The 113,592-nt window shown below is 72.3% G+C and carries 102 protein-coding genes and 1 pseudogene (1 of these 103 running past the window's edge); 48 read left to right on the forward strand and 55 right to left on the reverse strand.

Annotated features, from left to right (window positions below):
• On the forward strand, positions 1–2,123 hold the 3' portion of the coding sequence (locus tag BUB75_RS33115; protein ID WP_073262725.1) for an FtsX-like permease family protein. The gene continues 394 nt to the left of window position 1, outside the view; 2,123 of the gene's 2,517 nt are visible here — the last part of the coding sequence; its start codon lies beyond the left edge, outside the window; its stop codon occupies positions 2,121–2,123.
• Positions 2,124–2,295: 172 nt separating this feature from the next.
• On the opposite strand, the gene mshC is transcribed toward BUB75_RS33115, so the two are convergent.
• Positions 2,296–3,540, reverse strand: a complete 1,245-nt coding sequence (gene mshC / locus BUB75_RS33120) for a cysteine--1-D-myo-inosityl 2-amino-2-deoxy-alpha-D-glucopyranoside ligase (protein WP_073262727.1) — start codon at positions 3,538–3,540, stop codon at positions 2,296–2,298.
• A 221-nt stretch (positions 3,541–3,761) separates the two neighbouring features.
• On the opposite strand from mshC, the gene BUB75_RS33125 reads away from it, so the two are divergent.
• Complete coding sequence (locus BUB75_RS33125; RefSeq protein WP_073262729.1) at positions 3,762–5,222, forward strand: amidohydrolase family protein; 1,461 nt, start codon at positions 3,762–3,764, stop codon at positions 5,220–5,222.
• On the opposite strand, the gene BUB75_RS33130 is transcribed toward BUB75_RS33125, so the two are convergent.
• Entirely contained in the window at positions 5,223–6,125 is a 903-nt protein-coding gene (locus tag BUB75_RS33130) for a LysR family transcriptional regulator (RefSeq protein ID WP_073262731.1), read from the reverse strand.
• 71 nt (positions 6,126–6,196) lie between these two features.
• Between BUB75_RS33130 and BUB75_RS33135 the strand changes: the two genes are divergently transcribed.
• Positions 6,197–7,021, forward strand: coding sequence for an oxidoreductase (locus BUB75_RS33135; RefSeq protein WP_073262733.1), 825 nt, complete (start codon positions 6,197–6,199; stop codon positions 7,019–7,021).
• A 28-nt stretch (positions 7,022–7,049) separates the two neighbouring features.
• On the opposite strand, the gene BUB75_RS33140 is transcribed toward BUB75_RS33135, so the two are convergent.
• The 5 genes from BUB75_RS33140 to BUB75_RS33160 form a co-directional block, all read right to left on the reverse strand.
• Positions 7,050–7,844: an SCO1664 family protein gene (locus tag BUB75_RS33140; protein WP_143175562.1), complete on the reverse strand. Its 795-nt coding sequence runs from the start codon at positions 7,842–7,844 to the stop codon at positions 7,050–7,052.
• 38 nt (positions 7,845–7,882) lie between these two features.
• A complete protein-coding gene (locus BUB75_RS33145; RefSeq protein ID WP_073262735.1) occupies positions 7,883–8,410 on the reverse strand; it encodes a DUF3090 family protein in 528 nt (175 codons plus the stop codon).
• A 51-nt stretch (positions 8,411–8,461) separates the two neighbouring features.
• On the reverse strand, positions 8,462–9,175 hold the full coding sequence (locus BUB75_RS33150) for a histidine phosphatase family protein (RefSeq protein WP_073262737.1): 714 nt from the start codon (positions 9,173–9,175) through the stop codon (positions 8,462–8,464).
• Between the two features lie 67 nt (positions 9,176–9,242).
• Positions 9,243–10,079, reverse strand: a complete 837-nt coding sequence (locus BUB75_RS33155; RefSeq protein ID WP_073262739.1) for an undecaprenyl-diphosphate phosphatase — start codon at positions 10,077–10,079, stop codon at positions 9,243–9,245.
• Positions 10,076–11,149, reverse strand: coding sequence for an LLM class F420-dependent oxidoreductase (locus BUB75_RS33160; RefSeq protein ID WP_073262741.1), 1,074 nt, complete (start codon positions 11,147–11,149; stop codon positions 10,076–10,078). Before BUB75_RS33160 ends, BUB75_RS33155 begins: the two co-directional genes overlap by 4 nt.
• 124 nt (positions 11,150–11,273) lie before the next feature.
• Between BUB75_RS33160 and BUB75_RS33165 the strand changes: the two genes are divergently transcribed.
• The 3 genes from BUB75_RS33165 (at position 11,274) to BUB75_RS33170 (ending at position 13,593) form a co-directional block, all read left to right on the forward strand.
• On the forward strand, positions 11,274–12,242 hold the full coding sequence (locus BUB75_RS33165) for an aldo/keto reductase (protein ID WP_073262743.1): 969 nt from the start codon (positions 11,274–11,276) through the stop codon (positions 12,240–12,242).
• 103 nt (positions 12,243–12,345) lie between these two features.
• The gene (locus tag BUB75_RS46635) at positions 12,346–12,546 is read left to right on the forward strand and encodes a DUF5703 family protein (protein ID WP_178380036.1); all 201 of its coding nucleotides are present in this window, start codon (positions 12,346–12,348) and stop codon (positions 12,544–12,546) included.
• Between the two features lie 51 nt (positions 12,547–12,597).
• A complete protein-coding gene (locus tag BUB75_RS33170) occupies positions 12,598–13,593 on the forward strand; it encodes a M48 family metallopeptidase (RefSeq protein WP_073262746.1) in 996 nt (331 codons plus the stop codon).
• 71 nt (positions 13,594–13,664) lie between these two features.
• On the opposite strand, the gene BUB75_RS33175 is transcribed toward BUB75_RS33170, so the two are convergent.
• Positions 13,665–14,402 (reverse strand): hypothetical protein, encoded by a 738-nt coding sequence (locus BUB75_RS33175; protein ID WP_073262748.1) that lies wholly within the window; start codon positions 14,400–14,402, stop codon positions 13,665–13,667.
• A gap of 42 nt (positions 14,403–14,444) precedes the next feature.
• Positions 14,445–15,794: a M20/M25/M40 family metallo-hydrolase gene (locus BUB75_RS33180; RefSeq protein WP_073262750.1), complete on the reverse strand. Its 1,350-nt coding sequence runs from the start codon at positions 15,792–15,794 to the stop codon at positions 14,445–14,447.
• A gap of 192 nt (positions 15,795–15,986) precedes the next feature.
• Between BUB75_RS33180 and BUB75_RS33185 the strand changes: the two genes are divergently transcribed.
• Complete coding sequence (locus BUB75_RS33185; RefSeq protein WP_073262752.1) at positions 15,987–16,910, forward strand: hypothetical protein; 924 nt, start codon at positions 15,987–15,989, stop codon at positions 16,908–16,910.
• Here BUB75_RS33185 and BUB75_RS33190 read toward each other — a convergent pair.
• Positions 16,903–18,396 carry a flavin-containing monooxygenase gene (locus tag BUB75_RS33190; RefSeq protein ID WP_073262754.1) on the reverse strand — a complete coding sequence of 498 codons (1,494 nt, stop codon included), beginning with the start codon at positions 18,394–18,396 and terminating at the stop codon, positions 16,903–16,905. The genes BUB75_RS33185 and BUB75_RS33190 overlap by 8 nt on opposite strands.
• A gap of 91 nt (positions 18,397–18,487) precedes the next feature.
• On the opposite strand from BUB75_RS33190, the gene BUB75_RS33195 reads away from it, so the two are divergent.
• Positions 18,488–20,530: an NAD(+) synthase gene (locus tag BUB75_RS33195; protein ID WP_073262756.1), complete on the forward strand. Its 2,043-nt coding sequence runs from the start codon at positions 18,488–18,490 to the stop codon at positions 20,528–20,530.
• Between the two features lie 1,646 nt (positions 20,531–22,176).
• Complete coding sequence (locus BUB75_RS33200) at positions 22,177–25,026, forward strand: helix-turn-helix transcriptional regulator (protein ID WP_073262759.1); 2,850 nt, start codon at positions 22,177–22,179, stop codon at positions 25,024–25,026.
• Between the two features lie 203 nt (positions 25,027–25,229).
• Here BUB75_RS33200 and BUB75_RS46640 read toward each other — a convergent pair whose 3' ends face one another.
• The 4 genes from BUB75_RS46640 to BUB75_RS33220 all read right to left on the reverse strand — a co-directional run bounded on the left by BUB75_RS46640 (position 25,230) and on the right by BUB75_RS33220 (position 30,473).
• The gene (locus BUB75_RS46640; protein WP_073262761.1) at positions 25,230–27,011 is read right to left on the reverse strand and encodes a DUF6328 family protein; all 1,782 of its coding nucleotides are present in this window, start codon (positions 27,009–27,011) and stop codon (positions 25,230–25,232) included.
• Positions 27,012–27,317: 306 nt separating this feature from the next.
• Positions 27,318–28,307 carry a nitric oxide synthase oxygenase gene (locus tag BUB75_RS33210; RefSeq protein ID WP_073262763.1) on the reverse strand — a complete coding sequence of 330 codons (990 nt, stop codon included), beginning with the start codon at positions 28,305–28,307 and terminating at the stop codon, positions 27,318–27,320.
• A gap of 61 nt (positions 28,308–28,368) precedes the next feature.
• Positions 28,369–29,916 (reverse strand): aminotransferase class I/II-fold pyridoxal phosphate-dependent enzyme, encoded by a 1,548-nt coding sequence (locus BUB75_RS33215; RefSeq protein WP_084742016.1) that lies wholly within the window; start codon positions 29,914–29,916, stop codon positions 28,369–28,371.
• A complete protein-coding gene (locus tag BUB75_RS33220; RefSeq protein WP_073262765.1) occupies positions 29,913–30,473 on the reverse strand; it encodes a hypothetical protein in 561 nt (186 codons plus the stop codon). Before BUB75_RS33220 ends, BUB75_RS33215 begins: the two co-directional genes overlap by 4 nt.
• Before the next feature lie 255 nt (positions 30,474–30,728).
• Here BUB75_RS33220 and BUB75_RS33225 point away from each other — a divergent pair, with 255 nt between their 5' ends.
• Both BUB75_RS33225 and BUB75_RS33230 read left to right on the forward strand, forming a co-directional pair.
• Positions 30,729–31,145: a hypothetical protein gene (locus tag BUB75_RS33225; protein ID WP_073262767.1), complete on the forward strand. Its 417-nt coding sequence runs from the start codon at positions 30,729–30,731 to the stop codon at positions 31,143–31,145.
• Positions 31,146–31,185: 40 nt separating this feature from the next.
• Positions 31,186–31,941 (forward strand): AAA family ATPase, encoded by a 756-nt coding sequence (locus BUB75_RS33230; protein ID WP_073262917.1) that lies wholly within the window; start codon positions 31,186–31,188, stop codon positions 31,939–31,941.
• Positions 31,942–31,964: 23 nt separating this feature from the next.
• Here the strand turns inward: BUB75_RS33230 and BUB75_RS33235 are convergent, their stop codons facing one another.
• Positions 31,965–32,918 carry a hypothetical protein gene (locus tag BUB75_RS33235; RefSeq protein WP_143175563.1) on the reverse strand — a complete coding sequence of 318 codons (954 nt, stop codon included), beginning with the start codon at positions 32,916–32,918 and terminating at the stop codon, positions 31,965–31,967.
• A 135-nt stretch (positions 32,919–33,053) separates the two neighbouring features.
• On the opposite strand from BUB75_RS33235, the gene BUB75_RS33240 reads away from it, so the two are divergent.
• Entirely contained in the window at positions 33,054–34,511 is a 1,458-nt protein-coding gene (locus BUB75_RS33240; protein WP_143175564.1) for a glycosyltransferase family 2 protein, read from the forward strand.
• Positions 34,512–34,668: 157 nt separating this feature from the next.
• Here the strand turns inward: BUB75_RS33240 and BUB75_RS33245 are convergent, their stop codons facing one another.
• The 3 genes from BUB75_RS33245 to BUB75_RS33255 all read right to left on the reverse strand — a co-directional run bounded on the left by BUB75_RS33245 (position 34,669) and on the right by BUB75_RS33255 (position 37,090).
• Complete coding sequence (locus BUB75_RS33245; RefSeq protein ID WP_143175565.1) at positions 34,669–35,190, reverse strand: RICIN domain-containing protein; 522 nt, start codon at positions 35,188–35,190, stop codon at positions 34,669–34,671.
• 138 nt (positions 35,191–35,328) lie between these two features.
• Positions 35,329–36,234 carry an NAD(+)/NADH kinase gene (locus BUB75_RS33250; RefSeq protein WP_073262774.1) on the reverse strand — a complete coding sequence of 302 codons (906 nt, stop codon included), beginning with the start codon at positions 36,232–36,234 and terminating at the stop codon, positions 35,329–35,331.
• A 55-nt stretch (positions 36,235–36,289) separates the two neighbouring features.
• Entirely contained in the window at positions 36,290–37,090 is an 801-nt protein-coding gene (locus tag BUB75_RS33255) for a methyltransferase domain-containing protein (protein WP_073262776.1), read from the reverse strand.
• Between the two features lie 34 nt (positions 37,091–37,124).
• Here BUB75_RS33255 and BUB75_RS33260 point away from each other — a divergent pair, with 34 nt between their 5' ends.
• Complete coding sequence (locus BUB75_RS33260; RefSeq protein WP_143175566.1) at positions 37,125–38,009, forward strand: hypothetical protein; 885 nt, start codon at positions 37,125–37,127, stop codon at positions 38,007–38,009.
• A 42-nt stretch (positions 38,010–38,051) separates the two neighbouring features.
• Here BUB75_RS33260 and BUB75_RS33265 read toward each other — a convergent pair whose 3' ends face one another.
• Together BUB75_RS33265 and BUB75_RS33270 are read right to left on the reverse strand one after the other, a co-directional pair.
• Entirely contained in the window at positions 38,052–38,612 is a 561-nt protein-coding gene (locus BUB75_RS33265) for a LuxR family transcriptional regulator (RefSeq protein ID WP_073262780.1), read from the reverse strand.
• Positions 38,609–40,996, reverse strand: coding sequence for a helix-turn-helix domain-containing protein (locus tag BUB75_RS33270; protein ID WP_218617920.1), 2,388 nt, complete (start codon positions 40,994–40,996; stop codon positions 38,609–38,611). Before BUB75_RS33270 ends, BUB75_RS33265 begins: the two co-directional genes overlap by 4 nt.
• Before the next feature lie 376 nt (positions 40,997–41,372).
• On the opposite strand from BUB75_RS33270, the gene BUB75_RS33275 reads away from it, so the two are divergent.
• From BUB75_RS33275 to BUB75_RS33300, 6 genes are all read left to right on the forward strand, one after another.
• Positions 41,373–41,873 carry a hypothetical protein gene (locus tag BUB75_RS33275; protein WP_073262784.1) on the forward strand — a complete coding sequence of 167 codons (501 nt, stop codon included), beginning with the start codon at positions 41,373–41,375 and terminating at the stop codon, positions 41,871–41,873.
• 116 nt (positions 41,874–41,989) lie between these two features.
• A complete protein-coding gene (locus tag BUB75_RS33280) occupies positions 41,990–43,492 on the forward strand; it encodes a dynamin family protein (RefSeq protein ID WP_084742018.1) in 1,503 nt (500 codons plus the stop codon).
• A gap of 40 nt (positions 43,493–43,532) precedes the next feature.
• Positions 43,533–44,429, forward strand: a complete 897-nt coding sequence (gene grpE, locus BUB75_RS47315) for a nucleotide exchange factor GrpE (protein WP_084742021.1) — start codon at positions 43,533–43,535, stop codon at positions 44,427–44,429.
• Positions 44,426–46,366, forward strand: coding sequence for a dynamin family protein (locus BUB75_RS33290; RefSeq protein WP_073262788.1), 1,941 nt, complete (start codon positions 44,426–44,428; stop codon positions 46,364–46,366). Before grpE ends, BUB75_RS33290 begins: the two co-directional genes overlap by 4 nt.
• 7 nt (positions 46,367–46,373) lie before the next feature.
• Positions 46,374–47,033, forward strand: a complete 660-nt coding sequence (locus BUB75_RS33295) for a hypothetical protein (protein WP_073262790.1) — start codon at positions 46,374–46,376, stop codon at positions 47,031–47,033.
• Between the two features lie 101 nt (positions 47,034–47,134).
• Entirely contained in the window at positions 47,135–47,509 is a 375-nt protein-coding gene (locus tag BUB75_RS33300) for a VOC family protein (RefSeq protein WP_073262792.1), read from the forward strand.
• 46 nt (positions 47,510–47,555) lie between these two features.
• Here BUB75_RS33300 and BUB75_RS33305 read toward each other — a convergent pair whose 3' ends face one another.
• The gene (locus tag BUB75_RS33305) at positions 47,556–49,082 is read right to left on the reverse strand and encodes an Hsp70 family protein (RefSeq protein WP_073262794.1); all 1,527 of its coding nucleotides are present in this window, start codon (positions 49,080–49,082) and stop codon (positions 47,556–47,558) included.
• A gap of 147 nt (positions 49,083–49,229) precedes the next feature.
• Here BUB75_RS33305 and BUB75_RS33310 point away from each other — a divergent pair, with 147 nt between their 5' ends.
• Genes BUB75_RS33310 through BUB75_RS33320 form a run of 3 tightly spaced genes read left to right on the forward strand, consistent with a single transcriptional unit; the run spans position 49,230 to position 52,075 of the window.
• Positions 49,230–49,991 carry a glycerophosphodiester phosphodiesterase family protein gene (locus BUB75_RS33310; protein ID WP_073262797.1) on the forward strand — a complete coding sequence of 254 codons (762 nt, stop codon included), beginning with the start codon at positions 49,230–49,232 and terminating at the stop codon, positions 49,989–49,991.
• A 15-nt stretch (positions 49,992–50,006) separates the two neighbouring features.
• A complete protein-coding gene (locus BUB75_RS33315; protein ID WP_425430910.1) occupies positions 50,007–51,362 on the forward strand; it encodes an MFS transporter in 1,356 nt (451 codons plus the stop codon).
• Complete coding sequence (locus BUB75_RS33320; RefSeq protein ID WP_073262801.1) at positions 51,362–52,075, forward strand: thymidine kinase; 714 nt, start codon at positions 51,362–51,364, stop codon at positions 52,073–52,075. The genes BUB75_RS33315 and BUB75_RS33320 overlap by 1 nt, the downstream gene beginning before the upstream one ends.
• A 7-nt stretch (positions 52,076–52,082) precedes the next feature.
• Here BUB75_RS33320 and BUB75_RS33325 read toward each other — a convergent pair whose 3' ends face one another.
• Positions 52,083–52,604 carry a MarR family winged helix-turn-helix transcriptional regulator gene (locus BUB75_RS33325; RefSeq protein WP_073262803.1) on the reverse strand — a complete coding sequence of 174 codons (522 nt, stop codon included), beginning with the start codon at positions 52,602–52,604 and terminating at the stop codon, positions 52,083–52,085.
• A gap of 113 nt (positions 52,605–52,717) precedes the next feature.
• Between BUB75_RS33325 and BUB75_RS33330 the strand changes: the two genes are divergently transcribed.
• Positions 52,718–53,377, forward strand: coding sequence for an FMN-dependent NADH-azoreductase (locus BUB75_RS33330; protein WP_073262805.1), 660 nt, complete (start codon positions 52,718–52,720; stop codon positions 53,375–53,377).
• A gap of 3 nt (positions 53,378–53,380) precedes the next feature.
• Here BUB75_RS33330 and BUB75_RS33335 read toward each other — a convergent pair whose 3' ends face one another.
• On the reverse strand, positions 53,381–54,808 hold the full coding sequence (locus BUB75_RS33335; RefSeq protein WP_073262807.1) for an FAD-dependent oxidoreductase: 1,428 nt from the start codon (positions 54,806–54,808) through the stop codon (positions 53,381–53,383).
• A gap of 262 nt (positions 54,809–55,070) precedes the next feature.
• Positions 55,071–55,310, reverse strand: coding sequence for a hypothetical protein (locus tag BUB75_RS33340; protein WP_143175568.1), 240 nt, complete (start codon positions 55,308–55,310; stop codon positions 55,071–55,073).
• Positions 55,311–55,621: 311 nt separating this feature from the next.
• Here BUB75_RS33340 and BUB75_RS33345 point away from each other — a divergent pair, with 311 nt between their 5' ends.
• Positions 55,622–55,966 carry an RNA polymerase-binding protein RbpA gene (locus tag BUB75_RS33345; protein WP_035856302.1) on the forward strand — a complete coding sequence of 115 codons (345 nt, stop codon included), beginning with the start codon at positions 55,622–55,624 and terminating at the stop codon, positions 55,964–55,966.
• Between the two features lie 148 nt (positions 55,967–56,114).
• On the opposite strand, the gene BUB75_RS33350 is transcribed toward BUB75_RS33345, so the two are convergent.
• From BUB75_RS33350 to BUB75_RS33370, 5 genes are all read right to left on the reverse strand, one after another.
• Positions 56,115–56,654: an FxsA family protein gene (locus BUB75_RS33350; protein WP_073262811.1), complete on the reverse strand. Its 540-nt coding sequence runs from the start codon at positions 56,652–56,654 to the stop codon at positions 56,115–56,117.
• Between the two features lie 76 nt (positions 56,655–56,730).
• Positions 56,731–57,519: a polyprenol monophosphomannose synthase gene (locus tag BUB75_RS33355; protein ID WP_073262921.1), complete on the reverse strand. Its 789-nt coding sequence runs from the start codon at positions 57,517–57,519 to the stop codon at positions 56,731–56,733.
• Between the two features lie 20 nt (positions 57,520–57,539).
• Entirely contained in the window at positions 57,540–59,486 is a 1,947-nt protein-coding gene (gene lnt, locus BUB75_RS33360) for an apolipoprotein N-acyltransferase (RefSeq protein ID WP_143175569.1), read from the reverse strand.
• Between the two features lie 569 nt (positions 59,487–60,055).
• Complete coding sequence (locus BUB75_RS33365) at positions 60,056–61,642, reverse strand: amidohydrolase (protein WP_218617924.1); 1,587 nt, start codon at positions 61,640–61,642, stop codon at positions 60,056–60,058.
• Positions 61,643–61,705: 63 nt separating this feature from the next.
• Entirely contained in the window at positions 61,706–62,293 is a 588-nt protein-coding gene (locus BUB75_RS33370) for a hypothetical protein (RefSeq protein ID WP_143175570.1), read from the reverse strand.
• 228 nt (positions 62,294–62,521) lie between these two features.
• Here BUB75_RS33370 and BUB75_RS33375 point away from each other — a divergent pair, with 228 nt between their 5' ends.
• On the forward strand, positions 62,522–63,634 hold the full coding sequence (locus tag BUB75_RS33375; protein ID WP_084742023.1) for a sensor histidine kinase: 1,113 nt from the start codon (positions 62,522–62,524) through the stop codon (positions 63,632–63,634).
• The gene (locus BUB75_RS33380; RefSeq protein ID WP_073262817.1) at positions 63,631–64,320 is read left to right on the forward strand and encodes a response regulator; all 690 of its coding nucleotides are present in this window, start codon (positions 63,631–63,633) and stop codon (positions 64,318–64,320) included. The genes BUB75_RS33375 and BUB75_RS33380 overlap by 4 nt, the downstream gene beginning before the upstream one ends.
• Before the next feature lie 75 nt (positions 64,321–64,395).
• Here BUB75_RS33380 and BUB75_RS33385 read toward each other — a convergent pair whose 3' ends face one another.
• The gene (locus BUB75_RS33385) at positions 64,396–65,505 is read right to left on the reverse strand and encodes a M24 family metallopeptidase (RefSeq protein ID WP_073262819.1); all 1,110 of its coding nucleotides are present in this window, start codon (positions 65,503–65,505) and stop codon (positions 64,396–64,398) included.
• Positions 65,506–65,544: 39 nt separating this feature from the next.
• On the reverse strand, positions 65,545–65,865 hold the full coding sequence (locus tag BUB75_RS33390; protein WP_073262820.1) for a GNAT family N-acetyltransferase: 321 nt from the start codon (positions 65,863–65,865) through the stop codon (positions 65,545–65,547).
• A 135-nt stretch (positions 65,866–66,000) separates the two neighbouring features.
• Here BUB75_RS33390 and BUB75_RS33395 point away from each other — a divergent pair, with 135 nt between their 5' ends.
• Positions 66,001–66,894 carry a 5'-3' exonuclease gene (locus BUB75_RS33395; protein WP_073262822.1) on the forward strand — a complete coding sequence of 298 codons (894 nt, stop codon included), beginning with the start codon at positions 66,001–66,003 and terminating at the stop codon, positions 66,892–66,894.
• A 99-nt stretch (positions 66,895–66,993) separates the two neighbouring features.
• On the opposite strand, the gene BUB75_RS33400 is transcribed toward BUB75_RS33395, so the two are convergent.
• From BUB75_RS33400 to BUB75_RS33410, 3 genes are all read right to left on the reverse strand, one after another.
• Positions 66,994–67,866 (reverse strand): sensor histidine kinase, encoded by an 873-nt coding sequence (locus BUB75_RS33400; RefSeq protein WP_073262824.1) that lies wholly within the window; start codon positions 67,864–67,866, stop codon positions 66,994–66,996.
• A gap of 83 nt (positions 67,867–67,949) precedes the next feature.
• Entirely contained in the window at positions 67,950–70,670 is a 2,721-nt protein-coding gene (locus BUB75_RS33405; RefSeq protein ID WP_073262826.1) for a DEAD/DEAH box helicase, read from the reverse strand.
• A gap of 79 nt (positions 70,671–70,749) precedes the next feature.
• Positions 70,750–72,264, reverse strand: a complete 1,515-nt coding sequence (locus tag BUB75_RS33410) for a polysaccharide biosynthesis protein (RefSeq protein ID WP_073262828.1) — start codon at positions 72,262–72,264, stop codon at positions 70,750–70,752.
• A 650-nt stretch (positions 72,265–72,914) separates the two neighbouring features.
• On the opposite strand from BUB75_RS33410, the gene BUB75_RS33415 reads away from it, so the two are divergent.
• Complete coding sequence (locus tag BUB75_RS33415; protein WP_073262830.1) at positions 72,915–73,625, forward strand: HAD family hydrolase; 711 nt, start codon at positions 72,915–72,917, stop codon at positions 73,623–73,625.
• Between the two features lie 153 nt (positions 73,626–73,778).
• Positions 73,779–74,774: an IPT/TIG domain-containing protein gene (locus tag BUB75_RS33420; RefSeq protein WP_178380038.1), complete on the forward strand. Its 996-nt coding sequence runs from the start codon at positions 73,779–73,781 to the stop codon at positions 74,772–74,774.
• 125 nt (positions 74,775–74,899) lie between these two features.
• On the opposite strand, the gene BUB75_RS33425 is transcribed toward BUB75_RS33420, so the two are convergent.
• The 9 genes from BUB75_RS33425 to BUB75_RS33465 form a co-directional block, all read right to left on the reverse strand.
• Positions 74,900–75,670 (reverse strand): SDR family NAD(P)-dependent oxidoreductase, encoded by a 771-nt coding sequence (locus BUB75_RS33425; RefSeq protein ID WP_073262834.1) that lies wholly within the window; start codon positions 75,668–75,670, stop codon positions 74,900–74,902.
• Positions 75,667–76,551, reverse strand: a complete 885-nt coding sequence (locus tag BUB75_RS33430) for a putative RNA methyltransferase (RefSeq protein ID WP_073262836.1) — start codon at positions 76,549–76,551, stop codon at positions 75,667–75,669. Before BUB75_RS33430 ends, BUB75_RS33425 begins: the two co-directional genes overlap by 4 nt.
• A gap of 106 nt (positions 76,552–76,657) precedes the next feature.
• Positions 76,658–77,065, reverse strand: coding sequence for a fibronectin type III domain-containing protein (locus tag BUB75_RS33435; RefSeq protein ID WP_073262838.1), 408 nt, complete (start codon positions 77,063–77,065; stop codon positions 76,658–76,660).
• Between the two features lie 80 nt (positions 77,066–77,145).
• Positions 77,146–78,090, reverse strand: coding sequence for a diacylglycerol kinase family protein (locus BUB75_RS33440; protein ID WP_425430911.1), 945 nt, complete (start codon positions 78,088–78,090; stop codon positions 77,146–77,148).
• Between the two features lie 180 nt (positions 78,091–78,270).
• Positions 78,271–79,119: a twin-arginine translocase subunit TatC gene (tatC, locus tag BUB75_RS33445; protein ID WP_073262842.1), complete on the reverse strand. Its 849-nt coding sequence runs from the start codon at positions 79,117–79,119 to the stop codon at positions 78,271–78,273.
• Between the two features lie 59 nt (positions 79,120–79,178).
• Positions 79,179–79,475, reverse strand: a complete 297-nt coding sequence (gene tatA, locus BUB75_RS33450) for a Sec-independent protein translocase subunit TatA (protein WP_073262844.1) — start codon at positions 79,473–79,475, stop codon at positions 79,179–79,181.
• Positions 79,476–79,574: 99 nt separating this feature from the next.
• Positions 79,575–79,802: a hypothetical protein gene (locus tag BUB75_RS33455; protein ID WP_073262927.1), complete on the reverse strand. Its 228-nt coding sequence runs from the start codon at positions 79,800–79,802 to the stop codon at positions 79,575–79,577.
• A 35-nt stretch (positions 79,803–79,837) separates the two neighbouring features.
• Entirely contained in the window at positions 79,838–80,806 is a 969-nt protein-coding gene (locus BUB75_RS33460; protein WP_073262846.1) for a helix-turn-helix transcriptional regulator, read from the reverse strand.
• A 92-nt stretch (positions 80,807–80,898) separates the two neighbouring features.
• Entirely contained in the window at positions 80,899–82,107 is a 1,209-nt protein-coding gene (locus tag BUB75_RS33465; RefSeq protein ID WP_073262848.1) for a helix-turn-helix transcriptional regulator, read from the reverse strand.
• A 92-nt stretch (positions 82,108–82,199) separates the two neighbouring features.
• On the opposite strand from BUB75_RS33465, the gene BUB75_RS33470 reads away from it, so the two are divergent.
• Positions 82,200–83,270: a DUF3866 family protein gene (locus tag BUB75_RS33470; RefSeq protein ID WP_073262929.1), complete on the forward strand. Its 1,071-nt coding sequence runs from the start codon at positions 82,200–82,202 to the stop codon at positions 83,268–83,270.
• A gap of 68 nt (positions 83,271–83,338) precedes the next feature.
• Here BUB75_RS33470 and BUB75_RS46645 read toward each other — a convergent pair whose 3' ends face one another.
• The gene (locus tag BUB75_RS46645; RefSeq protein ID WP_178380039.1) at positions 83,339–84,670 is read right to left on the reverse strand and encodes an IPT/TIG domain-containing protein; all 1,332 of its coding nucleotides are present in this window, start codon (positions 84,668–84,670) and stop codon (positions 83,339–83,341) included.
• Between BUB75_RS46645 and BUB75_RS46650 the strand changes: the two genes are divergently transcribed.
• The 3 genes from BUB75_RS46650 (at position 84,657) to BUB75_RS33485 (ending at position 86,366) form a co-directional block, all read left to right on the forward strand.
• Positions 84,657–84,893 (forward strand): hypothetical protein, encoded by a 237-nt coding sequence (locus BUB75_RS46650; RefSeq protein ID WP_178380040.1) that lies wholly within the window; start codon positions 84,657–84,659, stop codon positions 84,891–84,893. The two genes, BUB75_RS46645 and BUB75_RS46650, sit on opposite strands and share 14 nt — an antisense overlap.
• Positions 84,894–85,319: a hypothetical protein gene (locus BUB75_RS46655; RefSeq protein WP_178380041.1), complete on the forward strand. Its 426-nt coding sequence runs from the start codon at positions 84,894–84,896 to the stop codon at positions 85,317–85,319.
• A gap of 429 nt (positions 85,320–85,748) precedes the next feature.
• A complete protein-coding gene (locus BUB75_RS33485) occupies positions 85,749–86,366 on the forward strand; it encodes a DUF4232 domain-containing protein (protein WP_178380042.1) in 618 nt (205 codons plus the stop codon).
• A 46-nt stretch (positions 86,367–86,412) separates the two neighbouring features.
• Here the strand turns inward: BUB75_RS33485 and pafA are convergent, their stop codons facing one another.
• The 3 genes from pafA to BUB75_RS33500 form a co-directional block, all read right to left on the reverse strand.
• Positions 86,413–87,771 carry a Pup--protein ligase gene (gene pafA / locus BUB75_RS33490; protein ID WP_073262856.1) on the reverse strand — a complete coding sequence of 453 codons (1,359 nt, stop codon included), beginning with the start codon at positions 87,769–87,771 and terminating at the stop codon, positions 86,413–86,415.
• A gap of 90 nt (positions 87,772–87,861) precedes the next feature.
• Positions 87,862–88,461, reverse strand: a complete 600-nt coding sequence (locus tag BUB75_RS33495; protein ID WP_073262858.1) for a dTDP-4-dehydrorhamnose 3,5-epimerase family protein — start codon at positions 88,459–88,461, stop codon at positions 87,862–87,864.
• An 83-nt stretch (positions 88,462–88,544) separates the two neighbouring features.
• A complete protein-coding gene (locus BUB75_RS33500) occupies positions 88,545–89,162 on the reverse strand; it encodes a class I SAM-dependent methyltransferase (protein ID WP_218617926.1) in 618 nt (205 codons plus the stop codon).
• Positions 89,163–89,291: 129 nt separating this feature from the next.
• On the opposite strand from BUB75_RS33500, the gene BUB75_RS33505 reads away from it, so the two are divergent.
• On the forward strand, positions 89,292–90,881 hold the full coding sequence (locus tag BUB75_RS33505) for a methyl-accepting chemotaxis protein (RefSeq protein ID WP_073262862.1): 1,590 nt from the start codon (positions 89,292–89,294) through the stop codon (positions 90,879–90,881).
• 57 nt (positions 90,882–90,938) lie between these two features.
• On the opposite strand, the gene rfbA is transcribed toward BUB75_RS33505, so the two are convergent.
• Together rfbA and BUB75_RS33515 are read right to left on the reverse strand one after the other, a co-directional pair.
• Complete coding sequence (gene rfbA, locus BUB75_RS33510; protein WP_073262864.1) at positions 90,939–91,805, reverse strand: glucose-1-phosphate thymidylyltransferase RfbA; 867 nt, start codon at positions 91,803–91,805, stop codon at positions 90,939–90,941.
• 80 nt (positions 91,806–91,885) lie between these two features.
• Entirely contained in the window at positions 91,886–92,113 is a 228-nt protein-coding gene (locus BUB75_RS33515) for a hypothetical protein (protein WP_073262865.1), read from the reverse strand.
• Between the two features lie 86 nt (positions 92,114–92,199).
• Here BUB75_RS33515 and rfbB point away from each other — a divergent pair, with 86 nt between their 5' ends.
• From rfbB to BUB75_RS33545, 6 genes are all read left to right on the forward strand, one after another.
• A complete protein-coding gene (rfbB, locus tag BUB75_RS33520) occupies positions 92,200–93,192 on the forward strand; it encodes a dTDP-glucose 4,6-dehydratase (RefSeq protein ID WP_073262867.1) in 993 nt (330 codons plus the stop codon).
• Positions 93,192–94,079, forward strand: a complete 888-nt coding sequence (gene rfbD / locus BUB75_RS33525; protein ID WP_178380043.1) for a dTDP-4-dehydrorhamnose reductase — start codon at positions 93,192–93,194, stop codon at positions 94,077–94,079. The genes rfbB and rfbD overlap by 1 nt, the downstream gene beginning before the upstream one ends.
• Positions 94,076–95,422 carry a lipopolysaccharide biosynthesis protein gene (locus tag BUB75_RS33530; protein WP_073262869.1) on the forward strand — a complete coding sequence of 449 codons (1,347 nt, stop codon included), beginning with the start codon at positions 94,076–94,078 and terminating at the stop codon, positions 95,420–95,422. Before rfbD ends, BUB75_RS33530 begins: the two co-directional genes overlap by 4 nt.
• A complete protein-coding gene (locus BUB75_RS33535) occupies positions 95,406–96,455 on the forward strand; it encodes a glycosyltransferase family 2 protein (RefSeq protein ID WP_073262871.1) in 1,050 nt (349 codons plus the stop codon). The genes BUB75_RS33530 and BUB75_RS33535 overlap by 17 nt, the downstream gene beginning before the upstream one ends.
• A gap of 190 nt (positions 96,456–96,645) precedes the next feature.
• The gene (locus tag BUB75_RS33540) at positions 96,646–97,371 is read left to right on the forward strand and encodes a glycosyltransferase (protein ID WP_073262933.1); all 726 of its coding nucleotides are present in this window, start codon (positions 96,646–96,648) and stop codon (positions 97,369–97,371) included.
• A gap of 3 nt (positions 97,372–97,374) precedes the next feature.
• A complete protein-coding gene (locus tag BUB75_RS33545) occupies positions 97,375–97,794 on the forward strand; it encodes a DUF2304 domain-containing protein (RefSeq protein ID WP_073262873.1) in 420 nt (139 codons plus the stop codon).
• Between the two features lie 42 nt (positions 97,795–97,836).
• On the opposite strand, the gene BUB75_RS33550 is transcribed toward BUB75_RS33545, so the two are convergent.
• The gene (locus BUB75_RS33550; protein WP_073262875.1) at positions 97,837–98,424 is read right to left on the reverse strand and encodes a TetR/AcrR family transcriptional regulator; all 588 of its coding nucleotides are present in this window, start codon (positions 98,422–98,424) and stop codon (positions 97,837–97,839) included.
• Positions 98,425–98,516: 92 nt separating this feature from the next.
• Here BUB75_RS33550 and BUB75_RS33555 point away from each other — a divergent pair, with 92 nt between their 5' ends.
• On the forward strand, positions 98,517–99,071 hold the full coding sequence (locus tag BUB75_RS33555; protein WP_073262877.1) for a glutathione peroxidase: 555 nt from the start codon (positions 98,517–98,519) through the stop codon (positions 99,069–99,071).
• Here BUB75_RS33555 and BUB75_RS33560 read toward each other — a convergent pair.
• The gene (locus BUB75_RS33560) at positions 99,068–99,553 is read right to left on the reverse strand and encodes a glutathione peroxidase (protein ID WP_073262879.1); all 486 of its coding nucleotides are present in this window, start codon (positions 99,551–99,553) and stop codon (positions 99,068–99,070) included. The genes BUB75_RS33555 and BUB75_RS33560 overlap by 4 nt on opposite strands.
• Before the next feature lie 243 nt (positions 99,554–99,796).
• Between BUB75_RS33560 and BUB75_RS33565 the strand changes: the two genes are divergently transcribed.
• On the forward strand, positions 99,797–100,045 hold the full coding sequence (locus BUB75_RS33565; protein WP_073262881.1) for a hypothetical protein: 249 nt from the start codon (positions 99,797–99,799) through the stop codon (positions 100,043–100,045).
• Between the two features lie 6 nt (positions 100,046–100,051).
• Here BUB75_RS33565 and BUB75_RS33570 read toward each other — a convergent pair whose 3' ends face one another.
• Both BUB75_RS33570 and BUB75_RS33575 read right to left on the reverse strand, forming a co-directional pair.
• The gene (locus tag BUB75_RS33570; RefSeq protein WP_073262883.1) at positions 100,052–102,325 is read right to left on the reverse strand and encodes a PAS domain-containing hybrid sensor histidine kinase/response regulator; all 2,274 of its coding nucleotides are present in this window, start codon (positions 102,323–102,325) and stop codon (positions 100,052–100,054) included.
• A 32-nt stretch (positions 102,326–102,357) separates the two neighbouring features.
• Positions 102,358–103,410, reverse strand: coding sequence for a substrate-binding domain-containing protein (locus BUB75_RS33575; protein ID WP_178380044.1), 1,053 nt, complete (start codon positions 103,408–103,410; stop codon positions 102,358–102,360).
• Positions 103,411–103,692: 282 nt separating this feature from the next.
• Here BUB75_RS33575 and BUB75_RS33580 point away from each other — a divergent pair, with 282 nt between their 5' ends.
• A complete protein-coding gene (locus BUB75_RS33580; RefSeq protein ID WP_073262887.1) occupies positions 103,693–105,252 on the forward strand; it encodes a DHA2 family efflux MFS transporter permease subunit in 1,560 nt (519 codons plus the stop codon).
• A gap of 184 nt (positions 105,253–105,436) precedes the next feature.
• On the opposite strand, the gene BUB75_RS33585 is transcribed toward BUB75_RS33580, so the two are convergent.
• Positions 105,437–108,181 (reverse strand): Tex family protein, encoded by a 2,745-nt coding sequence (locus BUB75_RS33585; protein ID WP_073262889.1) that lies wholly within the window; start codon positions 108,179–108,181, stop codon positions 105,437–105,439.
• Between the two features lie 270 nt (positions 108,182–108,451).
• Between BUB75_RS33585 and BUB75_RS33590 the strand changes: the two genes are divergently transcribed.
• From BUB75_RS33590 to BUB75_RS47325, 5 genes are all read left to right on the forward strand, one after another.
• Positions 108,452–108,880 (forward strand): hypothetical protein, encoded by a 429-nt coding sequence (locus tag BUB75_RS33590; RefSeq protein ID WP_218617927.1) that lies wholly within the window; start codon positions 108,452–108,454, stop codon positions 108,878–108,880.
• A gap of 211 nt (positions 108,881–109,091) precedes the next feature.
• Positions 109,092–109,841 carry a DUF4142 domain-containing protein gene (locus BUB75_RS33595; RefSeq protein ID WP_178380046.1) on the forward strand — a complete coding sequence of 250 codons (750 nt, stop codon included), beginning with the start codon at positions 109,092–109,094 and terminating at the stop codon, positions 109,839–109,841.
• A 131-nt stretch (positions 109,842–109,972) separates the two neighbouring features.
• On the forward strand, positions 109,973–111,271 hold the full coding sequence (locus tag BUB75_RS33600; protein WP_073262895.1) for an MFS transporter: 1,299 nt from the start codon (positions 109,973–109,975) through the stop codon (positions 111,269–111,271).
• Positions 111,268–112,278 carry a ketopantoate reductase family protein gene (locus tag BUB75_RS47320; protein ID WP_073262897.1) on the forward strand — a complete coding sequence of 337 codons (1,011 nt, stop codon included), beginning with the start codon at positions 111,268–111,270 and terminating at the stop codon, positions 112,276–112,278. Before BUB75_RS33600 ends, BUB75_RS47320 begins: the two co-directional genes overlap by 4 nt.
• A complete protein-coding gene (locus BUB75_RS47325) occupies positions 112,275–113,159 on the forward strand; it encodes a sulfurtransferase (RefSeq protein ID WP_073262899.1) in 885 nt (294 codons plus the stop codon). Before BUB75_RS47320 ends, BUB75_RS47325 begins: the two co-directional genes overlap by 4 nt.
• A 193-nt stretch (positions 113,160–113,352) precedes the next feature.
• Here BUB75_RS47325 and BUB75_RS46660 read toward each other — a convergent pair.
• Positions 113,353–113,592: pseudogene (locus tag BUB75_RS46660) on the reverse strand (sigma-70 family RNA polymerase sigma factor); the annotation flags it as partial.

A 113,592-nucleotide genomic window follows, 5' to 3' on the forward strand; every position in this document is an offset into this window, starting at 1 on the left:
CGGCCGCCGCCGGTGAGCTCATCGTCGGCGACAACCTCGCCAAGGCGCAGAAGTGGCAGCCGGGAGACCGCGTCACGGTCCTGGACACCGACCGCGGTCGTCACGCGTTCACGGTGACCGGCGTCGTCGAGCAGACCGTCGACGGTGACGTCGGGCTGCTGCCCGCCGACTTCCGCACGCTGCTGCAGGCGCCGGACCAGCGTGGCTGGTCGGCGCTGGACGTCGCAGGCTCGGTCACCCCGGACGCGGTCGCCACCGCGCTGGGCGGCCGCGCGGCCGTGATCTCCGGCGCCGACTACGCCGACCAGCTGGCCTCGGACGTGCTCGGCGGCATGATCACCGTCGTCATCCGCGGTGTGCAGTTGTTCGCGTGGGTGGCGGTCGCCGTAGCACTGGCGGTCGCGTACAACACGTTCGGCATCGTGCTGGCGCAACGTCGGCGCGAGGTCGCGCTGGTCCGCTGTGTCGGTGCCGGGCGGGGTCAGGTGTTCCGGGCGGTGATCGTCGAGGCCGCGTTGGTCGGCGTCCTCGCCGCGGTGCTCGGGTACGTCGCTGGGCAGGGGTTGGCGGTGCTAGCCGCCCTCGGACTGGGCGCCGTAGCGGGGGGCGCCGCCGACGGCCTGAGCGTCACCTTCTCCCCCGCCGCCGCGGTCGTCGCGCTGCTGGTCGGCGTGGTGGTCTCGGTGCTGGCGGCGGTGTTGCCCGCACGGACGGCGACCCGCGTGGCCCCGGTCCGGGCGCTGACCGACCAGGGTGAGCTGGTCGAGGACCGCCGGATCGGATGGCTCCGCGCGGCGACCGGCGTGCTGCTGCTAGCCGCGGGCGGCGGCCTCGCCTGGTACGCGGCGGACCAGCACGACGTCTGGCCCGGCATCGGCGGCGGCTTCCTGGTGATGCTCGCGCTCCTGTCGCTCGGCCCGGTCGTCGTCGGGCCACTCGTCCGGATCGTCGGGCGGCCCGCCCAGCTCGTCGGCGCTCCCGGGCACCTCGCGGCGGCCAACGGCGGGCGGCATCCGCGGCGGACCGCCGCGGTCACCAACGCGCTGACGATCGGCATCGGGCTCGTCATCGTGATGCTGGTCGGCGCGGCGTCGCTGGAGCGCACCGCGACCGCGAAGCTGACCGGCGGCTACCCGGCGGACTTCCGGCTGACCAGCGTGGCGGCCCCCACGGACGGCGCCGAGTCCGCGACGCTCCCGGCCGGGCTCGCCGACCAGCTGCGCCGGGCCCCGGAGCTGGAGGACCCGGTTCCGGTCCGCGAGCGCATGGTCGACGGGATCGTCGCGCCGCGCGGCACGCTCGGGACGCAGGTCGCGGCGGTCGATCCCGGCGCCCTGCGGGCGCACCTGCCGGAGCGGTTCGCCGAGTCCGGCGACCTGGACGACTTCGGGAATGGTTCGGTCGTCGTGACGGCTGAGGCCGCCAAAGACTTGGGGGACGTCACGGCCGGCGAAATCGTGCGGATCGAGCGCGCGTCCTTCACGGTGGCCGCCGTCGTCACCGGGGGCTTCGCGTCGCCGTACGGAGCGGTCACGCTCAGCGCGGCGGACTTCACCCGGCTCTACGGGGCCGGCGACCCGACCGGGATCCTGGTCTGGGCGGAGTCGGGTGTGGACGCCTCCACGGCCAGGGCAGCGATCGACGCGACGATCGCCACGCTGCCGGACATCAACGTCGATGACGTGGCCGAGGGCAGGGAGGAGACCGCCGACACGATCGACCAGCTGCTGGCGGCCGGAGGGCTGCTCGTCGGGATGGCGATCGTCGTCGCGGTGCTCGGCGTGATGATCACGCTGACGCTCTCGGTGCTGGAGCGGCGGCGGGAGCTCGCGATGCTGCGGGCGCTGGGGCTCACTCGGCGGCAGCTCTACGTGACGCTGACGCTGGAGGGCGCGATCATGGCGTTGCTGGCGGCCGTCATCGGATCCGTGTTGGGGGTCGCGCTCGGGATCGCGGGTTCGTACGCGGCGTTCGGCGCGGATTCGGAGCTGGAGATCGCGGTGCCGATCGGCCGGATCGCACTGGTATTGGTGGTGGCTGCCCTGGTCGGCGTCGCCGCGGCCGTGCCGCCCGCCCGCCGGGCGTCCAAGACGCCGCCCGTGGCCGCCCTCGCCACCGCCTGACGGTTGCGCCGAATAAAGTTGGCCGCTTTCCGACCTGTCCGCAGCCGCGGATCGGTCGGAGAGTGGCCAACTTTCTCGTGCGCCGCGCAGCGGGCCGCGCGGGCGCGGGGCGCGCTGCGCGCCGCGCGGGCGCGGGGCGCGCCGGGTGCCGCGCGGGCGCGGGGCGCGGGCGTTAGAGGGCGACGCCGAGGAGGGCGTCGACGGTGGAGCGGACGAGGGCGGGAGCCGTCGGGTCGGTGCGCTCGGTCGGTCCGGCCTTCAGCGCGGCCTCCGCCCAGCGGTCGACGGCCCGCAGCGCCGCCGGGCTGTCCAGGTCGTCGGAGAGCCGCTCCCGGACGCGGGCCAGCAGCTCGATCGCCGACGGACCGGTGGGCAGCGCGACCGCGTCGCGCCACCGGGCCAGCCGCGCCTGAGCCTCCTCGAGCAGCGCCGCCGTCCACGCGCGGTCGGTCCGGTAGTGGCCGGAGAGCAGCGCGAGCCGGATCGCCATCGGGTCGACCCGGTCGCCGCGCAGGCGGGAGACGAACACCAGGTTGCCGCGCGACTTCGACATCTTCTCGCCGTCGAGACCGATCATCCCGGCGTGGACGTAGTGCCGGGCGAACGGCCACTGGTCGGCGGCGGCCTCCGCGTGCAGCGCGGACATCTCGTGGTGCGGGAAGATCAGGTCCGAACCGCCGCCCTGGACGTCGATCCCCATTCCGAGCCGGTTGACCGCGATCGCCGCGCACTCCACGTGCCAGCCCGGACGGCCGGGCCCGACCGGCGACGGCCAGCGCGGCTCGCCGTCCCGGGCACCGCGCCAGAGCAGCGGGTCGAGCGGGTCGCGCTTGCCGGGGCGGTCGGGGTCTCCCCCGCGCTCCGCGAAGAATCGCGCCATCGTCTCGGCGTCGTACCCGGATTCGTAGCCGAACCGCCCCGCGCCGTGAATGTCCTGGTAGACGTCACCGGACCCGTCCTCGAGCCGGTACGCGACGCCGATCGAGACGAGCTTCTCGACCAGCTCCGCGATCTCCTCCACCGCCTCGACGACGCCGACGTAGTGGGCCGGCGGGATCACCCGGAGCGCGGTCATGTCCTCGCGGAACAACGCGGTCTCGCGCATGCCGAGGACGATCCAGTCCTCACCGTCGCGGTCGGCGCGCTCGAACAGCGGGTCGTCGACGTCGGTGACGTTCTGGACGTACGCCACGTCGTGCCCGGCGTCCCGCCAGACCCGGTTCACCAGGTCGAACGTCAGGTAGGTCGCGGCGTGACCGAGGTGGGTGGCGTCGTACGGGGTGATCCCGCAGACGTACATCCGCGCGGTCGGGCCGGGCGCGGTCGGCCGGACCTCGTGGGTGGCCGAGTCGTACAGCCGCAGCGGGACGCCGGTTCCGGGGAGAAGGGGCACGTCGGGGTGCGGCCAGCTCTGCATAGTCCGAGCGTAACCGCCGTTTGAGCGGGTTCGAACAGGTGTCGGCCGAGCGTCGAACAACCGTAACGTCCGCTCAGCGGACAATTGTCCGTCAGACGTCGCTGCCCACCCTTGACAGGGCCTCGCCGTCGCACGATCGTTGCCTCACCACGACGCAGTCACTGTGCGGACATACGTCCGCTGAAACGCACGCCGGTTGACGACGAAGGAGTCGAACACCCATGAGCGATCAGATCACCGAGCAGCTCCGGTCCGGCCGCCCGATCGTGCTGCGTGGTGGCACGGTCCTGCCGATGGACGCCGGCCGTTCGATCCTCCGCGACACCGACGTCCTCGTCGTCGACGACCGGATCGAGGCGGTCGGCCCGGCGCTGACCGTCCCGGACGGCACCGTGGAGATCGACGCGACCGGCGGCATCGTGCTGCCCGGCATGATCGACACCCACCGCCACATGTGGCAGACCGCGATGCGCGGCTACGGTGCCGACTGGACGCTGACCCAGTACTTCGTCTTCTACTACCTGCAGCACGGCAAGGTGTTCCGCCCGCAGGACATCTATGCGGGCAATCTGCTGTCCGCGATCGAGGCGCTCGACGCGGGCGTCACCACGACCGTCGACTGGTCGCACAACAACCACACGACCCAGCACGCCGACGCCGCGGTGGACGCCCTGGAGGCGGTCCCCGGCCGGTTCGTGTTCGCCTACGGCAACATCCAGGCCGGGTCTTGGGAGTGGACCGCCACCCCTGAGTTCCGCGACTTCGTCGAGCGCCGCATGCACCGCGGCGACATGCTCGGCTTCCAGCTCGCGTTCGACGTCACCGGCGATCCGGCGTTCCCGGAGAGGGCCGCGTTCGAGGTGGCCAGGGAACTGGGTGCGAACGTCACGACGCACGCCGGGGTCTGGGGAGCGACCAACGACGACGGCATCCGCCTGATGTACGAGAACGGCTTCATGACGCCCGGCACGGTCTACGTGCACGCGGCGACGCTGAACGACGACTCGTACCAGCGGATCGCGGCCACCGGCGGCTCGGTGTCGGTCGCCACCGAGAGCGAGCAGAGCTGCGGGCAGGGCTACCCGCCCACCTGGGCGCTGCGCAAGCACGGCATCCCGGTGTCGCTCTCGATGGACACCAGCGTCTGGCAGAGCGGCGACCTGTTCTCGGCGATGCGGGCGACGCTCGGCGCCGACCGGTCGCGGGAGCACCTGGAGGCGCACAAGACCGGCGACACCGTGACCCACTCGTACCTGCGCGCCGACCAGGTCGTCGAGTGGGCTACCCGGGGTGGTGCGGCCGCGCTCGGAATCGACCACCTGGTCGGCCGGCTCACGCCCGGTCTCAAGGCCGACGTCGTGCTGATCAAGAACGACGCGTCACCGGTGATGTTCCCGGTGCTCAACCCGTACGGGCACGTGACGCTCCAGGCCCAGCGCGGCGACGTGCACACGGTGCTGGTCGACGGCAAGGTCGTCAAGCACGACGGGAAGCTGGTCGGCATCGACCTGGCCGCCGCGCGGGCCGCGATCGAGGAGACCGTCGGCTACCTGCAGAGCGAGCTCGGGGAGGCGGCCTGGGCCGCCGGCATGAACCCCGACGTCCCGGAGACCAAGGTCCTCGACAACCCCTACACGTACACGGACTACCGCAGCTCCTCGACGCACGGCTCCGAGGACTAGCTAGTCGGTCGTCAGGTCGGTCGTGGCGGCGAGGTCCGCCACGACCGCCAGTACGGTGCGGACGAGGTGCGTCTCCCGGTCCGGACGCCAGGTCACCACGGTCTCGGCCACCTCGCCCTCCAGCGGCACGAACACCGCGCCGCTCCCCCGCACGCTCCGCGACGACGCCGCCAGCCGGGTCACCCCGACCCCGGCGGCGACCAGCGCGAGCAGACCCTGCACGCTGGTCGCCTCCTGGACGACCCGGGGCCGGTACCCGGCCGCCGCGTAGTCGGCGTCGTACTTCTGGTGCCACGGCAGCCAGGAGTCGCGCGGGGTGAGAACCCACGGCTCGTCGGCGAGGTCAGCCAGCCGCAGCGTCGCGCGCGACGCCAGGGGGTGGTCGCTCGGCAGCACCGCGCACGCCGGCTCGGTGGCGATCGTCCGCGTCGCCAGGTCGTCGACGCACGGCGGCCGGCCGAACCCGACGTCGTACCGCCCGGACCGCAGGCCGGTCACCAACTCGGCGATCGACACCGCGTCGGTCGTCACCTCCAGGTTCGGAAAGCGGCCCCGCAGGGCCCGCACCACCGGCGGTAGCAGCGTGTTCGCGGCCGACGCGAGGAACGCGAGATCCACCCGCCCGACCTCGCCGCGCGCGGCCCGCGCGACCGTGGCGACCGCTTCCTCGGCGCGCGCCAGTACCGCCCGCGCCTCGGGCAGGAACACCCGGCCGACCTCGGTGAGCCGGGTGCCGCGCGTGTCGCGGTCGAACAGCTGGGCCCGCAGGCGACGCTCCAGCACGACGATCTGCTGCGACAGCGACTGCTGCGCGAGACCCAGGCGGGCAGCGGCCGCGGTGAAGCTGCGCTCCTCGGCGACCGCGACGAAGTAGCGCAGGTGCCGCAGCTCGACGTCGGTCACAGGGCCAGACTGTAACGGCAGACGGCAATCGGTGTTGGCGGGATCGACGGTCCGCTGGCGAGGCTGGAGGCATGACACAGACCTGGTTGATCACCGGTTGCTCGTCCGGCTTCGGACACGCGTTGGTGCGTGCGGCGCTCGCGGCGGGCGACTCCGTGATGGCGACCGCACGGAAGCCCGACGACCTCGCCGACCTGGTGGCCGCCGGTGGTGACCGGCTCCGCACCGCGGCCCTCGACGTCACCGATCCGGACGCCGCGGCGGCGGCCGTCGACGCCACGCTAGACGCGTTCGGCCGGCTCGACGTCGTGGTGAACAACGCCGGGTTCGCCGCCGTCGGCGCGGTCGAGGAGCTGACGATGGACGAGCTGCGTCACGTCATGGAGGTGATGTTCTTCGGCGCGGTGGCCGTGACCAAAGCCGCGGTGCCGCACCTGCGGACGCAGGGCTCGGGCACGATCGTGCAGATCAGCTCGATGGGCGGGCAGCTGAGCTTCGCCGGCGTCGGCGCGTACAGCGCGGCGAAGTTCGCGCTCGAGGGCCTGTCCGAGGCGCTGGCCGCGGAGCTGGCGCCGCACGGCGTCCGGGTGCTGATCGTCGAGCCGGGTGCGTTCCGCACCGGGTTGAACGGCGCGCGGATGCTGACCTCGACGCCGCTGGACGCCTACCGGGACACAGTGGGCACCGTCAGCGCGAACCTCGCCGCCGACGACGGTGTGCAGCCGGGCGATCCGGCGAAGGCAGCGCGCACCATCGTCGACATGGTGCACAGCGCAGACGCACCGCTCCGCCTCCCCCTCGGCCGCGACGCCGTCGACGCGCTCCGCGCCCACCAGACCCAGCTCGCTGACGACCTCCGGAAATGGGAAGCGATCAGCGTCGCCACGAGTTTCTAGCTCGTGCTCTGACCTGGAGCCCGCCCGCTTAAAAGGGTGGCCAGGGGACGGTGTGGCGGTGGCCCGCGGGGCGCGGGAAGCGGCCGGTGCGGAGGAGACGCTCGACCCGCGCGACCGTCGCGCGGAGTTCCGCGCCGGTCAGGTGGTCCTCCAGCGCCTCGCGGAGCGCACCGTCGGCCAGCTCCTCCCGCACCCGGGTCAGCGCCGCGATCTCGTCAGCGTCGAGCGGCTCGCCGCCCCACCCCCAGAGCAGCGTCCGGAGCTTCGGCTCCTCGTGGAAGCAGAGCCCGTGGTCGACGCCGTACAGGTGGCCCTCGGCGGTGAGCAGCAGGTGCCCACCCTTGCGGTCGGCGTTGTTCGCGACGGCGTCCAGCACCGCCAGCCGCCGCAGCCGCCGGTCGTCGGCGTGCGCGACGACGACGTCCCGCCCGCTGCCGTCCACACCGCCGAAGACCGGGAACCAGTCCTTCGGCACCCGGTTCTGCGGCATCACGTCGACCAGCTCGTCCACCGGCTCGGACTCGATCCACAGCTGGCACATCCCGGGCCCGAACGGGCCGTCGCGGAGCAGTGTCGGCGGCACGAGGTCCCAGCCGAGCGCCTGGTCGAGCAGGTACGTCGAGACCTCGCGGCCGGCGAGCGTCCCGTCCGGGAAGTCCCAGAGCGGACGCTCGCCGCGGATCGGCTTGTAGACGCACGCCGCGGTCACGCCATCGGCGCTGACCGCGGCGAACAACGTCGCATTGCTGGCGTCGACCAGCCGCCCTTCGATCGTCAGCTCACCCGTCGCCAGCAGGGTGAGTGCGTCGGCCGGCTCCAGCACCGGCGGCTGATCCGCTGCGCCCGCCTGTTCTGCTGTGCTCAGCGCCGGTATCCGTTCTGACGGGGGCAGATGTGCCCGCCGGACTCCAGCGGCAACCCGCACAGCGGGCACGGGGGACGCCCGGCCGCGACCACCCGGACGGCCCTGGCCACGAACGCCCGGGTCTCGGTGGCGGTCAGCCGGACGCGGAGGCTGTCGAGGTCCTCCTCAGGGGCCTCTTCGTCGTCCGACTGGGCGGTCGCCTCGACGATGACGGTGGACGACTCGGCGTCCCACGCCAGCGAGAGCGTGCCGACCCGGAACTCCTCCTCGACCGGTGCCGCGAGCGGTGCGGTGTCGACGTCCTCGGGGTCGTCCCCGGTGTCAGCACCGAGCCGGCGCTGGGCCTCGTCCAGGAGCTCGACGAGCCGCTCGGCCAGCAGCGCCACCTGAGTCTTCTCGAGCACGACGCTGACGGTGCGGCTCTCGTCGGTGGCCTGCAGGTAGAACGTGCGGTCGCCGGGCTCTCCCACCGTTCCGGCGACGAACCTCTCGGGGCGTTCGAACGCGTAGACCTGACCTGCCATGCCTCGACCCTACGCGGTCCTGGCCGGTGTCGCCTCCACGAGGTACCCCTCTCAGACAGCGCCCGTGCCGCCGCCGACGACCGCGTCCGAGGCGTCCACGTCACCCTCGTTACCGGCTGATTTCGGGGGCGGGAGGAGACCGGTCAGATCGCCCCCGACGTCGTTCACGCGCACCACGAACGGCCGCGTTTCCGCGTACCGGATGACGCTCACCGAGCACGGGTCGACGACGATCCGCTGGAACAGGTCGAGGTGCATGCCGTAGGCGTCGGCGAGGACGGCCTTGATCACGTCGCCGTGACTGCACGCCAGCCAGATCGCGTCCGGGCCGTGCGAGGCCTCGACCCTGGCGTTCCAGTCCCGGACCGCGGCCACGGCCCTGGACTGCGTGGTGGCCAGGCCTTCGCCCTCCGGGCCGGGGAACACCGCCGCCGACGGGTGCTGCTGGACGACCTTCCAGAGCGGTTCCTTCACCAGCTCGGTGAGCTTCCGGCCGGTCCAGTCGCCGTAGCGGCACTCGCCGAACCGGTCGTCGATCACCGGGGCGACGTTCCGGTCCGCCCACACCGGCGCCAGCGTCTGCTGACACCGGTCGAGCGGGCTGGACACGATCGCCGCGAGCGGCAGCGGTCGCAGCCGCTCGGCCACCGCGTCGGCCTGCTTCCGGCCGTGGTCGTCCAGGTTGACGCCCGGCGTCCACCCGGCGAGCACCCCGCTGGTGTTCGCGGTACTCCGGCCGTGCCGCAGCAGCACCAGCGTCGGCATGCGTCCGTCCTTGAAGTCGATGGGGCCTTCGATCGAGGGGCAGTGCCGCCAACGGTACGTCGGGCGTTTACGTCGCGGAGATGACTCCGGTGCCGACCAGCAGCAGCACGATCGTGCCGAGCACGACCCGGTAGACGATGAAGACCGTGTAGCTGTGCTTGGCGATGAACTTCAGCAGCCACGACACCGAGATGTAGCCGACGATGAAGCTGACGACCCCGGCCGTGATCGTGGCCGGCCAGCCCACCCCGGAGGAGATCCGGTCGTACTCGTCGATGCCCTGCAGGATGCTCGCGCCGGTCAGCGCCGGGATCGACAGCAGGAACGAGAGCTTGGTGATCGTCACCCGGTCGAAGTCGCGCAGCAGCCCGGCCGACATCGTGGCGCCCGATCGGGAGATGCCCGGGATCAGCGCCAGGCACTGGACCACCCCGATGATCAGCGTGTCCTTCCAGGTGATGTCCTCCTCGTGCCGGCGCTGAGTGGCCGCCCGGTCGGCGAACCACATGACGCCGCTCCACAGGATGAGCGCGAACCCGACGAACCACAGGCTGCGCAGCGTCGTCTTGATCGCGTCCTGGAACAGGAACCCGACGATGACGATCGGGATCGACCCGACGATCACCGCGAGGCCGAACCGGAAGTCCGGGTCGGTCTTCGGGCGCTTGCCGAACAGCCCGGCGAAGAAGCCGACGATGATCCGGTAGATCGTGTCGCGCAGGAAGATGATCGTCGCCAGCACCGCGCCGAACTGGATGATCACGGTGAACGCGGTGATGTCCGGGTCGTCGATCGAGTAGCCGAGCAGCTTCTCGAGGATCGTCAGGTGACCGGTGCTGGAGATCGGCAGGAACTCGGTGAACCCCTCGACGGCGCCGAGGAGGATCGCTTCGAAGATGTTCACTGATGCTCTGCGTCCCCCGCCTTGGAGAGCCCGGCCAGGTGGTACGCCTCGTCGACGGCCCGCAGCGTGTCCACCGGGCCGACCTCCTGACCGGGGAACGCGGCCACCGCGACGGTCGTGACACCGGCATCGGCCAGCGCGCGCAGCCCGGACGCGATCCGCTCGACCGGGCCGAGCAGCGCGGTGCGGTCGAGGAACTCGAACGGCAGCGCGGCCATCGCGCCCGCGTAGTCGCGGCGGAGGTACTTGTCCTGGACCTCGGCGGCCTCGTCGGCGTAACCCATGCGGACGGCGAGCTGGTTGTAGAAGTTCTTCTCCCGGCTGCCCATGCCGCCGACGTAGAGCGCCGTGTAGCCGCGCACGGCGTCGGCACAGGCGACCGGGTCGTCACCGACCACGACCGGAACCGTCGCGACGACGTCGAAGCCGTCCATCGTCTTGCCGACCTTCTCCCGGCCCTTCCGGACCAGCTCCAGCTGCTCCGGACCGAAGTCGGTGGAGAAGAAGATCGCCAGCAGGCCGTCGGCGATCTCGCCGGTCAGCTCCAGGTTCTTCGGCCCGACCGCGGCGAGGTAGGTGGGGATGTACTCGCGCACCGGGTGGACGGTGAGCATCAGGGCCTTGCCCGGCCCGTCGGGCAGCGGCAGCCGGTAGTGCTCGCCGTCGTAGGCGACGCGACGCTTGCGCTCCAGCGCCATCCGCACGATGTCGACGTACTCGCGGGTGCGGCCCAGCGGCTTGTCGAACCGGACGCCGTGCCACCCCTCCGACACCTGCGGACCGGAGACGCCGAGCCCGAGCCGGAACCGGCCGCCGGACAGCGTGTCGAGGGTGGCGGCGGTCATCGCGGTCATCGCCGGTGAGCGGGCCGGGATCTGCATCACGGCCGATCCGATGTCGATCGTCTGCGTCTGGGCGGCGACCCACGCCAGCACGGTGGCGGCGTCCGAGCCGTAGGCCTCGGCCACCCACACCGACGACCAACCGAGACGGTCCGCCTCCCGGGCCAGCTCGAGGTTCGCGGCGTCGTTGCCCGCGCCCCAGTACCCGAGGTTCACCCCCAGCTTCACGCGCTGCTCCCGTCTGACTCGTGCACGGTGGTCCCGCCCGCCCAGCGGCCGACGAGGTCACGGCGCAGCGTAACGGCGGGTCGGTGCTCCGGTGTGGGGCGGGGCGACGGTAGCGTCCGCTGCCATGGAACTGCGTGCCCTCGGCCACAGCGGGCTGATGGTGTCCCGGCTCGCGTTGGGGACCATGTCCTGGGGGCGGGACACCGAAGCCGACGACGCCGCCGAACAGCTCAAAGCATTCACCGACGTCGGAGGGACGCTCGTCGACACCGCGGACGTCTACGCGGACGGCAGGGCGGAGGAGATCCTCGGCGAGCTGATCGGGTCGGTCGTGCCGCGCTCGGCGGTGCAGATCGCCACCAAGGCGGTCGCGGTGCCCGCCCTGCGGCGTCGGGACGCGTCGCGGGGCCACCTCCTCTCCGCGCTGGACGCCTCGCTCGCGCGGCTGCGGACCGACCACGTCGACCTCTGGCAGCTGCACGCCTGGGACCCGCACACGCCGCTGGAGGAGACCCTGTCCGCGGTCGACATCGCGGTCAGCACCGGGCGCGCGCGCTACGTCGGGATGTCGAACTACACCGGGTGGCAGACCGCGAAGGCCGCCACCTGGCAGCTCGCCCACGGCCGTCCCCGGCTGATCTCCACCCAGGTGGAGTACTCGCTGCTGGAGCGGGGCGTCGAGCGCGAGGTCGTGCCCGCCGCGCTCGACCTGGGCATCGGCCTGCTGCCCTGGTCGCCGCTCGGCCGCGGCGTGCTGACCGGGAAGTACCGGCACGGGACGCCGCCGGACTCGCGCGGCGCCTCACCGCACTTCGAGCGGTTCGTCGGGCGGTTCCTCGAACACCGGTCGGCCCGGGTCGTCGAAGCGGTCGCGACGGCCGCGGACGGCCTCGGCGTCTCCCCGCTCACGGTGTCGCTGGCCTGGATCCGCGACCGGCCGGGCGTGGCCGCTCCGGTGGTCGGTGCCCGGACGGTCGGTCAGCTGATGGGGTCGCTGCAGACCGAGTCGCTGACGCTGCCGGCCGAGATCCGCCGAGCGCTGGACGACGTTTCCGCGCCCGAATTCGGGTATCCGGAGCGCGACGGCGGGTGATTTTGTGGGGATATTGCGGCGCACCCCGCGCACAACGCGGGTCTTCGCGTGCACTCGTGCCAGTTGGCGGGCCTCCGGCCCTAAAAAGAGGCACTATGACGAGGTGCCCCCAGATTACGAATACGCACCGCTGAGGTTGCCACCAGGCACCGATCGGATGAGCGCACAGGTGGAGCTGACGATCCGCGCCGAGTACGGCGGCTGGGAGCTGGCGCGCGTCCGGCTCTACGCCGACGGTACGCGGAAGGTCGTCCTCCGCCGCCGCCGCTCGACCGGCTCCGCGTCCCCCGTCCTGGCTACCTGATCACTTGCCGTCCGCACATACGGTGGCCCCCGACGACCGAGGAGGCCATCGATGACCGCTGAGAACCCCGCCGAGCGTCGGCAGTTCCCCGGGATCAGCCCGCGGGCGTACGAGCACCCGGCTGACCGGGGTGCGCTGGTCGCGTTGCGGTCGGTGCCCGGTCTGCCCGCGGTGCTCCGCGCTCTGTCCGGCGCGGTCGGCGAGCGCCGCGAACGGCTGCTGCTGCTCGCGTCCGCGGTGAAGGTGACCCCGCGTCAGTTCTCGACCGTGCACGAGCTCCGCCTCGAGTGCGCCGCGACGCTCGACGTCGGCCCGGCGCCCGAGGTGTTCGTCCTGCGCAACCCCGACCCGATCGCGATGACCATCGGCATGGACACGCCGTTCCTCGTCCTGAGCACCGGGCTGATCGACCTGCTCGACACCGACGGGCTCCGGTTTACGATCGGGCACGAGATGGGGCACGTGCTGAGCGGGCACGCCGTGTACCGGACGCTGCTGCTGCACCTGACCAGCGCGTCGCTGAACCTGGCCTGGTTCCCGATCGGCTACTGGGGCCTCCGGGCGATCCAGCTCGCGCTCGAGGAGTGGTACCGCAAGTCCGAGTTGTCCTGTGACCGGGCCGGTCTGCTCTGCGGGCAGGACCCGGCGGCCGCCCTGCGCACGCACGCGCTGCTCGCCGGTGCGACCAGCACCGACCCGGAGGAGCTGGCCGAGTTCGTCGCCCAGTCGCGCGAGTACGACGCCGCCACCGACATCCGGGACAGCATCCTCAAGCTCGGTCACCTGGCCGGTCGGGCCCATCCGCTGCCCGCCCTCCGGGCGGCCGAGCTGCAGCGCTGGGCGGCCGGCGAGGAGTACGCCGCCCGGTTGAGGGGTGACTACCCGCGCCGGGCGGACGACCCCGACGCGTCGTTCGCCGCCGAGGTGAAGGCCGCCGCCGGGGCCTACCGGGACGCGGTGGCGTCCTCCAAGGACCCGCTGGCGAAGCTCGTCACCGCCGCCGGTGGCGCGGTCGCCGACGGCCTCAGCCGCCTCCGGCGTCCGTAAGCGGCCGTCGCGGGGGCGCGGCAGGGCGCCCCAGAAAATCAGCCCGTTACCGACGTAACGGGCCGATTCTCTTACCAGAGGCTGGCCGCGGGGTCGTTCACCGGCCCGCGCGGCGCGGTCGGGTCGCCGTACGCCGCGGCCGGCTCGTCGAGCGAGTCCTCGTCGACGATCTCCTCGTCCATCCGGTAGAGCTGGGCCTCGTCCGGCCCGAGCAGCAGCGGGTCGGGGATCGCGGTGGCCGGTGTATCGGCGAACGTGAGCGGCCGCCGCAGCGCGTTCACGACCAGGACGCCGTTCCCCGGCACCAGCTCCTCGGGGTAGGCGTCGAGCGCGGCGACCGTGCCGTCACCGGCCTGCACCAGCTCGTTGACCGCCTCGCCGACCTCGGTCACCGGCCGGGCCGCGTGGGTGGCGTCCACCGCGGCCCACGACGTCCGGCGCGCCTCGGTCGCCAGCGCGAGCAAGCGGGACGGCTGCGGGACGACGTAGTCGCGCCGGTGCCGGACCGACACCAACAGCGCACCACCGTCCGGCACGGGCACGGGCACGTCGGCGGGCGGCAGCACCGGAGGAACGGCCGGCTCCGGCGGCGCCTCGCCGTCCGACTCCAGGTACTCGCAGTCCCACGGCGTGACCTCGTCGTAGACCTCGCTGATCAGGTCGTCGTAGCGCACGGTGGCGTTGTTCAACGCGACGTAGGCACGCCAGACCTGCTCTTCCGCGGCTCCGGCGCGCAGCACGGCCCGATGGTGCCGGGCGGCATGGACGACCGCCTCCAGCGCCGCGTCGATCTGAGCTTCCGTAGACATCGCCTGGGCTCCTCGACGTGGAGAGGTCAACTGCGGACTGTGCTAGCTACGTGCGAGAAAGCGGTCGAGCACACGCACCCCGAACTTTAGGCCGTCAACCGGGACCCGCTCGTCGACACCGTGGAACAGCGAGGCGAAATCGAGATCCGGGGGCAGCCGCAACGGGGCGAACCCGAAGCATCGAATGCCCAGACGCGACAACGCCTTGCCATCGGTACCGCCGGAGAGCATGTACGGGACCGGACGCGCTCCCGGATCCTCGTGCCGCAGTGCGTCCGCCATCGCGTCGACCAGTTCACCGTCGAACGTGGTCTCCAGCGGGATCTGCTCCATCGTCGGCTCGACCTCGACGTCCGGCCCGGCCAGCTCCCGGATCGTGGCGAGAAACTCCTTCTCCTGGCCGGGGAGCACCCGCCCGTCGATCGCCGCGGTCGCCGTCCCCGGGATGACGTTCACCTTGTAACCGGCGTCGAGCATCGTCGGGTTGGCGGTGTTGCGCAGCGTCGCGCCGATGATCCGGGCGATCGGCCCGAGCTTCGCGATCACCTGCTCCGGCTCGTTCGGGTCGAGCTCGATGCCGAGCGCGTCGCTCGCCTCGTCCAGGAAGCGCCGGACGGTGTCGGTCAGCACGATCGGGAACCGGTGCCTGCCGATCCGGGCCACCGCCTCGGACAGCGCGGTGATTGCGTTGTCCTCGTGAGTGAACGAGCCGTGACCGGCCTTGCCGCGGGCCGTCAGCCGCAGCCACTCGATGCCTTTCTCCGCGGTCTCGATCAGGTACAGCCGAAGGTCGTCGGTGACGCTGAGGGAGAACCCGCCCACCTCGCTGACCGCCTCGGTGGCGCCCTCGAACCACTCCGGGTGGTGGTCGACCAGCCAGTGCGCACCGTGGACGCTGCCGGCCTCCTCGTCGGCGAAGAACGCGAGCGTGATGTCGCGCGGTGGTTTGCGCCCCTCCCGCGCCCACTGGCGGACGAGCGCCAAGATCATCGCGTCCATGTCTTTCATGTCGATCGCGCCGCGGCCCCAGAGGTAGCCGTCGCGGACCTCGCCGGAGAACGGATCGACCGACCAGTCGGCGGCGTTCGCCGGCACGACGTCCAAATGGCCGTGCAGGACCAGACCACCGCGCTCGGGGTTCGAACCCTCCAGGCGGGCCACCACGCTGGCCCGGCCGCGCTCGCTCTCGTAGATCGTCGCCTCGATGCCGACCTCGTCGAGTTTCGCGGCGACGTACTCGGCCGCGGCCCGCTCCCCCACGCTGGTGGCGGTCTCACCGGTGTTCGTGGTGTCGATCCGGATCAGGTCCCGGGCGAGGTCGAGAACTTCATCCTCGGCGGTGGGGGACCCGGCGGTCGGGCCGGACGGGGTCGGGGAGGCGGCGGAGCTCATGCGCCCTTGATACCAGCCCGGACGGAGCGACGGTCAGCCCCGGCGGTGGTCACCGGCGGTTGTGCGCGGAGGCGAAACGCCCCGGCAACACCGCCGAAGCTCTGCCGCAGATCTGTCTGGATACGGATAAGTCCCTATGAAGGACGATTCGCGCAGGCTATCTCTCTGGCCAGACGCTCTCGAGGAGGAGACATGCGCCCGTACTCCCGGCGGCTGGCCGCCGCAGCGCTCTGCGTGATCGGGCTGACGGCCACGATCGTGGCCGCACCGCAGCCCGCCTCCGCCGCCACCCCGGACGGCCCCAGCGGCCCGGTCATCTACCACCAGGGCACCTGGTACCTGCGCAGCACACCGACGACCGGCACCGCCGAGCAGTCGTTCAGTTTCGGCGTCCCCGGCAGCAACCTCGACCTGCCGGTGGTCGGTGACTGGAACGGCGACGGCTCGGAGACGGTCGGCATCGCCCGGATCGACCAGTCGGTGCCGTTCCCGTTCCGGTTCGTGTGGTCCCTGCGGAACACCAACGCCGCCGGCGACCCCGACATCACGTTCACGTTCGGCGTCCCCGCGCTGACCGACACGCTGCGGGGCCGCCCGATCGTCGGCAACTTCGACCCGTTCGACGACGCCTACGAGGTCGGCTACGTCTTTCCGACCGACGACGGCGGTCTGAACTGGATCATCCGGCGTGATCTGGCGCAGTCCTCGCCGGTCGTGACGTTCCAGTACGGCCGTAGCGCGACCGACACCCCCGTGGTCGGCGACTGGAACGGCGACGGCATCGACACCGCGGGCATCATCCGGGGCAAGCAGTGGATGCTCAACGACGAGGAGCTCCAGGGCGGCCAGGCGGACGTCAGCTTCACGTTCGGAGCGACCTCGTCGCCGATCCGGGAGCTGCCGGTCGTCGGTGACTGGGACGGCAACGGCACCGACACTCCCGCCGTGCTGCGCAACAACCCGACGACCCAGGTGACCGGCGGGTTCGAGGTGTGGCTCTACCGCAATGAAAACGCAGCGGGCCCCGCCGACGGCGGCTTCGTCTTCGGCAGCGACGTGTTCGCGATCCCACGGACCGCGCTGTTCGTGCCCCGGCTGGCGATCGAGGTCAGCTGACCCGCTCGGTCGACACGCCGGCCGTCTGCGTCCTGGCGGCCGGCGCGCGGCTGAACCGCATCGCACCGTCGTCGACCCGGCCGTGTTTGAGCAGTAATACGTCCCGCGGGTAATTCTGGTAGAGCCGCCACGGTGCCGCCGGGCCCTGGCGCGGCATCGCGTCGGCGTCGCGCAGCACGTACCCGGACTTCAGGTCGATCAGCGGGTCCGCGTCCGGGGGCACCGGCGGCGCCTCCGGCACGCAGACCGCGTAACCGTGGGCGTCCATGTGGCGGAGCAGCCGGGTGACGTACCGCGCGACCAGGTCGGCCTTGAGCGTCCAGGACGCGTTCGTGTACCCGACGGCCAGCGCGAGGTTCGGCACGCCGGCGAGCATCATTCCCTTGTAGGCGAGGGTCTCGGCGGGCACCATCTCCCGGCCGTCGACGGTGATCGTCGCGCCGCCGAGGAACAGCAGGTTCAGACCGGTCGCGGTGACGACCAGGTCCGCGGGGAGGTGCTCCCCCGACGTCAGGCGGACGCCGTCCGGCGTGAACGTCTCGATCTCGCCGGTCACGATCGACGCGGTGCCCTCGCTCAGCGCGGCGAAGAGGTCACCGTCGGGCGAGATGCACAGCCGCTGGTCCCATGGGTCGTACCGGGGCGCGAAGTGGGTGTCGACGTCGAAGCCGGGCGGGAGCTGCCGGAGCACGCCCGCGCGGAACACCTTCTTCATCAGCTCGGGCCGGCGTCGGCACAGCTGGTACGACAGCTGCTGCAACAAGACGTTCTTCCATCGCACCACCGAGGCGGAGCGCCGGGGCGAGATCCGGTCGCGCAGTGCGGCGGCGACCGGGTCGACGGTCGGCAGCGTCGCCACGTAGGTCGGCGACCGCTGCAGCATCGCCACGTGCGCGGCCGTCTCCGCCAGCGCGGGCACCAGCGTCACCGCGGTGGCGCCGCTCCCGATCACGACCACTCGCTTGCCGTCGTACTCCAGGTCGTCCGGCCAGCTCTGGGGGTGCACGACCCGGCCGGCGAAGCTCTCGATGCCGGGGAAGGCCGGGGTGTAACCCTCGTCGTACCGGTAGTACCCCGCGCAGAAGTAGAGGAACGAGCAGCTGAGCTCGGTCGTCCCGGCCGGGCTCTCGACGGTCACCGTCCACCGCGCGGTCTCCGACGACCAGGCCGCCGCGAGCACGCGGTGCCGGAACCGGATCGACCGGTCGACCCCGAACGTCCGCGCGGTCGAGACGATGTAGTCCCGGATCAGCTCACCGCGGGCGATGCCCTTGTCCTCGGGCCAGGGCCGGAACGAGTACCCGAGCGTGAACATGTCCGAGTCCGACCGGACGCCCGGGTACCGGAACAGGTCCCAGGTGCCGCCGATCGCGTCCCGCGCCTCGAGGATCGTGACGGTCTTGCCGGGGGTGAGCGCTTTGAGGTGGCAGGCTGCCCCGATCCCGGACAACCCGGCTCCGACGATGAGAACATCGACGTGCTCCATTCTCTGACCGTAGCAACGACTGGTGGCACGTTCTACGTCTGAAAGACTTGGGTTGTTTGAAACGCCGCACGGGGGGTCATCGCCACCGCTGATGGACTTCTACTCCGCTTACGATCAGGGCTTCTTCCGGGTCGCGTCGTGCGCGCTGCACACCGCGATCGCGGATCCCGCCGCCAACGCCGACGCCGTGCTCGCCGCGGCGCGCGAGTGCCACGACGAGGGGGTTGGCCTCGCGGTCTTCCCCGAGCTGACACTGTCCGGGTACTCGATCGAGGACCTGCTGCTCCAGGACACGCTCCTGGACGCCGTCGAGACCGCGCTCGGCACCGTGGTGGCCGCCTCCGCCGAGCTCCGTCCGATCCTGGTCGTCGGCGCGCCGCTGCGCTATCGCCACCGGCTGTACAACACCGCGGTCGTGATCCACCGCGGCCGGATCCTCGGCGTCGCACCGAAGTCGTACCTGCCGACGTACCGCGAGTTCTACGAGCGCAGGCAGACCGCGCCCGGCGACGACGTCCGCGACGTCATCCGGCTGGGTGGTGTGGACGTCCCGTTCGGGCCCGATCTGCTCTTCACCGCGGTCGACGTGCCCGGCTTCGTGCTGCACGTCGAGATCTGCGAGGACATGTGGGTCCCGATCCCGCCGAGCGCGGAGGCCGCGCTGGCCGGCGCCACCGTGCTGGCGAACCTGTCCGGCAGCCCGATCACGATCGGACGCGCGGAGGACCGCAAGCTGTACTGCCGGTCGGCGTCCTCGCGGTGCCTGGCCGCATATGTCTACGCCGCGGCCGGTGAAGGCGAGTCGAGCACCGACCTGTCCTGGGACGGACAGACGATGATCTACGAGAACGGGGTGCTGCTCGCCGAGACCGACCGGTTCCCGAGCGGCGAACGCCGCGCGGTCGCGGACGTCGACCTCGACCTGATCCGCGCCGAACGACTTCGTATGGGGACGTTCGACGACAACCGCCGTCACCACGCCGCCCGTCTCGACGGGTTCCGCCGGGTCGACTTCGCCGTCGAGCCCCCCGAGGGCGACATCGGGCTGCGGCGGACGCTCGCCCGCTACCCGTTCGTCCCCGCCGACGTGTCCCGGCTGGAGCAGGACTGCTACGAGGCCTACAACATCCAGGTGTCCGGCCTGGAGCAGCGGCTGCGCGCGATCGGGCAGCCGAAGGTCGTCATCGGGGTGTCCGGTGGTCTGGACTCGACGCACGCGCTGATCGTCGCGGCGAAGGCGATGGACCGGCAGGGCCGGCCGCGCAGCGACATCCTGGCCTTCACGCTGCCCGGCTTCGCCACCAGCGACCACACCCGGAACAACGCGGTCCGGCTGGCCGAGACGCTCGGCGTCACGTTCGAGACGATCGACATCCGCCCGGCCGCGACCCAGATGCTCACCGACCTCGGGCACCCGTTCGGACGCGGCGAGGAGGTCTACGACGTCACGTTCGAGAACGTCCAGGCCGGGCTGCGCACCGACTACCTGTTCCGGGCCGCCAACCAGCGCAACGGCATCGTGCTCGGCACCGGCGACCTCTCCGAGCTGGCGCTGGGGTGGTCGACGTACGGCGTCGGCGACCAGATGTCGCACTACAACGTCAACGCCGGCGTCCCGAAGACGCTGATGCAGCACCTGATCCGCTGGGTCATCGCGTCCCGCCAGTTCGACGACGAGGTCGGCAAGGTGCTGCAGGCGGTGCTGGACACCGAGATCACGCCGGAGCTGGTGCCGACCCGCGAGGGCGAGACCCCGCAGAGCACCGAGGCGAAGATCGGCCCGTACGCGCTCCAGGACTTCTCGCTCTTCCACGTGCTGCGGTTCGGCTTCGGCCCGGCCCGGATCGCGTTCCTGGCCCTCCATGCCTGGCGCGACTCCCACGCCGGTGAGTGGCCACCGAACTATCCGGAGGAGCACCGGAACGCCTACGACCTCGCGCAGATCCGGCACTGGCTCGAGGTGTTCCTGACCCGGTTCTACGCGTTCAGTCAGTTCAAGCGTTCGGCGCTGCCGAACGGTCCGAAGGTCTCGGCGGGCGGGTCGCTGTCGCCGCGCGGCGACTGGCGGGCGCCCTCGGACGCGTCCGCGCGGACCTGGTTGGACGAGTTGCACCGCGACGTTCCGGAGTCGTAACTGACCCGACGTGCCCGGGTGCGGCATTCACGTCCGGACGCTCCGGTAGGCCGAATCGGCTCACCGACCACACCGGACACCTCCTGTCCCAGGAGTACAGACGCTACGAGCGCTCCGTGAATCGACGTGAATGCCGCACTCGAATATTTGCAGCCCAAAGTGGACCTGTCTGTGATTACGGAGCGTTGATGGTCGCGCCCCGATCGGGCCGCCGAAAGGCCGCAGAAGGCGCACTTCACAGCGCCACTAGAGTCGGCCCCGAACGCAGGCTCCGAGGCGCCACTATTTGAATAGGATTTAAAACAAACCGCATTTTGAATTGCGCTCAAAAATTGCGACCTGGCTCCAAACTTAAGCGCGCTTAATACGGACGAGACTCGTATCGTAACAGAAAGTCGTTCGTTAGGGGTTCGCGGCTGTCCGCACGGCTCCCCCGACATCAGCCGAACCGGTGACGTGTTCGCGTCCGGCCGGCCCGCCTGCGCCTCCCTCTGCGCCCGGGCGCCCGCGGGCGAAATTGCGGCTGACGATTCTCTGATCGCCGGCTTCGCTGCGTATATCGGGGGCCAGCGAATCCCGCTGAGAGGCGCGTGAGAAGCCGCGGAACGGCGAAGGCTCACCGGGCAGGCGAGGCGCAGGAAAGCGCCGGAGAATTGGCCGTGGCGGCATCGTGTCGCAACGGGCGGTCGCGCCCGAGAAACTGCGGAAACACCAAAGACCCCGGTCGACGAGCGCGCGTCCTGCGGGGAAGGACGGGCTGTCGGCCGGGGCCTTTTGTCCGCGCGCCGGGGCGAGGCGACGATGGGATGACCATCCGGTGCGCGGAGAGCTGTCGGTGTTCGGAAGTACCGGTGTCGTCCCCGCCCTCGCCGGGCCGGCCACCGAACCGCTGATCAGCGGCGGGGCCGTAGCCCGACGAGACGGGACGTCTGCGAACGGCCGTGCGGGCCGTTCGGTACCCGCTCTCACCGGTGGGTTCCGGGAGCGGGAGCTGACCGCCTTCTCCCAGCACCTGGGCCGCGAGGGGCCGGTCCGGCACGGAGGGCGTGGTCAGCGGTGGTTCAGCGTCGCAGGGATAGGAATCGTCAAGGACCAGAAATGGTCAGCCGTGCTGCATGACACAACTCCTCGGGAACGCAGGAACGAGGGGGAATAGGCGAGAAGAAACGGAACTCAGACGTGGTGCATTGCGGAGGCAATGGCCGATCCACCACCGGCGACCAAAGCGGCCGCAGCGACAGCAATTGCCGTAGATACGGTGGCGACGATTCGTCCGATACGCATGATCTCTCCTTGAGGGGGAACCGAAAATGGATTCGGGTGCCCTAGGGGGTTCGCAAGATTTCGACGCGTCGTGTTCTCGGTCAATTCCGAGGACGGGAGTAACCATTCCACGGCTCACCGTAATGGCAACCCTCTTAAGGTAAATGAAAGGTTCGACTTAACCCCGCCGGGCGCCGACCGATCACCCGGAGCGCCACCCCTCGAGCGGCGGGCGGAGCAATTCGGGAATGCATTTCCGACAGGACCGTTTCAACGAGTTGCGTACCGAATGGGGTAGAGTTGAACCGAACGACATGAGTTGTTCACGCGCTTCCGTGCGTGACTCACTTGTTCACTCTCCGTCCGCGCCCTATCCTGAGTAAGTGACGATCTCTCCGGTCCCCGGTTCGTTGATCGGGCGTGACCTGGAGATCGCGAAGTTCGACCGGTGGATCACCGGCTGCCTTCAGGGCGACGGTCGCGCGGTCCTCATCGACGGCGAGCCCGGCATCGGCAAGTCCACATTGATGCGAACGGTGTCCCTTCAGGCCGCCGAGGCCGGCTTCACCGTCTACCGGGGCGCAGGCGATGAACTCGGCCAGGCGCTGCCCCTGTTGCCGTTCCTCGACGCGCTCGAGGTCCGCGAGTCCACGACCGATCAGCGCCGCCGTGCGGCGCTCCAGCTGTTGCGCGGCGAGTTCTCCACCGGCGCCGCGGTCGACGCGGTCACTGCGGCGTCCGAGCAGCTGTTCGCGCTCATCGAGCAGCTCTGCGAGCAGTCGCCCACATTGCTCGTGATCGACGATCTGCAATGGGCCGACCCGACCACGGTCGCGCTCTGGGGCCGGCTCGCCAAGGCCGCTCGGCAGCTCCCGCTCCCCCTGCCGCTGTTCCTGCTCGGTCTCGCCCGGCCGACACCGCAGGGCGACAGCCTCCGGGCCCTGCGGCGAGCGGTCGAACCGGGTGAGCTGGTCCGGCTGGGCCCGTTGGCCGACGACGACGTCACCGCGCTGCTGACCAGCCTGACCGGCGCCAGGCCCGGGGCAGAGCTGACCCGGCTCGCGGACGGCGCGGCGGGTAACCCCCTCTACCTCACCGAGCTCATCGGCGCGCTGAGCCGTGGCTCCTATCTCACCGAGACCGAGCCGGGCACGGTGGACGTCGTCTCCGGTTCGGCTCCGCGAACGCTGACCGCTGCGATCGCCGACCGTCTCGGGTTCCTCTCCGAGAAGGTCCGCGGCGTACTTCGGGCCGCGGCGCTGCTCGGGGTCCGGTTCGCCGTCGACGATCTCGCGCTCGTGCTTAAGCAGAGCGTCACCGATCTGCTGCCCTCGCTGGAAGAGGCCATCGCCGCCGGTGTCCTCGCCGACACCCCCGAGGGCCTCGGCTTCCGGCACCCGCTGATCCGTACAGCGCTCTACGAGGAGCTACCGGCGTCGGTCCGCTCCGCATTGCACCGCGACGCCGGTCGCGCACTTGCCGCGGCGCACGCGCCGGTCGAGCGTGTCGCCCGGCAGTTGCTCTCGGCCGACGATCCGTCCGGCCCGCGCCTCGGTCCGCTCGAGCCGTGGGTGCAGGACTGGCTGGCCGAGGCCGGTCCGGCCCTGGTCGCGCAGGCGCCGCAGGCGGCGGCCGACCTGCTCCGCCGCGCCACCACGGGCTGGCCCGCCCGCGCCGCGGACGACGTGTTGTCCACCATGCTGGCCAACGCGTTGTTCCGCCTCGGCAACGCTCCCGAGGAGGCGGTGCAAGTAGCCGTCGCCGCACTCGACCGCGTCACCGACCCGGACCTTCTCGTCGAACTGCACTGGATCCGCAGTCAGGCGCAGATGCAGGTCGGCGAAACTCCGGAGGCTGTCGAAGCGCTCCAGAAGGCGTTGGCCGACCCCTCGCTCAGCTCCCGGCACCGGGCACGGCTGCTGATCTCGGTCGGACGGGTCCACCGGATGGTCGGCCAGGTCCAGCTGGCGGAGAAGGCCGCTGAGCAGGCCCGGACGTTGGCGATCCAGTGCAACGACCGCTGGGCGCTGGCCTGGGCACTGCACCTTCTCTCCATCGCGAAAGTCACTCGCGGCGGCAGCGCGGAGAGTCTCTCGCTGTACGACGACGCCATCGCGGCGACCGCCGACGACCTCTCGTTGACCGATCTCCGCCTCCTCGTCCAGATCAACCGGGCGATCTGGCTCGGCGACCTGGACCGGTACCCCGAAGCGCTGGAGGCACTCAGGGAAGTGCGCGACGAGGCTGCCCGGGTCGGCAGCGCGATCCGGACGGCCCAGGCCTACACCGCGCTCTGCGAGCTGTACTTCGAGAACGGTCAGTGGGACGACGCGCTGGCCGACCTGAACGCGGTGCCCGACGAGGCGCGGGATCAAGCGTCCGCCTGCCAGCACCGCGGGATGGTGGCCGCCATCTACTTCCACCGCGGCGAGAGCGAGGCCGGCCTGCGCAACCTCGCGATCTCCGAGGCGCACGAGCAACTGCTCGGCCTGCGGGTCATCGCGGCGCCCGCGCTGGCGCGTTCCCTCCGCTCCGAGCAGGCCGGCCGGCCGGACGAGGCCCTTGCGAGTCTCCTCGACAGCCTCACCGGTGAGGTCGAAGAGCTCGACGAGATGGAAGGGCTTCTCCCGGACGCCATCCGTCTCGCGGTGGAGTGCAACAACCCGGACGGCGCGGCGCACGTTCTCCGCCTGGCCAATGAAGCAGCGGCTCGCTCCGCGAACCCGCACCGGGTCGGCACCGCGCTGTACTGCCGGGGCCTGCACGACGGAGACGCGCAACTGCTGCTCCAGGCCGCCGAGCAGTACTTGGTCGCCGGGCGTCCGCTCTTTCGTGCCGCTGCTCTGGAAGCCGCTGCCGCGCGATTCGCCGAGCTCGGGGAACGCGCAGAAGCCCGCGCCGCGTTCAGCCGCGCGCTCGACGGCTACCAGGCCCTGGATGCCAGATGGGACGCCGCTCGGCTGCAAAATCGGTTCCGGGAGTACGGGATCCGGCGGGCGCCGCGGGTCAAGCACCGCCAGGTCCGGTCCGGATGGGACAGCCTCACTCCCACCGAGGCGAAGATCGCCGAGCTGGTCACGCAGGGGATGTCGAACCCGCAGATCGCGGCCCAGCTGTTCCTGTCGCCGCGCACCGTGAGCACGCACGTCTCGCACATCCTGAGCAAGCTCGACCTACGCTCGCGGATCGACCTGGCTCGCGAAGCCGCACGTCGGGCCGAGTCTTCCTCATAGCCGCTGTCGCTGACCCGCGAGCGGTGGAAAATCGTTGGTGCTATCACGACCGCGATTTGACACCGCTCGTACGCGCACTCGGGCGGACCGCGGACACCGAAGCGCCGCCGGAGCGGGTTGCTCCGGCGGCGCTTCGACATCTCCGAGGGGACCCGGTTCAGCCGGGGGGCCGCCTCGCGGCGGGCGCCCGGCCGAACCGCCCCCTATGTCCCCTCGGGGGTCGGGTAGCCGTGTCGCGGCGGCGACGCGTGCGGTGGGGTGACGCGCGCCCGCCCGATCACGCCGTCGCGGGCGGCGTCGGCTGCGGGATCGGACGGGCCCTCGGCGGTGAAGGGCCCGGCCGGCGCGGGGTCTGCCAGGGCGGGGCCGGCACTGGCAGGTCCGGCCGCGCCGGCCGGAGAGGGAGCGGGCTCCCCGCCGGCGGCGGGGAGCCCGGTGGGTGCGGGACCGAGAGGTAAAGCGAGGCCGAACTGCGTGACGCCGTCTTCGGCCCGGCCGTGCTGCATGCCGTCACCGGCTCGGCCGTTCTGCATCCCGTCGTCCGCGCGGAGGCGGGGCACGTCACCGGTCGAGAACCGCGGCACGTCGCCGGTCGTGTAGCGAGGAATGTCGCCGGTCGAGTAGCGCGGGATGTCACCGGTCGAGTAGACGGGCAGGTCGGCGCGGGAGATCCCGTGGTGGCGACCAGGCGCCGGGCCCTGCGGCCCGCGGGCGGCGGCGCCGTCGAACGGCGTCGCGTACGGGCCGGTCCGTCCGTGCGGCCCGGGGCCACCGAACTCTCCGGGGCCGCTGAGCGGAACGGGGCCGCCGAGCGCGCCGCCGAGCGGCGTCGAACCGTATGCCTCGGGACCACCGAGCGGGCCGGGACCGGAGACCGGGCCTAGGGCCAGCGGACCCAGCGGGTCCACCGCCGCGTACCCGCCGGTCGGCGACCCGATGCCGGGCGGCAACTCGCTACCGTTGCGGCCGGCCGCGCCGGTGGGGACGCCGGTGCCGGAGCGGAGGCCGCCGACGGCGCCGACGGGGCCGCTGACAGGGGCGGGGACGGCGGCCGGGGCCTGGCCGTTCCGGCCGTTCCGGGCGGTCCAGCCACTCCCGGGCGCACCGGCGGGGTCCGGCGGCACCGGGTACGAGCCGTTCGGGCCCGTCGCCGCACCGGGCTGCGGCGACGGGCGGTCGAAGCCGACCACCGGGAGCTGGCCACCCGGGTACCCGAGCTGGTCGGAGGTGGCCAGCGAAGGGTGCGGTGCCGGCATCATCGGCAGCCGGGGCGCGGGCCACGTCGGGCCGGGACGCAGCTGCGGAGGGTGGGGGCCAGGCAGCGACCGCTCGGCCTCGGCGACCGGTCGTGTTCCCAGCGCGGGGGACGCGCCGGCCGACGCCGAACCGTCCAGCCGCTCGCTGTGGAGCTTCTGGCTCGCGACCTCGAGCGCGGCGATCGTCGCCTCCTTGCGGCGCCGCCTCTGCCCCACGCGTGCCCAGCCCGGCGCGAGATACCACCAGGTGAGGAACCAGAGCAGCGTCCCGGCGGTAATCCAGAGCGCGTACGAGGTGCCCATCACGACGTCGAGAATGAAGAGCAGTACGCCGTTGAAGGCCAGCATCAGCAGCGTGACGCCCCAGAACGCGAACTTGCTGGACGCCCGGACGAGCTGCGCCTCGAGCCGGCGGCGGAACACCAGCCGGTGGAACGGCGCGGGGGCGATCAACAGGCAGGTCGCACCGGCGACGAGAACCAGGCTCACCACGTAGACCGTGCGCTGGAAGCGCGTCGTCTCGTCGAAGCGGCTAGTGAACGCGAGCGTCAGCAGGAAAACGAGGAGCAGCTGCGTGCCGATCTGGGCGGCCCGGACCTCGTGCAGGATCTCGAGGTAGTTCCGGTTCCACCGCTGCGTCGGCGTCTCTCGCGTCCGCGGGTCGCGCGGCTCGGACCGATCGCCGGACCGGCCGGAGACCGCGTTCCCGGCGGTCAGTTGCTTGGCCATCGTTAACCCCACCCTTCCGGCGTGACGGGCCCGGAGGCGGGTTCCGTCGCTGGTGAAAGACTCGTCTAGCGCGGGTCAGGAGACATCGGTCGACTGACGTACTCGCGAAGGCCCGCTCTGGCGCAGCGGTTGCGCAGGCACGAACACGATCGAGTCGCTCGTGCGGTGCTCAGGGGTACCGCAGACCGGGCACAGTGGACCGGTCAGCGTCGGCCCCCACCCTTCGGCCGCGGACGGTGGATAACTCGGCAGATGAGACACCCAGTGGCGCATGGCGATGCTCTTTCCGGAGAACGGAGGGACGGACTACACCGCTGCTTCGAGGCGGCGGCGCCCGTGGTACGCGGAGTCCGCGGTGACCGCGACCGCGCCGGCGGGCGGCGGGACGTCGATCGGGCGGTACACCGGCCGGGGGCCGGGTTTCCGCCGCGGGAGGTAGCGGTGGTAGATCTCCAGCCGGGCCGAGGCGGTCGGCGGCACCATGCCCGCGCGTCCGAACGAGTGCAGGATCGCCTGGTGCAGGACCCGCGCGGCCTCTTGGAGTCCGAAGCCTTCCGGCCTGCTGCCCTCCCGTCCCAGGCACCGCGCGATCATCGGCAGCGCGTTGTACCGGTTCTGGTCGGCCAGCTCACGGCAGGCCATCTCGAACGCGACGTAGAAGCCGGAGAACGCCACCGGGTACGCGAGCGTGTCGGTGAAGTGCAGCCGGTGGCGCGACAGCGCGGGCACCGCGTACCACCGCAGGCCCAGCTCGGCGAACCAGGCGTACCCGGGGTGCTCGAGGTTCACCTCCAGCACCCGCTCGGGTGAGAGCTCGTATGCGATGACCGGTCCCTCGTGCACGCGCAGCAGCAGCGGCAGGACGTCGAACGGCCCGGGGAGCAGCCGTCCGCCGTCGACCGGACGGCCGCCCGGCCATCCGGCCCGCAGCGCGAGCGTCGTGAGTTCGATGTGCCGGGGGTCGCCGAGGATCGTGCCGTCGGCCTGCCGGTAACCGGCGTAGCCGACCAACTGGTCGTTGAGGATCTCGACGCCGGGGTCCAGCACGGTGGCGACCGACCGGATCCGTCCGTCCCTGGTGGCGACCCGGAGGTGTTCGGCCAGCCCGGAGGCGACTGCGTCCGGGTCGGTCACCCCCCGCAGGTCCCGCACGTGCAGGCCGCGCCAGCGCAGCCGGCCGATGCCTCGGTCGGCGTTCGCCCAGGCGACCCGCGCCGCCCAAGCCAGTTGCTCGGTGGTGGGAACGGTCGGACCGGCAACATTTCTCCGGTCCGCCGCGACGACCTCGATCCTCACTTCGGCACCTCCGTAGGGGTCGGGCTCAAGAGCGCCGTCCGCAGGGGTCGGTCGAAAGAACTCAGTCGCGCAGCACGCTGACCGTGGCGAGCGTCGGATCGGCGGCGCCGTGGATGTGCATGCCGGTGGAGACCGCGCGCTCGAGGGCGGCGACCGCGTCGCGGTCGAGCCGCTCTCCGGGCATGACCGCCGGGACTCCGGGCGGATAGGGGGTGATCGGCTCGGCGCTGGTGCGTCCGACGGCCCGCTCGAGCGGGATGTTCTCGGTCGCCGCGAAGTGCGCCTCGCGCGGTGTGCAGACCTGCTCGCGCGGGGCGAGCAGCGCCGCCACCAGCTGACCGTCCCAGGCCGGGCGCAGCCGCCGACGGGGACGGCAGGAGAGCGTCCGCAGGGCCGTGACCAGCGCGTCCACCACGTCCGGGGAGGTACACGTGGTGATCGCGACGAACAGGTTGCTCTCGTCCGAGCCCTCGACGGCCACTGCGGGGTGGAGTAGCCCGCTGGTACCGAGCCCGGGGCCCGGCGTCCGCAGCAGTTTTTCGAGAGCGAGGCCGGTCAGGCCGAGCCCGCGGACGCTGACGACCAGCCGCAGCGGGTCGAACCGCTCCCGGGGGACACCGAGGTCTTCGGCCTCGGCGACCCGGACGCCGGGGATCGCGGCGAGCCGTCGCCGCGCGTCGGCCACCAGGTCCAGCGTCCGGTCGAGCAGGATCCGGCCGCGGCTGACCATCGTGCGCCGGGCCTCGTCGATGCTGGCCAGGACCGGCAGCAGCGGACTGGTCGTCTGCGTCATCTGGACCGTGCGGCCGATCCGGCCGGCGTCGATCCGCTCGCCACGGACCAGGATGAGCGCCGCACCGGACGGTGCGGCCAGCATCTTGTGGGCCGAGGTCACTGCGACGTCGGCCCCGGCGGAGATCGCGTTCTCCGGCAGGTCGGGGTGGAACGGCAGGTGCGCACCCCAGGCCTCGTCGACGAAGAGCGGCGCGTCGTGGCGGTGCGCGACCGCGGCGAGCGCCCGGACGTCCGAGCAGGCACCGGCGTACCCGGGGCTGACCATGCTCACCAGGCTCGCGCGGTGTCCCGTCGCGGCCAGGTCGGTGAGCGCGCGGTCCAGCGAGATCGGGTCGATGCCGAGGCTGATGCCGAAGCCGCCCTGGTCCAGCCGCGGCGTCACCCAGTGCGGCGTCGCGCCGGACAGCACCAGTCCGGCCAGCGTGGAGGTGTGGCTGTCGCGGGCGACGACGACGTGGTCGGCACCCGGGTTCTGCTGCTGTGCCAGGTGCACGGCGCGGTTGCCGCCGGACGAGCCGTCCAGCAGGAACAACGCCTCGTCGGACCCCCAGGCCTTGGCGGCGAGCGCCTCGGCCTCGCGGCGGGCCGTGGTCGCGTCGGCCGGGGTCAGCCAGACGTCGGACGCCAGAAACGTGCTGCCGAGGAGGTTGCGCAGGCCGGGTCCGACCGTACGGCCGCCGGCGTGACCGGGGACGTGCAGCGCCCCGGTCTCACACCCGCGGTACCGGATGATCGCGTCGACCAGCGGGGCGGAGCCGTGAGCGGCGTCGTACAGGACGGGCCGGTCACCGGACGGGAGGGCAACGGCGGTCATCGGTTCGCCGTCCTTTCACCGATGACCGCCGTGCCGCCGACGGCGCCGGACGGGCCGGCGCTCGGGGAGGGGGCGATCGATGCGGACTTGGTGGACTTACCGTTGGGCGCCAGGATCATGTAGGTCATCAGCGCGAAGATCGCGGCCATCGCCGCCCACTTCCCCGCCGGCACCACGACGCCGTTGGCCATCTTGTCCATGATCAGGACGCCGACCTGGAGGAAGACGATCCAGCCGAGGGTCACCGTGCCCAGCTCGGCCCACTGCAGGCTCGCCGCGTAGACGGCGAACAGTCCGAGGAACGCGATCGCGCCGGCCGACCACCAGAGTTGGTGACCGTTGTCCATGTAGCGCATCGCGCAGTAGCTGCCGACCAGGTCGAGGCCGGCGAGCGCGATGATCGCGCCGACAGCCATCGGGGAGAACTCGAGACTCTTGCTGGCGACGATCGGTTCGGCCAGTGCCGACGCGACGGTCGGTTCGGACAGGGCCGCGGGGAGACGGAACACGTCGGCAACGGGTGCCGGCGTCGCGTCCAAGGTCGTGTAAATGGCCATCAGCGCTCCACCTTCCTCACAGACGGTGCCCGTGAGGGTTCCGTCGCTGGTGGTTACGCTCGTCTACTCAGCGTGAGGAGACATCGGTCGACTGACGTAGACGCGAAGCACGCAGCACGGCTCCGCCGTACGTCTGCGGGAATTGCATTGCAGGTAGGGCGGGTTGGCAGCGCGGTCTTCAGTCGAACGGCCGAGTGAACGATGAACCCACGGATCGCCGCGGAGAAAGGTTCACGGGCTCGATAAGGTCGCCCGATGTCCGACCTTCCCCCTTCGCCCGCGCGGACCGCCGTACACCAGGTCGCCATCGGGCTCATCGTCGTCGGTGGGCTCGACTTACTGCTCGGCCTGCTCGCGTGCTGCAGCCGGGTGGCTCGCCTGGGACAGAACGGTTCGACGATCTCGTCGGACGCGGAGGCAGCCGGCTACCTGACCGCGGTCGCCGCCTCGCTGCTGTCGTTTCCGCTGGGCGCCGTGATCCTGGCCGCGGGCATCGTCCTGCTGCGAGGCAAGTCCCGGACGTTCGGCATCGTCGGGGCGATCGCGGCGCTGGTGCCGCTGTCCTGCTGCTTCCTGGTGAGCATCCCGGTCGGGGTGTGGGCGCTGATCGTGCTGAACCGGGCCGATGTGAAGGCGCTGTTCGCCGGCTATCCGCCGCCGCCGCAGTGGTGATCGTCCGAGCCTCGGTACGGTCGCGAGCGAGGGGGTGGTGATGGCCGGTCGTCCGAGGTCCGGGGGCGGGTTCCTCCGGTGGGTCGAGCTTGCCGACGCACCGCCGGGACCGCCGCGCTACCCGTTCACGCTGCCGGTGGTCGCCGCGCTCCGGGACGCCGGGCGCCTCGAGCTGGACCCCGCGGTGACGTTCCTGGTCGGTGACAACGGCAGCGGGAAATCGACGCTGGTCGAGGCGATCGCGGTGGCGGCCGGGTTCAATCCCGAGGGCGGGTCGCGGAACTTCCGGTTCGCGACCAGGGCCACCGAGTCCTCGCTGGGCGAGTACCTGCAGCTGGTCCGCGGAGTGTCGAAACCGCGCACCGGGTTCTTTCTCCGGGCCGAGTCGTTCTACAACGTCGCGACCGAGATCGAGCGGTTGGGATCGTTCGACGGCTACGGCGGACAGAGCCTGCACGAGCGTTCGCACGGCGAGTCGTTCCTCGATCTGGCCGCGCACCGGTTCGGGCCGCGCGGGCTGTACCTGCTCGACGAGCCGGAGGCCGCGCTGTCCGTGCAGGGCTGCCTCGCGCTGCTCACCCGGATCCGCGATCTGGTGGAGGCCGGCTCGCAGTTCCTGATCGCGACCCACTCGCCGGTGCTGCTGGCGTCACCCGGCGCCCGGATCCTGCAGATCGAGGCGAGCGGCACGATCAGCCCGGTCAGCTACGACGAGGCCCAGCCGGTCGAGTGGACCAGGCGCTTCCTCGCCGACCCGCAGCGCTACCTGCACTACTTGTTCGCCGACCCGGCCTGACCGGTCTAGCGCCCCTGACCGCGTCAGCGGTCGTGGCGCGTTCGGCGGCGGAGCGCGCGGACGGCCGTGGCCGCGGGTGCACTGGCCACGAGCACCCCCGCCAGGACGATGAGCGCGCTCGCCGCCAGCGGACCGGCGAGCGTGCCGAACGCCGGACCCGACCCCACCCGACCGGCGACCAGCGCGGCCACCAGCAAGCCGAGCGTCGTCCCGGCGAGCCACCGCGGCCGGACGCCCGGCGGCCCGCAGCGGGCCAGCCAGAGCGCGATCCCGGCGAGTCCGAGCGCGATCATCCCGGCCCACCACGGCACGCCCCACGCCGGCAGCACCTCGATGTCGGTCGTGCTGCTCCACGATGCCGACGAGCCGTCGCGGACGACCTCGGTGGGTCCCTCGCGCACCTCCACGCCCCACGCCCAGGTGCTCACCCAGCCCAGCAGCGCGGCCACGGCGACGAGCAGGACCTCGCGCACGCCCCAGGTCGGACGCCGGAGCGATCGGCCGGTTCCGCGGAGGCCGATCCCGACCAGCGCGAGCACCGCGGTGCCCGCCCCGACGGCGTCGAGGTCCCGGCCGCCGATCGGTGGTGCCGCCACCGAGACGGCGTACGCATCTGCCGTGTACACGGCTTCGGCTTCGGCTTCGTCGACCAGGTCGACCGGGTCCGATTCGATGTCGTCCGGCGGGATCTCCGCCGCCAGTTGTGGGGCGTCGCCCGGCGGGTCGGACGCGTCGAATGCGGCGAAGACGCCGAACCAGAGCGCGGCTACGACGAGCAGCGGCACGGCGAGCAGCCGTAGCAGGCCCGCCCGGCCCCACTGCAACCAGATCACGCATCCGGCGAGCCCGGGCAGCGCGGGTGACCACCAGCGGCAGACCGCCCAGTCCCAGAACAACACGAGCCCGAACAGGATCGTTGCGGCCAGCAGTACGCGGCGCGACCAGACCGGACGACGGTCGGCAAGCGGAGCGGTCACGGCGCGCACTGTAGCGCTGCGGGTTCCTGAGAGTCCGTGAAGTGATCCAGGCCACTCCGCGTATCTCCGGCGCGGGTCGCGGGTCTGTGCCTGTGACAACGCGCTACGGCGCACCGCGAAGGAGAGGGGAACTCCGTGCCGACTAAGGAAATCGTCATCGCACCCAGGCCGGTGCCGTACGGATCCGCGACCAACGACCTGAGTGACGAGTCGTTCGCGATCCGGATGGCCGCCCGGCTCGGCGACGCGAAGCGCTCGGTCGACCGGTTCGTCCACGAGGTGCGCTACCGCCCGCCGCGCAGCCGTACCGCCCGGATGCTGGTGCTGATCCCGGCGCACAACGAGGAAGCGACGATCGCGAAGACGCTCGACGCGCTGCTCACCCAGTCCCGGGTGCCCGACCGGATCGTCGTCATCGCCGACAACTGCACCGACGACACCGAGAAGATCGCCCGCCGCTACCGTGGGGTGACGGTCATGCGGACCGTCGACAACCACGACCGCAAGGTCGGCGCGCTGAACCAGGCCTGGCGCCGCTGGCAGGCCGGCTACGACTTCATCGCCGGCATCGACGCCGACACCCAGCTCGCGCCGGACTGCCTCCAGCAGCTCGAGGAAGAGCTCGCCAACACCCCGCGGGCCGGGGGCGTGATGGCCCGGTACACGTTCGATCAGCGCCTGGGATCGACCCCGATGGCCCGTCTGCTGATCCGCCTGCAGCGGCTCGAGTTCGCCAGCTGGACGATGGACGCGCTGCAGAAGAACCGGACGACGTACGTCCTCGGCGGCCAGGCGTCGCTCTTCAACGCCGACGCGTTACGCCGGGTCACCGAGCGCAACAACACCCCGGGGCCCTGGGACGCGTCCGCGCAGGTCGAGGACATGCAGCTCACCGGCGACCTGCGGGCGATGCGCTACGAGACGCTGGTCTCCCCCACCGCGCGGGCACACGCGGGGGCGATGCTCACGGTCCGCTCGCTCTGGGCGCAGCGCCGCAAGTGGGACGAGGGGATGGCGCGGCTGCTCGCCAAGCCGGCGCTCTCCAAGTGGACCGCCACGCTGTGGCGTCAGCAGCTCTCGCTGCTCTCGAACGGCGTCACCCGGCTGATGTTCCTCTTCCTGCTGACGTTCTCGCTGATGGTGCACCAGTTCGTCTGGTCCTGGTGGTGGCTCACGCCGACGGTGGTCGCGTCGCTGCTCAACGCGCGGGTCGCGTGGCGGGTGCCGAACCGCACGATGGGTGACGTCTTGACCGCGGCGCTCCTCGTCCCGGTCGAGTTCTACCTCTGGTTCCGCCTGGCCTGCACCACCGCGTCCTGGTCGAACGTGCTGGCCGGCATCAAGCGGGACGGCTGGGAGGACCAGGCTCGCGCCGAGCGCGGCGCGTCGAACGGCCCCGGCCGGATCATCACCGCCGTCGCGATCATCGCGGTGCTCGCCGGTCTGACCGTGTTCGGCTGGCTGAACGCCCCGCTGTGGCTCCAGGAGCGGGTGCTGACCGTCGGCTGGTCGCTCCTCGCGGTGGTCACCGTCCTGCAGACCCTGCTGATGCTCATCCGCCTGGTCCGCCCGAGCCGCGGTTACCGCCCCTGATCCCGGTTCGATCCGGATCACGGTTCGACCCTTGATTGCGGCCCGCGCCTGATCACGGTCGGCCACCGAGACCAACCTCGGCCAGCGTCCCCTCCGCTCGGCCGGGGTTCGGACCGAGAGCCCCTGCACCGCTCCCTGGTGCAGGGGCTTTCGCCGTCTAGATCGCGTCTTCGCCGAGCAGGTGCCAAACCTGGTTGGGGTCGCCCGCCGACGCCGGGACCACCTGCAGGTAGCCGTGGTGGCTCGGGTCGACCGCGAGCACGTTGCCGCTGGCCAGGTTGACCAGCCGGTACGTGCCGGGGCCGACCGGCTGCCTGGACCAGTCCAGACGCGGGTCGCGGGTGTCGAGGCCGGTGCACGTGTAGGTGTTGGCCGTGCCGTACTCGCTGGCGCCCAGGCACGTGCCGCGGCGGTCGACCAGCCGGAAGTACGGTTCGCCGCCGCCCTTCGGGGACGTCACGGTGCTGGACTCGTGCCAGACCTGGGACGGGTCGTAGACGCAGACTCGCCGCTGGGCCCTGCGCTGGTGGCCCGAGGTGGTGTCGATGCGCGTGACGCACTCGCCGGTGCCCTGGTTGATCAGGTAACCCGAGAACGTGGGCTCCGGCTCGGCCGCCACGGCTGTCGTCCCGGCCCCCGCGACCGCGACGCCAATGACCGAAAACAGTACGAAAAGCAACTTTTTGATCGAAATGGTGAGGCTCCTTCGGCGAAACGGTCGGCGCCCAGTGCGCCGACCGTCCCGAAGGATCCGTGAGAACGAGTGCCCCGACTGTTCGGCGCGCGACCTGCCCGGAGTTCGCGCGCCGACACCGAATCAGCGGTAGGACGCGCCGTCCACCAGCCCGAGCTTGCGGCGGACCCGCTGGTAGAACGTGGCTTCGCCGAGCCGGACGACCTGGGCGGCGTCGGGGTCGGTGCGCAGCTCGAGCGTCGTCCCGGGTTCGGCGGTGCCGGCCACGACGCCGTCCACCTCGACGGCGAGCGCGCCGCTGCCCGGCTCGACCGAGAGCGCGAGGGTCTCCGCGCAGTCCAGGACGACCGACCGGTTGAACGCCGAGTGCGGCGCCGCCGGGGTGACGACGAGACCGCGGACGGTCGGCGAGATGATCGGGCCGCCCGCCGAGAAGCTGTACGCGGTCGAGCCGGTCGGGGTCGCCACCACGACGGCGTCGGCGGCGTAGCGCAGGAACGGCTGCCCGCCGACGCTCAGCTCGACCGAGGCCAGCCCGTGGCCGGGCGTCCGGACCAGCGCGATGTCGTTGAACGCCAAAAGCTGTGTGGGGCCGCTCTCCGTGAGGCCGCCGTCGGTAAGGCCGGCGGACCAGGCCGGCACCGAGCCGGCGACCGCGGAGCGTGGCTCGACCCGGTACTCGCCGGCGTCGATCTGGCCCAGCGCGGCCGCGAGGTCGGGAACGTCGACCTCCGCGAGGAAGCCGAGGCGACCGAGGTTGACCGGCAGGATCGCACCACGGTGGCCGTGCATCATCCGCATCGCGCGCAGCATCGTGCCGTCGCCGCCGAGGCTGATCACCAGGTCGCAGGCGGCGGCCAGCTCCGCTGTCTCGACCGCGACGGCCTCGCAGTCGATGCGCTGGACCTCCTCCTTGAGCCCGAGCACCTCGACGCCCTTGCCCCGGGCCCAGTCGAGGATGGTCCGGATCGCCTGCTGCGAGTCGCGCGCCGGGTGCAGGACCAGGCCGACCTTACGGAGAACGCCCACGCGGTCAGCCTACGGGCGGTTCCGGACGCCCTGGTCGGCAACCGGCTCGGCGCCCCTACGGCGTGCCCTTCTGTGCGACGACGAAGAGGCGGCGGAACGGGTACCAGACCCGGCCGTCGGCGACCGGGTACGCGGCGGTCAGCCGGGCGGTGAGGTCCGCGGTGAACTCCGCGTACTCGTCCGGGCTCAGCGCGGCGATCACCGGCCGGAGCGTGGTGCCCTCCAGCCAGCCGAGGACGGGGTGCCTGCCCGGAGCGTCGTCCGGCAGCTCGTGCAGGTACGTGGTCTCCCAGGCGTCGACCCGGAAACCGGCGTCGCTGAGCAGCGCGGCGTAACCCACCGGCTCGAGCACCGGGCCGGACTCGCTCGTCCCGGCCAGCCGGTTCCGCCAGGACGGTGCCTCGATGAGCTCCCGCACCGCCGCGTGCGACGGGGCGTGCTGGTTGCCCGGCACCTGGACGGCCAGCCAGGCGCCCGGCGCGAGCGCGTCGGCCCAGCGGCGCAGCAGCGCGGGATGATCCTCGATCCAGTGCAGCACCGCGTTGCTGACCAGCACGTCGACGTCCGGTGTCGGTGTCCACTCGCTCACGTCGGCGAGCGCGAACCGGAGCCCGGCGCGGGCCAGCGGCTGCGCCTCGGTGATCATCGCGGCGGACGAGTCGAACCCGACGACCTGCGCCTCCGGGTACCGCTCGGCGAGCGTCGCGGTCAGGTATCCCGGTCCGCAGCCGGCGTCGACCACCGACCGGACGTCGTCGGGTGCCGCACCGATCCGGGCGACCAGCTCGACGAACGGCCTGGCGCGCTCCGGCCGGCGCCGGATGTAGACCGCCGGATCCCACTGCTCGAACCGCACCCTTGGCCTCCTTCACCGGTTCTACCCTCGGTACATGGTGCGGGACGGTCGCCCCCGTCCGCTCGGCCGCTGGGCACGGATGCCGCGGGGCCGGGTAGTCGCGCTGGTCGTCGGGGTGGTCCTGGGTGCGGTGTTCACTCACGGGTACGAGGCCCGGCTGGACGAACTGGAACGGCGGGACGCGGTGGAGCTGACCGCGCGGGTGGTCGAGGGCACGCCCGGCGGCGGGCGGGAGACTCTGACGGCGGCGGTCGTGCTGACGAACCTGGGCGCGCACCCGGTGACGATCCGGGCGGCTCAGCTGGACGACGACCGGTTCCGGTCGCGGCTCGTCGGCGAGGCGGTAGCGATCGCTCCGGGGGCGGACGTCCGGCTCACGCTCGCGGTCTCCGGTGGCTGCGCGGGGGGCGGGCCGCAGACCGTGCCCGGCACGCTCGTCGCGACCGTGGAGACACCGCACCGCGGCGCGCGGACCCATCCGGTGCGGCTCGCGGACGACGCCGGCCTGCTGCTCGCCGCGGCCCGGCGGACCTGCGCCGACGCGGACTTCGACCGCTGGGTCAGCACCCAGGCCGCGGGTGCGCCGACGATCGTCCGACGAGGACTGCTCCAGCCGGTGCGGTTCCGCCTGCACGGCGCGAGCCCGCAGGAGATCGGCGCGGTCCGCAGCGAAACGCCCGGCCTGGTCGTGGTCGCCGCGCCGCTGCCGGTGCGGTTCGCCGCCGACGGCCTCACGGCGGTGACGACGCTGCGCTGGGCGCCGTCGGACTGCCTGGAGGCGCAGCGGGCCCGCGCGGACGAGGTGCGGCTGCGGGCGACGGTGACGCTCGCGACCGGCGTGCCCGAGGAGGTCACCACGCTCCTCGACGCCGAGTCCCTCCGCGCCGTCACCGATTTCCGAGACCGAGCCTGTGTTTAAACCCTCAGCACGGACCTGGAGCCCGCCCAGGGCCGCGCTCCGTCAGCGGCGTTCTGGGCGGGCCGCCTTCACGTACTCGATGACGGCCTGGCGGGTGGTGCGGACGCCTAGCGCTTCGCGGGCGGCGGCGATGCGGCGGTTCGCGGTCCGGAGTGACAGGAACTCCGCGGCGGCCGCGGCCGCGATCGAGTCACCGGCCGCGAGCCGGTCGAGCAGAGCCCGCTGCTCGGCGGTGAGCGGCAACCCGTCCCCGTTGCTGTCGGCCTCCGGAACGACGCGGGCGGCACCGTCGGACTCGCCGGTCTGCGGCGCGCGGCGGACCGGCCCGATCCGCGCGAGGTCGGCGAGCAACGCCTGCCCGGCCGGGCTCTCCACGTCGGCCACCGCCACGACGCCCGCTCCGCGGGCCGCCGCCAGCACCGCACCGGCCACCGCTTCGTCGTCGGCGACCGGGCCGGTGACGACGGTCCGGGACGCGGTGAGGTCCCAGGGTTCGTCCGGCACGGCCAGCCCGGTCCGGACCGCCCAACCCTCGGACGCCAGCCGGCGCACCACCAGCGCGAGGTCCGCGGCCGTCCGCAGCACGTACAGCGGCCGACTCACTCTGCGCCTGCCAGGGATGAGCTACCCGCCAAGACCAGCGTCGCCGCCTCGGTCCGGGTCCGGGCGCCGAGCTTGCGCATCCCCGCCCGGACGTGCGTCTCGACGGTCTCCCGGGAGATCCCGAGCTGGCCCGCGATCCGCCGGGTCGGTTCCCCGGCCGCGACCAGCGCCAGCACCTCGCGCTCCCGGGCGGTCAGCGTGCTGGTGCGGCTGCGGTCGATCGTCGCGCGGCGTACCGCGAACCGGCGCAGCGCCCGGTGGACCCGGCCCAGCAGCACGGTCAGCCCGGCGTGCTCGGCGTACTTCTCGGCCGCCAGCAGCGGCGGCACCGCGCGGTCGGCGTCCGGGGTGGACAGACCGGCGGCGAGCAGGCAGCGGATCTGCTCCCGCAGAGCGCTGCCCTGCCAGAGCGCCGCGGCGGCCTCGAACGCGGTGGCGGGCGGCGTACTCCCCTCCACGCCCGCCCACGCGGACAGCGTCGCCCGAACCGGCAGCAGCCGATGGCGGGCGCCCTCCCCCGGCTCGGGGTCACCCAGGTCGTGCCGCGCCCACTGGGCGGTCACCGCGCGCAGCCCACCCGCGAGCGAACCACCGCCGACCGTGTCCAGCGCCCGGTCGGGCTGGCCGTCGAGCCAGGCGACCTCGTGGTCGACCCAGCGCACGACCTCCGGCCCCAGGCCACGCGCGGCGTCGATCCGGCCGGCCGGGTCCCGATCCAGCCGCGTCCTGGCCGGCGCCAGCGCGCCGGTGTCGGCCAGCGCCAGCGACGCGGCGGCGAGCGCGTAACTGCGGGCCGGACCAGGCAGCGTGCGGTCGAGCAGGTCGACCGCACCCCGGACGACCGTGTCGAGGTCGAGGCCGAGCAGCGCACCGCACCAGAGTTCGGCGGCCGCGAACCGGGTCTCCCAGCTGTAGGCGAGCTGCCCGGCGCACGCGGCCCGGTACTGGTCCGCCACCGCGTTCGCCTCCGCGATCCGCCCGTCGGCCAGCAGGTGCTCGGTGAGCAGCCACCCGCTCCACCAGGCGTCGACCGGGCGGCCGTCGGCGAGCGCGGCGGTCGCGGCGGCCGAGAGCTCGTCGACCCAGCCGTCGCGACGATCCCGGGCACCGAGTGCCGCCAGCGCGACCCGAACCGCCGGGCTTTCGGCCAGGCCCGGCGGAACGGCGGCGGCCCGCGCCGGTGCTCCGGCCGCGTCGGCGCCCAGCGCGGCGAGCAGCGTCACCCGGGTGTGCTCGGCCCGCAGCGTCTCGTGGACCCCGTCCGCGGGCACCGCCGACACCGCGTCGAGCGCGTCCGCCACCGCACCGGCCTGCAGTAACGCCTCCGCGCGCAGTACCGCGGTGCGCACCCGGTCACCCGGCGCCATCGGCTCGTCGCCGGGCAGCACCCGGCGACACCCCGCGGTGTCGCCGACCGCGAGTGCGGCTTCGGCGGCCTCCAGCCGGAGTGCGATCAGCGACCGCGGGCGGCTGCCGTCCGGACCGGTGGGCACCTCACCGGCGCTCACCGCGGCGTCGACCGCGAGCAGCAGCGCCGCCGCGCGGTCGCCGACCGTGGTCGCGGAGCGGACCGCGCCGAGCGCCGTGCGGTAGGCCGCCGCCGCGTCGCCGCCCGCCGCGCTGTGCCGGGCGGACTCCAGGCCACCGAGCAGATCCGCCAGCCTGCGGTGCAGGCCGGTGCGCTCGGAGTCCGGAAGGACGGCTGCGGCGACCTCGGCGAGGTAGCGCGGGCTCGGCGTGACCACGTCGCCGTCCACCGTGACCCAGCCCGCGTCGGCCAGTTCCGGGACGCCGGGCCCGAGCAGCACCGGTGACGCCGGCCGGCCGAGCAGTCCCAGCGCGGCGAGCGCGGTCCGGGCGGGGCGGGGCAGGTCGGCGACCGCGGCGGCCACGGCCCGGTCGAGCGCGCCAGTGGCGGTGTCCTCGTCGACGGCGCCCGGTTCGGCGGTCGGCATCCCGCCCTGGGCCGCCCGGCCGGCGAGCACCCGGACCGCGAGCGGGTTCCCCCCGGCGCGGGCGAGGACGGCGTCCAGAGCGCGATCGTCCAGTGTGGGCGCCGACTGGCGAGCCAGCGCACGCGCCTCGACGGCGGGGAGTCCGGTCAGCACGGTCCAGCGGGTGGCGGCCGCCCGCAACGCTTCCTCCGCCCCCGATGGCAGGCCGCCCGGCGTCCGAATAGCGACCAGCACCCGGCAGACGTCCGCAAGCAGTGGGAGCACGGCCAGTGACAGCGGGTCAGCGTGGTGCACGTCGTCGACCACCAGCAGGCCTTCCCCGACCCGGGCCCGGACCGCCTCCGCGGCCAGCGGAGCATCCCGGTCGGGCAGGCGGGCGCGCACCGCGCGCGCCAACGCCATTCCCGGCAGGTGACGCAACGTAGCCAAACCACCGCCGTGGAACACAGGACCACGGAACTCGTCCGCAAGCACACGGAGAGTAGTAGTGCGGCCGACTCCCGGCCCACCCGCGAGCACCACCAGCCCCGGGTGTGTCAGTAGGACACCGAGCCCGTCTCGGCCCGCCGGCGTTCCCCCGTCGGCGTCGACCACCGCTTTTCCTCCCGCACTGCTGCGTCGTTTCCCCCCATCCGTCCCCTCCTGCGAGGCCCGCTGGACTGGCACGAAGTAGGGATGGTGCGGCGGCAGGATATGCCTAGGGTCAGTGCTACGAATCGTGCACAGTCAAACCCCCGACACAGCCCCCGGCGCACGAGGGTTCCGGGAGCACCCTGAACGCAACCACTACAGGAGGATTTTCCCGATGAGCGACGTCGACGACGCCAGCTACGACGGCGGCACCCCGGACGGTGCGGAGCAGGTCGACTACGACGGTGACGGCAGCGCCGACGGCTACCTGGTGACGAACAGCGACGGCACCGCGTACGAGGTCGTCGACACGAACAACGACGGCGCGTACGACACCGTCCTGGTCGACACCGACGGCGACAACGACGCCGACGCGGTGGGTGTGGACACCAACAACGACGGCCGGGTCGACGCGGTGGCGTACGACGCGGACGGCGACAGTGACGCCGACTACGCGGCCGCCGACACCGACGGTGACGGCATCATCGACACCGCAGTGGCGGACACGAACAACGACGGTGTCGCCGACGTGGCCTACGTCGACACGAACGCCGACGGCACGGCCGACGTGGCCTACACCGACTCGGACGGTGACGGTCAGTGGGACACCGAGACCACCGCTCCGTCCGGCACCGAGACTGCCGGTACGGGTGCGCCGGACCTGGCGAGCGCCTGATCCACCCCGCTGCCGGGCCCGCAGTGATCACTGCGGGCCCGGCACCGGCATGATCAGAGAGGCCTAGTCAGGCGCGGTGAATCGCACGAACGAGATTGCACGAGAGGGAGAACACAGTGGGGCCAGGTCCGCTGAGCCAGCGCGTCGCCGGACTTTGCCGGGAGGTCGGTCCCCGGCTCGGCGGTGGCACCGGCGTAGCGGTCGCCGATTTGTCCCGGCGGCTCGGCGAGCCGCTGCGGGTGGCGATCGCCGGACGGCTCAAGGCCGGTAAGTCGACGCTGGTGAACGCGTTGATCGGACGCCGGGTCGCACCCACCGAGGTGGGCGAGTGCACGCGGCTCGTGACGCAGTTCCGGTACGGGCCCGCCGACCGGGTCGACGTCGTCCGCCGGGACGGACTGCGGGTCAGCCTGCCGCTGGACGAGTCGGGCATGATCCCGCAGCGCCTGGGGATCCCGCGCCAGGAGGTGTCCTACGTGGACGTCACCCTGGCCAGCGACCGGCTGCGTGACCTGACGGTCGTCGACACCCCCGGTCTGAGCTCCACCAACTCCCAGGTCAGCGACGGAACCAGGCGGTTCCTGTTCAACGACAACCCGGTCGACGACGATCTCGACCAGGATTCGCAGAGCGCGCTGTCCGGCGCCGAGGCGATCATCTACGTCTTCACCCAGTCGGTGCGCGAGGACGACCTGGAAGCGCTGGAAGCCTTCCGCTCGATCTCCGCCCGGCTCTCGTCCAACCCGATCAACTCCCTCGGCCTGTTCAACAAGGTGGACAAGCTCGGCGGCGGCGGTGACCCCTGGCCGGTGGCCGGTCCGCTCGCCGAGACCCAGGCCCAGGCGCTGCGCCGGCAGGTCGCGGACGTCGTCCCGGTGGTCGGGCTGCTCGCCGAGACCACCGAGGCCGGCCGGCTGACCGCGGCGGACTGCGAGAGCCTGCGTGCGCTGGCGGCGCTGCCCGCGGTCGACCGGGCGGTGCTGATGGCCTCGGTCGACCTGTTCACCACCCGCGAGTGCGAGATCCCGGCCGAGCAGCGCGAGCGCCTCCTGCGCCTGCTCGACCTCTACGGCATCCAGTTCGCGGTCGCCTCGCTCGCGGCCGACCCCACGCTGGCGACCGGCGAGCTGATCCGCCGGCTCTACCGGGCGTCCGGCTTCCCCCGCGTCCGGCAGACGCTCGACCAGGCGTTCCGCTGGCGCACCGACGCGATCAAGGCCGGCTGGGCGCTGACCACGCTGGAGCAGGTCGCCGCGCGCGCCGAACGCCCCGCCGACCGGGAACTGCTCCGGGACGCCGTCGAGCGGCTCCTCCAGCAGCCCGAGTACCACCAGCTGCGGCTGCTCGAGGTGGCCCAGCAGGTCACCACCGGCGCGGTCGAGCTGCCCACGGGCATGGAGTCCGAGCTGACCCGGCTCGCCCTCTCCGACGACCCCGGCTGGATCCTGCAGCTGGCCGGCGCGCCGAACCCGCAGCTCGCCCAGGCCGCGCTGGAGGCCGCCACCCGGTGGCGGACGTTCGCGGTGGCCAGCGCCAGCCCTGCCCAGGCCCGCATCGCCCACGTCGCCCACCGCGGGTTCTACCTGCTCTCGCAGCGGGTCCGCGCTACCGCCTCCTGACTCGACCCCCTTCGAATTTGCCGAACGGAGTACCCCCACCATGCCGACCAGCTTCGTCCGGCTCATCGTGGCCGGGCTGACCCTTGTCCTGGCTGTGCTGACCGGCCTGGTCACCGGTTTTGTCGCTGGCGGACCGGGGTGCGACGACGTCGCGCCCGCCCCCGCGTCCAACGTGTCGACCGCACCGACGACCGCGCCGTCGGACGGCCCCGGTGGGCCGGCCGGACCGGCCGAGGCACCCACCGCCGAAGGCGCGTCGCCCGACGAGCCGGGCGGCCAGGGTGGGCCGAACAACGACGTCTCGCCGCAGCCGGACAACACCAACGAGGGCACGCTTCCCGGCATCAACGAGGCGTTCACGCTCACCGACGACGGCGACTGCAGCGGCTTCTCCGTGCTGACCGCGGTGGTCGGGTTCCTCGGCGCGCTGTTCACCGGCGCGATCGTCGGCGGCGTCGCGCTGTTCGTGCCGCGCACCGACGGGGAGACCGCAGCCGGTCGTCCGGTGAGCGGGGTGCCGGGTGCGCCCGGCAGCGGTGCCGGTGTCGGGATCGGTCAGCCGCTCTCGTCCGTACACTCCGTGGGATCGGCGACCGGGGCACACGCCGTCCTCACCGACGTCCAGGCACCGGAGACGGGCCGCGTCACCCGGGAGCGCAAGACGCTCGTCGAGACCTGCATCTACGTCCGCGACCGGGCGACCAGCAAGGCGATCGCCGACCGGCTGGCCTGGGCGCTCAACGAGGTCGGGGTGGTCGAGGACCGGCCGGCCGGCGAGCCGTTCGACACCGCGCGGCACGAGGCCGGCGGTACCACGCCGACCAACGATCGCTCGCTGTCCGGGACGATCGCCGCGGTCGAGATCTCCGGTTACACCGACCGCGGCCAGGTGGTCCGCGCGCCGGTGGTCACCGTCTACCAGGCGGACGTCCGATGACCGCCCCCGCAGGCGGCGCACCGGCCGCGACCCCCGCAGCCAAGCCCGACCAGGCCGCCGCGCTCCGCGCGGTCGAGGAGCAGATCCGGGGCGCGGTCGACACCGGGCTCGGCCACCTCCGGCGCCTCGACCCGGACCTGGCCGCCGACATCGACCAGATCCGCCGCGCGGACGTCGGTCACCCGACCGTGGTCGTCGTCGGCGAGACCAAGCGGGGCAAGAGCTCGCTGATCAACGCGCTGCTGGCGGCGCCGAACCTGTCCCCGGTCGACGCCGCCGTGGCGACCAGCGCGTACCTGGAGTTCTCCGCGGGCGAGCCGCCGCGGGCGGTCGCGCACGTGCCGGGCGACGCCGGGCCACACCCGCTCGCGCTGGACGCGCTGCGGGACTGGGGCACGGTGCTCGGCGCGATGCCCGACGGGCAGCGTCCGCCCCGCCGGATCCAGGTGTTCCACACCGCGCCGCTGCTCAAGCACATCACGCTGATCGACACCCCGGGCGTCGGCGGCCTGGACTCCACCCACGCCGAGATCGCGCTGGACGCCGTCGCCAAGGCCACCGCGCTGCTGTTCGTCGTCGACGCGTCCTCGCCGTTCTCCAAGCCGGAGCTGGACTTCCTGCTGGAGGCCAGCAAGCGGGTCAACCTGGTGATGTTCGCGCTGACGAAGACCGACGCGTTCCCCGGCTGGCGGACGGTCCTGGACGACGACAAGGCGCTGCTGCACACGCACGCCCCCCGGTTCGCCCAGGCCGCGTTCTTCCCGGTCTCGGCGCGGCTGGCCGAACTGGCCGACCAGATGCCGGTTCCGGAGGCCGCCGACGAGGTACGCAAGGAGTCGCGCGTCGCCGAGCTGCGCAACGCGCTCCAGCGGCAGGTCGCGGTCCGCAACGGCGTGCTCGTGCAGGCGAACATGCTGCGCACCGTGCGCTCGGAGCTGGTCGGCCTGGACACCCAGATCGGCGAGCGGATGCGGGCGGTCGACCCGGACCCGGGCGCGGCTGAGAAGCTCAAGACCGAGCGGTCCGAGTTCGTCCAGCGCAAGCGCAAGGACGCTCGCACCTGGACGCTGTCGCTCAACACCGAGGTCCAGCGGGCCCGCACCGACGCGACCGCCCTGCTGCGCAGCGAGATCAGCAAGGCGCAGGACCACTACCTGACGATCGTCGAGAAGGCCAACGGCGAGCGGATCAAGCGGCTGCCGACCGATGTCGACCAGGCGCTGCAGGCGATCGCGCTGCGGATCTCGGCCGAGATGGAGCGCCGTTTCCGGCAGATCGGCGTCCAGATCCTGCGCGAGGTCTTCTCGGACGCCGAGCTCTCGCAGATCCTGGCGCGCCTCAACGCCCGGCTGCGCGCGGTCGCGTCGGCCCGCCCGCAGCGGGACGGCGGAGGCGGTGACCAGGCGCTGGTCATCACCGGTGCGGTCGGTACCGCGTCGCTGCTGGGTAACCTGAGCTTCACCGGCGCGGGCGCGCTGCTGGCCGGTACCGCCGCCGGCTTCGCGGTTCCGGTGATCGGTCTCGGCGTCGGCCTGGCGGCCGGCGCGTTCATGCTCTACCGCCGCCGGGTCGGCAACGACCGGCAGCAGGCCAAGATGTGGCTGCGGGAGGTGCTGAACGAGGCCAGGGCGTCGATCGCCGAGGAGATCTCGCACCGGTTCACGGACCTGCAGTACGCGCTCACCGTCGCGCTGGACGAGGCGGTCGAGCGCCGGGTCGAGCAACTGGACGCGCAGATCGCCGAGATCGACAAGGCGCTCGCCGACGACAAGGCCAACCGGGCCAAGAAGCGGACCGCGCTGCAGAGCGACCGGGACGGGATCCGGGCCCGGATCAAGGCGCTCGACGAGGTGCTGGGCAAGGCCAAGGCCGCGACGAAGATCACCGTGCCGGCGAGCGCCTCCGGGGCGCCGCAGCCCGCTGCCGGAAAGGCGTGAGGGGCTCATGGACGGCCACGTAGGCGACGACTTCCCCGAGGACCTGCCCGACGACGGCGCGGCCGACGAGAGCTTCTCCGACGGCTCGGAGGAGCCGCTCGGGGTGGGAGACGCCGGGGGCTCCTGGGAGGACGACACCGTCGATCTGGACGGCGAGGACGCCGGGTGGCCCGCCGACGACGAGCACCCGATCGGGTCGGACGCGGTGGACTTCGACGCGGAGTACACCTCCGAGGAGGACCTGCCCGCCGAGCCGGCTCCGGCCGATGCCGGTGAGAGCCCGGACGCGGATCCGGAAACGGTCCCGGGCGTCGGGGACGACGAGCCGGTCGGTCTGGGCGCCGACCCCGACCTGCCGTCCGGCGAGGGTGGCGACGGCGGCTGGCTCGACCTGCCCGACCTGGCGAGCGTCGAGGTCCCGGAACCCGCGGGTGGCCCGCCGTGGGTCGACACCGGCTTGCTGGGCGACGACGGTGCGCCTGCCGACGTGCCGGTGACCGGCGACAGCGTCCCGGCGACGCCGGAGGGCGGTGCGGAGGATCTCCGGGCGGCGCTCGGCGAACCACCGCTGGTCGGCGACCCGACCGACGCCGCCTACCAGGATCTCGTCGCCAGCGAGGACCCGGCCGTGCGGAACCTCGCCCGGCTCTGGGGTCCGCCCGCCTGAGCCGGCTGAGGTGCCCGCCCGTACCTGACAGAAGATGGCAGGTACGGGCAGCAGGCTGACCTCCGTCCGGTAGTTCACCGACGACGGAAGGCCTGTTCCTCATGTCCGACACGGCAACGCTGGCCATGGTCAGCCTCGACTCCCCCGACCCGGGCGCGCTCGCCGACTTCTACGGCGCGGTCCTCGGCTGGCCGGTCGTCCACCGGCAGGACGAGTACGCGATGATCAGCTCCGGTGTGGACGGCGTCGCGCCGATCGGGTTCGGTTTGGTCGAGAAGTACCGCGCACCGGCCTGGCCGGACAGCGACTCCTCCAAGCGCTTCCACCTGGATCTCTACGTCGACGACGTGGACGCCGCCGAGGCGCGGTGCCACACGCTGGGCGCCACCACGCCGGAGTTCCAGCCCGGCGCGGAGAAGTGGCGGGTCCTCCTCGACCCGGCGGGCCACCCGTTCTGCCTCTGCCCGCGGCCCTGACGCAACGACGAAGGGCCCCGTTTCCGGGGCCCTTCGTCGTCTGAAGTCACTCCAGTGCCGTCGTGGTCCCCAGGCCGTACGTGCTGCCGGTCGACGGATCGTCCTCGGCGGAGCTGCCGATCGCCAGGCACAGGACGATGAAGAAGCCGAGCAGCAGCACCAGCGCGACGATCAGCGTCACCACGACCGCGGGCTCCTGATACCAGCTCTTCTTCTGCGCCGGAACCGGCTTCGGCGGCACCGGTGCGGCCGGGCGCGGCGGTACCGGGTTGGCCACCCGCGGCGGCATCGGCGTCCGCATCGGTCCGGCCGGGCTGGCCGGCGGGCCGGACGGCGGCCGCTGCACGTGCGGCGGCGGGCCGCTCACCGGGCGCGTCGGCGCGGCGACCGGGCGGCCGGCACCGGCGCCGGACACCTGCGGACCGGTGGCCGGACGCATCGGCGGACCGGACCGCGGGGGCACCGGAGCCGACACCGGGCGACCGGTGGTGCGGGCGCTGTCCTCGCCGGGGAGCGTCCCCACCCGGAGGCTGCCCTCGGCGACGACGGTTTCCGGCTGCTCCAGCGCGGTCGGCGCCACCTGCAGCTGGCTGTGGATGAGGTGCGCGGCCAGCGGGATCCGGCTCGACCCGCCGACCAGGAAGATGCCGACGAGGTCGCGGGGCGTCAGGTGCGCCTCGGTGATCGTCGTCGTCAGGCAGTTGACGGTCCGCTCCAGGTAGGGGCGGATCAGCCGCTCCAGCTCGTCGCGCGTGAGGTGCGCGTCGATCTCCATCGCCGGGAGGTGGATGTCGGCGCTGGTCGTCCGGGAGAGCATCTCCTTGGCCCCGCGGACGTCCTCCCAGAGCATCCGCCGGTTCCGGCGGTCGGTGGCGTCCAGCGGGTTCTGCAGGCGCTGCCAGAAGTCACCGTTGGTGCGCGAGTAGACGTGGCCGAGGTGCTCGATCACCGCGTGGTCGAAGTCGACGCCGCCGACGTCGGGCAGGCCGCCCTCGGCGAGCACCTCGAAGCCGGCCGCGGTACGCCGCACGACCGTCGCGTCGAACGTTCCGCCACCGAGGTCGTAGATCGCCAGCGAGCGTCCGACCGGAACCGAGGTCTGCAGCTCGGCGGTGAAGTACGACGCCGCGGCGACCGGCTCGGCGATCAGCTTGGGACGGGGTAACCCGGCCCGCACCGCACCCTCGATGAGCGCGTTGCGGCGCCGCTCGGCCCACCGCGCGGGGTGCGTCATCCGCACCTCGTCCGGGAGCGAGCCGATCTGCCTGCGGGCCTCGGTCGCGACGGTGCCGAGCACGGTCGCGAACACGTCGGTCACCGGAAGCTCGCGATCGCCGAGGAAGATCGTTCCGTCGTCGACACGTCGTTTCGGGTTCGGTTCGAACCGCGAGGGGTCGACCCGCGCGTTCCGCTCGGCGTCTCGGCCCACCACCATCCTGCCGTCCGTCCCGAGATACACCGCAGACGGCAGCAACGGTGAACCGTCGAACAACAGTGGCCGAACCCGACCGTCGGGTGTGCGGAGCATCGCCACGGTGTTCGACGTGCCGAAGTCGATACCCAGCACGCGCATGAGGCTCCCCCTTTCGCCGGTCACCTTATCGGGGCCGGAGAAGCCGACGGATCCGCATCGTCGGTTCCCCGACGCGACCTGCGCCGGGCCGAGTACCGGCGTACCGCCGGTGAGACCGGGGCAGCACCGACGGTGATACTGGACCGCGTGCCGCCCCCGTTCCTGGACGCTCCCCGACCGCTCGCGTTCGCCCACCGCGGCGGTGCCGCCGAGGGGTACGAGAACACGATGACCGCGTTCGCCCGCGCGGTGGACGCCGGCTACCGGTATGTGGAGACCGACGTCCACGCCACCGCCGACGGCGCGCTGGTGGCGTTCCACGACCGGACGCTCGACCGGGTCACCGACCGGACCGGCCGGATCTCCGCGCTGCCGCTGAGCGAGGTCCGCGCGGCGCGGATCGGTGGCACCGAACGCGTCCCGCTCTTCGACGAGCTGCTCGACACCTGGCCGGAACTGCGGATCAACATCGACGTGAAAGCCGATGACACCGTCGAGCCGCTGATCACCGCACTCCGGAAACACGACGCGCTCGACCGGGTCTGTATCGGTTCGTTCTCCGACGCCCGGTTGGCCCGGATCCGTGCCGCGTTCGGTCCGGCGGTGGCCACCAGCCTGGGCCCCCGGGACGTCGCCCGGCTGAAGGTCGCGTCGCTGACCGGCGCCCGGCCCCGGTTCGCGCCCGGTGTGTGTGCCGCCCAGGTACCGATCCGGCACAAAGGCGTCCGGGTGATGGACGCCCGTTTCGTCACCGCCGCACACCGCCTCGGGCTGCACGTCCACGTCTGGACCGTCGACGACCCGGACACCATGCATCGGCTGCTCGATCTCGGTGTGGATGGCATCATGACCGACCGGATCGACGTTCTCCGCGCCGTCCTCACCGCCCGCGGCCACTGGGCCGCCTGAACGATCAGGACGCGCATCGTGACCACCGACACGGTCGAAAGATCCACCGTGCAGGAACGCCGCGGCTGGTACTTCTACGACTGGGCCGCCTCGGCGTACAACACCACGGTCATCACGGTCTTCCTCGGCCCGTACCTGACCTCGGTCGCGGAGCGGGCGGCGGGCTGCGCCGAGGAAGGACAGGTGTGCGGGGATCTGCACCCGTTCGGCATCCCGGTGGCGCCGGGCTCGTTCTTCGCGTACGCGCTGTCGGTGTCGGTCGTCGCCCAGGTGCTGTTCTTCCCGATCGTCGGCGCCTACGCCGACCGGTCCTGGCACAAGAAGCGCCTGCTGGCCTGGCTCGCCGCGTTCGGCGCGACCGCGACGTTCGCGATGCTGTTCGTCACCGGCGACCGCTACCTGCTCGGCGGTCTCCTGCTCGTGGTCTCCAACGTGCTATTCGGTTCGGCGCAGGTCGTCTACTACTCGTACCTGCCGCAGCTCGCCGACCCCGACGAACGGGACGCGGTGAGCAGCCGCGGCTGGGCGATCGGGTACCTCGGCGGCGGGCTCCTGCTGCTGTTCAACGTCGTCGCGGTGCTGGCGGGCGACGGCCTGGGCTGGTCCACCGGTGACGTCGCCCGCTGGAGCATCGTCTCGGCCGGGCTGTGGTGGGCGGTGTTCGCGGTCTTCGCGATCCGTCCGCTGCGCGACCGGCCGCCGGTCGAGACGGCCAGGAGCCGCTCGGTGTTCGCCGGCTTCACCCAGCTGGCGCGGACGCTGCGCGAGCTGGGGCGGCTGCCGCTGACGATGCTCTTCCTCGCCGCGTACCTGATCTACAACGACGGCATCCAGACCGTGATCACGCTCTCGGCCACCTACGCGACCGAGGAACTGGAGCTGGAGCAGACCGCGCTCGTCCCGACGATCCTGATGATCCAGTTCCTGGCGTTCGGCGGCGCGCTGCTGCTCGGGGCGCTCGCCCGCCGGATCGGGGCCTGGAAGTCGGTGCTGCTCAGCCTGGTGCTCTGGACGGTCGTCCTGGCCGCCGCGTACTTCGTGCCCGCCCGTGCCCCGCTGCCGTTCGTCGCGCTGGGTGCCGCGATCGGGCTCGTGCTCGGCGGCAGCCAGGCCCTGTCCCGGTCGCTGTTCAGCCAGCTCATCCCGGAAGGGAAGGAGGCCGAGTACTACGGCCTCTACGAGATCAGCGACAAGGGCACGAGCTGGATGGGTCCGCTGCTGTTCGGCCTGGCCTACCAGCTGACCGACAGCTACCGGGTGGCGATCCTGTCGCTGATCGTGTTCTTCGTCGTGGGCTTCCTGCTGCTGCTCGCGGTGCCGATGCGCCGGGCGATCGTCGCGGCCGGAAACACCCCGCCTAAGCTGCTCTGATGGCGTCAGCACGTTCCGTCCGCGTCCCCACCGGCTCGCCGGGGACGCTGCGTTTCTTCTACGGGCCGATGGACTGCGGGAAGTCGACGCTGGCGTTACAGATCAACCACAACCACGCCCGGCAGGGGCGGCACGGCCTGCTGCTCACCAAGCTCGACCGGGCCGGCACCGCCCGGATCTCCAGCCGGGTCGGCCTCACCGCGAACGCCACCGAGGTGCTCGACGGCACCGACCTGCACGAGGTGGTGCGGGGCGAGTGGAGCGCGGGCCGCCGGGTGGACTACCTGATCTGCGACGAAGCCCAGTTCTACGCACCGGAGCAGATCGAGCAGGCCGCCGATCTGGCCGACGGCGCCGGGATCGACGTGTACGCGTTCGGGCTGGCCACCGATTTCCGCAGCGAGCTGTTCCCGGGCAGCAGGCGGCTGTTCGAGCTGGCCGACGAGCTGATCCGGCTGCAGGTCGAGGTCCTCTGCTGGTGCGGCAGGCCCGGCCAGCAGAACGCCCGCGTCGTCGACGGCGTGGTGACGCGGACCGGCGACCAGATCCTGGTGGCCGACACGGCGTCCGCCGGACAGACCGCCGCACCGCCGGAGGTCCGCTACCAGGTGCTCTGCCGCCGCCACTACCGTGAAGGGGACCTCGGGCCGGCGACGCCGTCCGCGGGACAGCTGGCGCTGGGCACGGCGAACGGCCGCAGCAGCTCCTGGTAGGCGCGAATCAGCAGGCGTCGGCGTCGGACGCCGTCATCTCGTCGACCGCCTGACAGGGGTTGTTGATCGGGTCGGACACGTTGACGTGCGCCGCCAGCCGCTGCAGTAGTGCGCGGAACTCCGCCCGGTCGTCGCCGGGGAGACCGGCCAGCAGGTGGTTCTCGGCCTGGTCGAGGCGCGCGTCGAGGTCCTGGAGCAGCGCCCGCCCCGCGTCGGTCGCGACGATCCGGCGCGCGCGCCGGTCGGCCGGATCGGGCTGCCGAGTCACGAGCCCGGCTTTCTCCAGATCATCGAGCAGGTAGGTCATCACCGTCCGGTCGACGCCGAGCTGCTGCGCGAGCGCCAGCTGGGTGCCCGGGGTGTTGCGCACGGACGTGGCCAGCACCTGGTAACCGCGCGGCCCGCCGGGGACGCCGGACATCGCCATCTTCGCGGCCTTGGCGTAGGCCCGGAACAGCACACCGAGCGCCCAGCCGAGGTCGTCGCTGAGCGGAACCGTGGGCGGCTCGGAGGTGGGGACCGCGGCCATGCGTTTCATCGTACGGGCTCTCGACAAGATCACAGAAGGGTTGTCATTCAGATCGTCTGTTGGCAATACTATCTTTGGCACAGCAGATAGCACCCTTCGTTCGAGGAGTTTCCGTGACCCTGTTCCGTCTCGACGCCAGCATCCGCACCCAGGGTTCGGTCAGCCGGGCGGTCGCCGACACCGTGCAGGCCGCGTGGCAAGCCGAGCACCCGGACGCCCGGATCGTCCGTCGTGACCTCGCGTCCGACCTGCTGCCCGCCAGCACCTGGGCGACCGCGGTCAGCGCCGGGATGACGCCGGCCGAGGAGCGCACGCCCGCGCAGCACGGCGCGGTCGCGATGGCGTCGTCGCTGGCCGACGAGCTGCTCGCCGCGGACGCGTACCTGTTCGCGATCCCGCTCTACAACTACGCGATCCCGCACCACGTGAAGTCGTGGATCGACACGCTGCTCACGACCCCGGCGTTCGGACCCGGCGCGACCCCGGCGGTCGCCGGACGTCCGGCCGTCCTGGTCACCGTGCGCGGCGGCGGTTACGGGCCGGGCACCCCGCGGGAGGGCTGGGACCACAACACCCCGTACCTGCGGCGGGTGTTCGCCGACATGTGGAACCTCGACCTGGAGATCGTCGAGGCCGAGCTGACGCTGGCCGAGGTCAACCCGGCGATGGCGGAGCTGCGCCCGCTGGCCGCGGAGTCCCTCGAGGCCGCCCACCTGAGCGCCGCCGAGACCGGCCGCACCCTCGCGGCCCGCCTCTCCACGCCCGCCGCCTGAGAACTACCGTCCGTACGCCTCCAGGAGGCGCAGCCACACCTCGCTGATCGTGGGGAACGAGGGCACCGCGTGCCAGAGGCGGTCCAGCGGTACCTCGCCCACGATCGCGACGGTGGCCGCGTGCACGAGCTCGGCGGCCGTCGCGCCGACGAACGTCGCGCCGACGATCACGTCACGGGACGTGTCGACGACGAGCTTCGCCCGGCCGGTGTACCCGTCCGCGTACAGCGACGCACCGGCCACCTGACCGAGGTCGTACTCCACCGCCCGCACCGACAGCCCGGCCGCGCGAGCCTCGGCCTCGGTGCGGCCCACGGCGCCGACCTCCGGGTCGGTGAACACCGCCTGCGGCACCGCCGCGTGATCGGCGGTGGCCGCGTACCGGCTCCAGGCCGCCGGTTCCGCCGCCGCACCGCCCGCCCTGGCCACGATCGCGGCGCCGCAGGCTCGGGCCTGGTACTTGCCCATGTGGGTCAGCAGCGCGCGCCCGTTCACGTCGCCGGCCGCGTACAGCCAGTCGACGCCCTCGACTCGGCAGCTGTCGTCGATGGTCAGCCCGTGCACGCCTGCTGCCTCCAGGCCCAGCCCGTCGACGGCCGGTGCCCGGCCGGTCGCGACCAGGACCTCGTCCGCGCGGACGGTGCGGGTCCCCTCGGCATCCGTCAATTCGATCCGGACGCCTGCCGCGTCGCGTTCGACCGTGGTGACCGTCGTACCGAGCCGGACGTCGACCCCGGCGTTCCGCAGGCCGGTGACCACCGCTTCACCGGCGAACGGCTCGAGCCGGGGCAGCAGACCGCTCCCCCGGGCGACCAGCGTCACCCGGCTGCCCAGCGCCGCGAACGCGGTCGCCATCTCGCAGCCGACGACACCGCCGCCGAGGATCGCCAGCTCGTCCGGCACCGCGGTGGCCGACGTGGCGTCCCGGCTGGTCCACGGGTCGGCCTCGGCCAGCCCGGGGACGTCGGGCACGGTGGGCTTGCTCCCGGTGGCGAGGACGACCGCGTGCCGTGCGGTGACCCGCCGGACGCCGCCGTCGCGGGTCCGCACCTCGACCAGCCGCTCGCCGACCAGCCGGGCGGTGCCGCGGACCAGCGCGATGCCCGCCGAGTCGAGCCAGCCGACCTGGGAGTCGTCCGACCAGTTGTGGGTGAACGCAGTCCGGCGGGCCAGCACCTGCTCCGCGTTCGGGCCGCCCCGGACCGCGGAGGCGGCACCGTCGACGCGGCGTGCCTCCGCGAGCGCGGCGACCGGGCGGAGCAGGGCCTTGCTCGGGATGCAAGCCCAGTAGGAGCACTCGCCGCCGACCAGCTCCCGCTCGACGATGAGCGCGGTCAGGCCGCCGCGGACGACCTGATCGGCCACGTTCTCCCCGACCGGCCCGGCACCGACGACGATCACGTCGTACTCGTCCCCGCCCGACACCGTCATGCTTGCCGCCACCCGTCTCTCCTGCTTCCCGGGCCGCGCACGCGGCCGAGCGCACGGTATCCAATCGCGGCACGGTCACTGCACGTGACGCCCCGGTAGAAGGAGGAGACGGCGGCAGGTCTTCACCGGCGCGGGCTCAGCGGCGGGGGCCCAGCCGCGCGGGCCCAGCGCCGCGGGCTCAGCGCCGCGGGCCCAGCGCCGCGGGCCCAGCGCCGTGGGCCCAGCGCCGTGGGCTCAGCGCCGCGGGCTCAGCGCCGCGGGCTCAGCGCCGGGGGCGGGCCACCGCCCAGAGTGCGGCGCCGACGGCTGCCGCTGCCCCGGCCGCGGCCAGGTAGCTCGGCAGCTTCGCGACCCGGCCGGCCCGCGCGGCGGCGACCAGCGTGACGGCGTCCGCACCGTCGGCGAGCGCCGACGCCAGCAGCCACGGACGCGACGCCGAGCCACCGCCGACCACGGTCCAGCCAGCGCCCAGCGCGAGTGCTATTTCCCTACTCGCGAACATTCGTGTGATAAATGCCGCTCGTCCCGCTGTGGCGCTATCGATACCCAGCGCCCGCGGAAGCGCAGTAGGCTGAACACTGGACACGGCTCCGACGGCCAACCGGAGTAGCGCGACTGCCAGGACGATTTGCCGGGACCGATCGGAACCGGTGTCGGGCTGGTGCTCCACGCGTGTCCTCCTTGTAACGGATTGCCGCATACGCGCATGCGGGACTGTGCTGCTGGGCACATAAGTCAACGACAGCGGAATCTTCTGTCCGTCATCGTCGTTGGTACCGGTGGCTGACCGCAGACGCCAGGGGGTTGATGCAGATGGGTGAGCGCACGCTGCGCGGTAGTCGGCTCGGAGCCGTGAGCTACGAGACTGACCGCAACACGGAGCTGGCGCCTCGCCAGCAGGGAGAGTACCTGTGCCCTCGTGGTCACCGGTTCACGGTCCCCTTCGCGGCCGACGCGGAGATTCCGATTACCTGGGAATGCCGGGCCGACGGAACGGTGGCGCGGATCATCGACGGTGATGAGCCCGAGGCGAAGAAGGCCAAGCCGCCGCGGACGCACTGGGACATGCTGCTCGAGCGGCGCACCGTCGCCGAGCTCGAGGAAGTGCTGGCCGAGCGCCTGGAGGTCCTCCGGGGCCGCCGGAGCCGGTCGGCCTGACGAGGCAGCCCGCTCAAGCGAAGAACCCGCCGTCCCCTCCCGGGGGCGGCGGGTTCTTCGTGTCCGGGAGCCACTCGGTGACGCGAAACCGGCCTGTAAGCGCTGCTTAGAGGCCGGTTTCCCGTCACTCGGGCCCGGCGCTCGGGGCTCAGCGTTCGACTTCGCCCTCAATGACCGCTCCACGGCCGGGGGACGCCGCCCGCGGCGGCATCGGGTCGCCCTGACCCGGCGCGGCGGCGTCGGCGGGTGCGGTGTCGGCGCCCCGGACGCGCCGGGAGCGCACCGTCATCGGGCCGAGCAGCACCGTGCTGACGTCCGGCGGGAGCCGGCGGGCGGCCGAGCGGAGCACGAAGTGCCCGGCCAGCTTCCGGATCGGCGGGAGCAGCAGCAGGATGCCCACCACGTCGGTCAGGAAGCCCGGCAGGATCATCAGCAGGCCGCCGACCAGCACCACCGCGCCCTCAGCGGACTCCTTCGCCGGGGTCCGGCCGGCCTGAGCGGCGTCCCGCAGAGCACGGAACGCCCGGCCGCCTTCCCGGCGGAGCAGCCAGCTCCCGAGGAACGCGCTGGCGAGCAACAGCACCAGCGTCCACCCGAGCCCGACCTCGTGGCCGACGCGGATGAGCACGCTGATCTCGACGGTCGGGACGACGATCAGCAGGACGAACGCGGCTAGAAAGGCTCGCATAAATCCAGCGTACGTCCGTCCCGCTCGCCCGGGCTGCGATCGAGCCACCGCTCTCAGGTGGCTCTCAGCCCGGCGGCTAGCGCAACCGGTCCAGGGCCTTCTTCGCGCTCTCCAAACGGGCCTGGACACCCCAGAGCCCCACCCGCCACAGCGCTTCCCGGACGATGTCCGAGCTCATCTTGCTCTGGCCGCGCTCACGCTCGACGAACGTCACCGGCACCTCGACGACCCGGTACCCGGACCGCCAGGCCCGGTAGACCATGTCGATCTGGAAGCAGTACCCCTGCGACGCGACGCCGCCCAGGTTCTTCGCGGCCAGCACCTCGGCGCGGTAGGCGCGGAAGCCCGCGGTGCTGTCCTTGACCGGGAAGCTCAGCGCGAGCCGCGTGTAGAGGTTGCCGATCTGCGAGATCATCACCCGCGACATCGGCCAGTTGACGATCTTGCCGCCGGGCACCTTGCGGGACCCGATCACCACGTCCGCGTCGCGCAGCGCGTTGAGCAGCCGTGGCAGCTCCGTCGGCTCGTGCGAGCCGTCGGCGTCCATCTCGACCATCACGTCGGCACCGTGCTCGGCCGCCCACGCGAACCCGGCCAGGTAGGCCGCGCCCAGCCCCTCCTTACCCGCCCGGTGCAGCACGTGCACCTGGGGGTCGGCGGCTGCCAGCTCGTCCGCGATCTCGCCGGTTCCGTCCGGCGAACCATCGTCCGCGACCAGGACTTCGACCTCGGGTACCGCCCGGCGCAGGCGGCCCACGATCTCGCGGATGTTCTCCGCCTCGTTGTACGTCGGGATGACGACGACAACGTGTCCCAGGCCGGGGTACTCCTGCTGTGGAGAAGCCGGACCGGTTTCCCGCTCCATCTCTTCGGCCGTCACCTGTGTCAGCCTTCCCTCGTCGGTCGTCCCGCCCGGGCCGGTCGGCGTCCCCGCAGCAGCGCGGCCGCGACGATCCCGACCCCGCTGAGCGCGGCGAACAGCGCCTCCGGCCACTGGCCCAGTGCGGTGGCCAGCGTACGGTCATCCGACAACGCGAGTGACCGGATCAGTGTTCCGGCCGAGAAGAGACCCGCGTGATCGTGAATGGTTCCGTCCGGTCCAATTGTGGCGGAAATTCCGCTCGTCGATGCGACGACCGCCCACTTTCCGTGCTCGACCGCACGTAGCCGGGCCATCGCGACCTGCTGGGCACTCTCGCCGCTCATGCCGAACGTCGCGTTGTTGGTCTGGACGGCGAGCAGCTCGGCGTCCGCGTTGACGGTGTCGGTCACCAGACCGTCGTACGCCACCTCGAAACAGATCACGTCACCGACCCGGACGGTTCCGGCGTTCGTCGTGGGCATGCCCACGGTGCCGATCTCGGTTCCGGCCTTGAAATCACGCCGGACCAGGTCGACCTTGGTCGTGATCTTCCGCGCGAGCGAGCGCAGCGGCACGTACTCGCCGAACGGCACCGGGTGCCGCTTCGCGTAGCGGTCGACCGGGCCCTGCCCCGGTGCCCAGACCAGGCCGGCGTTGGTGAGGTAGTCGCCGGGGCCGCGGAGCACGGCGCCGACCAGGATCGGGGCCTTGATCGCGGCGGCTGCCCGGCTGATCTCGTCGTAGGCGTCCTCGTTGACCAGCGGGTCGATGTCGGACGCGTTCTCCGGCCAGATGACCAGGTCGGGTTGCTTTTGGGCGCCGACGGCGACGTCCTTGGCGAGCGCCACCGTGCGATTCACGTGGTTGTCGAGCACCGCGCGGCGCTGGGCGTTGAAGTCGAGGCCGAGCCGCGGGACGTTGCCCTGGATCACCGCGACCGTGACGGTCCGCCCGGTGGCCGCCGGCGACGGCGTGAACCACGCCGCGAGGAGAACAATCCCGACCGCGGCCAGCCACGCGAGCGCCCGCACCCCACCGCCGCGCCGTTCTGCGCCGGCCGCGCCGGACTCCCCCGCCGCGCCGGACTCCCCCGCCGCGCCGGACTGCCCCGCCGCGCCGGCCGGAGCAGACGGCGCCTCAGCGCCGGCCGACGGCGCGCCAGACGCCGCCACAGCGCCGGCGAGCAGGCGCTGCGCGAGCGGCCGGTCGGCGAACGGCCAGCGACGCCAGGCCGCGGCGACCAGCAGGCCGCCGACCGCCGCGGTCGCGAACGTCACCAGCGGCGCCCCGCCGAGAACGGCGAACCGCAGCAGCGGACCGTCGGTCTCGGCGAACGCCAGCCGCCCCCACGGGAACCCGCCGAACGGCCAGCGCGCCCGCACCGCCTCCTGGGTGACCCAGGCGGCACCGACGATCAGCGGCCAGCTCCAACGGTGCCGGTCCACGACCCGCGAGCTCGCGGCCAGCAACGCGCCCATCCCGGCGACGTACGCGGCCTCGACGGCCGCGAGCAGGTACGCGAAGACGTCGCCGACGTAGATCCCGACCCAGTTCAGCAGGATGCTGAAGAACACCAGCCCGTGCAGCAGCCCCAGCCAGGCGCCGCGGCGAGCGCGCTGCCGGTGCACGGCGACGGCGAGCAGCGCCACTGACACCGGTGCGAGCCACCAGACGTCGTACGGCGGGAACGCGGGCACGAGCAGCGCGCCGGAGCCGAGCGCCAGCAGCGCGGCGACCCAGCCCCGCAGCGGCGGGCGCTCGGGGTCGACGACCACCGGGCGGCTCCGGCCGGGACGACGCCGCCACGGACGCCACCCCCGCCCACGCCCGGAATCGGCGCCGGCGGCGGCCCCCGCCTCCGCAGGCTCGGCGTCGGCGGCGCGCTCCGTGGCGTCCACCTGATCGGAGGAGGCCGGAACGGCGGGTTCAGGCGACGGCGGGTCGGTCACCGTGTCGCGTTGCGGCAGCAACGGGTCCTCCCTCCCGACCCGGGAGGGTCGTGTCCTGGCACCGATTGTGCCCACTCCCCCGGCGACCCGGCAGCCGGTGGTCCGAACGGAGTGGCCTACGCACTGTGGTAAACGCCCAGGACAGGCCACAGGGGCGCGGCGTGCACGCCGCGCCCCTGCATCGGAGCTCCCCGACCGGTGCGGGAGGAGGATGGGAGGACCTTCGGACCGACTGCGGAGCGGCTGGCTGCGCGCTACGCCAGACGTTGTCTACTGACCCTCCGTCACCACCATCACCGCCACCTGGTACCGGTCGCGACCGTCGTCGTCCCGCCACCCCTCGTTTGCTGGACCTGGCCCCTGCGGTGGCGCCACCGCGTTTGCCCAGCTCACAAGAGCACGTTCCGTCGCCGTCCGGTACCCGAGGAAGCCACCGAAGTCACCGTAATTGCCGTCCGTCTCCTGTCAATACCGACCCGAGCCGACAGTACGGACATCATGCCTGGTCAGCCCCCGCGAAGCGAATCCGGCCCCGCGCGACGAGATAAACCGGACATTGCGCGTGTCGGCGGCGTGTCGTGCGACCGGCCTCACTCCGCGGTGAACACCGTCTGGCCGCGGACGACGGTTCGCAGGCACTGCGGCGGGGTCGCGCCCTCGCTCAGTGCGGGCAGGCCCTGCACACCGGCCCGCGGGTCGGTGCTCCAGCGCGCGACCCGGTCGTCGGGGGTTTGGACGACCAGCTCCTCGACGTCCCAGACCGCGAACGAGGCGACCGCGCCGGGAACCAGCATGCCGCCGTCGTCGCGTCCGAGCGCGCGCCAGCCGCCCCGGGTGTGGGCCGCGAACGCCGCCCGGACGCTGATCGCGTGGTGCGGGTTGTGCGGGAACGCCGCCGCCCGGACGGTTGCCCACGGGTCGAGCGGCGTCACCGGGGCGTCAGAACCGAACGCGAGCGGGACGCCCACGCCGGCCAGCCCGGAGAAGTTGTGCAGCCCGGCCGCCCGCTCCGCGCCGAGGCGCCGGACGTACATGCCGTCGGGGCCGCCCCAGGCCGCGTCGAACGCCGGCTGCATGCTCGCGACCGCGCCGTGGTTGACCAGTGCCCGGATCAGCGTCGCGTCGAGCATCATCGCGTGCTCGACGCGGTGCCTGCCGACCCGCAGCCGGTCGACGCCCACAGTGGTCGCCGCCAGCGCGAACCCCTCGGCGAGCGCCGCGAGTGCCCGGTCACCGATCGCGTGGAACCCCGCCTGGGTGTCGTGCCGGACGCAGTCGACGAGGTGCTCGCCGATCTGCTCGGCCTCCAGGTAGAGGTGCCCGCTGGTGCCCGGCTCGTCGGCGTACGGGGCGGCCAGCGCGGCGGTGTGCGAGCCGAGGGCGCCGTCGACGAACAGGTCGCCGCCCGCGCCGACCGCGCCGAGTTCCCGGGCCTTCGCCGCGGACCGCCACTCGCCCCAGTACCCGAACACGTCCGGGCCGGGTTCGGCCGCGGCGAGCGCCAGGAGCGCGGTGAAGTCGTCCTCGCCGCCGATGTCCGGGCCACCGCACTCGTGCAGCGCGACGATGCCCCGGCTCGCGGCGTGCGCCCGGGTCGCGCGCTGGGCGTCGGCGCGCTGCGCAGCGGTGACCGAGCCCAGCGCGACCGTGCGGACCGCGTGGTGGGCGTCCCGGGTGACCGGCCCCTCGACGTCGTACCCGATGCGTCCGGCCAGGTCCGGCACCGCGGCCCGGAGCGCGCCGGACACGGCGGCGGAGTGCGCGTCGACTCGGGAGAGGTAGACCGGGCGGTTACCGCCCGCCCGGTCCAGCTCGGCCGTCGTCGGCGGACGCCGCTCCGGCCAGGCGGTCTCGTCCCAGCCGTGGCCGAGGATCACGCCGTCGTGCGCGGCGCTGTACGCGGCGACCGCGTCCAGTGCGGCGGCGAGCGTCGGCGTACCGGTCAGGTCGAGGCCGCTGAGCGTGAGCCCGGTCTGGGTCGCGTGCACGTGGGCGTCGACGAAGCCCGGCACCACCAGCGCGCCCCGCAGATCGACGACCTCGTCGGCGCCGAACGCGGCCGCCTCGGCGGCGTCGTCGGAGCCGACGAACAGCACCCGCTCGCCGTCGACGAGCAGAGCGGTCGCGAACGGATCCGCGGGACTGTAGACCTCGCCGTTGCGGTAGAGCGTCGCCATGGGGGCCATTCTGCCCCGCACGGCGGACGCCCCCCGCCGCCCCGGCCACCACCGTGGGCCGGGTTACGCTGGGACCGGCTCCGGGGTGGAGATGCGGCGCAGGGTCCAGGACAGACCGAGGACGCCGATCGAGCCGAGCAGGAACCCCAGCGACACGACCAGGTCGGGAACCGCACCGCGCCCGGCGGCGAGCAGGAACCCGGCGGCGTAGAGCCCGACGGCCCACCGCGGATAGATCCGGCTCCGCCAGGACGCCACCGAGAACAGCGTCACGCCGACCGCGAAGACCGCCGCGATCACCAGGAACCCGGCCCGGGCACGCCCCTCGAGCAACGCGTCCACCTCGGCCATCGGCAGGTCCGCGAATATGTAGTGGCTCGCGAACTCCGCGATCAGCAGGCCGGCGATCCCGGCGAGGTTCAGCGCGTAACCGACCAGCCCGAGCCGCCCCGCCGGCTCGCGCTGCCGGAGGTACAGGCCGGTGACCGCGTAGAGCGCCAGCACCGCGGGCAGCGGCGCGATGCACTCGGTGAACGCGTTCTCCGGCACGAGACCTTCGCGCCGGAGGTCGTTGAACAGCAGCAGGACGCCGGTGAGCAGGCCGGCCAGACCGGCCAGCCGATACCGGGCGAGGTCGTTTCGACCGTCCACCGCCGAGATCACGTGACCTCGAGGACGGCCGGAGGTGGAGAAGAGTTCGTCGGATGCGGGCACGGGAACCTCCGGGAAAGTGGTGGGCCCGAAGCGTGGCCCCCGGCGCGGTGCTCGCAGCAGTGCCGCGGGACGCATCCGGCGACCGCTGGTCATGGGCACCCCTGCCGATCGGCACGTGCCGCACGACGGATTCCCGCGCGGACGCACGGCGGTTACGGTTGGGCGGTGGTTCCGGTGCGCGGACGGTTAGGGCCGGCGGCTGCGCTGTACGGCACCGTGCTCGCCGGCGGCTTGTACATCGCCGCCGCTGGCCTCGCGCCGGCCACGCCCTGGCGGACCGCGGCATTCGTCGCCGGGCTGCTCGCGCTGTCGGCCGTGGAGTGGCTGGGCCGCGCCACCCGCTGGGGCCTCGTCCTCCAGGTCGTCCTGATCCACGCGGTGGTGGCCATGGACACGTCCGGCCTGGCCCGGGTGCTGTTCCTGCTGGTGCCGTTTGCGGTCTATCGCACGCTCGGGCGGCGGGCCGGGTACGCGGCGGCGCTCGCGTACGCCGTCGGCGTCGTCTCCTGGACGTCGGCCACCGGCGGGTCGTCCGACCGCGAAGCGTTCGGCGACCTGATCATGTTCGCGGTCGGCCTGGTGTTCGCGGTGACGCTGGCGGCGCTCGCGGTGAAGGCGGACGCCGACCGCGACCGCGCCGAGCGCCTCCTGGACGAGCTGGCCGAGTCCAACCGGCGGATCGCCGCGCTCGCCGCCGCCGAGGAACGCAACCGGGTCGCCAGGGACATCCACGACAGCCTCGGCCACCACCTCACCGCGATCGCGATCCAGCTGGAGAAGGCCACCGCGTACCGGGAGCGGGACGCGGAGGTCGCCGCGCGCGCGGTCACCGACGCGCACGGGTCGGCCAGGGCCGCGCTCGCCGAGGTCCGCCGGTCGGTGGCGACGCTGCGCGCGGACGTCCCGTCGTCGCTGAGTGCCGAGCTGGCCGTGCTCGCCGCGCGGCTCGGCTCGCCCGGCACGACCGTCACGTCCACGGTGCACGGCGACTGCCCGCCGGGGCTGCGGGCGACGCTGGTCCGGGTGGCCCAGGAGGGCCTGACCAACGCGGTCCGGCACGCGGGTGCCCGTTCGGTGACGGTGACCGTCCACTGCGCTGCGGACGCGATCGCGCTGACCGTCCGCGACGACGGCACCGGTCTGCCCGGTGACCTCTCCGACCGCCCCGGCTACGGCCTGCCCGGGATGCGCGAGCGGCTCGCGGCGGTGGGCGGGACGCTGGAGCTGACCGGCCCGCCCGGACTCGGCACCACGCTCACCGCACGGGTTCCGCTGTGACGACCGTGCGGGTGCTCGTCGTCGACGACCAGCGGCTGGTCCGGGAGGGCGTGGCGTCGCTGCTCGCGCTGGAGGAGGACATCACGGTGGTCGGCACCGCCGCCGATGCCCGGGAGGCGGTGGCCGAGGCCGTCGCGCAGCAGCCGGACGTAATCCTGATGGACGTGCGCATGCCGTCCAGCCCGGCGTCCCCCGCTCACCCGCCCGTGCCCGGAGCGATTCCCGACCTCGGCGGCGTCGAGGCGACCGCGGCGGTCCGTCGCCGGGCTCCCGGCTGCCGGGTCCTGATGCTGACGACGTTCGACGACGAGGAGTACGTCGTCCGCGCGCTGCGCGCCGGCGCCAGCGGTTACCTGCTCAAGGATCTGCCGGCCGCCGAGCTGGCCCGCGCGGTGCGGATGGCGCACGCCGGCGTCGACCAGTTCGACCCGGCGGTGACCGCCCGGTTGCTGGCCGCGCTCGACCGGGGCGGGTCGCTGCCCGTGTCCCACGGCCTCACGCTCACCCCGCGCGAGGTGGACGTCCTGCGCCTGCTCGCCCGCGGCGCCACGAACCGGGAGATCGCCGCGGCGCTGGTGGTGAGCGAGGGCACGGTGAAGAACCACGTCTCGAACATCCTGAGCCGCCTGGGCCTGCGCGACCGCACCCAGGCGGCGCTCTACGCCCGCGACCACGGCCTCGCCTGACGGCGGCCGGCGCCGCAGGCCGGGCCACGCCGCAGGCCCCCGCCGCCGGCCGAGGCCGCGCAGCCTCGGCCCGGGTCAGAGCAGGGCCAGCGTCCGGGGCGTGACGTTCAGGCGGTCGGGGCCGTTTTCACCGCAGACCACGATGTCCTCGATCCGGGCACCGTACCGACCGGCCAGATAGAACCCGGGCTCGACGCTGAACGCCATGCCCGGCTCCAGCACGGTGCGGTTGCCGCCGATGATCCAGGGCTCCTCGTGCTCCTCCAGCCCGATGCCGTGGCCGGTGCGGTGGATGAACGCGTCACCGTATCCGGCGGCGGTCAGCACGTCACGGCAGGCCGCGTCGACCGACTCCGCGGTCACCCCCGGCTTCACCGCCGCGACCCCGGCCTCCTGCGCCTCCTGCAGCACCGCGTACGCGGTCGCGAAGCCCTCCGGCGGCACCCCGAGCACGTACGTGCGGGTGGAGTCCGAGCAGTAGCCCTCCGCGGTGACGCCGCCGATGTCGACGACGACCGGGTCACCGTCCTCGATCACCCGGTCGGAGACCGCGTGGTGCGGGCTGGCGCCGTTCGGCCCCGAGCCGACGATGACGAACGACACCTGCGCGTGCCCCTCGGCGAGGATCGCATCCGCGATGTCGCGGCCGACCGCGGCCTCGGTGCGCCCGGCGATCAGCCACTCGCCCATCCGGGCGTGCACCCGGTCGATCGCCTGCCCGGCCCGGCGCAGCGCCTCGACCTCGGCCGGCGACTTCCGGACGCGCAGCGGGCGCAGCACGTTCCCGGCGAGCACCTGCTCGGCGCCGGGGAACGCGGCGCGGAACGCCAGCACCTGCTCGGCCCACATCCGGTCGGCGAGCCCCAGCCGCCGAGGACCGTCGCCCAGCAGGCCCCTGATCAGCGCGTACGCGTCGTCACCCTCGGGGAACGGACGGATGTCCAGGTCGATGCCGCCGGCCGGGGAGGCCTGCGCGGCCGCCTCCTCCAGCGCGGGCACGACCAGCACCGGATCACCGTCGGCGGGCAGCACCAGACACGTCAGTCGCTCCAGCGCGTGGGCGGCGTAGCCGGTCAGGTACCGCAGGTCGGCGCCGGGCGTCAGCAGCAGGGCGTCCAGCCCGGCCGCGGCAGTGGCCTGCTGGGCCAGCCGCAGCCGGTCGGACGGGTAGAGCGCGTCAGACATGTCGCCAGATTACGACGTGCGACCGACAACAACGGCCCCTTACGCCTCGGCGGGCAGGCGGTACCGCGGGCGCGACGCGGCGGGCACCAGGTCGAGGTACTCGAGGTGCCTGGCGATCCAGCCGGAGATGTACGGGCAGCGGGGCAGCACCTCGAGGCCCCGGCTGCGGGCGTCGTCCAGCACGTACCGGGCGAGCTGTGACGCGATGCCGCGCCCCTCGAACTCCGGCGGCACCCCGGTGTGAGTGAACATGATGACGTCGCCGTCGAGCTGGTACTGGACTTCGCCGGCCTCGACGCCTTCCAGGTTCGCCACGTATCGGCTCTCGTCGGGCGCGTCGGTGATGACCAGGTCGGTCACGGTTCCCTCCCCAGGTTGCCTGTCCGGTGCAGCGCGAGCGGCCCGCCGGTGATTCCCCTCCGGACGTGTGACCAGCGCGACCGGTGAGACGAAGTCTGGCAGTCTCTAGGCGTGACCAGGACACCCGGGGCGCTGATGCTCCTCGACGCGGCCAGCCTCTACTTCCGTGCGTTCTACGGCGTCCCGACGTCGATCACCGCGCCGGACGGCTCGCCGATCAACGCCGTCCGCGGCTTCCTCGACATGACCTCGACGCTGGTCACCCGGTACCGGCCGACCCGGCTGGTGGCCTGCCTCGACGAGAGCTGGCGGCCGGCCTGGCGGGTGGCGCTGGTCCCCTCGTACAAGGCGCACCGGGTGGCCGGTGAACCCGACGAGGAGGAAGTGCCCGACGAGCTGGCGCCGCAGGTGCCGGTGCTGCTCGAGGTCCTCGCCGCGGTCGGTATCGCGACCGCGGGCGCGGCCGACTACGAGGCCGACGACATCATCGGGACGCTGGCCACGCGTGGCCCGGGGCCGGTGGACGTGGTGACCGGCGACCGCGATCTGATCCAGCTGATCGACGACGCGAGCGGCGTCCGGGTGCTCTACACCGGACGCGGGGTCGCGAAGCTGGAGGAGATGGACGCTGCGGCGGTGCGTGCGAAGTACGGTGTCGAGCCGTCGCAGTACGCCGACTTCGCCACGCTGCGCGGTGACCCGAGCGACGGCCTGCCGGGCGTCGCGGGGATCGGCGAGAAGACCGCGGCCGGGCTGCTCGGCCGGTTCGGTGACCTGGCCGGGCTGCTCGCCGCCGTCGACGCGCGCAACCCCGCGCTCCCGGCCGCGCAGTGGCGCCGCCTGGACGCCGCGCGCGAGTACCTGGCGGTCGCGCCCGAGGTCGTCAAGGTGGCGCACAACGCGCCGGTGCCCACGGTCAGCGACGCGCTGCCCGAGGCGCCGGTGGACCCCGAGCGGGTCGCGGCGCTCGCGGAACGCTACGGCCTGGAGAGCGCGATCGGCCGCCTCACCAAGGCGCTGGTGCGCTGACGGGCGGCGGTGGCCGGCCCGTGAGCGGTGGCAGATCGTGGACGTCCTGGCACCGAGTCCGTGACACCGCTCCGGGCCGCACGCGGACTCGGCGCCCCCTCAGTGCGGTGACGGAACCGTGGGGAACGTCAGGCGGAACGTCGTGCCGTGCCCCGGCGCCGAGCGGACGTCGAGGTCACCCTGGTGCGCGCGGGCGATCGCGCTGACCGTGCCGAGCCCGAGGTGCGCGTTCTCGTCGTGACCGTCGCTCTCCCCGAGCACCAGGCGCAACGGCCGCAGCAGTCCGCGCTGCCGCTCGGGGTCGATGCCGACGCCGGTGTCCTGCACCTCGACCGCGGGTTTCGGCTCGGCGAGCGCACGGAGGCTCAACCGTCCACCCCGGTCGGTGAAGCGCAGCGCGTTGCCCGCCAGGTGCCCGATGGCGCGCTCCAGCAGGATCGGGTCGCCGACCGTCCAGACCGGATGTTTCGCCTCCACGGTGACGGCCACCCCGCTGCCGTCCGCGGCGGGCGCCATCGCCGAGCCGACCCGGTCGACGACCGCGGCGAGGTCCACCGGCACGTGGTCGCGGGCGGCGTCCGCGTGCCGGGCCCTGGCGAGCAGCAGCAGCGTGTCGATCACCCGCAGCATCCGGTCGGAGTTCGCCTTGACGGCGTTCACCAGGCGTTTCGCGGTGGCCGGATCGAGGCCCTCCGCCTGGTCGTCCGCGAGCAGCTCGAGCAGCGTACGAATCGCGGTGAGCGGCGTCCGCAAATGATGGCCGACCAGATCGACGAAGTCGTCGATGAAGTCGTGCGGGTGAGCCGACGGTGTCGCACCACCGTGGAACGCGGCCTGGAAGGCCGCATGATCCGCAGCCGGGTCGACACCGTCAGCCGACGAGCGCGCGGTCGGGACGCCGCCGGGATCGTCGTGGTGCCCGCCGTCGGCGTGATCCTCGTGCTGACGGAGCGGGACATCCTCGTGCCGCACTGAGCCCCCAGTCGGAATTGCCCACAGTAGAACCTGACCCTGCACGGACGCCCGGTATGCCGGAATCTAACCACAGGGTGGTTCTACAGCGCGGAGTACGCCACGACCCCCCGGCGCGTCGCTTCGATCGCCTGGCGAGCGGTCGAGCGCAGGTCGCTACCGGCCGGGGCCGCGCTCGCGAGCTGGTCGAGCAGGTCGAGCACCTGGCGGCACCACCGCACGAAGTCACCCGCAGGCATCTCACCCTCGACGCCGGACGCCGCGGTGAGCACCCGCTCCAGCGGCTCGCCTCGCGCCCAGCGGTACGCCGGCCAGACGAAGCCGTAGTCCGGCTCGCGGGTGAGCGCCAGCCCGCGCTCCCCCTCGTCGGACTGCAGTTCCGCGGCGAGCCGGCCGATCACCACGAGCGTGTCCCGCAGCGGGCCGTTCGGCACCGGCGTCGGACCCTCGTCGGCCCGCCGCGCCTCGTACACCAGCGCGGACACCGCACCGGCCAGCTCCGCGGCCGACAGCCCTTCCCAGACGCCCGCGCGCAGGCACTCGGCGACCAGCAGGTCCGACTCCGACCAGATCCGGGCCAGCCCGCTGCCCGCCTCGGTCACCCGCTCGCCGTCGAGGTACCCGCGGCTCTCCAGCAGCCCGCAGACCTGGTCGAACGTCCGGGCCAGCGAGTTCGTGCGATTGTGCACGCGCTGCTCGAGCTGGTGGGTCTCCTTGGCCAGGCGGTCGTAGCGCTCCGCCCAGCGGGCGTGCTCCTCGCGGTCGTGGCACCCGTGGCACGGGTGGCGGCGCAGCGCTGCGCGCAGTTCCGCCAGCAGGTCGTCGTCGGCCGCGGCCGCCCTGCCCTTCCGCTTGCGAACTGCGGCCAAGTCGGACGCCGCCGTGCGCAACGCCGACGCCAGGTCGCGCCGGGCCTGCGGCGACCGGTGGTTGAAGTGCTTCGGCACCCGCATCCGGGTCAGCACCTCGACCTCGTTCGGGAAGTCGGCCAGCGACAGCCGCCCGGCCCAGCGGTCGGCGGTGAGCACCAGTGGCCGGGCCTCGCCGAGCGGCTGCGAGCCGGGGTCGAGGACGACGGCCAGCCCGGCGCGGCGTCCGGTCGGCACCAGCACGACGTCGCCGATGCGCAGCCGCTCCAGCGAGTCGGCCGCGGCCGCACGCCGCTGGGCGGCGCCCTGCTTGGCCAGCGCGTTCTCCCGGTCCTTGATCTGCCTGCGCAGCGCGGCGTACTCGGCGAAGTCACCGAGGTGGCAGGTCATCGACTCCAGGTAGGCGTCGAGCGCGTCGTGGCTGCGCTGGGCCTGCTTGGCCAGCCCCACGACGGCCCGGTCGGCCTGGAACTGGGCGAACGACGTCTCCAGCAGCTCGCGAGCGCGCTCGCGACCGACCGATCCGACCAGGTTGACGGCCATGTTGTACGAGGGCCGGAAACTCGACCGCAGCGGGTACGTCCGGGTCGACGCCAGGCCGCCGACGTGGCGGGGGTCGATCTCCGGAGACCAGACCACGACCGCGTGGCCCTCGACGTCGATGCCGCGCCGCCCGGCCCGGCCGGTGAGCTGCGTGTACTCCCCCGGCGTGAGGTCGACGTGGGTCTCGCCGTTGAACTTGACCAGCCGTTCGAGCACGACCGACCGGGCAGGCATGTTGATGCCGAGCGCCAGCGTCTCGGTCGCGAACACGGCCTTGACCAGGCCGCGGACGAACAGCTCCTCGACGACCTCCTTGTAGACCGGCAGCAGCCCGGCGTGGTGGGCGGCCAGGCCGCGCTGCAGCCCGTCCAGCCACTCCCAGTAGCCGAGCACCTGGAGGTCCTCGGCGGCGAGGTCGGCGGTGCGCTCCTCGGCGATCCGGCGGATCTCGGCCCGCTCCTCCGGCGTGGTCAGGCGGAGCCCGGCGGCCATGCACTGCTGGACGGCGGCGTCACAGCCGGCCCGGCTGAACACGAACGTGATCGCGGGGAGCAAGCCCTCGGCGTCCAGCCGCTCGATGACGTCCGAGCGGTACGGCACCAGGTTCTTCGCCCGGATCGGGCGGCCGGAGCGGGTGTACTGCACCCGCCGCAGCTGTTCCCGGACGTACCGGGTGAGTTCGGGGTCGACGTCCTTGTGCGTCGTCTGCCCCGACGCTTTCTCGGTGAACAGGTCGAACATCCGCCGCCCGACGAGCACGTGCTGCCAGAGCGGCACCGGGCGGTGCTCGGAGACGACCACCGCGGTGTCGCCGCGCACGGTGACCAGCCACTCCGCGAACTCCTCGGCATTACTGACCGTTGCCGAGAGCGACACCAGCGCGACCGACTCGGGGAGGTGGATGATCACCTCCTCCCACACCGCGCCGCGGAACCGGTCGGCGAGATAGTGGACCTCGTCCATCACGACGTAGGCCAGGTTCTCCAGCGTCGCCGAGCCCGCGTAGAGCATGTTCCGCAGCACCTCGGTGGTCATGACCACCACGGGCGCGTCGCCGTTGATCGCGTTGTCGCCGGTCAGCAGGCCGACCTTGTCGGCGCCGTAACGCGCGACCAGGTCGTTGAACTTCTGGTTGGAGAGAGCCTTGATCGGGGTCGTGTAGAAGCACTTCGTGCCCTGGCGCAGGGCCAGGTGGACGGCGAACTCGCCGACGACGGTCTTTCCGGCACCGGTGGGGGCGCACACCAGCACCCCACGCCCGTCTTCGAGCGCCTGGCAGGCCTCCCGCTGGAAGTCATCGAGATCGAACGACAGTTGCGCGGTGAAGTCGGTGTACCCCGGGTAGGCGGCGCGCCGACGAGCCGCCGCGTACTGCTCGGCGGGGGAGCTCATGGGGCCAAGGCTACGCGAGGACGCGACTGATTCACGCGTCACGGCCCGGCGCCGCTGAGGACCCCCGCCCGGCCGCCGGTCAGGCGCTGGTCGGCACTCCCCCGCTGACCGTCGTGATCTCGTCGACCATCGGCTTCAGCTCCGGCACCTCGGCCAGGCCGCGCAGCGTCCGCGCCATCCGGTCGACGTTCAGCCCGTCGCGCACCGCGTCGAACCGCGCGCCCCGCAGCGAATCGACCAGCAGCGGGACGACCGGGCCGAGGTCCTGGACCGTGGCTCCCTCGCGCGCCAGCACGTCCGGGTCGCAGCCCCACATCAGGATCCGCATCCGCTGCGCCGGGTTCGAGCTCTCGAACGTCGCGCGGCAGCCCCACTGCAGGAAGTCGGCGAGCCGCTTCTTGTGCACGGACCGGTCCTCGACGTCGGCGCACTCCACGTCCGCGCAGAGCCGTTCGATCTCGGTCGCGACCGGCACGGCCGGGTGCGAAGGGCGGGAGATCATCATCCCCTCGTCCTCGGTGAGGTGGGCGGCGTCGGACTCCAGCGCGTTGAGCATCGGGTGCGTCTTGCCCGGGTCCGACCAGTCGAGCTGCCCGAGGAACGTGTGCTTCTCGTAGCCGGCGGGCAGGCCCATGAAGCAGAGCGGCACCTCCTGGCCGCTGACCGCGATCGTGTGCAGTGCGAGGCGGAGGATGTCCAAGGGCCAGCCGAGATCACCGACGGTGACCAGCGTCGCGTCCTCGTCGTCCACGTAGAGCGTCGTGTTGAGCACCAGGGCCACGGCCTCGGACATGCTCTGCACGTACATCAGCCGATAGGGCTCGTGGATGTTCAGAACGCCCGCCGCGACCTTGCGCCGAAAGTCGTCAAAAACGATGCTGTTCTCGGCGATGTGCGTGAATCGCACCAGCCCGATCTTCGTCGAGAGCGACGGCGCTTCCTCCGCGATCATCCACTCCGCGACCTTCTTGCTACCCGCATAGATGTCGGGTGTGTAGTAGCGCGCGGCTTTTCCGGTGGAGGCGTGAACGCAGATGTCGACGCCGAACTGATCGCACAGCGTGAGGATGTTGCGGGTACCGCCGATGTTCGTCGTGATCGTCAACGCGGTCTCGAACTCGGCGAGCCCCGGCTCCCGCTGGGCGGCGAGGTGGTAGACGATTTCCGGGTTGAACTCGGCAAACACCTTGCCGGTCGCCTCGATGTCGCGGATGTCGGCGATCACCGGGACGACACGGTTCTCCGCGCCTGCCGGAATCGGCGACTCCCGCAGGTCGAGTGCGCAGATCGAGCCGGTCGGCAGACGATTCACCAGCGCCTCGACCACCTCGGCGCCGACCGCGCCGGCCGCACCGGTGACGAGCACCCGCTTGCCGCGCAGGAAATCGGCCAGAGCGGCTGTCTCCAGTGGAACCGCGCGCTGCCGGTAGATCTCCATCGGGTCGACGGTGATCGGCTCGTCGGCGTCGTAGGAGCGGATCAACGTGCTGGTCAGCTCCCATAACCGGGCACGTACGGGCCCCGGGTCCGCCCCGAAGTCGCCCGCCGGCGCCAGCGCCAGGATCTCGTCGATGATCTCGGCTCGACTGAGCATGGACTGCCCCCCATCCTCGATGTTCGTGACCGTCTGGATTTCGCTACGGACACCCACCGAAGACCGCCGCGCCCAGGACCTCCACGCCCCTGGTCGAAGGGCCGGTGGGGGTGTGGGTCGCACAATCAACCTGGCTGATTCGCGGCTGTACGGCGGACGTCCGGCGCGGCACGGAAATGGTGATGCTGTCGGTTGCCACCCACACTCCCATTCACGCCCATCACACGGATCAGGGTTCTGGTTAACGGAAAGTTTCGAATACACGAAGGTCCGCCGGGAAAAGACAATACATCCCGCACGCATCCCCACGCTATCGGTCCCCGCAAGCCGATCGGCCCGTCGTCGAGATCGACGAGTACCGAATCCGGCAGTTGCACCACAACGGCGTCGGGGTCACCCGGAGTGCGATCCGCATAGGTACTTTCGTCGAAACAATACCGACGTACGGCCCCCTTACCCCTGGTCACCTGCGCTTTTTAGGCGGCAGGAATCCGTGCAATGATCACCCAGGGTCGCCTGACAATCGATTACCATTACATAATTGTTTCCGATTAGCGAGCCTGTTTCACGCACGCCGCACCCATTACCTACCTTGCCGATAGGAGTGCCTCGACCGGTATCCGCTGGGCCGAGTGGGTTAGCGTGGCGGCGTGTCAGATGCCCGACAGCTCCGCCCTATTGACGCCGTCCTCTTCGATTTCTCCGGCACGTTGCTGTCGGTCGAGCCTGCCGAGGAGTGGCTCCGCAGAGCCGCGACTCCGCTCGGGCTCGAGTTCTCTCCCGCCGAGTCCGCCGAGCTGATCGAGCGGCTGCTCTGGGCCGGTCGGCCCGGCGGTCCGGCGCCCTCGGACCTCACCGGCGCCCTCGTCGACGCGTACGCGTCCCGCGACCTGACGCCGGAATTGCACCGGGACGCGTACACGGCGCTGATGGCCCGCGCCGACCTGCCCGATCCCCGGCTGGCCGAGGCGCTTTACGACGCGATGTTCCCACCGGAGGCGTGGGTCCCGTACCCGGACGCCGCTCCGGTGCTCGCCGCGCTGCGCGAGCGGGGCATCAAGGTCGCCGTCGTCAGCAACATCGCGCACGACCTGCGCCCGACGTTCGACCACCACGGGCTGACCCGGTGGATCGACGCGTTCGTGTTCTCCTACGAGCTCGACGCGATGAAGCCGAACCCAAAGATCTTCCACGCCGCCTGCGAGGCGCTCGGCGTGGCGCCGGAGCGGGCGCTGATGGTGGGTGACACCACCGCGGACGCGGGCGCGGTGGAGGTCGGTATGCCGGTGCTGGTGCTGCCCGCGAGCCCGGCGGGCGCCGTCCACGGCCTCGCCGCCGTCCTGGCCCTGGCCGGCGCCTGACAGCGCGCCCCACGCAGGCCGCCGGGTGCGGCCGGGGTGCGGTCGACCCGCTGCTCCCCTCCCGCACCAGGCCCCGGCTCAACCACGCCCGTCGCCGACCGACCTGACCTCCGCAGAGCCATGGACGCATCCGGTCTCACGGAGGAGACACTCGTGAAGTTCCCCCACCGCGGTCGCCGCACCGCCACCACCGCCCTCGTCAGTGCCGGCGTGTTCGGGGCCGGTGTGCTCGGCGCCGGTGTGCTGGGCGTGGCCGGCTCGGCGTCCGCCGCGTCGACGACCACCGAGGTAGTCGCGGTCACCTCGCTGAGCACCGCATACGGCAGCACGGCCGGCGGCACCAACGTCGTCATCAACGGCAAGGGCTTCAACCGCCTCGACGAGAGGGTCGCCGGCAGCGTCATGTTCGGCGGCAAGCAGGCGAAGTCGTACCTCGTGCTGTCCGATACGCAGATCTCGGCGAAGGCGCCTGCCGGAACCGGCTCGAAGGTCCGCGTGATCGTCACCGACCTCACCTACACCAGCGCCGACACGACCTCCGACGACTTCACCTACCTCGAGCCGATCAGCGTCCGCGTCCCGGACAAGACCGAGCTCTCCGCCGCCGGTGGCACCACCGTCCGCGTCACGCTGTCCGGCCGCAACCTGGACCTCAGCACCGCCGCCAAGTTCACCGCCGCGAAGATCACCGCCACCGTGGACGGCACCGCGGCCACGATCGCGTGGGCGAGCGCCACCCAGGCCACGCTCACCGCGCCCGCCGGAACGCCGAGCATGACCCACTCGAAGGTTCCGGTCGTGGTCTCGACGAACGGCGTCCCCGGCCCCGCCGACACCACACACGCGCGGTACGCCCCGGTCGTCACCAAGCTGAGCGTCACCAGCGGCAAGCTCGCCGGGACGGCCGGCACGAGCAGCAAGCCCGCGCTCACGATCACCGGCGTCGGTCTCGCCGACGCGGACGGCTTCTGGTTCGGCAAGACCAAGGGCACCTGCACCGCGAGCAGCGGCAAGGAGTCGACGACCTGGACCTGCGTGAACATCCCGTCCGCCGGGGTCAGCGGCCCGGTCGCGGTGCTGCCGAGGTTCGACGACGGCCGCGTCGCCGGAGTGACCGCCGGCTCCGTCTACACCTACACCAACCTCTGAGCGGGCGGCCCGCCGAGGGCGAGCCTGACGGCCGCGCGCGACCACTTGAGTATGACCAATACGCGGCGTGGTCGCGCGCGGACGCCAGCCTCGCCCTCGGCGGGCTCCAGGTCTGTAGGAATGAATTAGTGCACTGAGAAGCCGCCGTCGACGAAGAGGGTCTGGCCGGTGACGTACGCGGCGGCGTCGCTGGCGAGGAACACCGCGACGCCCGCGTAGTCCTCGGGCTCGCCGTTGCGGCCGACCATCGTGCGGGCGGCCATCGCCTCGGCCTTGGCCTCGTCCGCGAACACCGGCGCGGTGAGCGGCGTCCGGACCACGCCGGGCGCCACCGCGTTGCAGCACACGCCGCGGGCCGACCACGCCTCGGCCTGCGAGCGTGTCAGCGCGGTCACGCCGCCCTTGGACACCCCGTAGGCGCCGCTGTTCAGGTACGCCCGGACGGCCTGCTGCGACGCCACGTGGATGATCCGGCCCCAGCCGCGCGCGGCCATGCCCGGCCCGAACCGCTGTCCGAGGAGAAACGGCGCGGTGAGGTTCAGCGCCAACGTGGCGTCCCAATCGTCGGCGGAGATCTCCTCGATCGGCGGCCGGTGGTTAACCGCGGCCGCGGTCACCAGGATGTCCGGCTCGCCGAACACCGCGGCGGCGTCCTCCGCGGCCCGCACCACCTCGGCCCGGTCGCCGAGGTCGGCGCTGATCGCCGCGGCCTCGACGCCGTGCGTGCGCAGTTCCGCGACCGTCTCCCCCAGCGCGTCCGGCCGCCGCGCGACCACGACGACGTGCGCGCCGGCGCGCCCGAGCGCGAGCGCCATCGACCGGCCGATCCCCGAGCTGCCGCCGGTCACCAGCGCCACCCGCCCGGCCAGCGAGAACAGTTCCCCGAGGTAGTTCACGACGTCCTCCGATAGGTGCTCAGCGTCACCGACACGGTGACCTCGACCGGCTCCGGCACCGCCGCCACCCGCGCCGCCAGCGTCTCCGCGTCGACGTGCCAGGCCGCCGGCCCCATCGCGACCGCGGTCACCGCCTCCGCGTGGCTCAGGCGCAGCGTCGTCTCGTGCGTCCGCGCCTCGGTGAGGCTCAGATAGGGTCCGAGCGCGGCGTCCAGCCGGTCGGACTTCCGCGGGTCGACCGAGACCGCGCCCACCGCGGTCGCGAGCTCCCGCAGGTGCCGGTCGGTCGGTGCGGCCACGAGCGCCGCCCCTCCGGGGCGAAGTACGCGGTGCAGTTCTGCGCCGTTGCGCGGTGCGAAAACAATGAGGACGACGTCCGCCGCGCCGGTTCGCAGCGGCAGCGGACGCCACGAGTCGCACCGGATCGCACCGGCTCGCGGATGCGCACGCGCGGCCCGGCGCAGCGCGTACCCGGAGATGTCGGCGGCGACCCCGACCCAGCCCGGGACGGCGTCCAGCACCCCGGCCAGGTGATGCCCGGTCCCGGCCCCCAGATCAACCACACAGCCCACGGGCGACGCGGGCGACGCAGCGGCCGGGTCGGCGGCTTGGGCGGCGGTGGCGGCGGCTAGCGCCGCGGTGAGGGCGGTGAAGTGCCCGCCGGCCAGGAACGCCTCGCGGGCGGCGACCATCGCGGCGGTGTCCCCCGGCACCGCCGAGGCTGCCCCGGTGAGCAGGCTGACGTAACCCTGCTTGGCGACGTCGAAGCTGTGCCGCTCCGGGCAGCGCAGCGTTCCCCCGTCGAGCGTCAGCCCGACATCGTCCCCGGTGCGCGCGGCGCAGTGCGGGCAACGGAGCCGGTCGACGACGTCCGCCAGCACCGCAAGCCCCCACTCACCCGATCCGCTCGGGCAGCATCCTCCCACCCCGAGAAATCTGGCCAGTTCTCGACCTATCACCCGCAGGTGAGTAGGTCGATCTCAGCGCTCAGGTGGGCTTGCAGACCCGGCTGGTCGCCACCTGCATGCTCACCTGACCGCTGCGGAAGTAGCTCGGGTAGAACGCCTCGAGCCAGAACACGTACGGCGCTCCCCGCGTCAGCGACCCGACCCGGACGCGCGTGGCTCGCCCGGCAGCCGGTGGCGTGACGTTGACCTTGCGGTACGTCTGGGACGCTCCCGGTGCGATGTTCTGCGGCACCACCCAGATCTTGTACGCGCTGACCGGACCGTCCCAGTAGCTGCGCACCCACCCCACCGTGCAGGACGACGCCCCCGGCGTCACCGTGACCTGGACGCGCCAGTACGGGTCGGCGTGCGCCGGCGCGGCCGGGCCGAGGACGCCCAGCAGCACCGCGAGCCCGGTGACGGCGACGGCGAGACGGCGGGTACGCACGGTACGGATCCTTTGCGACGACGGGCGGAAGTCCACCCCTCCTCATCGGCACCATCCGGCAGAAGCTGAGCGTCTCGACCTCAGCCGGAGAGTTGGGCGCCGATCAGCCGAACCGCACCGGGGACGCACCTCAGCTCGAGCGGCAGCCGCGTCGACGGCTCCCCGTCCGCGTAAACGCTCGCCCCCGGAGCGTCCACCCGGATCGTGGCGGCCCGGTAGGTACGGACCGCCGGGTGCGTGACGTGGGTGCCCGAGTACAGGCGGGGCTTGACCCGGATGAGCTCGAGCCTGCTGACCGGTTCGACGACCGTGACGTCGAGCAGGCCGTCGGTGGGGTCGGCGTCCGGGCACATCCGCATGCCGCCGCCGTAGCTGCGGGTGTTGCCGATCGCGGCGAGGAGCGCGGGCGTCTCGACGGTGGTGCCGTCCAGGTCGAGCGTGAGCGCGTAGCGGCGCAACCGTGCCAGCTCGACGAGGATCGCCAGGTCGTAGCGGCGCGGTCCGCGTGGCCACCGCATCCGGTTGGCCCGCGCGTTCACGGCCGAGTCGAAGCCCACCGAAAGAATGGCCGCGTACCACCCCGGTAGTGCGCCGCTCGGATGCGGCTCCCCGCCGCGCCCGGCGCTCCCGTGCCCGGCGCCCCCGTGCCCGGCGCCCCCGTGCCCGGCGCCCCCGTGCCCGGCGCTCCCGTGCCCGGCGGTCGTGACGCGCACCGCGTCGAGGGCCGTGGTCCGGGCCACCCGGAGATCGGCGAGCACCGCACGAGCGGCGTCAATCGGGTCGGCGGGCACGCCCACGGCGTCCGCCAAGTCGTTGCCCGTGCCGAGGGGGACCACACCGAGCGGGACCTTGGTCCCCGCGACCGCCTGCAGGGCGAGGTGCATCGTGCCGTCACCACCGACAGCCACCACCCCGGCAGCGCCGGCCTCGACCGCGCGGCGCGCGGCGGCGATCGCGTCCGCCGGGCTGGACGCGGGCAGGACGACCGGGTCGGCCGGGCCGAGCGCGGCCACCACCCCGGCCAGGTGCCGCCCGACCTGGCCGCGCCCCGCGGCGGGGTGCGCGAGCACCACTATCCGACCGGAAGGCACGGCGCACCCTACCGCGCCCGCTTGTCCGAATCCGTCAGCGCCGAGAAACGCCGAATCCGCCCCGACCAGGCACGGTCGGGGCGGATTCGGCGTCAGATTCGGGTCAGCGTCCGGTCAGTCGACGTCGTCCCGGCGGGAGGGCTCGGGCGTCTCGCTGGCCTGCACCGGACCGCTCGTCTCGACCGGTTCCAGGACCGGCTCGATCTGGGACGCCTCGTCGTCGTCCAGCCCGGCGAACTGGTTCCGCGCGGCGACCTTGGCGCGCCGTCGTTCGTTGAGGAACGCCGCACCGACCGCGGCGAAGTACAGCGCGCTCATCGCCAGGCCGAGCGCGGTCATGCCGAACGGGTCGGGCGTCGGCGTGACGAGCGCGGTGAACACGAACGTCAGGAACACGGCCGCACGCCACCAGCCGAGCAGCCGCTTCGCGCTCGCCACCCCCGCGAGGTTCAGCATGAACACGAGGAGCGGGAACTCGAAGCCGACGCCGAAGATCATCAGCATGCCGGTGACGAAGTCGATGTACCCGGCGATGTTGGTCGTGAACTGGTATTCGCCGTCGACCGGCAGCAGGAACTCGATGCCCTTCGCGACCACGAAGTGCGCGAGCACGGCACCGGCCACGAACAGCGGCACGGCGAACGAGATGAACGCGTACGACCACTTCCGCTCCCGGGCGTGCAGCCCGGGAGCGACGAACGCCCACAGCTGGAACAGCCAGATCGGCGACGCGATGATCAGGCCCAGGTAGAGCGCGATCTTCAAGCGGACGATCGTCGGCTCCAGCGGCGTGGTCGCGTTGAGCGCGCACTCGCCGTCGGCGAACCGGCTGCAGTACGGCTCGGTCAGGAACCGCTGCACCGGCAGGGAGAAGTACAAGCCGATGCAGAGGCCCAGAACGATGCCCACGACGGCCTTGAAGAGGCGGTCACGCAACTCACGGATGTGCTCCATGAGCGTCATCGAGCCGTCCGGCGACACCGGCCTCTTGGGGGTGCGCCGGCGCAGCCGGAGCGCTGGGCTCACCGCTGGTCGCGGGTCTCGCTCCGCGAGTCGACCACCCGGGATTCGACGACCGGGTTGGGCCGCTCGCCGAACTGGTCGGCCGGATCACCGCGGTCATCGGTCAGCGGCGCACGCTCGTGCTTGGCCTCGGCCTTGCCCTTGACGTCGTCTTCCATCAAGCCCTTGGTCTCGGCCTTGAAGATGCGCAGCGAGCGGCCCACGCCGCGTGCCGCGTCAGGCAGACGCTTGGCCCCGAACAGCAACAGCAGCACGATGACGAGCACTGCGATATGCCAGGGCTTGAGAGCACCCATGACGACACCTCTCGAATCGGATACCGGTTCATCGTACGTCTCACCGGCCCACCGATCCGAAGGATAGGCCCTAGGTCTGAGAACCGAGGGCCGAGCCGGTCAGCGAGCGGGCCGGATGGCTTCCACCTTGGCCTGCACTTCCAGGACACGCGACTGCAGCGTCTCCAGCTCGGACTGCAACGCCTGCGCCTCGGCCGCCTTGTCCTTCGCGACGTCCGCCGCGCGCTTCAGGCGCCCGAGCTTCGGCAGCAGCGGTGCCGCCACCGCGCCCAGTGCCACCACGCCGACCACCACCACGGCTACCGCAATCCAGCTCGCAAGCGTCACGCACAGCACCCTAGCGGCACCGCGGCGCGATGCGGTCAACCGGTGTAGGCCGCCAGCGCCGCCCGTGCCTCGGAGCGCACCAGCTCGACCAGTTCCGCGGGCCCGACCACCTCGGCGTCCTCACCCAGACCCATGACCAGGCGGCGGGCCCACTCCAGATCGCTGGCCTTCAGCGTCACGAGCCAGGTGCCCCCGTCCTCGGGTCGGACGTCCTCGCATGGGTAGTACTCGGTGACCCACCGGCTGCCGAGTCCGACCCGCAACGTCACCAGCGGGCTGTCCGGCGGGGGCTCGAAGACCGCGCCGTCCGACAGCCGGAACCCGCCATCGGAGCCGGCCAGGCCCCGGGCGGGCACCGACGGCTCGTCCAGCTCGTCCAGCGCGTCGATCCGGTCGATGCGGAACATCCGCACGGCCTCGGCGCGGCGGCACCACGCCTCCAGGTAACCCCGCCCGTCGACGACCAGCAGCCGCATCGGGTCGATCACCCGCTCGCTCGTCGCGTCGCGGCCCGCCGTGTAGTAGACGATCCTCAGCGCGCGGCCACGCTCCAGCGCGCCGCGTACCCGGGCGGCCATGCCGGTGTCCTCGTAACCCCCGGTGATCGCGACCTGTTTCGCCGAGCGGCCGGCCTCCCCTGCGGCCCGCTCCACCTTGGCGAGCGCCCGGCCGACCGCGGCTCCGTCGACCCCGGGGGTCTCCTCCAGCGCGCGCAGGGCGACGATCAGCGCGAGGGCCTCGTCGGCGGTGAGCCGGAGCGGCCGGTCGAGCTCGGCGTGGTAGGTCAGCGTGACCGTGTCGTCGTCCAGCGACATGTCGATCAGGTCGCCGGGGCCGTATCCGGGCAGGCCGCAGACGAACAGCAGCTGCAGGTCGTCGCGGAGCTGCTTCTCGGACACGCCGTGGTCGGCGGCGACCTCGGAGATCAGCGCCCCGGGGCGGGCCTGCAGGTACGGCACGAGCGCCAGCAGGCGGGCGAGGCGTTCGCTTCCGGCGCTGCTCATCGGTGCGCCCTTCTCTTCGCGCAAGCGCTCATCTGTGCGCCCTTCTCTTCGCGCAAGCGCTCATCTGTGCGCCCTTCTCTTCGCGCAAGCGCTCATCGGCCGGGCTCCGTCCGCGCACCGGCCGCCGCGGTCTCGCGCGGCGGTGGCGCTCCGCCCGGCCGGGGCCCGGGGATGCCCGCCGCCATCCGGGACAGGTGCCGGACCACCGCGTTGCGCACCTCGGGCGGGGAGAGCGCGACGACGGCCGAGCCGTATCCGGCGAGCCGGACCGCGAGCGCCTCCGGATCGGAGTAACTGAGCGTGACGAGGTCCCAGGCGGCCTTCGCGTCGGGCACCGGCGCGCCGCACTCGGCGTCGTCGTCGTCAGGGGGCCCGTCCGGTGCGCGGAGCGTGCTCACCGGCGGTTCCGGGGCATCGAGCGTCACCGCGCGGCCGACGCCCGCCCGAGCGACGTCCGCCTCGAGCAGTTCGGGATCGGGTTCGTCCTCGGGCTGCACCGAATCGGCCCAGCGCCGCAGGCCCGCGGCCGCACCGACCCGCACCCGGACGCGGGCGCTCTTCTGCTGGGACGGCTCCGGATCGAACTTCGCGACCTGGGCGACCAGGTCGAGGCCGTCCGGCGGCGCGAACGCGTCGGCCTGGCCGAACGCGGTGACCGTGCCGACGACGCGGGACAGCCGGAAGCACCGGGTCGCGTCGCGGTCGAGGTCGTGCCCGATCACGTACCAGCGCCCCCGCCAGGACACGACGCCCCAGGGTTGAAGGCGCCGCTGGCGCGGCTCCCCGTCGCGCGGGGTGCGGTAGTGAAAACGAACTGCGCGGCGGACGTCGATCGCAGCCAGCATCGGGGTGAGCGCCGGATCCGCGCTCACCACCGGCTCGATGCCCAGCGGCGGCCCGTCGACCAGGTCCACGCCGCCCGCGCGCAGCTTGGTCAGCCCGCTCGACGCCGCGGTCGAGAGTTCGGCGTGGTGCCAGAGCCGGGCCGCGATACCGACGGCGGCGGCTTCCTCGGGGTCGAGGCGCACCTCGGGCAGCGCGTAGTCACCCCGCGTGACGCGATAGCCCGGTTCACTGTCAAAAACGCTGTTCGTCCCGGTTTCCAGCGGCACGCCGAGGTCGCGAAGCTCGCCTTTGTCGCGCTCGAACATTCGCTGGAACGCTTCGTGTGATTTCGGATCATCCTCGTCGTGCTCGTATCCGGGCACGATCGTGGCGATCTGCGCAGCGGTGAGATACCGGCGCGTGGAGAGCAGGCACAGCAGCAGGTTGACCAGGCGTTCGGTGCGTCGACGGGACACACCGAACGACGCTACTTCACTTCTGCGACCGGCGTGGCGCACCCCGGCCGCCTGTTGACGGCGCGGGCGTGTTCGAGGGCTACGGTGTGCGGATGATTCGCTGGCGGCGGGGGCGGGTTGAGTCGGTGGGCCGCGGTTGGTCCGGGGCGGTCGAGCTGGGGGTCGAGGTCGACGGCGCGTCCGTTCGAGCGCTGGCCTATCCCGCGATGGTCGGGACGCCGCTCGTGGGCGACACCGTGCTGCTGAACACGACCGCGCTGGCGATGGGGCTCGGCACCGGCGGATACGCGCTGGTCGTCGCACTGCCCGACCGGTTGCCGCCGGATCCTCCGGTCGTCGGCGGTCCGGGGCACATGGTGAAGGGGCGGTACACACCGACACAGGTGACCATGCTGGGCGTGGACGAGCAGGACTCCCCGCACCACGCGGTGCTGGCCTCCGACGTCACGCTGGACGGCATGCCGGTCGTGGTGGCCGATCTGCACTCGGCGCTGCCGGCGATCCTCGCCGGAGTGCGGGCTTCCCGGCCCGACGTCCGGGTGGCGTACGTGATGACGGACGGCGGGGCGCTGCCGCTCTGGTTCTCCCGTTCCGTGGCGCAGCTCGGGGACCTCCTCGCCGGAACCGTGACCGTCGGCCAGGCGTTCGGCGGCGACCTGGAGGCGGTCACGCTGCACACCGGGCTGCTGGCCGCGCGGCACGTGCTCCACGCCGACGTGGCCGTCGTCGCCCAGGGACCGGGCAACCTCGGCACCGGGACGCCGTGGGGGTTCTCGGGGGTGGCCGTCGGCGAGGCGGTGAACGCCGTTTCCGTGCTGGGTGGCCGCGCGATCGGGTCGCTGCGCATCTCGTCCGGGGACGCCCGGGAGCGCCATCGTGGCGTGTCGCACCACTCGCTCACCGCGTACGGCCGCGTCGCGCTGGCGGCGGCAGACCTACCGGTGCCGACGCCGCTGCCGTCCTCGCTCGCCGCCCGGGTTCGCGACCAGCTGGCGGAGTTGCCGGAGCGGCACCGGGTGGTGGAGGTGGCGCTCGACGGGCTGGACGAGGCGCTGCGGGCGCTGCCGGTGAAGCTGTCCTCGATGGGGCGCGGCCTCGACGAGGACCGCGTGTACTTCGAGGCCGCAGCCGTCGCCGGTCGCCACGCCGCCGGGCTGCTCTGAACGCACCTCGGCCCGGGCCACTGTGGCCCGGGCCGAGATGGTAACCGCGTGCTCAGATCAACGCCGATTTAGTACGGCGCGAACGTGAACGTCGACGGACTGGTGACGACCGTCGTCCGGGTTGGCCCGCCGGGCGATGTCGCCGTCGGCCCAGCGCGCATGTCGTCGATCACCGTAATCTGGTGGGCGCCCGCAGTCGGCGCGAACGTGCTCGCGTCGAGCTTGCAGATGATCTCAGTATCGCTTATCACCTGCACGTTCGTGCATTCACCCGCGATCCAGCCGGGCTGGCCCGGCGTCGCGGCGTCGTCGTACGCACCCCGCGACACGATCACGTGCGTCAACTCGTCCGGAACCCACACCATCGCGGTTCCAGTGGCGCCCGTGGCGGTGAAGGCGAGCGCGGTCCCGCCGCGGGTTGCGGCGAGCTTGAAGGTGCCCGTGGCCGAGTCCGCTGTGTTGACGTAGTACCACGTCCAGGGCGAGACGCCGCCCAGGCCACCGGTGAAGCCGCTCAACATCACGCGGTCGCCGTCCTCAAGGGTGTGGCCCACCAGAGCGCTCACCACGCCGGTTGCGACAGTGAAGGTGCCAACACCGCCGCCCGTCGCCGGAGTGAGACCCAGCCTGCTGATGTCCCGCGCCGTGCCGCCTGAACTGACCGTCTGGATGTCGATCGCCGTGCCGCCGGGCGTTGCTGCGACCTCGAACGTACCCGCGCCGGTGTTGCTATTGATGACGTAGTACGCCTTACCGCTCTCGAGCGGCGCCGCGCCGGTGAGGCCGTCGAAGCGCACCCGATCGCCGTTGGCCAGGGCATGGCCGGCCAGCGTGATCGTGTTGTTAACAGCTATCTGAGAAGTGGCGACTGACCCCAGGCTTCGCGTGGGAAGGGCGTTGTTGTTCCAAGCCAGGGAAGAGGCCTTGAAGCCTGCCCCGAAGATGTCCAGAATCACCGCGCCTCGCGTCGTCGTGGTACTCGGCGTCACGCTGATGCCGTCGATGTAGGTGTAGCCGTTGACCATGGTGGCCGGGCCGCCCTCGGAGGTCACGACGACGTCGACCTGGCCAGCGGCGTGCGACGGCATGGTGCCGGTGATCGTGCCCGCGGCGGCGTTCACGGTCGCGCTGACCAGCGCTTGGCCGCCGATCGTCACCCTGGTGTTGGTGCTGAAGCCGGTGCCACCGATCACGACCTGGCCGCCACCGAGTGCCGGACCGGAGGCCGGCGTGATGCCGGTGATCGTCGGCGCCTGGTAGACCTTGTAGGTCGAGGTCGCGATTGCGAGACCGGAGGAACCCACGGTCGCGTTGTAAACGCAGACGTTGTACGTGGTACCCGCGGCGACCGTGGCGAGCGCCGCCGGCGCCTCCACGACGAGCTTCTTGTCGCTGACCACGGTGAAGCTGGTCGCGTTATACGGGCCGGCGATCGGGCCGATGACCAGCGCGCCACCGGTGACCGGCGTCCCGGTGACGGCATTGGAGATCGTCGCGGTGGTCGAGTTGGTCGGGTTGCCCTGGATCGTGGTGTTGGCCGGGATGTTCGTGCCCCAGACCGCCTTGCTCGCGTCAGGGTTCTGGAAGTTCGCCGTCGCGGACGTGATCTTCTTGCCGTCGTGAGTGACGCTGGTGCCGCCGCCTCGGGACGACCCACCGACGTTTAGCTGCACGTTCGCGGCCTCGGTTGTCGCCGCGGCCGAGATGATCGCACGGTTCGCGTCCAAGACGCGCGTGATCGTCGTGTTGGCCGGAATCGTCCCACCGGTGATCGCCGCTCCGACGTCCGCGGCAGTGAACGTACCGCCGACCACCTCCACCAGCGTGGCGGGGTACGTCACGAGATCGTTCACACCGCGTGCGGCAACCGCGGGAATCGTCGCCGGGGTGGTGCTCGAGGCGGTGCAGGCGGCGGTCGTGAACTGGACCGCTTGGACCTGGTCGACCAGGTTGGCATTCCGGAACGTGTTCGCTGTCGTCGTGTTCAGAGTGATGATTCCGCCGGCCGCGCCCGTCGCCGGTGTCGCCGGCGCGGAAGCGGCAGCCTGACTCGGACTGGAGACGCTCGCCAGTCCGGCAGCGACCAGAGCGCTCGCAAGGCCGACTCGTATGGCCCACGCACGCCCGGTGGCTTGGTGTCTTTGCATCTGTTGAGTCCTTACTCGTATCGATCAGGGCGTCTTCGCCCCGCACGCACGGCCGGGCCCGATGAGGCCGCGGGAGACTAACGCGAAGCGACCATAACCCATATAACGGACATAAAGGAACCTGAGGTGCGATTAGATGCAATCTCGCCATATTCCGGCGTGGCACCGAACAGTTAACGGCGTTTGTCCGCTTGACTTCCGTCAGCAGTAGGCCGTAATGACGGGGGGGGCACCAATGCGAGCGAGGGTCTCGACGGCGTTGGCAGGCACCGCGGTCGCGGCGGCGATGCTCGCGTCGGCAGCGTGCGGCGGGAGCAATCAGGAGCCGACGGTGGACCGCACAACCGAACCTGCGATCGAGTCGCCCGCCGCCGATCCGGTGGTGCCGTCGGCCCCCGCGGCGACCAGCGCCTCCCCTGCCAAGACGGCTCTCGCATCCGGTACAACCGGCACACTGCCCCCACGGGCCACGCAGCAACCGCCGCCCCCACCGGGCAACGTCCGTCCCTGCAAGACCACCCAGCTGTCCATCCGGGTCATCCGGCAAACCGGCAAGGGCAAGGCCAAGGCCGGGCTCGGCATCGGACTCGTCTCCCTCACGAACACGAGTGCGAACCCGTGTGGACTGAGCGGTTGGCCGACCGTCGGACTCACCCGCGCCGGTACCGCGGTCGCGGTTCCGACGACGAACGTCAATGCACCACGCCGGCCGACCGGAATGATCCTCACCGCGCAGCGGACGGCGTTCGCAGCCATCCAGTGGCGCGGCTGCCCGGCGACCGCCACCGGCTGCCGCAGCGGCGACGGGTTCCGCATCGGCGCTCCGGGCTCGATACCGGCGAACGCCCAGTTGGCCGGGTTCTCGGCGACGGAGCAGAAGGGCTTCGGCGTCAGCACGATCGTGGTCGGCTCGATCCAGCCGACGACCACCGACATCGTCAACTGGTGACACGCGAAAGGGGCGAGGCCTACCGGCCTCGCCCCTTTCGGCATGCTCACATGCTGGCGATCAGGCGGTCCACTCGCTCGTCCACGGCGCGGAACGGGTCCTTGCACAGCACCGTGCGCTGGGCCTGGTCGTTCAGCTTCAGGTGCACCCAGTCGACGGTGAAGTCCCGGCGCCGCTCCTGGGCGCGCCGGATGAATTCACCGCGCAGCCGGGCCCGCGTCGTCTGCGGCGGCACCGACTTCGCCGCGAACACGTCCAGGTCGCGGGTCACCCGGTCGACCGCGCCGCGCTTCTCCATCACCTGGAACACGCCCCGACCCCGCCGGATGTCGTGATAGGCCAGGTCGAGCTGCGCCACCCGCGGGCTGGAGAGCGACAGGCCGTGCCTCTCGGAGTACCGCTCGATCAGCTTCAGCTTCGTCACCCAGTCGATCTCCCGCTCGACCGAGGCCAGGTCGTCGGCCTCGACGGCCTTCAGCACGCGTCCCCAGAGGTCGATGATCCGGCGCGCGGCCGGACCACCGCCGTAGCGGTCGACGAACTCCGAGGCCTTGGTGTGGTACTCGAGCTGGATGTCGAGCGCGCTGATCTCCTTGCCGTTGGCCAGCCGCACCGTGCGGCGGCCGGTGATGTCGTGCGAGACCTCGCGGATCGCCCGGATCGGGTTCTCCAGCGTCAGGTCGCGCATCGTCACGCCGGCCTCGATCATCCGCAGCACGATGTCGGCGGCACCGACCTTGAGCAGCGTGGTGACCTCGTTCATGTTCGAGTCACCGACGATCACGTGCAGACGGCGGAACCGCTCGGCGTCGGCGTGCGGCTCGTCCCGGGTGTTGATGATCGGGCGCGATCGGGTGGTCGCCGACGAGACGCCCTCCCAGATGTGCTCGGCCCGCTGGGAGAGGCAGTAGACCGCGCCGCGCGGCGTCTGCAGCACCTTGCCCGCGCCACAGATCAGCTGCCTGGTGACCAGGAACGGGATCAGCACGTCGGCCAGGCGGGCGAACTCTCCGTGCCGCGAGACCAGGTAGTTCTCGTGGCACCCGTAGGAGTTGCCCGCCGAGTCCGTGTTGTTCTTGAACAGGTAGATGTCCCCGGCGATGCCCTCGTCGCGCAGCCGCCGCTCAGCGTCGACCAGCAGACCTTCGAGGATGCGTTCGCCGGCCCGGTCGTGCGTGACGAGGTCAGCGACCGAATCACACTCCGGGGTGGCGTATTCGGGATGAGAGCCCACATCGAGGTAGAGCCGGGCGCCGTTGCGTAGAAAGACGTTGCTCGACCGACCCCATGAGACCACGCGCCGGAACAGATACCGCGCCACCTCGTCGGGCGAGAGACGCCGCTGGCCCCGGAACGTACAGGTGACTCCGTACTCGGTCTCGAGACCGAAGATCCGCCGCTCCATGATTGAACACTAGCCGCCGTTGCACGCTCGCACCCGGCAACAGCGAGCGTGGTCGATTTGCCCCCTACGGCGGTCGCTCTCCGTTTCCGTTTAGCCGTGATTCAGCGACGCGTAGTAGTTCTTGCACTCTTCGTAGTCAGGGAGCGCTCCGGCGGCGAGTGACTCCGCGAGCGACGGGGCGGCAGCGTCCTTCGCGGACAGCTGCGGCTCGTCGGCCGGCCAGTCGATCGCCAGGTCGGGGTCGAGCGGGTGGATCGCGTGCTCACGCGTCGGCGCGTACGTCTCCGAGCAGAGGTAGTTCAGCGTCGCGTCGTCGGTAAGCGCGCAGAAACCGTGGCCGAGCCCTTCGGACAGGTACACGGCGCGCCGGTCGACGTCGTCCAACCGAATCAGTTCGTGCCGGCCGAAGGTCGGCGAACCCACCCGCAGGTCGACGACGACGTCCACCACCGCGCCGCGGACGCACGTGACGTACTTCGCCTGGCTCGGCGGGACGTCGGCGAAGTGGATACCGCGGACCACACCGCGCGCGGAGACCGAGAGGTTGCCCTGGGCCAGCCGCAGCGGATGCCCGACCGCCTCGGCGAGATGGTCGAACCGGTACCACTCCATGAACAGGCCACGGGGGTCACCATGCTGGACCGGGGTGATCTCCCAGGCGCCGTCGATGCTCAGCGGTCGAATCTTCACGCCGCCACCGTAGCGGGCCGCCGGGTGCGTTCGATTCAGGGCGGGCGGGCGTAGGGCCGGAGGTGTCGTTATTGGAGAGCTGCTCAGGGCTTGCGCGCGACGACGACGAACTCGTTGTAGGCGAACACCTTGCCCGCGACCCGCGGGAACGGGAACGAGTACTTCTTCAGCACGCTGAGACCGACGTCCCTGGCCAGCGCGGACACTTCCTCGAAACCGCTGAACCGGATGTGGGTCGCGTCGGTCGTGTAGCCCTTCTCCTGCGGCGTGATGAACACGACGCGGCCGCCGGAGCGGAGGTACGGCAAGTACGACTCGAGCACCGCCTTGGCGTCCGGCTCGAGCAGGTGCTCAACCAGGTGGGACGCGAGGATCGCGTCGAACGAGTCGGGCTTCGCGTCCGGCGAGGAGTGAAACTCGTCGACGGTGTACGCGGTGAAACCGCGCTCGCGGGCCAGCTCGATCGACGTGGCGTTGTGGTCGACGCCGACCGGCGGGGGGTTCTTCCCGTCGGAGAGGTGCGAGAGGTTCCGGCCGATGCCGCAGCCGACGTCGAGCGTGCGGCCCAGCTCGAGCCGGCGCAGGTTCCACCGGTACGGAGCCTGGACGTCGAGCACCTGCTTCCAGCGGGCGGTCTCCAACCGCTGAAGGCGCTCGGCGTAGTCAGCGCCGGCGGTCCCCGGAACGTCGTTGGTGGCCACGGCCAACCTTCCCTGTCGAGCCCTGCGGTGTCCCCGGAACCCTATCGCCCCCTGGCGAAGAGCACTCAGACCCGTCGATCGATCGCCGATTGGGGGCTTGTCGTCCGTTCGTCCCGAGGAGCAACTGGCATGGCGAGCTTCCTGCACCGGATGAGTATTCGCAGCAACCTGCTGCTCATCGCTGCGCTGGCGCTGGTGGCTGCCGCACTCATCGGCACGGTGAGCCTCGTCCAGATGAACCGGATCGCCGACCGCGCGCAGGAAATCTACGACAAGTCCCTGCAGCCGGTACGGGTCGTCGGCGAGATCCAGGGCGCGATCTGGCACTCCCGCTGGGCGAGCCTCTCGGCGTCGACGTCGTCGGACGCGGCGAAAGAAACGGCGTACCGGGCCGAGGCCAACGAGGAGTTGGAGGCGGTTCAGGCCGGTATCACCGAGTTCGGGACCCTGCCGGTCTCGTCCGAGGAGAAGGCCGCGATGGACAAGTTCGCGGCCGCCTGGGCGGAGTACCTCGACCTGCGTCAGCAGGCGCTGGACCTGGAGGCGGCGAATCGCATCGCGGAGTGGCAGACGCTGCGCTCCACCCAGCTCAACCCGTCGATCGTCGAGGCCGTCGGGCTGCTCGAGGACGCGAAAACGGTCTCGACGGAGGCCGCGGCCGACGCCACCGCCAACGCCCGCTCGGCCGCCGACACCGCGCGGAACACGATCCTCGCCGTGCTCGTTCTCGGCATCCTGATCACGGCGGCGTTCGCAGTGCTCACCGCACGGTCGCTGGTCGGCAGGGTGCACCGGCTGCGGGACCAGCTCACCGCGATGGCGGGCGGCGACCTGGCGGAGCGTCCGGTCGACACGGCGACCAACGAGATCGGCGAGATGTCCCGGGCGGTGCAGCAGGCCGCGGAGAAGATGCGCGGCACGATCCTGACCCTCGCCGAGACCAGCGTCGGGCTCACCCGCAGCTCCGCGTCGCTGCAGAGCGCCAGCCGCGAGCTGACCGAGAACGCGGACCGGGCGAGCCGCCAGGTGTCGGCGCTCGACTCGGCCGCGACCGAGGTGACCGGCGGCGTGCAGGCGGTCGCCGGTGGCGCCCAAGAGATGGGTGCGGCGATCCGCGAGATCTCGGTCAACGCGTCGGACGCCGCGTCCGTCGCCGGGCAGGCGGTGGACTCGGCGGCGCAGACCCAGCAGGTGATGGTGCGGCTGGGCAACTCGTCCACCGAGATCGGGAACGTGCTGAAGACGATCACCGCGATCGCCGAACAGACCAACCTGCTCGCGCTCAACGCGACGATCGAGGCGGCGCGCGCCGGGGAGAGCGGCAAGGGCTTCGCGGTCGTCGCCGGTGAGGTCAAGGACCTCGCGCAGGAGACCGCGAAGGCCACCGAGGAGATCGGGCGGCGGATCGACGCGATCCAGCAGGACACCCGGAGCGCGGCCGACGCGATCGCCGGGATCAGCGAGGTGATCGGGAAGATCAACGACTACCAGACGACGATCGCGTCGGCGGTCGAGGAGCAGAGCGCCACGACCAACGGCATGACCGGTGACCTCGACCGGGTCGCCGGGGGCACCGGGGAGATCAGCAGCCAGCTGACGCAGGTCGCTGAGCTCACGGAGGCGACCGAGGGCGCCGCGCGGGCGACCCAGAACGCGGCGGGCGAGCTGGACGTCGCCGCCGAGCAGCTCCGAGCCGCGATCGGGACGTTCCGCTACTGACGCCGGGCCCGGCGAGGCCGGCCGGGTCGGGCTCCGGCCCGGCCCCGGCGCTTCGGGTCAGGACGAAGCGAGCAGGTCGAGCAGGTAGTCGCCGTAGCCGGACTTGCGCAGCGGCTCGGCGAGTTCGCGGAGCTGGTCGGCGGTGATGTAGCCCTGCCGCCAGGCGACCTCTTCGACGCAGCCGATCTTGAAGCCCTGCCGCTCCTCGATCACCCGCACGTACTCGGCGGCCTGCACCAGCGAGGTGAACGTGCCGGTGTCCAGCCAGGCGGTGCCGCGGTCCAGCACGGTCACCTTCAGCTGGCTGGCCGAGAGGTACGCCTGGTTGACCGCGGTGATCTCCAGCTCGCCCCGCGCCGACGGCTTGAGGTCCCGCGTGATCTCCACGACCCGGTTGTCGTAGAAGTACAGGCCCGGCACGACGTACTTGGACTTCGGCTTCTCCGGCTTCTCCTCCAGGGAGAGCACGGTGCCGGTCTCGTCGAACTCGACCACCCCGTACGCCTCGGGGTTGGCCACCGGGTACGCGAACACGCGGCCGCCGGTCAGCCCGTTGTGCGTCGAGAGCTGCCGACCGAGCCCCGCGCCGTGGAAGATGTTGTCGCCGAGCACCAGGGCCACCGGCTGGTCACCGATGAACTCGGCCCCGATGAGGAACGCCTGCGCGATCCCGTCCGGCGACGGCTGCACCGTGTACCGGATCTCCATGCCCCACTGCGACCCGTCGCCGAGCAGCTTCTCGAACTGCGCCGCGTCGCCGGGCGTGGTGATGACCAGCACCTCGCGGATGCCCGCCATCATCAGCGTCGAGAGCGGGTAGTACACCATCGGCTTGTCGAAAACGGGCATCAACTGCTTTGACACGGCGTGAGTGATCGGCCACAACCGCGAACCGGTGCCACCGGCCAGGAGGATTCCGCGCACGCCGGGCAGCCTACGCGATTCAGAAACCACGCAGGCCGTGTGCTGAGCGCTTCACCCGTCGTGACGTGAGCCCGGTCGCATCACCGGGAGGTCTTGTCGTCCTCGTTCAGTTCGGGGATCGCGTCGACGCCGAGGTCACCGGCGGCCACGGCAGCGGCGGCGCCGAGCGTGCCGGGCGCCGTCTGGGTGTCGCGGTGCGCGTCGTCCGCGTCCCGCCCGGCCTCCGGGTGACCCGGCCGCGGCAGCCCGGTACCTTCGCCAACGGTGTCGAAACCGGCGCTCTGGTTGTAGTCAGCTGAACTTTTCATAAATAGGGGTATACCCGGCGGATTGGCGTCGTAAGCGGCTCGGCGATTCACGGTCGGTCGCTCCCGGTGACTACACTCCGGTCCCCGTGAGGATTCTTGTCACCGGCGGCGCCGGTTTCATCGGGTCGCAGTACGTCCGCACGCTCCTGAGCGGCGGATACGACGGTGCGCCCGACTGGTCGGTGACGGTGCTGGACTCCCTCACCTACTCCGGAAACCTGCCGAACCTCGACCCGGTTGCCGACAACCCGCGGTACACGTTCGTCAAGGGCGACATCACCGACGTCGATCTGGTGAACGATCTGGTGCCAGGACATGACGCGATCGTGCACTTCGCCGCCGAGTCCCACGTCGACCGCTCGATCACCGGCGCCGCCCAGTTCGTCACGACGAACGTCCTCGGCACCCAGACGCTCGTCGACGCCGCGCACCGCCACGGCACCGGCCGGTTCCTGCACGTCTCCACCGACGAGGTGTACGGCTCGATCGACGAGGGCTCCTGGCCGGAGACCCACCCGCTGCAGCCGAACTCGCCGTACTCGGCGTCCAAGGCCTCCAGCGACCTGATCGCGCTGTCGTACCACCGCACCCACCACGTCGACGTCGTCGTCACCCGGTGCAGCAACAACTACGGGCCGTACCAGTTCCCCGAGAAGGTCATCCCGCTCTTCGTGACCAACCTCCTCGACGGCAAACCGGTGCCGCTCTACGGCGACGGCGGCAACGTCCGCGACTGGCTCCACGTCGAGGACCACTGCCGCGGCATCCAGCTCGCGCTGACCGGTGGCCGGGCGGGTGAGGTCTACAACATCGGTGGCGGCACCGAGCTGACGAACAAGGAGCTCACCCAGCTCCTGCTCGACGCCACCGGCCGCGACTGGGACACCTACGTCACCCCGGTCGCCGACCGCAAGGGCCACGACCGGCGGTACTCGGTCGACATCAGCAAGATCCACGACGAACTCGGCTACACGCCGCAGGTGCCGTTCGACACCGGGCTGGCCGAGACCGTGGCCTGGTACCGCGACCGCCGCGACTGGTGGGAGCCCCTCAAGCAGCGCGCCGCGCTCGGCAACTGATGCGCTGGCTGATCACCGGCGCCGGTGGCGCCCTCGGACACGACCTGGTCGTGGCACTGCGCGACGCCGACGTGACGGCCGCCACCCGGGCCGTCCTCGACATCACTGATCGCGACGCGGTGCGGGCGGCGGTCGCCGGCCACGACGTCGTCGTGAACGCCGCCGCGTACACCGCGGTCGACAACGCGGAGGCCGACGAGGACGAGGCCACCCGGATCAACGGCCACGGCCCGGCGCTGCTCGCCGACGCCTGTGCCGCGACCGGTGCGGTGCTGCTGCAGATCTCCACCGACTACGTGCTTCCCGGCGACGCCACGACGCCCTGCCCGGAGGACGCCGCGACGAACCCGGTGAACGCCTACGGGCGCAGCAAGCTCGCCGGTGAGCAGGCCGTGCTGACGACGCTGCCGGACCGCGGCTACGTGGTGCGGACGGCCTGGCTTTACGGCGAGACCGGGAACAACTTCGTCGCGACGATGCTGAAGCTGGCCGCGACCCGCCCGACCGTGAGCGTCGTCGACGACCAGCACGGGCAGCCGACCTGGACCAGCGCGCTGGCCGCACAGCTGGTGGCGCTCGGGAGCGCCGCGCGCGACGGCGAGGCCGCGCCCGGCGTCTACCACGGCACCGCGTCCGGGCAGACCACCTGGCACGGCCTCACCCGGGCGATCTACGCACTCGCGGGCCTCAACCCCGCCCGGGTCGAGACGACGACGAGTGACGCGTTCCCGCGCCCGGCCAAGCGTCCCGCGTACAGCGTGCTCGGCCACGACCGGTGGGCCGCGGCCCGGTTGGCCCCGCAGCCGCACTGGCACGACCAGCTCGAGGAAGCGCTCAAGCGGCCCTCGTTCGTCCGGCTCGTCGAAGCCGCCGGGGCACGGACGTGAGTTGGACCCGCCTGCGCGCGCTGCTGGGCAGCGCCGCGTCGGTGGGCGCGGGCTACCTGGTGCTGGGCGGCGCCGGGTACCTGTTCCTCGCGGTCGCCAGCCGGGTCTTCGACGAGGGCGCGTACTCGGCGCTGGCGTCGGTGTATCTCCTGGTCAACATCATCGGGCCGGGCCTGTTCGCGGCGGTGGAGCAGGAGACCAGCAGGCACGTCTCGACCCGGCTGGCGCGGAACGAGGATCCGCGTCCGGTGATCCGGCAGCTCGGGATGCTCTCGGGCGGCCTGTTCGCCGGCATCGCGGTGGTGACGCTCGCGCTCTCGCCGATCCTGGTTCCCGAGGTGCTGCACGGCAACACGGTGCTGCTGGCCGGGTTGCTGATCGCGAGCGCGTCCTACGCGGTCGTCTCGGTGACCCGCGGAAACTTCGGCGGACGCCATGCGTTCGGCCGCTACGGCACGTCGGTCGGCACCGAGGGGGGCGTCCGGCTGGTGGCCGGCGTGGCCCTGGCCGCGCTGGCGCTGGGCGGGGCCGCGGTCGCCGGCTGGGCGAGCGCCTACGGCCTGGCGTTCTGCCTGGCGCCGCTGGTCGCGGTCGGGCTGACCGCGCCGTGGTTCCTCCGGGACGTGCGCGGCGGCCGGGACGAGGTGAGCGGCGCCGCTGGGGCGGCGGGCCCGCTCGGACCGTTGGCCCGCGGCGTCGGTCTGCTGACGGTCGCGTGGGGTCTCTCGCTGGCGATCGCCAACGCCGCGCCGGTCGTCGTCGCCGGGCTGCTGCCGAACGACGCCGACGGGGTCGCGACCGCCGCGACGTTCTCGTCCGCGGTCGTCCTGGCCAGGATCCCGCTGTTCGTCTTCCAGGGCGCCCAGTCGCTGGTGCTCCCGTCGTTCGCGCGCGCCGCCGCGCACAGCGACCCGTCCGCCCTGCGGCAGGCCGTCCGCCCGGCGCTGCTGCTGGTCGCCGCCGTGGGCGCCGCCGCCCTGATGGTCAGCGCCGTCCTCGGCAACTGGCTCGGCCGGATCGCGTTCGGCTCGGCGTTCACCACCTCGAACGCGCTGTTCACCGCACTGATGGTCGGCACCGTCGCCGGCATGGCCGTCCAGATCGTCCAGCCCGCGCTGCTCGCGCTGGGCAGGCACCGCTGGGTGGCCGGCGGCTGGGTGATCGGCGCGGTGGTGTTCGCGGCCTCGTTCACGCTGCCGTTCGCCCCGGTCACCGACGCCGTGATCGCCCAGCTGGCCAGCGCCGCCGCGACGCTCGGCGTCCTCGGCGTCGTGCTGTTCCGCGCGTTGCGTCCGTCGAACGTCCCCCACCCCCAGGAGTTCAGCGATGTCCAACCCGCCTGAGAAGGGGGCCGCGCAGAGCCAAGCCACGCGCGTCAGCGCGGTGGTGCTCGCCTACAAGGCGGAGCCCTGGTTGCGGCGCGCGGTCGAGGCGCTGCTGGCCTCGGAGAAGGTCACCGTCGACGTCGTCCTGGTCGACAACGGCTGCACGACCGACGACGTCGAGGTCCTGGAGAAGGTCGACGGGGTGACCGTCCTCCGTCCCGGCACCAACACCGGCTTCGCCGGCGGCTGCAACCTCGGTGCGGCGTCCGCGACCGGCGAGTACCTGGCCCTGGTCAACGGCGACGCCGTGGTCGAGCCGACGACGATGAGCCGGCTGGTCGAGGAGGCATCGCGCCCGGACGTGGGCATCGCGGTCGCCAGCGTCCGGCTCGCCGAGGACCCGACGCTGCTCAACGCGGGCGCGAACCCGATCCACGTGCTGGGGCTGTCCTGGTCCGGCCGGATGGGTGAGCCGGAGACGCTGACCGAGCCGGTCGAGACCGCCGGGGCCTCCGGGGCGTGCGTCGTCGTGCCGAAGGCCCACTGGGACACGCTGGGCGGCTTCGACGAGGCGTACTTCGCGTACCACGAGGACGCCGACCTCTCGATCCGCACCTGGCGCCGGGGTCTGCGGGTGCTGTACGTGCCGGACGCGGTCGCCGTGCACCGGTACGAGTTCTCCCGCAACGACTTCAAGATGTACCTGGTCGAGCGGAACCGCCTGCTGTTCGTCTCGACGCTGTGGAGCGGCCGGGCGCTGGTGCTGCTCGCGCTGCCGCTGGCCGGGCTGGAGGCGGCGATGACGCTGATGGCCGCCGCGCAGGGCTGGTTCCCGGCGAAGGTGAAGGGCTGGCGGTGGCTCTGGAGCCACCGCGCGCACATCCGGACGCGTCGGCGAGACCTGCGCGCCGAGGCCACGGTGCCCGACCGCGTGTGGATGACGCGATTGACGACAAAAGTTGACGCATCGGTCATTCCGGTTCCCGCGTTGGCCGGTGCGATCAACGGTCTGGTCACGATCTGGTGGCGGGTCGCAGGCCGGTGGGTATGAGTAGCGCCGCCGCATTAGAGTTCGTCGACATCGAGCCTCCGGAAGAGATCTCATGAGCGAAGGCGAAACCATCGTGACGGACGGGACCGCGGACGCCGCGCTGTTGAGCAGTGCTGACCCGGCTGTGCTGCCCAGCAGCGTGGTGGCCGAGAGCACCGGTGTCGAGACGGCCGCGATCGCCGAGGGTGATCTGCACCCCGCACCGGCCGAGCACGGGCCGGGCGGCCACGGGCCGGACAACAAGGACGTCTGGCTGGTCATCCCGGTCTACAACGAGGCCCAGGTGATCGCCGACGTCGTCGAGCACGCCCGGCAGACGTTCCCGAACATCGTCTGCGTGGACGACGGGAGCCGGGACGGTTCCGCGGCCGCGATCGCGCCGACCGGTGCCCACCTCGTGCAGCACCCGATCAACATGGGTCAGGGCGCGTCGCTGGAGACCGGGCTGCGGTACGCGCTGTCCCGTCCCGGCGCCGAGTACTTCGTCACGTTCGACGCGGACGGCCAGCACCGGGTCGAGGACGCGCTGCGCATGCTCGAGGTCGCCCGCTCCGGTGAGGCGGACGTCGTCCTCGGCTCGCGGTTCCTGGAGTCCAAGGAAACCGTGCCGTGGCTCAAGCGCTTCGTCCTCAAGACCGTCGTCGCGCTCAGCCCGACCGCGCGGAAGCTGAAGCTGACCGACGCCCACAACGGTCTGCGGGTGCTCAACCGGCCGGCCGCCGAGGGTCTGCGGATCCGGATGAACGGCATGGCGCACGCGTCGGAGATCGTCGGCAAGCTGGCCCGGTCGGACTGGCGCGTGGCCGAGATTCCGGTCACGATCCTCTACACGGACTACTCGCGGGCCAAGGGCCAGTCCCTGGTCAACGGCGTCAACATCCTGTTCGAGCTCTCCCTGCGGCACCGAGGCGTGTAATCGATGGTCATCCAGTTCCTGCTGCTGCTCGCGGTCGCCGCGTCGCTGGTCTACTTCGTCCGGCAGCAGCACGGCGTCCGCCTGCAGGCGGGCAAGCGGCTGGCGTTCGTGGCGTTCCTGCTGTTCGCCGCCTATGCGGTCATCCGCCCGGACGACCTGACCTGGGTAGCACACAAGGTGGGTGTCGGCCGCGGCGCCGACCTGGTGCTCTACGCGACCGTCGTCGCGTTCGTGTTCGTCGTCATCAACTTCTACCTGCGGACGCGGGAGATGGAACGGCGGATCACCGAGCTGGCGCGTGCGGTGGCGCTGCGCGACGCGGAGATCCTCAACCAGCACCGGATCCCCACCGCGCCGTCGGCCCGGCCGGACGCCGAGGCCGCGATGCTCGCCGCGGTCGTCGCCGAGGGCAAGCAGCCCTAGGACGGGCAGCCCCAGGGACCGGCAGCGCTAGGACCGGCAGCGCTAGGACCGGCTCAGCCCGGCGAGGACGTAGCCGAGCAGACGGACGGCACTCTCCTCGGCGTCCGGAACGTCGAGGTTCGCCAGCGCGAGCCCGTTGACCAGCCGCAGCAGGTCACTGACCGGGACGTCGGCGCGGATCGCGCCGACTTCCTTGGCGCGGTTGAGCAACCGCTCGGCGGCGCCTTCCATCGTGGTGTAGCACCAGGTCAGGTCGCCGCCCTCGGCCAGCCACGCGCTCCGCAGCGATGTGGCGAGGCCGCGGTACCGGATCGAGTGCAGCACGACGGCTTCCAGCCAGGCGCCGAGCGCGGCAGCCGGGTCCGGGTCGTTCAGCCGGCGGGCCGCCTCCCGGCAGAGGTCCTCGACCTGCTCGTGGAACACCGCGCTCAGCAGCGCGGCGCGGGTCGGGAAGTGCCGGTAGAGCGTGCCGGAGCCGACCCCTGCTCGGCGAGCGATGTCGTCCAGCGAGGTCTCCGCGCCGTGCTGAGCGACCGCCTCGCGGGCGGCGTCCAGCAGGCGGTCGTAGTTGCGCCGGGCGTCCGCACGCAGGGGACGCCCGGCGGCAGACGACGGCGCAGCCGGAGACATACCCGAATCGTAGCTCTGCGGGTGTCAGCGATTACCGAACCCATTACAGTAAGAGCGACCAGCCCCTCGACGCCCCCGGAGGCTTCGACCCGATGCGCGCCATCCAGGACATCCCGCTGCGGACGATCACCGGTGACGACACCACGCTCGCGGCGTTCTCCGGCCAGGTGCTCCTGGTCGTGAACGTCGCCTCCAAGTGCGGACTCACCCCGCAGTACGAGGCGTTGGAGAGCATCCACGAGCGCTACCGCGACCAGGGATTCTCCGTCCTCGGGTTCCCGGCCAACGACTTCGCGGGCCAGGAACCCGGCACCGACGAGGAGATCGTCGAGTTCTGCCGGTCCACCTTCGACGTGCAGTTCCCGCTGTTCTCCAAGATCGCGGTGACCGGCGCCGACCGCCACCCGCTCTACGACGAGCTGACCTCGGCGATCCCGCACGCCGAGGGGTCGCCGGAGAAGCACCGGGAGAAGCTGCGCGGGTACGGCCTTCCGGTGACCGAGGACCCGGAGATCCTCTGGAACTTCGAGAAGTTCCTCGTCGCGCGCTCCGGCGAGGTCGTGGGCCGCTACTCCCCGACCGTCACCCCGGACGACAGCCTGCTCACCGGCGCGATCGAGCGCGAGCTGGGCCGGGACAAGCCTTAGGCGAGCTGGGCCTCGATCGCGCTGACGACCTCGGGCGCCTCCGGCTCGGTGCGGGGGCGGAAGCGTCCGACGATCGCGCCGTCCTTGGCGACGAGGAACTTCTCGAAGTTCCACTGGACGTCGCCCGCCGCGCCCTCGGCGTCCGGCACCGCGGTCAGCTCGGCGTAGACCGGGTGCCGATTCTCGCCGTTGACCTCGATCTTCTCGAACAGCGGAAACGTCACACCGTAGGTGGTGGAGCAGAACTCCTGGATCTCGTCGGCCGTTCCCGGCTCCTGGCCGTAGAACTGGTTGCAGGGGAAGCCGAGCACGGTGAAGCCCTTGCCCGCGTACTTCTTCTGCAGCCGCTCGAGGCCCTCGTACTGGGGCGTGAGCCCACATTTGGACGCCACGTTGACCAGGAGCAGCGTCTGACCGGCGTAGTCCCCGAGGCTGGCCGGCTCACCGGAGAGCGTGCGCAGCGGGATGTCGTAGATCGCCATTTCCGGAGACTAGCTCCGGTTGTTTCGCCGGGGTAACCGGGGACGACTGTGACCCGGAGCACGCAGGACGCGCGCAGGGCCCCGGACACTCACGGCGCCGGGCATGCGCGTAGCTCCGGGCCGAGGTATGCGCTCATGCACGGATGCATCGTCCGGCGACGTACGGCCGGGCAATCATCGGCCTACCGCCTGGGCACCGGCCGGAGCCGCCCGGGAGCAGACCGGTGAGCCCGAGGGAGGCCCATGAGCCAGTCGATGCCGTTCCCGCGTCCGAGGGGCCGGTCCGAGGACGCGTTCGCATCCGAACGCGGCGAGACGCCCGGCGAGCTGCCGAAGCGGATTCCCGGCGCCGCGCTGCACGGCGTGCCGGGGGCCCGGCACGCCGCTCCGGTGGAACAACCGCGGCTGGACTGGCGGCCGTATCCGCCCCGCCGGCCCCGGAGCCTCGTGTCCCGGGTGGTCGCCGCGCTCCGCGCCCGCCTCCGGCTGTGACGACGGTCAGACCGGTAGGCGGAGCACGTCCTCGATCGCGGACAGCAGGTCACGACGGTTGAACGGCTTCTCGATCAGCGTCACCTCGGGGTCGATCGTGCCCTTCGAGGTGAGCAGCCGCTGCGCGAACCCGGACATGTACAGCACCTGCACCGTCGGGTGGAGCGACCGCACCTGGTCGGCGACCTCGCGGCCGGACAGGCCGGGCATCGTGATGTCGGTGAGCAGGAGGTCGAGCTGGCCCCGGTACGACGAAGCGATCTCGATCGCCTCGGCACCGGAGGCCGCGGAGAGCACCGTGTACCCGACCCGCACGAGGATCGTCTCGATCGAGGCCCGTAGCTCGCGCTCGTCGTCGACCAGCAGGATCGTGCCGTACCCGGGGCGGCCCGACGCGTCGGAGTCGGCGGTGTCCGGCTCGTCGGCGACGCCCAGCGCTACCTCGTCGGCCGACGGCAGCAGGATCGTCACGGTCGTGCCGACGCCGGGCGTGGAGTCCAGCCCCACCGCTCCACCGGCCTGGGCGATGATCCCGTACACCGACGCCAGCCCGAGCCCGGTGCCCTGCCCCTCGGCCTTCGTGCTGAAGAACGGTTCGAACGCCCGCTCAGCCACCTCGGGCGTCATCCCGGTGCCGGTGTCGGTGACCCGCAGGCGCACGTACTGGCCGCGTTCGAGCCCGTGCTGTGCGGCCTCCACCGGTCCGAGCACGGTGTGGTCGACGTGCACCGAGAGCGAGCCGCCCGCAGGCATCGCGTCCCTGGCGTTCACCGCGAGGTTGACCAGCACCTGCTCGATCCGGCCCGCGTCGGCGGTCACCGCGGCGGGACGCGCCGACTGGGCGGCGCTCAGGACGACGTCCGCACCCAGCGTGCCGGTGAGCATGCGCTGCACGTCGCGCACCACGTCGTTGAGGTCGAAGACCTCGGGGCGGACGATCTCCCGCCTGCCGAACGCGAGCAGTTGACGGGTCAGCCGGGCACCTCGTTCGGACGCCGCCAGGACCTGCGCGACCGCTTCGCGGGCGCCGTCGAGCGCTCCCGCCGCGGCTTCCTCCAGGTCTTCCTCGAGGATCGACGCGTGGGTGCTGATGATCGCCAGCACGTTGTTGAAGTCGTGCGCGACGCCCCCGGCGAGCTGGCCGAGGCTGTCCAGCCGCTGCGAGCGCTGTAGTTCGTTCTCCAGACGCCGGTGCTCGACCTCCTGCTCCAGCCGGGCGGAGATGTCGTGCACGGTGGCGGCGATCAGCAGCCCTTCGTCGGTCTGGATCGAGGCCAGCGAGATCTCCGCGGGAAAGCGCGAACCGTCGGCACGACGGGCCGAGAGCTGGAGCCCCTCCCCCATCCGGCGCATCCGCGGGTCGGTGGCGTAGATCGCCCGGTGTTCGGCGTGCCGGTCCCGGAACTCCTCCGGCAGCAGAATCTCCACCGGCTGACCCTGCAGCTGCTCGGCGCTGTAGCCGAACAGGTGCTGGGCCTGGGCGTTGACCAGCTGGATCACGCCGCCGCCGTCGACGCCGATGATCGCCAGCGACGTCGCGTCGAGCAGCCAGCGGAATTTCGCTTCGTCGCGGTGGCGGGCGGTGACGTCACGCGAGACCCGGGCGGCGCCGACGATCCGGCCGGCGGCGTCGGTCACCGGCGACACCGAGAGCTCCACCATCATCCGGTGGCCGTACCGGTGGAGGCGCTGCGCCTCGTAGATCTCGACGCTCTCGCCGTGGGAGATCCGCCGGAGGATCTCCTCCTCCTCGCTCCGGCTCTCCGCCGGGTAGAGGTCGGCCATCCGGCGGCCGAGCATCTCCTCCTCGGTGTAGCCGTAGAGGTGTTCGGCGGCGGCGTTCCACGAGGTCACCCGGCCGTCCAGCGACTCGCCGATGATCGCGTCGCGGGCCGAGCGGACGATGCCGACCAACCAGCTCTGGGCCGCGCCGTAACCCTCGGTCATCCGGATGCCCAGCGCGGTCAGCCCGCCGGAGGCGCCGATGATCGCGCCGCAGGTCACGGTGGCTGCGAAAACGCTCCCGTCCGGCCGCTGGAACGGCGTACTCGCCACGGTGCCCGGCTCGGCATGGAGCAGGCCGTCCGCCGAGTGCGCCTGGTCGGGCGGCGCGAGCAGGTCGGCCAGCGGACGACCGAGCAGGTCGTCCGCCGGGAGCCCGAACAGCTCGGCCGCGGTCGTATCAGCGAGGGCGACCCGGCCGTCCGCGTCGAGCGCGAGCAGCGCCGCCGGACGGTGCTCGTCGGCCCACAGCGGCGCGGTGAACGACAGCGTTCCCATTCACCCCATATTGCACCACTAAAGGTTGAATGTCAGACGAGGGGATCCGAGAACGGCTGCGTCGACTCCGGGTACGCGGCGATCTCCGCGGCGACGTTGGCCTTGTCCACCAGCCAGCTCTGGGTGGTCAGGCGGGGCTTGACGGACTTCCCATCGGCGACCTCGCGGCACGCCCGGACCACGACCTCGCCGACCGAGGACGGATACGTGGCGACGGTGGCGGTCAGCTCGCCGGACTGCACCGACCGGAGGCCCTGTTCGGTGCCGCCGACCGAGATCACCTTGATCGTGCCGGTCTTCCCGAGCGACGCGATCGCCTTGGCGGCGGCGCGACCGAGCGTGTCGCTGGGCGCGAAGATCCCGCGCAGGTTGGGGACCGCGTTGATCGTGTCGGTCACGACCCGCACCGCGGTCGAGTAGTCGCCGCCGGTGGACCGGGACATCGAGGCGGTGAGCGTCCCCTCGACGGCTTCCTTGAACCCGACGCGCTGCTGCGCGGCGTTCGGGTCGCTGTCGCTGCCCACCACCATGACGACCGCGCTGTCACGCGGGACGGAGGTGAGCATCTTGCGCGCGGCCTGGTGACCGATCTCGATGTCGGACGGCCCGATGAACGACGCGATCGGCACCTCGGCGTTCTTCGCCGCGGTCTCGTCCAGACGCAGGCCGACGTTGAAGATCGGGACGCCCTTCTTCGCGAACGCGGCGAGCGGCTCGACCAGCGCCTTCGAGTCGACCGGGGCGATCGCGAAGCAGCCCAGCTGCTCCGGCGCGAACGCTTCGACCTTGCTGATCTGCGCCGCCGCGTCGAGCCCGTCGTCCGAGGCGTCGGCGGAGACCTCGATCCCGCTGGAGGGGCCCTGGTCGACGGCGGCGCCGCGTAAGGCGTCCCAGGTGTCGGTGGTCGAGTCGGGCAGGACGAGCCCGAGGCGGGTGCCCTCTGCGGCACCGGTTGCGGCCTCGGAGTCCTCCGAGGCCAGACAGCCGGACGTCGTCAGCGCGACGAGCGCGCACGCGACGACGGCCGCGGCAGTGCGGCCCGGTCTCCGACGAAAGGGCTGGACGCGATGTGTGACGACTCTCACGGTGAACGAACCTAGCAGCTCCAAACGCAGTTCACCCCACCCTCCTCTGCCGCATCAACCGAAGTCAGCGAGGTCACAGGGCGACGGTTTCCCCCTAAACAACGCGCAAGCGGCCCAAGTCGTCGGGGTTTCGTTCACCGAATTGTCATTTGACAACGTCCACTGGCAAGGAGTAATCGGACGCTTTTCGTCCGACCGTCCGGTCGGATTGTCGGGTACCGTCGCCGCCGTCCGTGAGGTTGCGAAGGTCTCGAGGTGGATGCAGTGGGCAGTGGCGTCCGGATGGGGACCGCATCCGCGCGATGGGTCCTGCTGGCGACCGTGCTCGGGTCGAGCCTCGTCATGCTCGACAGCACGGTCGTGAACGTGGCGCTGGAGCGGATCGGCCGCGACCTCGACGCCGACTTCGCCGGCCTGCAGTGGATCGTCAACGCGTACACGCTCGCGCTCGCCGCGCTGATCCTGCTCGGCGGCGCGCTCGGCGACCGGTTCGGGCGGCGGCGGGTGTTCCTCGTCGGGGTCGTCTGGTTCGCGGTCGCGTCGCTGCTGTGTGCGGTGGCGCCGTCGCCGGCGATGCTCGCCTGGGCCCGCGCGTTGCAGGGCGTCGGTGGTGCGCTGCTCACACCGGGCAGCCTCGCGATGATCGCGGCGACGTTCGATCCGGCCGACCGGTCCCGGGCGGTCGGTACCTGGTCGGCGTTCGGCGGGGTCGCCGGGGCCATCGGACCGTTCGTCGGCGGGTGGCTGGTCGAATGGGACTGGCGGATCGTGTTCCTGCTGAACCTGCCGCTCGCGCTGGTGATCGTCGTCGTCACCCGGTTCCACGTCCCGGAGTCGCGCGACCCGGATCCCGCAACCGGGTTCGACATCGGGGGCACGGTCGTCGGCGCGGCCGGGCTGGGGCTGCTCACGTACGGGCTGATCGAGGCCGGGGGCTCCGCGGTCGCCGGCGCGGTGCCTGCCGTCGCCGGAATTCTGCTGCTCGGGGTGTTCCTGCTGGTGGAGCGCCGGTCGGCGCATCCGCTGGTGCCGCTCGACCTGTTCGCGAACCGGACGTTCACCGCAGTCAACGGCGTGACGTTCGCGGTCTACTCCGCGCTCGGCGTGTTCTTCTTCCTGCTCGTCCTGCAGCTGCAGGTGGTGGCCGGGTACTCGCCGCTCGCGGCCGGAACCGCGCTGCTGCCGGTGACCGCCGTGATGCTGCTGCTCTCGTCGCGCGCCGGGGCGCTGGCCGACAAAATCGGGCCGCGCCTTCCGCTGACGCTCGGCCCGCTGGTGGCCGCCGGCGGGCTCCTGCTGGCCACCCGGATCGGCGCGGACGCCTCTTACCTGGGCACCGTGCTGCCCGCTCTGCTCGTCTTCGGGCTGGGGCTCTCGCTGACCGTCGCGCCGCTCACCGCCACCGTGCTGGCCTCGGCGGAATCCCGGCACGCCGGGATCGCGTCCGGCGTCAACAACGCGGTCGCTCGCGCTGCCGGGTTGCTCGCGGTGGCCGTGGTGCCGGTGGTGGCGGGGCTGACCGGCCAGGCGTACGCGGATGCGTCGCGGATGGCGGAGAGCTTCCGGATCGCGATGCTGATCTGTGCGGGGTTGCTCGCCGTTGGCGGCGTCCTGTCCTGGGCCTCGATCCGGACGCCGTCCGCGGCGCCATCGGCGGCGCGGCCACCGGCGCCGTCCGCAGCCGCGCCGTCCGCAGCCGCGCCGTCCGCGGCGGCGGGCGGGCCGTCCGGGGCGCTACCGGCGACGGTGGATCTTGCGAAGTGCCTGCACTGTGGGGTGGCCGCGCCGCAGCTTCACCCCGACCCTGCCGTGCACGCGGGCTCCGCGAACTCCACGCCCTGACGTTCTCGCCGGGGCGCCGCGCAGGCGCCCCCTGGCCTCGGCCCGGAACGACGCGGCCGAGGGCTCGCTCTGACGAGCCCTTCGCCGCATCGTTCGACCGCGCGGCGGGCCGCCCCGCGCTGCCTCCGAAACCACGAACGGGGCGTGGGCGGTGTCCACCGCTCACGCCCCGCCGCTGCGTCACTCAGCGGCCGCGACCGCGCTTCTGGTCGGGAGTGTCGTTCGTTCCGCCACCGACCAAGCCCGCCCGGCGCAGCGCGTCGGCGAGTGCGCCCTCTGGCTCGGGCCGACCGCGACGCTGTCCGCCGCCACCCTGCCCGCCGCCCTGACCGCCCCCACGGGGACCACCGCCGCGCCGGTCACCACCGCGCCCGTCGCGTCCCTGGCCACCAGCACCCTGGCCACCGCCGCCGCGGCCGCCCTGACCACCACGGCCGCCGCCGCCCTGACCGCCGTCCCGGCCGCCACCCTGGCCCCCGCGGTCCGGACGTCCGCCGCCCTGACCGCCATCTCGGCCGCCGTCGCTGCGACCGCCGCGGCCGCTCTGACCGCCGCCGTCCCGGGCGCCGCCTTGCCCGCCGCCGCCGTCCCGGCTGCCGCCGCCCTGACCGCCGCTGCCGTCCCGGCTGCCGCCGCCCTGGCCGCCGCCTTGGCCGCCGCGGTCGCGTCCGCCGCCGCGCTGGCCGCCGCCTGGCCCGCGCGTGGCGCCGGCCTCGTCGTCGAGCCGGAGCGTCAGCGAGATGCGCTTGCGCGGCACGTCCACGTCGAGCACCTTCACCCGGACGATGTCGCCGGGCTTCACCACGTCACGCGGGTCCTTCACGAACGTCTTCGACATCGCCGAGACGTGCACCAACCCGTCCTGGTGCACGCCCACGTCGACGAACGCCCCGAACGCGGCCACGTTGGTGACGACACCCTCCAGCACCAGGCCCGGCGCCAAGTCGGACAGCGTCTCGATGCCCTCGGTGAACGTCGCGGTGCGGAACTCCGGCCGCGGGTCGCGCCCGGGCTTCTCCAGCTCGGCGAGGATGTCGGTGACCGTGGGCAGCCCGAAGCGGTTGTCGACGAACTCCGCCGGCTTCAACGACCGCAGCGTCGTGGTGTTGCCGATCAGGCCCGCGAGGTCGCCGCCGCTCTTCTCGACGATCCGCCGCACGACCGGGTAGGCCTCCGGGTGGACGCTCGTCGCGTCCAGCGGGTCGTCGCCGCCCGGGATCCGCAGGAAGCCCGCGCACTGCTCGAACGCCTTCGGGCCGAGCCGCGGCACGGCGGCCAACGCCGACCGGGAGCGGAACGGGCCGTGCGCGTCGCGGTGCACGACGATGTTCTCGGCCAGCCCGGTGGTGATGCCCGAGACCCGGGCCAGCAATGGGACCGACGCGGTGTTCAGGTCGACCCCGACCCCGTTCACGCAGTCCTCGACCACCGCGTCGAGCGACCGCGACAGCTTCGTCTCGGCCAGGTCGTGCTGGTACTGACCGACGCCGATCGACTTGGGGTCGATCTTCACCAGCTCGGCCAGCGGATCCTGCAGGCGCCGCGCGATCGACACCGCGCCCCGCAGCGAGACGTCCAGACCGGGCAGCTCCTGCGACGCGTACGCGGACGCCGAGTACACCGACGCACCGGCCTCGGAGACGACGACCTTGGTCAGCTTCAGCTCGGGGTGCTTGGCGATCAGCTCACCGGCCAGCTTGTCGGTCTCCCGGGACGCCGTGCCGTTCCCGATCGCGATCAGCTCGACGCCGTGCGCGGCGGCCAGCCGGGCCAGTGTCGCGATCGACTCGTCCCAGCGGCGGCGGGGCTCGTGCGGGTAGATCGTGTCGGTGGCGGTGACCTTGCCGGTGCCGTCGACGACCGCGACCTTCACGCCGGTGCGCAACCCCGGGTCGAGGCCCATCGTCGGACGGGTGCCGGCCGGGGCGGCCAGCAGCAGGTCACGCAGGTTCCCGGCGAACACGGCCACCGCGTCGTCCTCGGCCGACTGCCGCAGGCGCAGCCGCAGGTCGATGCCGAGCCGCACCAGGATGCGCGTGCGCCACGCCCAGCGCACGGTGTCGAGCAGCCAGCGGTCGGCCGGACGCCCGGCGTCCCGGATCGCGAACTGCCGTGCGATGCGGCCCTCGTACTCGCTCGGGCCGGTGGGCGGCGGAGCGTCGTCCGGCAGCGGCTCGTCGGGAGCGAAGTCGAGGTCGAGGACCTCCTCCTTCTCGCCGCGGAACAGCGCGAGGATGCGGTGCGACGGCAGCCGGGTGAACGGCTCGGAGAACGTGAAGTAGTCGGCGAACTTCGCGCCGGCCTCCTCCTTGCCCTCGCGGACACGAGACGCGACGTGGCCGCGCTCCCACATCCGCTCGCGGAGCTCGCCGATCAGGTCGGCGTCCTCCCCGAACCGCTCGACCAGGATCGCGCGGGCACCGTCGAGCGCCGCCGCGACGTCCGCGACGTTCTTCTCCGCGTCGATGTAGGAAGCGGCGAGCTCCTGTGGATCGTGCGAGGGTTCGCTGAGGAGCGTGTCGGCCAGCGGCTCCAGCCCGGCCTCGCGAGCGACCTGCGCCTTGGTGCGACGCTTGGGCTTGAACGGCGCGTAGATGTCCTCCAGCCGGGCCTTGGACTCCGCCGCCTGGATGCGCGCCGCCAGCGCGTCGTCGAGCTTGCCCTGGCTGCGGATCGACTCGAGGATCGCGGCGCGCCGCTCCTCCAGCTCACGCAGGTAGCCGAGCCGCTCCTCCAGCGTGCGCAGCTGGGCGTCGTCGAGCGCCCCGGTCTGTTCCTTGCGGTACCGGGCGATGAAAGGCACCGTCGAGCCGCCGTCGAGAAGGGCCACTGCGGCGTCGACCTGCCGCTCCTGGACGCCGAGCTCGTCGGCGATCCGCCGCCCGATCGACGCCACCCCGGTCGCCCCGGCACCGGCCGGGCCCGCCACGGGCGCCCCCACCGATTCTGTTCCCACGCAGCTCCGCCTATCCGTCTCTGCCGGATTTCGTCCGACTCGATTCCGTTCCGTTCGTGCGAAACCGTAGCGCCCGCGCGCCCGGCCGGCGCGCGTCGTCCACAGCCCCGGCGTCCGCTCCGGGGCGATGTGCCCTGACTCGCTGACGCCGCCAGGCACCGTACCGGCCCCGCCCGACAGTTCGGCGCCATCCCACACGCCTATCAACCTTTCGTTGACAACGGATCGTGTAGGATGGAGCGCATGACCGCAGAATTCACCCCGCCGAGCGCGAGCCGCGCACGCGCCGAACGCACGTACACCGCCCTGTTCCGGCTGGCCGAGCGGCACGCGGGCACCGAGGCCGACCGCGCGCGCCAGATCAATCCCGCGATGCTCGGACCGCACGAGGCGATCCGCCTGGTCGCGTTCCTGGCGGGCGGTTCGGCCGTCTACCGCGAGGGTGAGCCCGAGGTGGACGCCGACGACCTCACCGCGGCGCTCACGCTGGTGCCGCTGGTCCGCGCCGAGTTGGACGAGGTCGAGCTGGGCCTGATCGCGATGGCGCGCGGCCGGGGCATGACGTGGGCCGAGGTTGCGTTCGGCCTCGGGCTCGGGAGCGCACAAGCGGCCGCCCAGCGGTACGAACGCCTGACCGCCCGCACCGACCAGCGCCCCGCCCCCGCGACCTGACCCACCCGCGAGCGAGGCATCCGCAGGCCGCGCCCGCGCCGCAGGGCACGACCGCGACCGGCACCCGAGCGCGACCCGCGCCGCAGGGCACGACCGCGACCGGCACCTCGAGCGCGACCCGCGCGCGACCGGCGTCCCCAGCGCCCGGGCATGGGCGCCGCGCAGCGGGGCACACCCGATCAGGCATAACACCTGATACCGGGAGATAATGATGAACACATCCCATCAGCGGCTCCGAAGGCCCGCGCTCGCCGCCCTCCTCGCGCTCCTCGCCGCAGCCGCCGTCGCCACCTCGGTCGCGACCTCCGCAGGCGCCGCCGACCGCAGCCTCAACGCGCAGGACCGGCTGTTCCTCCGCGCCGCCCACCAGGGCCACCTGGCCGAGATCACCGGAGCGCGGATCGCGCTGCACCAGGCCACCGTGCCGGTCGTCCGTGACCTGGCCACCCGCTGGATCGCCGACCACACCACGCTCGACCGGGCGCTGACCCAGGCCGCGGTCCCGCTCGACGTCGAGTTGCCCGCCGGGCCCAACGCCGACCAGGAAGAGCTCGCGGCCCGCTACCGCGAGACGTCCGGGCCGGAGTTCGACCGGCTCTGGGTCACCACTCAGATCACCGCGCACCACCAGGCCGAGGCGCTGGTGAACGCCGAACTCACCGCGGGTTCCTCGGCGGCGGTCAAGGCGCTGGCCCGGGCGGCCGAGCCGGTCGTCGCCGCGCACCACCAACTGCTCACCGCGGCGGCACCCGGCGTCGGCACGGTGATCATCGCGAGCCCGAACGTCCCGCCACCGGGGTCGGTGCCCACCACGCCCAGTTCCGCACCACCGCCCGGCTGGCGCGTCCAGTCGCCGACGACCGCACCCCGAGGATGGACGAACCCGGGCTTCGACGGCACGACGCTGTCCCCCATCCCGATCCCCGGCGGCCCTGGCCCCTCCCTCACCGTCGGCCCGTAGGGCGCTGAACTCATTTCCGCAGGCTGAACACCGTCCGCAGGGGGCGGTCGACAAGAACTCACGAATCCGGTGGATGGGAAGCAGCGCGCCCCGGCGGTCCGGCTCCCACCGCGCTACCGCACAGTGGACGGATGGTCGACGAGTCCGCCCCGACGAGCGTCGCGCCGACTCGAAGCCGTCTCCGGGCCATGTTCGCCGGTACCCGCGCCCTCCGCGCGCCCGCCTTCCGGGTCCTGTTCGCCGCCCAGGTCGTCTCGTTCGTCGGGACGTGGTCGCAGAACCTTGCGACCTCGCTGCTCGTCCTGCACCTCACCGGCAGCGCCGCGGCGCTCGGGCTGGTCACCGCGATCCAGTTCGCGCCGACGCTGCTGCTCTCGCCGCTGACCGGCCGGGTTCTCGACCGCGTCGACGTCCGCCGCCTGCTGATCACCACCGCGAGCGCGAGCGCGACCACCGCCCTGGTCCTCGCGGCGCTCGCCGCGGCCGGCCGGGCGCCGCTCTGGGCGATCGGGATCGCGGTCGGGTTGTTCGGCGTCGCGCAGGCGTTCGACCGGCCGGGGATCTACACGCTGATCCCCCGCGTCGTGGACGTCGAGGACCGGCCCAGCGCGATCAGCCTGATCACGATGAGCGGAGCCGCCGCCCGGCTCGCCGGACCGGCGCTGGCCGGGGTGCTCTACGCGACGGTCGGGGCGGCCGCGTGTTTCGCCGTCAACGGCGCCTCGTACGTCGTCGTGGTTGCGGCGTTGGTGATCGTGCCGCGCTTGCGCGGGGCGCGCACGGCTCCCCCGGCCCCGCGCGCGAAGGCCGAGCCCGCGGACGGCGGTCTCGGCCTCGGATACGCGTGGCGGCACCGGGATCTGCGGGCCGCGTTACTGGCGAACGTCGCGATCGGCTGTCTCACGTTCAACTTCGGCGTGATGCTTGCGGCGATGGTGACGTTCACCTATCGCGCGGGCTCCAGCACCGTCGGCCTCGCCTACTCCACCGACGCGATCGGAGCGGTGCTCGGCGGGCTGATCGCGGTCGGTGCGGCGGTGACCCGGCGACGCCTGGCGGCGGCCTGCGCCGCGCTCGGCCTCACGATCGGCGCCGCCGGGCTGGCTCCGAACCTGGTGCTGTTCCTCGCGGTGCTGCCGGTGATGGGTGTGGCGATCACCCTCTATCAGTCCACGGTCACCGCGCTGGTCCAGCAGGCGTCGGACCCGGGCATGCTCGGGCGGATGATGTCGCTGCTCACGCTCGGGTGGTTCGGCACCACACCGGTCGGCGCGCTGGTGATCGGCTGGGTGGCCGACGCGTACTCGGCCCGCGCCGCGATGGTGGTGGCCGGCGGCACCTGTCTGGTCTGCGCGTTCGCGCTGCTGACGCCCGGTTGTCGGAGGGGTGCGGTAGGTATGACACCGAAGCGAGAGGGAGAGGTCACGTGAGTCGCTACGTCATCATCGGCGCCGGCGCGATCGGCGCACCGGTCGCCGCCCAGCTGCGCGCGACCGGCGCGAGCGTCGTGCTGGTCGCCCGGGGCGCACACGGTGGGGCGATCCGCGCGGACGGCCTGCGTTACGTCCGGCCCGACGGTGAGCGGCGCGTCCAGCTGCCGGTCGTCGGCTCGGCCGGTGAACTCGACCTGACCATCGGCGACGTCCTCGTGGTCGCCACCAAGACCCACGACACCGAGGCCGTCCTCCAGGAATGGGCCTGGCGTCCGGTGATCGGCGGCACCACCGCAGCAGAGTCGCTGCCGCTGATCAGCCTGCAGAACGGCCTGGAGAACGAACGGGCGGCGCTACGGCGGTTCGCCAGGGTGTCGGGCGCCGCGGTGTGGATGCCGAGCAGCTACCTGCGCCCGGGTGAGGTGGTGGCGCCGGGCGAGCCTTCGGTGGGCGTGCTCTGGCTGGGCGGCTACCCGAGCGGGCTGGACCCGGACGCCCCGGCCTGGGCCACCGACCTGCGGCGGGCGAACTTCGTCGTCCGGCTCGTCGAGGACCTGCCCCGCTGGAAGGCCGGCAAGCTGCTCTCCAACCTCGCGAACGCGGTCGACGCGCTGTACGTCGGGCAGGAGGGCACCGGCCCGCTGCGGCGCGCGCTGCAGGCCGAGGGCAGGCGTGTCCTGGAGGCGGCCGGTCACGACCCGGCGGACCTCACCGCCGATCCCGAGATCGACCTCGCCGGGTTCCGGCTCGCGCCGGGGCTGAACGACCGGTACGGCGGCAGTTCGACCCGGCAGAGCCTCGGCCGTGCGGCGGGGCGCACCGAGGCCGACTTCCTCAACGGTGAGATCGTGCTGCTCGGTCGCCTGCACGGTGTTCCGGCGCCGCTGAACGCGGCGGTCCAGGCCGCGGTGGCGCAGGCCGCGCGCGACGGTGTCCCGCCCGGCGGTGGTGATCAAACGGTGTTGGACGATCTGCTCGGCATCGCCGGGGAGGTGGCTCGATGAACGACGTGCTGGTGTCGGCGGCGGACGTGGAGGCGCTGCGGCACGGCGATGAGGCGCCGGTCCTGCTGGACGTCCGCTGGGCGCTCGGTGACCCGCACGGGCACGAGCACTACCGGGCGGGGCATCTCCCCGGCGCGGTCTTCGTCGACCTGGAATCCGACCTCGCCGCTCCGGCGAGCGCCGCGGGCGGCAGGCACCCGCTGCCCGACCTCGGGGCGCTCCAGGCCGCTGCCCGCCGCTGGGGTGTCCGCGACGGCGACGACCGGCCGGTCACCGCGGTCGCGTACGACAACACCGGCGGGCTGGCCGCGGCGCGGGCGTGGTGGCTGCTGCGCTGGGCCGGGGTGCCGGGCGTGCGGCTGCTGGACGGTGGCCTCGCCGCGTGGATCGCGGCCGGCTATCCGCTCGCCACCGGCGAGACCGTGCTGCCCGCCCCCGGTGACGTGACGCTGCGCCCCGGTCAGCTACCGGTGCTCGACGCCGACGCGGCCGCCGGGCTGGCCCGCACCGGTGTCCTGCTGGACGCCAGGGCCGCGGAACGGTACCGCGGCGAGGTGGAACCGATCGATCCGCGCGCCGGGCACATCCCCGGCGCCCGGTCGGCTCCCACCAGCGAGAACCTGAACGCCGACGGCACGTTCAAGCCCGCGGCCACGCTGCGCGAACGGTTCGCCGCACTCGGCGCAGCCGGCGCGTCCCCGGTCGGCGTGTACTGCGGGTCGGGCGTGACCGCCGCGCACGAACTCGCCGCGCTGGCGATCGCCGGAATCGACGGCGCGCTCTACGCCGGTTCGTGGTCCCAGTGGTCAGCCGACCCGTCCCGGCCGGCCGCCACCGGAGACTCCGCCACCGGAACCGAGCCGGGAGCCCCCGCCGGGTAGACGGGGACCCCCGGGACGCGACCCGCGGGATAGGCCGCGCTTCCCCGGGGCGGCCCGTCCAGAACGATGCTGACGGGCGGCCCCGGCGACTGATGGACCACTTGTACACGGCGTCGACGGGGCCGCACGCCAGCCCCGCCCTGGACGGGCTCCAGGCCAGAACACGCGCCTAGCGGCCCGCGAAACGCAAGAGCTACCCAGCCGCGCGGAGTGGAGTCCCCATGGGGGAGGTGTGGGTCAACCGCGAGTGGAGGTTGCCGCGGGCGGCGACGTCGTTGTAGTACGTGTGCCGGCGCCGCGCGATGCAGCCGTCCTGCCGCGTGTGGGTCGGCAGCTGCTCCGGGTCGAGCTGGCTGTTGATGCCGTCGCGGAGGAGCGTGAGTGCTTCGGCGCGGAGTTGGGAGACGCGGGATTCGGTGACGCCGAGTTCGGC

Origin of the sequence: Cryptosporangium aurantiacum (genome assembly GCF_900143005.1) — a bacterium.
Taxonomy (GTDB): domain Bacteria; phylum Actinomycetota; class Actinomycetes; order Mycobacteriales; family Cryptosporangiaceae; genus Cryptosporangium; species Cryptosporangium aurantiacum.

What these genes read in the sequence shown, in the direction of transcription:
- tatC (WP_073262842.1), bottom strand. Translation starts at nt 79,119, where the DNA reads ATGACGCTCATGGAGCACATCCGTGAGTTGCGTGACCGCCTCTTCAAG.
- BUB75_RS46640 (WP_073262761.1), bottom strand. Translation starts at nt 27,011, where the DNA reads ATGGCCAAGCAACTGACCGCCGGGAACGCGGTCTCCGGCCGGTCCGGC.
- pafA (WP_073262856.1), bottom strand. Translation starts at nt 87,771, where the DNA reads ATGGAGCGGCGGATCTTCGGTCTCGAGACCGAGTACGGAGTCACCTGT.
- BUB75_RS33135 (WP_073262733.1), top strand. Translation starts at nt 6,197, where the DNA reads ATGACACAGACCTGGTTGATCACCGGTTGCTCGTCCGGCTTCGGACAC.
- BUB75_RS33220 (WP_073262765.1), bottom strand. Translation starts at nt 30,473, where the DNA reads ATGGCCATTTACACGACCTTGGACGCGACGCCGGCACCCGTTGCCGAC.
- BUB75_RS33470 (WP_073262929.1), top strand. Translation starts at nt 82,200, where the DNA reads ATGATTCGCTGGCGGCGGGGGCGGGTTGAGTCGGTGGGCCGCGGTTGG.
- BUB75_RS33230 (WP_073262917.1), top strand. Translation starts at nt 31,186, where the DNA reads ATGGCCGGTCGTCCGAGGTCCGGGGGCGGGTTCCTCCGGTGGGTCGAG.
- BUB75_RS33180 (WP_073262750.1), bottom strand. Translation starts at nt 15,794, where the DNA reads ATGAGCTCCGCCGCCTCCCCGACCCCGTCCGGCCCGACCGCCGGGTCC.
- rfbD (WP_178380043.1), top strand. Translation starts at nt 93,192, where the DNA reads ATGCGCTGGCTGATCACCGGCGCCGGTGGCGCCCTCGGACACGACCTG.
- BUB75_RS33340 (WP_143175568.1), bottom strand. Translation starts at nt 55,310, where the DNA reads ATGTTCGCGAGTAGGGAAATAGCACTCGCGCTGGGCGCTGGCTGGACC.
- BUB75_RS33305 (WP_073262794.1), bottom strand. Translation starts at nt 49,082, where the DNA reads ATGCGCGTGCTGGGTATCGACTTCGGCACGTCGAACACCGTGGCGATG.
- grpE (WP_084742021.1), top strand. Translation starts at nt 43,533, where the DNA reads ATGCCGACCAGCTTCGTCCGGCTCATCGTGGCCGGGCTGACCCTTGTC.
- BUB75_RS33570 (WP_073262883.1), bottom strand. Translation starts at nt 102,325, where the DNA reads ATGGGAACGCTGTCGTTCACCGCGCCGCTGTGGGCCGACGAGCACCGT.
- BUB75_RS33535 (WP_073262871.1), top strand. Translation starts at nt 95,406, where the DNA reads ATGTCCAACCCGCCTGAGAAGGGGGCCGCGCAGAGCCAAGCCACGCGC.
- BUB75_RS33590 (WP_218617927.1), top strand. Translation starts at nt 108,452, where the DNA reads ATGACCGCAGAATTCACCCCGCCGAGCGCGAGCCGCGCACGCGCCGAA.
- BUB75_RS33545 (WP_073262873.1), top strand. Translation starts at nt 97,375, where the DNA reads ATGGTCATCCAGTTCCTGCTGCTGCTCGCGGTCGCCGCGTCGCTGGTC.
- BUB75_RS33595 (WP_178380046.1), top strand. Translation starts at nt 109,092, where the DNA reads ATGAACACATCCCATCAGCGGCTCCGAAGGCCCGCGCTCGCCGCCCTC.
- BUB75_RS33555 (WP_073262877.1), top strand. Translation starts at nt 98,517, where the DNA reads ATGCGCGCCATCCAGGACATCCCGCTGCGGACGATCACCGGTGACGAC.
- BUB75_RS33385 (WP_073262819.1), bottom strand. Translation starts at nt 65,505, where the DNA reads ATGTCTGACGCGCTCTACCCGTCCGACCGGCTGCGGCTGGCCCAGCAG.
- BUB75_RS47325 (WP_073262899.1), top strand. Translation starts at nt 112,275, where the DNA reads ATGAACGACGTGCTGGTGTCGGCGGCGGACGTGGAGGCGCTGCGGCAC.
- BUB75_RS33290 (WP_073262788.1), top strand. Translation starts at nt 44,426, where the DNA reads ATGACCGCCCCCGCAGGCGGCGCACCGGCCGCGACCCCCGCAGCCAAG.
- BUB75_RS33320 (WP_073262801.1), top strand. Translation starts at nt 51,362, where the DNA reads ATGGCGTCAGCACGTTCCGTCCGCGTCCCCACCGGCTCGCCGGGGACG.
- BUB75_RS33175 (WP_073262748.1), bottom strand. Translation starts at nt 14,402, where the DNA reads ATGTCTACGGAAGCTCAGATCGACGCGGCGCTGGAGGCGGTCGTCCAT.
- BUB75_RS33165 (WP_073262743.1), top strand. Translation starts at nt 11,274, where the DNA reads ATGGAACTGCGTGCCCTCGGCCACAGCGGGCTGATGGTGTCCCGGCTC.
- BUB75_RS33565 (WP_073262881.1), top strand. Translation starts at nt 99,797, where the DNA reads ATGAGCCAGTCGATGCCGTTCCCGCGTCCGAGGGGCCGGTCCGAGGAC.
- BUB75_RS33325 (WP_073262803.1), bottom strand. Translation starts at nt 52,604, where the DNA reads ATGGCCGCGGTCCCCACCTCCGAGCCGCCCACGGTTCCGCTCAGCGAC.
- BUB75_RS33260 (WP_143175566.1), top strand. Translation starts at nt 37,125, where the DNA reads ATGGTGCGGGACGGTCGCCCCCGTCCGCTCGGCCGCTGGGCACGGATG.
- BUB75_RS33150 (WP_073262737.1), bottom strand. Translation starts at nt 9,175, where the DNA reads ATGCCGACGCTGGTGCTGCTGCGGCACGGCCGGAGTACCGCGAACACC.
- BUB75_RS33405 (WP_073262826.1), bottom strand. Translation starts at nt 70,670, where the DNA reads ATGAGCTCCCCCGCCGAGCAGTACGCGGCGGCTCGTCGGCGCGCCGCC.
- BUB75_RS33355 (WP_073262921.1), bottom strand. Translation starts at nt 57,519, where the DNA reads ATGGAGCGGGAAACCGGTCCGGCTTCTCCACAGCAGGAGTACCCCGGC.
- BUB75_RS33125 (WP_073262729.1), top strand. Translation starts at nt 3,762, where the DNA reads ATGAGCGATCAGATCACCGAGCAGCTCCGGTCCGGCCGCCCGATCGTG.
- BUB75_RS33185 (WP_073262752.1), top strand. Translation starts at nt 15,987, where the DNA reads ATGCGCCCGTACTCCCGGCGGCTGGCCGCCGCAGCGCTCTGCGTGATC.
- BUB75_RS33215 (WP_084742016.1), bottom strand. Translation starts at nt 29,916, where the DNA reads ATGACCGCCGTTGCCCTCCCGTCCGGTGACCGGCCCGTCCTGTACGAC.
- BUB75_RS33560 (WP_073262879.1), bottom strand. Translation starts at nt 99,553, where the DNA reads ATGGCGATCTACGACATCCCGCTGCGCACGCTCTCCGGTGAGCCGGCC.
- BUB75_RS33350 (WP_073262811.1), bottom strand. Translation starts at nt 56,654, where the DNA reads ATGCGAGCCTTTCTAGCCGCGTTCGTCCTGCTGATCGTCGTCCCGACC.
- BUB75_RS33295 (WP_073262790.1), top strand. Translation starts at nt 46,374, where the DNA reads ATGGACGGCCACGTAGGCGACGACTTCCCCGAGGACCTGCCCGACGAC.
- BUB75_RS33550 (WP_073262875.1), bottom strand. Translation starts at nt 98,424, where the DNA reads ATGTCTCCGGCTGCGCCGTCGTCTGCCGCCGGGCGTCCCCTGCGTGCG.
- BUB75_RS33505 (WP_073262862.1), top strand. Translation starts at nt 89,292, where the DNA reads ATGGCGAGCTTCCTGCACCGGATGAGTATTCGCAGCAACCTGCTGCTC.
- BUB75_RS33395 (WP_073262822.1), top strand. Translation starts at nt 66,001, where the DNA reads ATGCTCCTCGACGCGGCCAGCCTCTACTTCCGTGCGTTCTACGGCGTC.
- BUB75_RS33460 (WP_073262846.1), bottom strand. Translation starts at nt 80,806, where the DNA reads ATGAGCAGCGCCGGAAGCGAACGCCTCGCCCGCCTGCTGGCGCTCGTG.
- BUB75_RS33600 (WP_073262895.1), top strand. Translation starts at nt 109,973, where the DNA reads ATGGTCGACGAGTCCGCCCCGACGAGCGTCGCGCCGACTCGAAGCCGT.
- mshC (WP_073262727.1), bottom strand. Translation starts at nt 3,540, where the DNA reads ATGCAGAGCTGGCCGCACCCCGACGTGCCCCTTCTCCCCGGAACCGGC.
- BUB75_RS33410 (WP_073262828.1), bottom strand. Translation starts at nt 72,264, where the DNA reads ATGCTCAGTCGAGCCGAGATCATCGACGAGATCCTGGCGCTGGCGCCG.
- BUB75_RS33345 (WP_035856302.1), top strand. Translation starts at nt 55,622, where the DNA reads ATGGGTGAGCGCACGCTGCGCGGTAGTCGGCTCGGAGCCGTGAGCTAC.
- BUB75_RS33190 (WP_073262754.1), bottom strand. Translation starts at nt 18,396, where the DNA reads ATGGAGCACGTCGATGTTCTCATCGTCGGAGCCGGGTTGTCCGGGATC.
- BUB75_RS33580 (WP_073262887.1), top strand. Translation starts at nt 103,693, where the DNA reads ATGGGGACCGCATCCGCGCGATGGGTCCTGCTGGCGACCGTGCTCGGG.
- tatA (WP_073262844.1), bottom strand. Translation starts at nt 79,475, where the DNA reads ATGGGTGCTCTCAAGCCCTGGCATATCGCAGTGCTCGTCATCGTGCTG.
- BUB75_RS33335 (WP_073262807.1), bottom strand. Translation starts at nt 54,808, where the DNA reads ATGACGGTGTCGGGCGGGGACGAGTACGACGTGATCGTCGTCGGTGCC.
- BUB75_RS33515 (WP_073262865.1), bottom strand. Translation starts at nt 92,113, where the DNA reads ATGAAAAGTTCAGCTGACTACAACCAGAGCGCCGGTTTCGACACCGTT.
- BUB75_RS33195 (WP_073262756.1), top strand. Translation starts at nt 18,488, where the DNA reads ATGGACTTCTACTCCGCTTACGATCAGGGCTTCTTCCGGGTCGCGTCG.
- BUB75_RS33225 (WP_073262767.1), top strand. Translation starts at nt 30,729, where the DNA reads ATGTCCGACCTTCCCCCTTCGCCCGCGCGGACCGCCGTACACCAGGTC.
- BUB75_RS33145 (WP_073262735.1), bottom strand. Translation starts at nt 8,410, where the DNA reads ATGGCAGGTCAGGTCTACGCGTTCGAACGCCCCGAGAGGTTCGTCGCC.
- BUB75_RS33275 (WP_073262784.1), top strand. Translation starts at nt 41,373, where the DNA reads ATGAGCGACGTCGACGACGCCAGCTACGACGGCGGCACCCCGGACGGT.
- BUB75_RS33365 (WP_218617924.1), bottom strand. Translation starts at nt 61,642, where the DNA reads ATGGCGACGCTCTACCGCAACGGCGAGGTCTACAGTCCCGCGGATCCG.
- BUB75_RS33300 (WP_073262792.1), top strand. Translation starts at nt 47,135, where the DNA reads ATGTCCGACACGGCAACGCTGGCCATGGTCAGCCTCGACTCCCCCGAC.
- BUB75_RS33170 (WP_073262746.1), top strand. Translation starts at nt 12,598, where the DNA reads ATGACCGCTGAGAACCCCGCCGAGCGTCGGCAGTTCCCCGGGATCAGC.